The sequence below is a fragment of the Corallibacter vietnamensis genome, assembly GCF_039537875.1.
Taxonomy (GTDB): Bacteria; Bacteroidota; Bacteroidia; order Flavobacteriales; family Flavobacteriaceae; genus Corallibacter; species Corallibacter vietnamensis.
Genome location: NZ_BAABBI010000001.1, coordinates 1,351,613 through 1,466,955, shown reverse-complemented (window position 1 = coordinate 1,466,955; position 115,343 = coordinate 1,351,613). Strand labels below are relative to the sequence as shown.

Genomic DNA, 115,343 nt, shown 5'->3' with positions numbered 1-115,343 from the left:
GCACCAGAATTAAACGATGGTAGAAGAACCGAATTATCCAGCGTAAGAATTGATGCTGATAACATTAAAATTAGTGGGTTTTACATCAGTACTTACATTACTTACAACTCAAGCACATCTACATCTGATAATATCATTATTGAAGATAACTTTGTTAACCAAACTATTTTTGTAGGCTCTACAAATGCTGGTCATGCCACTACCAACAACAACTGGATTATTAGAGGGAATATCATTAATTACGGTATTACACTACATGCAGACCCAACAAAATGTGTAAACACCGTAATTACCAATAACCATATTACACTATTAAATGGTAGCACTTCAGCATCCTATGCCTTACGCTATTTTAATGACACAACCATTTTTAACAATAACGTTGTTAGAATTAACCATACTTGGGGAAACACAAATATTTTCCCAAACATGACTGGTGATGTTACTGCTTTCAATAATATATTTATCTCAAACGGAATAAACACTTTATTTACACCAACTACAGGCAGAACACTAACTCTTAACAACTCTATTAGCTACATGTCAACTGGCGGAACACTTTCACTTGCAATGCCTGGAACAGGTAATTTTGACAACCAAAATCCATTTTTTACCAGTGTAGCATCATCGGCTTTTGATATGGCTCCTGAAGATGATTTCACGCTTTCTCCAAGTTCAGTTGGGCTTAACGCTGGTTCTGACGGAAACGACATAGGTATTTACAATGGCGATTATGATTTTGATATGCGTGGTTACCCAACCGAATTACCATACTTAACAAGCTTTACTATCAGCAACAACTTAATTGAAGCTGGTGAAAACATCAACGTAAACGTAAAGGCAAATGCTAATAAGTCTAATTAATAATCAAAAAATAAACTGATTATGAAACGACTTATTCACATAACTTTTTTGCTTACCGCTTACCTATCGTTTGCTCAAGGTGATATTTCTGAAATAGAATATTACTTTGACACCGATCCAGGTATTGGCAATGGCACAAGTATAAATATTGACCCATATGCTGAAGTACTTAATCAAAACTTCAGTATTCCTACAACAGGATTATCTGCTGGCAACCACAAGCTATTTGTACGCGCTGTAAAAGATGATGGCAGCACTAGCTATTACTATTCGCAAAGCTTTAGTGTTAAAGCAGCTAATGCAACGTTTAATACAGCAAATATTGATGGTTTTGAATATTATGTTGATACAGATCCTGGTATTGGCAACGGCACACAATTATCTGTAGCTGCTATGGAGACTATTGACCAATCGTTCAATATTCCAACAGCTGCTTTAAGTTCTGGTAGTCATAAATTATTCATTAGAGCAAAAAATAATGATGGAACTTATGGCGCATATGATAATGTAGCTTTTAGTATTAATCATAGTCCTGCTGTATTTAACAATTATGATATTACAGCTGCTGAATACTATTTTGGTACTGACCCAGGAACTGGAAATGCAACAGCAATTACAATACCTACAGGCGAAACCCTGGATGAGAATTTAGCATTTCTTACAAACACATTACCGCAAGGTAGCCATAGAGCCTTTGTAAGAGTAAAAAATGCAAACGATGTATGGTCTTTATATGACCATATAGTATTTTCTGTTGTACCACTAGCAGAGATTAATATAGCAGATATTAACAGTATAGAATATTATTTTGACGCTGATCCTGGTATAGGTTTAGGCAATCAAGTAACAATCACTGATACTGAAACCGTAGACCAAAATCTTGCTATTCCTACAACAGGTTTACCTACAGGAAGCCACAGATTATTTATACGTGTTGGTAACACTGCTGGCAACTACAGTGTTTACACACATACGGTATTTTCTGTAAGAACACCTACGTTTTTCAATAACGCATCTATTGTAGCTGCTGAATATTTTATTGACGTAGACCCAGGAGAAAGCAACGGAAACCCAATCACAACATCTGGTGATAGTATTGACGAAAATGTTATTGTGGCTACATCTGGTAGTTTAGCTCAAGGTGATCATTATCTGTATATAAGAGTACAAAATGCAAATGGCACTTGGTCACTTTACGATAAGCAATACTTTGAAGTAAGTGGTACGTTAGGCATTGCTTCAAACATATTGACAGAAACTAAAATTTATCCAATCCCGTCTTCTGATTTTATAAACATTGCAACACCAAATAACGCAGAAATAAAATCTGCTCAATTAGTAGATATTCAAGGAAAAGTCGTGCTTTCTATAAATCAAAATATAAATAGAATAAACATTACATCGTTACAGCAAGGTGTGTATTTATTACAAATTATTACAAACGCTGGCAGTCTTTCAAAGCGTGTTATTAAGAATTAAGTTTTTTAATTTAGATAGTTGGTTTAGCGTCTAATACTCTTGTTAGGCGCTTTTCTATTTTTTAAAATTCTTAATACCTGCTTCTACTTTTGTTGCTATATAATTTGCTCTGGGTACAATAGGACAAGAATACTTTTCATTATATACACAATACGGGTTATAAGCTTCATTAAAGTTTATGGCTAACTTATCATCTTCTGGCATCCTGCATTCTACATAGCGTCCGCCTCCATAAGTACTATCTCCGTTAGTATCATCTAAAAAAGGTAAAAACAAATAGTCTTCATAACCCTTTTCGTGCATCAATTCTAAATCTTGGTAAATATTAAGCTGAAAAGTCTGCCCTTTTAAATCAAAAGTAACAATACCGTATTGCTTAAACAGCGGCATTCTATCTGTCGTTGTTTTCATTTTAAATGGCTCTGTATTTGGTGTACGTTCCAAATCAGCCAACACAACATAGGTTGAATCTACTTCAAAAAAATCCAAGCTCTTAAAAGATTTTCTATCTTTCTCTTTTAACGGTGATTTTGAAGCATCTTTAAAATCACTATTCATTTTTTTTTGCCATTCAGTAGCACCTAAAATAGGATGTTTACCATCTGAACATCCCAAAACTAAAATCAGTATAAAAAAACTTAATATGTGTTTCATGTTACTTTTTTTGCTTTTCAAAAATACAACATTAAAGTTTTTTGTGTAGTTTTGATTTATCAAATAAAAATACCATGCGTCATACAGTCTCAATTTTGAAAAAGCAATATACCTCTTGCAAGACAAAGAGTTGGGCGTATTATGTATTAAACTGATGTTAATATAATTTTTATCAATATACTAAAGCCCGACGATATCGTCGGGCTTTTTATTTTTAGTCTATCAATCAAAAAATCATGAAATCATTACTTAAAAACTACCTGAACACATTCTCCGGACTTTCTCAAGAAGTTTGGTGGCTGGCTTTAATCACATTGATAAATAGAGCTGGAACAATGGTAATTCCTTTTTTATCACTTTATCTAATTACTGATCTTAATTTTAGCATGAGTGATGTTGGCTGGGTTATGTCTGCTTTTGGTGTTGGTTCTGTACTAGGTTCTTGGCTTGGAGGAAAACTTACAGACAAAATAGGGTTTTACAAAGTAATGGTGTTTAGCCTTATAGCTACTGGATTTTTATTTATAGGATTACAATACCTAAAAACATTTCAACTTATCTGTTTAGGGATTTTCATTGTTATGACTGTTGCAGACATGTTTCGTCCTGCAATGTTTGTTGCCTTAAACACTTATAGCAAAGCTGAAAATAAAACGCGTTCTCTTACGCTTATTAGGCTTGCTATTAATCTTGGCTTTTCAGCTGGACCTGCTATTGGCGGACTCATCATAACATCTATGAGTTATGACGGCCTCTTTTGGGTTGATGGTATTACGTGTATTGCTGCTGGAGTTTTACTAACAAACGTACTAAACCCTAAAAAAGTAAAAGTATTAGATAGCTACAAGAATCTTAATCCTAAATCTGCTTATACAGATGTTCCTTTTATAATATTTGCTATAGCCATGGTATTGTTTGGTGTTGTTTTCTTACAATACTTTTCTACCATGCCTATTTATTATAAAGAACGTCATTTTCTTACAGAATTTGAAATAGGCGTTTTATTAGGACTCAACGGATTTGTTATTTTTATACTAGAAATGCCACTTATTAAGTGGTTAGAAAATTCAAAATACACCAAAACAGGATTAATGACTTTTGGTGCTATATTAACAGGCTTAAGTTTTATAATTTTAAATATATTTTCTTGGTCTGGTGTTTTAATTATTGGTATGATGCTTATGACTGTTGGAGAAATGATAACATTTCCTTTTTCAAATGCATTTGCATTAGAAAGAGCAAAACGAGGCTCACAAGGCGAGTACATGGCTTTATATAGTATTGCCTTTTCTCTTTCTCATATTTTCGGACACAATGCTGGGTTACAAATGAGTGGCACTATTGGGTTTGATAATACTTGGATAGTAATTACATTACTTGCCTTGATATGTGTATTTTTATTAATGATTTTAAAACACGCTCTTAAAACTGAAAAAAGAAAACAATTATCTCAAACAAGAAACCCTATAGTTTAAACATGAACAATCAAACAGACATCGTTATAGTTGGAGCCGGTCCTATTGGTATTGCGTGTGCACTAGAATGTAAAAAAAGAAACTGGAATTATATTGTGCTTGAAAAAGGCGCCTTAACCAACTCGCTGTTTAATTACCCATTAAACATGACGTTTTTTTCAACATCAGAGCGACTTGAAATAGATCAAATTCCTTTCATTAGCAACAATCCAAAACCAAACCGCGATGAAGCTTTAGAATATTACCGCCGTGTTGCTGTATCAAACAATTTAAACATTAACTTGTACGAAACGGTAACCAGCATAAATAAAGACAACAATACATTTACAGTAACCTCATCAAAAAAAACTTATCATACAAAAAAAGTTATCATAGCAACTGGGTTTTATGATATCCCAAACCTGATGAAAGTTCCTGGAGAAAACCTACCTAAAGTTAGCCATTATTACAAAGAAGCGCATCCGTTTAGTATGCAGCATGTAATAGTAGTTGGCGCTAGTAATTCATCTGTTGATGCCGCACTAGAAATTTGGAGAAAAGGCGGTCATGTTACTATGGTAATTCGTGGAAACAGCATAGGTGAGCGTGTTAAATATTGGGTTAAACCAGATATTATAAATCGCATTGAAGAAGGAAGTATAACAGCATATTATAATTCTGAAATTACGGATATAAAAACTGACAATGTAACAATAAAAACACCTAACGGATTAAAAACATTAAAAAACGATTATGTTGTTGCTTTAACAGGATACCAACCCAACTTTCAGTTTTTAGAAAACATCGGAATCACAACTTCTAATGATGGTAAACAAATACCAACTCATAATCCGGAGACTATGGAAACAAACATTAAAGGCCTATATCTTGCTGGTGTAATTTGTGGTGGCATGGAAACCCACAAATGGTTTATTGAAAACTCTAGAATTCACGCAAAACAAATTACCAAGCATTTAGAAAGCCAACTTTAAACACAATTATTATGAGCAAACCTTGGGAGCATTTACCTATATACAAAAAGGCTGACGAAATAAGAACACTTGTTGACTCTGTTGTTGAAATAACCATAGAATCTATTATGAACTATAGCACAGAAGAAGAAGGAAAAATGATTGACGATAGTATAAACTATCTCGTTGACAACTCAATTCTTATACCGGCAAAAATTGCCGAAGCATCTCATGATGACGCACTGTATGACCAACAAATGGAAAGCGCTACACTCATCAGAAAAGCTGCTAAAGAACTACTTGCTGATGCTAGAACACTTCAAGATTTCGGGTTTAAAGAAACAGAGTATCTAGATGTATTACGTACCGAGATTGAAACCTTTAGAGTTCTTTTTTTAGAATGGATTGACACCTTTGATCCTTGGAACTATGTGTCCGATAATTGGGGCCTTTTTAATCCACCTAATATTGACTTTGATGATGATGATCTTGACGACGACGACTTACCTTTTGATTTTGACGACAGCGATGATGATTTATTTTAATGGCTTTATCGGATTGTTTTTTACAACACGAGATAATACTATCTGGGTTTTGGTTTCCCCATAAACTATAAGCTGATCTATAAATGCTTCTAAATGCTTTTGATTTTTTAGCACCACTTCCATCACTATATTTTCATTACCTGTAATCCTATAACAATTTACTACTTCATCATACGTTTTTACCTTTTCTAAAAAAGGCTTTAGTTTTCCCATAAACGCTCGCAATGTAATTAAAGCTTTTAATTGGTAACCCGCCTCAAAAGGTGATACCGAAGTGTGATAATCCTGAATAACACCAAGATCTTCCATTTTTTTAATACGCTCTGACACAGCTGGAGAACTAATGCCCACACGCCTTCCTATTTCGGCATTAGACAAACGCGCATGGCTTTGTAAAAGCTTTAAAATTTTCCAATTTAAAGAATCTATACTCATTTAAAGTAAAAACAAAAAATTAATTAATAATTAAACCAAATATACATATTTACCTTAATTATTAAAGCAAAATATCAAAACTTGTCACTATTTTTGATAAAATTGCTATAAAAAATATGTTACCTCATTTGCCACAAAATTTATCAGAACTGCCTATATATCAAAAGGCTATGGATATTTTTATCCTATCCCGAAGTATTTCTACATACCTAAATCAAGATTTGTCTTATTTACACCCTAATGGGCATGAAGATAGCCACATCTATTTCTCTGGAGATATTGTGCAACAGTCTGTTTCTTTAGCTCCTGAAATTTTAAAAGCTGAACAAGCTCGACATTCTGATAAAAAACATAAACATGTCGCCTCTTTAAGAAAACTTACAAACCGCTTGTATTCAAATTGTAGGCGCCTTGAAAAATGTAATAGCAACGGTAAAGATTACATCCCATTATTGCGTCGTGAAATCAGAGCTTTTAAAAAACTGCAACATACTTGGACACTTACACTGTAAGTAATTCATAAACACATACGCTTTCTCCAAAATCGCTGTAAAAATAGCCTTGTCTTTTGTATTTTAGCACTTTACATTAAAAAGTATTAATGTTTTATGGCAAAGCTGTGGCTTATAATTTTCTTTTTTATTGGTAACATCTTGATATTTAGTCAGGACAACAAGCGCTACCCGCCTAGTATTGATGTAAATACTGTAACTTGGAAACCTTACAATCAACCCACAAAAGAGCCCAGCAGCTATCTGAAATATTTTACTGAAGATTGTGTAAACGTCATCCGCATAGGCGATCAAAAAGCATTTGGAGAAACAGGTCAACAAGTTGGTCATAATTATGCCACAAACGCTGTTTGGAATAGCGATGGGTCATTATTAAAACTTAATGTAAAGCCTGCTAAAATCCTTTATGATAGTAATTATACTGTTGCCTACACACGTAACCTTCCTAGCTGGTCTTGTTGGTCGTATACAAATCCGTATATCATGTATGGAACACAAAACGGCAACCAATTTGTTAGTTATAATGTTACCAATGATAAGCGAACAGTTTTGCATACATTTCACAACTACACAAAGTTATCAATTGGGAAAGGTGAAGGTCGTCAAGACAGGTCAGACACTCTTATTTGTTTAGTTGCTGAAGATCAAAATGACGTTGGACATCTGATTGTTTATAACATAAAAACCAATACCGTTATAGCTACAAAAAATATTGGTGATAGCTCTGATTTAGACTGGGCGTCTGTAAGCCCATTAGGAAATTACGTTATCGCCGCTTGGCATAAAAATGGAACAGGCAAAAAAGAAGGATACCGTATTTTTAATAGCAATTTAACTAACGAAAAACACCTTTATACCGAAACACAACATAGCGATATAGGCATTGATGTAAATGGTGATGAAGTCCTTGTGGCTATTGGTAACAAAACAGTCTGGAAAACCAACCACTATATAGCAATGATACGTCTTAAAGACGGCTTATTAAAACCTTTATTTTATGACGAACCTACAAAACCTAGAGGTATTTGGGGCGGTTGGGTAAGCTGTCAAAACACCAAACGTGATGGTTGGGCATACATTAGTGAAGACAGAGCTTCTGATGATGTTATGGCCAATGAAATATTTGCTATAAAACTCGACTACTCAAACAATAACATTGTACAGCGATTTGGCAAACATCACTCTGATAAACACAATAGCAAAAACGCCTATTATCATGGCGCTAGAGCCTGCGTAAATCCTGATGGAACAAAAATATGTTTTGATAGTAATTACGGAGACAGCGTTTTAAAAACCTGGGAACATGCTCCTGCTTGGATTATGGAATACCCGCAGGAATAAACAAATAGCTAAAAACAAAGACTGAAATTATACGCTTATAATCCGTTTCTTTATATAATACACATATTAACCTCGTAACAAAACAACCTAAAATACAACCTTTTAGCTATTTAATTTTACATACTTTAAGAATTTTCTTAACTAGAGTTTTTAAAACACTGTATTAAATGTTAAAAAAATCAATTCTTATTGAAAGGAAAAGTAAAGTAACAAGTAAGCACTCTCAACTAATTATAAAAAATGATTTTAGAGAAGCCACTATCCCTATTGAAGATATTGGATTTATTGTAATTGACAATCCAGCAACCTACGTAAGTATTACAGCTTTTAATTTACTAGTAAATAATAATGCTGCTGTTATAATATGCAATACGCAACATTTACCCAACGGCATGTTTTTAAACTTAAACAGCCACCACATACAGCAAGAAATTTTTAAAAACAACTGCATCAATCTACTATGCAGCATGCCATCCTTATAACCTACAAAAAAGGGATAATAGTGCGCTTAAAAAAACTTATTTACCTGCGAAGCTTCCCCAAATTTACTATTATTCTCATGTACACAAACCATACGCGGACTTTTCTTTATCGCTTCCCGAGTAAAGCCATCTCCAGCTTCTCGCGCTTTAGGTTTTCCTCTTAGAAAATAAAAATTAATACCCCCAAAGTGCTCTCAAAAAATATAATACCTCGTTGTTTTTGCCATAACATCAATAAAAAATAGGCACATAAGTCAATTTTAGGTTGTATTCACACTAACTATATGCCGACTTTATACCGACTTAAATCTAGGTTAACTCCATAAAAAATCCCGAGCAAATACTCGGGATTCTTATAGCTTAAGGTGTAAAAACACACTACATATTACGTCTATACTGTCCGCCTACTTCAAATAAAGCTTCAGTAATTTGCCCTAAAGAACACACTTTACAAACATCCATTAAGGCTTCAAAAATGTTTTCGTTATTAATCGCTTTATGCTGAAGCGCTTTTAGCAATTCCTTGGTATCATTACTCTTATGTAAATTCTCAAGAGTTTGTATTTGGTATTGCTTCTCCTCTTCTGTAGCTCTTATAACTTCAGCAGGCTGTACCGTTGGTGATCCTTTACTACTCAAGAAGGTGTTTACACCAATAATTGGAAAATCACCATTGTGCTTTAAAGTTTCATAATACAAGCTTTCCTCCTGAATTTTACTACGTTGGTACATGGTTTCCATAGCACCAAGTACACCACCACGTTCAGTAATTCTATCAAACTCTAGTAATACCGCTTCTTCAACCAAATCGGTAAGCTCTTCTATAATAAACGACCCTTGTATTGGGTTTTCGTTTTTAGCAAGTCCTAACTCCTTATTAATAATCAACTGAATAGCCATTGCGCGACGCACACTCTCTTCGGTTGGCGTAGTAATTGCTTCGTCATACGCATTTGTATGCAACGAGTTACAGTTATCATAAATAGCATATAATGCTTGAAGTGTCGTACGAATATCGTTAAAGTCAATTTCTTGGGCATGCAAACTACGACCCGAAGTTTGTATATGGTATTTCAACATCTGTGCTCTTGGGTTGGCACCATACTTATGCTTTAAGGCTTTTGCCCAAATTTTACGTGCCACACGACCAATAACAGCATATTCAGGATCGATACCGTTAGAGAAAAAGAACGATAAGTTTGGACCGAATTTATTGATATCCATTCCTCGGCTTAAGTAATATTCTACATAAGTGAAACCGTTAGATAAAGTCAATGCCAATTGCGTAATAGGGTTGGCTCCTGCTTCTGCAATATGATACCCAGAAATAGACACCGAATAGAAGTTACGCACATTATTTTCAATAAAATACTCTTGTACATCTCCCATTAAACGCAGTGCAAATTCCGTAGAGAAAATACAGGTATTTTGCGCTTGATCTTCTTTTAAAATATCAGCTTGTACAGTACCACGAACTTGTGCAATGGTACGTGTTTTTATATCATGGTAAACATCCTGTGGCAATACTTGATCACCAGTAACGCCCAATAAAAACAAGCCTAAACCATCATTTCCTTCTGGTAGCTCACCATTATATTTAGGACGCTCTACGCCTTTTTCCTTGTATATTTTGGCAATCTTTGCTTCAACTTCTTTCTCTAGACCGTTTTCTTTGATGTAAAGCTCACATTGTTGATCTATAGCAGCATTCATAAAGAACCCTAACAACATTGGCGCAGGACCATTAATAGTCATACTTACCGAAGTCATCACATCTGCTAGGTTAAAACCAGAATAAAGTTTTTTAGCATCGTCCAAACAGCATATAGATACACCTGCGTTTCCTATTTTACCATAAATATCCGGACGTAAGTCTGGATCATTACCGTAAAGTGTTACACTATCAAAAGCTGTTGATAGTCGTTTTGCTGGCATACCTTGACTCACATAATGAAAACGTTTGTTGGTACGCTCTGGACCACCTTCTCCTGCAAACATACGCGCAGGATCTTCTCCTGTTCGTTTAAAAGGATACAGTCCTGATGTATACGGAAACTCTCCAGGTACATTCTCTTGAAGTGTCCATCGTAAAATATCGCCCCAAGCTTGATACTTTGGCAAAGCGACTTTTGGAATTTGTGTATGTGATAAAGACTCGGTATGCGTGTCTATTTTAATTTCTTTGTCTCTTACTTTAAATGTGTAAACAGGGTTCTTGTATTTGTTGACCTTCTCATTCCAACCTATTACAACTTCCCAGTTATAAGGATCTAAATTCATTTTCACACGGTCAAACTCTTTGATTAATAAGTCTAAAAACGCTTTATCGTTATCACTCTTAACCAATTCAAGAATCCCATCCTGATTAATGCCTTTGTTATCTAAAAATGCGTATTCCTTTTCGTTTGAAATTCCTGCTACCGAACCAATAGTTTTATAAATACCATATAGTTTTTGAGCTACCTCAACTTGCTCGTTAGCAGTTTTATCATACGCACGATTGTTTTCTGCAATCTCTGATAAATAACGTGTTCTGTTTGGTGGAATTACAAAGATTTTCTCACTCATTTCTTTTGAAATTTCAAAAGTTGAGTTCAGGTCAGCATCCGTTTTTTCAACGACCTTATCCATTATCGCTTTGTAAAGCGTGTTCATTCCTGGATCGTTAAACTGCGAAGCAATCGTTCCAAAAACAGGTAAATCATCTTGATTAGTATCCCACAATTGGTGGTTACGCATGTACTGTTTTTTTACATCGCGAAGCGCATCCAATGCACCACGCTTATCAAATTTGTTAATCGCAACCAAGTCTGCAAAGTCTAACATATCAATTTTTTCCAACTGTGTAGCTGCACCAAATTCTGGTGTCATCACATATAAGGACACATCACTATGCTCTAAAATTTCAGTATCACTTTGCCCAATACCAGAGGTTTCTAAAATGATGATGTCATATTTAGCAGCTTTCAACACTTCAACAGCTTCATTAACATATTTTGACAAGGCTAAATTAGATTGACGCGTTGCCAAACTACGCATGTATACACGTGGTGAATTAATAGCATTCATACGAATTCTATCACCTAAAAGCGCGCCACCTGTTTTACGTTTTGATGGATCAACCGAAACAATACCTATGGTTTTTTCTGGGAAGTCGATTAAAAAACGACGCACCAACTCATCTACCAAACTAGATTTTCCGGCGCCACCAGTTCCTGTAATTCCTAATACAGGCGTTTTAGACGTTTTATTTTTCTCATGAATGTCATCTAAAGCTTCTTTAGCTACTTCTGGAAAATTTTCAGCAGATGAAATCACACGTGCAATAGCTTTTGGATTTTTCTCTTCTAAAGTCGCTACTTCACCATTAAGTTGATCACCAATAGCAAAGTCTGATTGTTGTACTAAATCATTAATCATCCCTTGAAGTCCCATTTCACGACCATCATCAGGCGAGTAGATTCTGGAAATGCCATAATCCATTAATTCCTTAATCTCTGAAGGAAGAATAACGCCGCCGCCGCCGCCAAAGATTTTAATATGTCCAGCACCACGCTCTTTAAGTAAGTCATACATGTATTTAAAATACTCATTATGACCACCTTGATATGATGTTAAACAGATGGCATTGGCATCTTCTTGAATGGCTGTGTTTACAACTTCTTCAACACTTCTGTCATGCCCAAGATGAATAACCTCAACGCCAGTAGATTGAATAATACGACGCATTATATTTATTGAGGCATCATGGCCATCAAACAGCGATGCTGCGGTTACAATTCTTACTTTGTACTTTGGTTTATAAGGTGCTACTTGCTTCATTGATAAAAAATTCAAATTTTAAGAGTTGCAAATTTACGGAATATTCAAAAATATTATTGTATTATTTAAAAATGATTAACGCTTTAGTTTATAAAAGTCCTTTTATTATATAATCAATAATAAAAAACAGAAAACAAAATAGTTTAAACAGACTTGTAACATATTTAAATTAAACAAAGCAAAGGTTTATTTTAGTACGTTGACTTATATTTGCTTATCTAAAAAAACAAATAAAAATTATGTTACGAAAATTACTGATAGGACTTTTAGTATTCAATCTTACAGCTTGTGCCGAATTACAGCAAGTTATTGATCAATTACCAGAGAACACACCTGGCTTAAGCAACACAGATATTGCTGCTGGATTACGCCAAGCATTAGACATGGGAATAGACAAACAGGTAACCAAGCTTACACAAAAAGATGGTTTCTACAGAAATGAGTTAGTTAAAATTTTACTACCGGAAGAATTAAAAAAAGTTGATAAAGGTTTACGTGACATAGGGTTAGGTAATCTGGCTGATGAAGGATTAAAAGTACTTAATCGTGCTGCTGAAGATGCTGTAAGCCAAGCGACACCTATTTTTGTTGACGCTGTAAAAGGTATTACGTTTGCTGATGCTAAAAATATACTGTTAGGTACTGATGACGCTGCGACACAATACTTATCTACAAGAACAAAAACTGCTTTGTATGATAAATTTCATCCTGTAATTAATAATTCATTTGCTAAAGTTGGTGCTGATCAAATTTGGTCTAACCTCATAAATAAATACAATGCCATTCCTTTTACAAGTGATGTAAACCCTGATTTAACAGATTATGTTACTTCTGAAGCCTTAAATGGTGTTTACAAAATGATAGCTGTTGAGGAAAAAGAAATCAGGAATAAAGTAGGCTCAAGAACAACCGACTTATTGAGACGTGTTTTTGCTTTACAAGATTAATATAAACAAACACCTACACACAATAACATCTTGACAATCAAGATATAAATTCTTAAATTATTCATAATCAAAACCTAATGTTTACATAACATTGGGTTTTGATTTCTATCGCATCTTTGCAGTGATAAAAACATTGAATTCAATCACGTTTGAATTAGTTACGAGTTAGTTAGTTGAAAAAATCGGTCTAGATAATTAGATCGATTTTTTTTATAAAAGCATTTCACAAGTTGCTCTTTTGCAATATTTTGAATATATTTATTAGCTAATAGATTACTTTTTACTTTCTTGTAATGAATAATGTATCTAAAATAAAAAAGCGAGAGTTTAAACTACAAAAGCGTTACAAGCGTCTTGTAGAGCAAGCCTATAACTTACGCCAAACTGATTGTGCTGAAAGCGACATATCAGAGTTTAATGCCATAAAGCTACTTAACAAAATAAACAAACTCAAGTATCTTTATAGAGAGAGAAAATCAGAAACAGCTTAAGATTGTAAGTTTAGACTCTCAACTAACAATATAAATCTCAAAAAACAACTATATGGCATAAAATACAACCAGCAAACACTCCCTTTGTAACATATTTTTCTTATCAAGAAGCAATTTAATAGCGCGCAAAACAATGTTTCACACAAAATATGTATGGTATAGTATGGCAACCAACAATAACAACGTAATTAAAACCAATTTTCTTTTTTCGTATAAGTTTACTGGTTTTGTAACTTTATTAGTTGCTTTTTTAAACATTTATTTTTGGCTTAAAAACAATATAGATGTTTTTTTCACAGGCTATATAATAAATCCTAATGCTACTATGAAACCCTTAACTAGCATTAGTTTTATTATACTTGCTTGTATTTATTTTACTAAAAACAAAAAACATGTATATCGGTTACTTATTACCAATATTATTATTCAGTTTTTTCAAAGTATTTATATCTTTTTAAGTTCTGATTCTACAACAGGCTTTTTTGCTGCCAGTTCTAAAATAACTATTGTTATGTTCGTTCTTACTTCTATAGCTTTTTATGCTATAAAGTTTAATAAGAACAAGCAAATCCTTATTGTATCAAACTCCATTGTATACATTATTTCTATTTTTGCCATAACATATTACCTTCTTGATGCTAGCACCCTAAACGCTATTTTAGGTTTTGAAACGTTAAGCTGGAATACATCTATGTTGTTTTTTATAAACAGCATATCATTATTTGAATACCAACTTATAGGTAAAGTAAGTCGGTTTTATTATAGAATTCTTGGAAAAAACAAAACGCACCCAAGTTATTTTTTTCCGGTATTTTTCTTATTCCCAATCATTTTCATTGTGTCGTCTTCAATACTTATGCATTTAGGTTTTATAAATAAAGCTCAAAGTATATTTATAATCATTCTCTTTTTAAACATTACAGTTTTAATAAGTATGTTTTTATACTCGTATAAGTTTATGAATTTCTACACTGAAATCTCAAACAAATCTAAAACACTAGAAGTTATAAACGACAGATTCAAAGCCCTGAATAAAGAGCTTAACGAGGCCAATTATTATCTTGAAGATTTTGCAAGTATTACATCTCATAATTTAAGGGAACCTATTATAGCATTAAACCAACTATGTGTGTATTATGAAGAAACCGTAAAAAAAGACCTTGCTTCAATAGATGAAGTAAAAGATATGTTTCAAACCAATATTCAGAATCTTAATCTTGGGTTGAATGCTTTAATACAATATCATAACTTTATAAAAGACATTAATAACAAACACCCCAAAGAAAGTTTAATAAGCGAAAGCATAGACAATACATTTACTCAATTAGAGTATTTAAAACCAAAAGGAACCACGTTAAAATCTAAAATAGATGACAACTCTAGCTTTCCTAAAAGTCATATTGATAATATTTTTCATAACTTGTTTACTAATTCTTTCAAATTTAAAAAGGAAAACGAAAAGCTAAACATTGAAATAACAGCTTACAAAACAAAAGATTATTACACAATTTATTACAAAGACAATGGCATAGGCTTGGATGTAGAAACAAATAAAGAAGAACTCTTTAAAAAAGGAGCAAGATTTCATAAGGAAAGTGGTTCTTCAAACGGTTATGGGTTATACTACTTAAATCTATATGTTAACAAATTGAATGGTAAGGTTCGTCTTTTTAGCAAAGTTGATAAAGGAACTGCTTTTAAAATTAAAATAGCAACTTAAATGAACAAGCAAATAGCTATAATAGATGACAATTTACTTTTCAGGAAACTCACTAAAATTCTTGTTAAGAACTCTGGTATACAAGAGAGTAACATACATTTATTTAGCAACGGAAAAGAAGCATTTGAATTTATTTACAGCAACATAAACAACGTAAAGTTTCTTCCTGAAATACTTTTTTTAGATTTAAACATGCCAATCATGAACGGTTGGAAGTTTTTAAAGCTCTTATACAACCTATTAGAAAACTCTAATTACAAACCTGTAATTTACATCCTAACATCATCTATAGACACAAAAGATATTGAAACCGCAAACAACATTCCTTTTGTTAAAGATTATCTCGTAAAACCTATTAGCAAAGCTACCATCCATAAAGTGCTACATACAAATGTTGAAGCTTATTAACTAACGGTTGAAACCTGTAAAAACACAATTTTAATCTTTACATAAATTTAACGTTATTAACACGTCTAAAAGCATCATAAACACGTATTTATAGTATAATTTAAAAACACGTTTATGAACACACATTTTTGCAAGGTTGGAAAAGTAAGAAACGTTTCCAACAAGACCAACAACGAGCCAAAAAAGGACACATCAAAATTAGAAAAAGCTTACAGCAATCAAATTGAAGAGGCTTACAATGTAAAACAAACTGATGCCAGCTTGAGTGACACCTTATATCATGAAGCGCAAAAAATAAAGCGTCAGCTATTAAGTATTAAGGCTAATGCAAATAATCTTGATGCAGCGTTTTAAAATAACGAAACGCTTTTATAAGTCTTGAACCATACCAAGAGAACATTTCACCATCTACTAAACATATTTTAGCATTTGGAAAAAAGTTCTTTAAGTCTTTCTTATGCTTTTCTTTAAACGGATAAGGCTCGCTAGACAGCAACACATAATCAACAGTTACATCGTCATTATCCAAGGCTATTTCTGGATAACGACTTAAGTCACCAAAGCTGTTTTTAAAATTATTAATAGAAAGTAAGTAGTTAATAAACGTATTATTCGCAGCAACCATCCACGGTTTTTTCCAGATAAAATACACTACATTTTTAACAGGTTTATTTTGAACCCATTCTTTAAAACCAGTAGCTTCAACTTGTATAGCTTGAGATATAGCAGTAGCTTTTTCTTTTACCGAAAATATATCTCCATACATTTTTACGAGCTCTAACGTATCATTTATGGTAAAAATATCACTAACATGAACAGCAGCTATGGCTTTGCAAGCCTCTACAATCTCTTGGGTATTTTCTTCTTTATTGCATAAAATAATATCAGGCTGCAACGCTGCTATTCTATCTAAATGAACTTGCTTTGTTCCGCCTACAATTGTTTTTTCTTTTATAAGATGATTAGGATGAACACAAAACTTGGTAACACCAACTATAGATTGTTCTAAACCCAAATCACATAACAACTCCGTTTGGCTTGGCACCAAAGAAACAATACGTTTAGGCACGCCTTGTAATTGAATAGATCTCTGCAATTGGTCTTGAAATACCATCACAAACTTATTTCAGAATAACTTTCATCTCTTGCTGTAAAGCTTCAGCTTTCTTTGCTGCTGCCTGTGCAAAATCGTCTTGATTTGATGCATAAATAATGCCTCTTGATGAGTTGATTAGTAAACCAACATGATCATTCATACCGTACTTACAAACATCTTGTAAATTTCCGCCTTGTGCACCAACTCCTGGCACTAGTAAAAAACTATTTGGAATGATTTGTCTTATATCTGCTAAAAATTCAGCTTTTGTTGCACCAACAACATACATAAGGTTTTCAGAGTTTTGCCAAGTTTTTGAAGTTTCTAAAACATGTTTATAAACTTCTTTTTCATCTATCATTTTAGTTTGAAAATCAAACGCTCCTTGATTTGATGTTAACGCCAAAAGAATGGTGTGCTTATTCTCAAATGCTAAAAAAGGCTCAACGGAATCTTTACCCATATATGGCGCTACAGTAACACTATCAAAAGCTAAATCTTCAAAAAAAGCTTTGGCATACATACTGCTTGTATTTCCTATATCACCACGTTTAGCATCAGCTATTGTGAATATTTCAGGGTGATTTTTATTTATGTAGTTTATGGTTTTTTCAAGTGCTTTCCAGCCTTTTAATCCGTATGCTTCATAAAACGCTGTATTAGGTTTGTATGCCACACATAAGTGGTGTGTTGCATCTATAATAGCTTTATTGAATGCAAAAATAGGATCCTCTTCCTGCAGTAAATGTTGTGGTATTTTATTTAAATCAACGTCTAATCCTATGCATAGAAAGGATTTTTTTTTCTGGATTTGTTGTGTGAGTTGTTGTGTTGTCATGGTTAAAAAAAAGCCTCAAAAAAGAGGCTTGTTATTAAATATGTTCGTCGCTTGCTTTTAGCTTTTCAGTATTTTCTGCAAGCATTAATTCATCTATAATTTTTTGAATATCTCCGTTTACAATATTTTGCAAATCATACAGAGTTAATCCTATTCTATGATCTGTTACACGGCCTTGCGGATAGTTATAGGTTCTAATTTTAGCACTTCTATCTCCAGAAGTTACCATGCTACCACGCTTTGCAGCATCTTCTTCTTGTTTTTTAGCTAACTCTAAATCATATAAACGAGAACGTAATACTCTAAACGCTTTCTCTTTGTTTTTATGTTGAGATTTTTGATCCTGACATTGCGCCACTAAACCTGTTGGAATGTGTGTTAAACGCACGGCAGAATAGGTTGTATTTACAGACTGACCTCCAGGACCTGAAGAACAGAAATAATCAATACGAACTTCTTTTGGATCTATTTCTACATCAAACTCTTCGGCTTCTGGAAACACCATACAAGTTGCTGCACTTGTGTGAACACGCCCTTGTGTTTCTGTTTGAGGCACACGTTGCACACGATGAACACCTGCTTCAAACTTTAGAGTTCCGTATACATCTTCACCGCTTACTTCAAACTGGATTTCTTTAAATCCACCATTGGTTCCTTCACTAAAATCTACTGTATCAACTTTCCAGCCTTTACTCTCACAGTATTTCGTATACATTCTAAATAAATCGCCTGCAAAAATACTTGCTTCATCTCCACCAGTTCCAGCACGTAATTCAACAACGGCATTTTTAGAATCTTCAGGATCTTTTGGAATAAGTAAAAACCTAATTTCGTCTTCTAACTTTGGAATACCTTCTTTGGCTTCGTCATATTGCATTTTTGCCATTTCAACCATTTCAGCATCACTGCCATCAGCAATAATTTCTTCAGCTTCTTTAAGGTTGTTGGTAAACTCAATATAAGCTTCGCGCTTATCCATTAATAAACGTAAATCCTTATATTCTTTATTTAGTTCTACATAACGTTTTTGATCTGATATAATATCAGGTTGAATGATTAAATCACTCACTTCATCAAAACGCTGTTTTATTATTTCTAATTTCTCTAACATCTGCCTTTTATAATTTCGAGTTCAAAAATACGATATTTTATTGATTGATAAATTTTAAATCAAATCATTTATTCAAATTATAGTCTCAAAAAATAATTGTTGTTTTTTTTCGTTTTATTGAAGATTATGCAACAGTTTCAAGCCATACTAATATTTTATAAGCCATATTTTTTATGGTCTATTGGTGTTGACTTATTACTTTTAGGTTTAAGTTACGAGTTAATTCCTGCGGTTATTATTAAATTAATTTTAATCTTATTTTTATGGTATGCTATATCTGAAACACAGCATAAACAGAAACTCATTTTTTATAAAAATTTAGGAATCTCTTCTTTTAAATTATTTTCTATTTTCTTTTTAATTGATACCTTTATTACAGTTACCTTCCTTCAATTCTTAAAGGAGTTTGTATGATTTTAGAAATAGATAATGTAGAGTTATGGTTTAAGGATAAACGCATATTACACGGCATCTATTTAAAGGCTAAAAAAGGAGAAGTAACAGGGATTTTAGGCAGTAATGGCTCGGGAAAAAGTTGCTTATTAAAAATTATTTTTGGGCACTTGACACCAAAATACAAGCTTATTAGAATTGACAATAAACCGATAACTAAAGCTTTTTACAAAACAAAACTTGTTGCCTATTTACCACAACAGCATTTCTTTCCTAAAAACCTCAAGATTAAAAAGCTTTTTAAATTTTTAAAAGTTGATTGGCAGGAATTTTCTTCTTTATTTAGTGGTTTTTCAAAATATCACAACAGCAAAATCAATAAACTTTCAGGAGGCGAACAGCGCGTTATTGAAACATATTTAGTTCTAAAAGGGCCTCATAAAATAGTTTTATTAGACGAACCTTTTTCTCATCTATCACCACATTATATTGAATGCTTTATCAACCTTATAAACACGATAAAATCATCTAAAATAATTATACTTACAGATCATATTTATCAGCATATTATTAACATTAGTGATAAACTATATTTATTAGAAAACGGATACTCTAGAGAGATAAACGATTTGGAAGATTTAAAGTTTTATAAGTATGTGAGTGAAAATACAATACTTTAAAAATCTACAACAACACCAACACCAAGCATTTGTTTCCATTGTACTTTAGCGCCTGCCTCAACAAATTCTGTTTCTTCTGCATTAATAGGCTCTAGTGTTTTTACATCATCGTCATACTTTAAGTGAGATCCTAATGTTGCTTTTATAAAATCATTTACTTTGAAATTAAAGTTTACTTGCCAATCTACATCTACGTTTCCAAAGTTATTAAGGTAATCTGTATAGAAACTAACAAAGTTCATTAAATGAATATTCTTGAAAACTTCTTTTTCAAAAGCACTGGTAAACAATATTCCAAACTCCATTCGCAACTGTTCACCTTCGGTTAGCATATTTCCATCATCATCATAAACAGCGCCTTCTACTCCAAAAGCACCTGCATTAGCCAGCTCCTTATCTAACACAAATGTAGATTTAAGTGTTAATGGAGAAAAGTACATAGAAAAAGTTTCTATGTTTTTACCATACTCAATTCCTCCACCGACAAATAAATATCCAGGAGCCATGAATTTTGATATTTCTTTAGATGTGTTTGGGTAATTATATCCGTTAGAAAATTGAGATTTAAAATTAAACCTTGCTGAATAATACCAGTTTGTTAATGTATCTTTTCTAAAGCCAAGCGTAGAACTGATATCCATGAGGTCATCTGTTTTACGAGGTTTTTGTCCTTGTTGACTATTAATACCGTATCTAGCTTGAAAAACATTATTCCATATAAAATTTTTGTAGCGGTATTTTAATTCGGTTACAACACCTACTAATGCAGAAATAGAGTTACTACCACCAGCATTCCAATTAACAAACGCTACTTCACTAATATCTAAACCTGCTTGATTTTTTAATTCCCAAACGGGAATTGCTGGTTTAACTATTTCTGGTTTAAAATACAAAGAGTCGGGTTGTGACCATGAAAACTGAATACTAAAAAATAATACAATTACAATAATAATTTGTCTCATTATATAAGCTAAAAAAAAGGGGTTACTTAATACTCAAATGTTCCAAAATCGCTTTTTATTGTAAGTTTTTTTGTGTCTGATACTTCAACACGGCCTACAATTTTTGCATCTACTTGAAATGATTTTGAGATATTTATAATATCATCTGCTACTTCAGGAGAAACATACAATTCCATACGGTGTCCACAATTGAAGACTTGATACATTTCTTTCCAATTTGTTTTAGATTGCTCCTGAATTAATTTAAATAACGGAGGTACTGGAAACATATTATCTTTTATGATATGAAGATTTTCCACAAAATGGAGAATTTTTGTTTGCGCACCACCACTACAATGTATCATACCGTGAATGGTATCACTTTTATATTTTGATAAAATATTTTTTATAATTGGCGCATAAGTTCGTGTTGGCGACAAAACAAGTTTTCCTGCGTCTATTGGAGAGTTTTCTACAGAATCAGTAAGTTTTACTTGTCCAGAATAAACCAAGTCTTCAGGAACAGCTGCGTCATAACTTTCCGGATATTTTTCTGCTAAATAATTATGAAACACATCATGTCTAGCTGATGTCAACCCATTGCTTCCCATACCTCCATTATAATCTTTCTCATATGAAGCCTGACCAAACGATTCTAAACCAACAATTACATCTCCTGCTTTAATATTTGCATTATCTATAACATTACTACGTTTCATTCTAGCTGTCACCGTAGAATCTACAATTATGGTACGTACTAAATCACCAACATCAGCTGTTTCGCCTCCTGTAGAATGAATTGTTACTCCAAAATCTTTTAACTCTGAAATGAGTGATTCTGTTCCGTTAATAATTGCTGAAATAACATCTCCTGGAATTACATTTTTGTTTCTTCCTATAGTTGATGACAGCATGATATTATCAGTAGCTCCTACACATAAAAGATCATCTACATTCATTATAAGCGCATCTTGAGCAATACCTTTCCACACTGATAAATCTCCAGTTTCTTTCCAGTACATGTAAGCCAACGAACTTTTTGTACCGGCGCCATCGGCATGCATAACTAAACAATATTCATCATCATTTGTAAGGTAATCTGGAACTATTTTACAAAAAGCTTTAGGAAAAAGCCCTTTATCAATATTTTTTATAGCATTGTGAACATCTTCTTTTGAGGCAGATACACCTCGTTGCATGTAGCGCTTACTTATTTCTTGACTCATTGTGTTAGTTTAGAATCACAAAAATAAGAATTGTAATCTATTTATGGGCTATAATTGATTTGTTTTAATAACGCTTGGATAACGTTTTAGTAGTTTTTCTAACTGCTTTTTTCCTCCAAAATAATAATTTACACCACAGGCAATTCGCCAATAAATATCATCTGAAACTCCAAAAATTTTTCCATCTACTTCATCACTAAAAACATGGTTGTAATCTGAAAACAGTTTTACTCCTAAATTCTCAAATACAATATACTCTATTCCCAAACCGCCTTGTAGCTTTGAATCTACTTGCTTAAAATAATTTGAAGCATGAATTCCTGCTCCAGCAAAAGCATAAGGAGAAAAACGATTATTAGGAAAAATAACGGTTTCAACATTTAAATCAAAAGACATATAGCCATTATTAAAAATGTTTCTGTAAGCTAAATTAAACTTATTGTAACCTACATTGATATTGAGATATGGTTTAATAAAACGCTTATACCCTACATGAGAAGAAATTTCGAGTATAGGATGCATGAAATCTCCATTCATAATAGAAGTTCCTAATCCAATGTCTAAAACATTGGTACCTCTATATCTATAAAAATCTATATTGGGAAATTGAGACGTTTGGTTATTTGCAGAAGTATCTGTTTGTGAATAGCTACAAACAGAGATATAAAAAAGACAGAAGATACTTATAAACTTAAATTTATATATCATACAAAGAACTGTAATATGCACACCCAACTAGGCATACAAACATAAAAACACACTTTAAGAACTCAACATAATAATGACATTTATAAGCACTTAAAAAAGGACTATTGATACATTAATTAATGTAATGGAGTAACCTGTTCGTACTTAGCAACGTCTTTACTGGTGTTTTTCTTGTTTTCGTTGTTTCCCTGAGAAAAAATGAATGTAGCAGCCAAAAGCAATAGCATACTGATGATTAGCTTTTTCATAATTTAAAAATTGAATCATTGATTAATAGCAAGACAAATTTAATGATTTTTCTACTCCATCTTCTTGGCTGAAGTGAGATTTTTGCTACTTAAAACCAACTTTTCGATAACCTACATTTTTAATCAGACCAAATACATCTCAAGCCCTTTATCTAGCTAAAAAAAAGAGCTTTACAGTTAGTAAAGCTCTTTTTTTAAGATTATTATGAAACTATTTAGTGAATAACAATTCTCTATATTTTGTTAGCGGCCATAGCTCATCATCAACTAAAAGCTCTAGTTTGTCACAGTGGTATCTAATTTCATCAAATAGAGGTTTTACCTTAAAGCAATATGCGTGCGCTTTCTTTTCTACATCAGATACATTATTGGCACTTCTTCGTTCATCTGTCATTTTTGTAACATTAGAGTTTATTGCTTCAATGTGCCCTGAAATATCTTCTATAAGGTTAAGTTGCTCTTTTGCAAATTTCTTAAAGTCTGAACCATATATTTCTTTTAACCCTTTTACGTTCTCAATTAAGATATTTTGATATCTCACAGCTGTTGGCACCACATGATTTCTAGCTATATCACCTAAAACACGACCTTCTATTTGAATATGTAACACATACTCCTCTACTTCTATTTCATAGCGAGCTTCAGATTCTATTTTATTCATAACGCCAAGCTCTTCAAAAAGTTTAATAGCCTTTTTAGACACTTTTACTTTTAAGGCTTCTGGCGTTGTTTTATTATTACTTAAACCTCTTTTCTCTGCTTCTTTTTCCCATGCTTCACTATAACCGTTTCCTTCAAAAAGAATATTTTTTGATTTTTTGATATACTCTCTCAATACGTTAAAAATAGCTTCATCCTTTTTCAGGTTTTTCTTTTCTATAAGCGCATCAACTTCTGCTTTAAAGTCAATAAGCTGCTTTGCCATGATTGAGTTTAAAACTGTCATAGGGCTTGCACAATTGGCTTTTGACCCTACTGCTCTAAACTCAAATTTGTTTCCTGTAAAGGCAAAAGGAGATGTTCTGTTTCTATCTGTGTTATCTAATAAAATTTCAGGAATTTTACCTACAACATTTAGCTTTAAGTCTGTTTTTTCTTCTGGCGATAATTTTCCTGTAGTAACATTTTCCAGTTCGTTCAACACTTTGGTAAGTTGCTCACCTATGAATACAGAAATAATTGCTGGCGGCGCTTCATTTGCACCTAAACGATGATCATTACTAGCAGATGCAATAGTAGCTCTTAATAGTTCTTCGTTATCGTTTACCGCTTTTATAGTATTTATAAAAAAGGTTAAGAACTGTAAATTACTCATAGGAGTTTTTCCTGGCCCTAATAAATTAACACCTGTATCTGTACTTAAACTCCAGTTATTGTGTTTTCCTGAACCATTTACACCTGCAAACGGTTTCTCATGGAATAAAACTTTAAAGTTATGACGCTCTGCTATTTTATCCATTACATCCATTAATAAGGAGTTATGATCTACCGCAAGGTTAGCTTCATCATAAATTGGCGCTAACTCAAACTGATTTGGAGCAACCTCATTATGTCTTGTTTTTACAGGTATTCCTAACAACATACATTCAGTTTCTAAATCTCTCATATATGCCATAGCTCTATTAGGGATAGTTCCGAAATAGTGATCATCTAATTGCTGTCCTTTTGCAGATGAATGACCTAACAAAGTTCTTCCTGTCATTAAAATATCTGGTCTTGATGTTGCCAAGGCTCTATCAATCAAAAAGTACTCTTGCTCCCAACCTAAAGATGCATTTACTTTTTTCACATTTTTATCAAAATACTTACAAACATCAACTGCTGCGCTATCAACAGCTTGTAAAGCTCTTAATAAAGGTGTTTTATAATCTAAGGCTTCTCCTGTATAAGCTACAAACACTGTAGGAATACAAAGTGTTGTTCCATAAATAAATGCAGGCGACGTTGGGTCCCAAGCTGTATAACCACGAGCCTCAAAAGTGTTTCTTATACCTCCATTAGGAAAACTTGAAGCATCTGGCTCTTGCTGAACGAGCTGTCCGCCACCAAATTTTTCAATCGCTCTGCCACTACCTATTGGTTCAAAAAATGCATCATGTTTTTCTGCTGTTGCGCCTGTTAACGGTTGAAACCAATGCGTATAGTGTGTTGCTCCTTTAGAAATTGCCCACTCTTTCATACCTGTAGAAATATGATCTGCAACAACGCGATCTATTTTAGAACCATTTTGTATAGCATCCATAACACTATTAAAAGCTTCTTTGGTAAGAAACTGGCGCATAGTATCTTCGTTAAAAACATTTTGACCAAATAAAGCCGAACGACGTTCTAACTCCTCTATTTTAATTGGTTTTCTGTTAAGGGATTCTTTAATGGCATGAAATCTCAATGTAGACATAATTATTGGTTTATAAATTTAACGCTCCAAATTTACAAAATAATTAATTTTACACAAACAACCCTTTAAATTTTACGGGTTAAATCTTTATTAAATTAAATTTAAGTTAAACACCCCTATTTTTTAATACCTTTTAAACAAAAAAACAACATTTTATCTTTAACTTAAAATAATCAAATCATGAGTAAATATAGATTTTGAGTACATTTTGCTGAATGACTAACCCCTAACACAAAACACAAGAAGCAAAACTAAAATTGAGAGTCCTTTTAAGAAAACTCCTAAATTTGAGCGTTATAAAGTAGCACAAAAAAACAATCTAAAAGAAACTCATTTGATTATCTTATTAAGTCTACATACCAACCATAGCAGGACTAGAAACGGCGAATATTTAATAATAATCTGAATATTAGCCTAAACAAAACTTCACATATTTCTAATAGCAAAGTGGCTATAAACAATGTTTTCTTACTTAAATTTAAGGAAGAGTATTTTATTATAAGAAAAAAATGCCTATAACCATCTTTTTTACAAAGAGATATAAACAAACACCAAATATGCCCCTAAAAGCAACATACCTTTATATCTTCCTAATTCAAACCTTTTTGGTAAAAAAGCCAAAGGCACAAGTATCCCAGCAAATGCTATCATCCAAAAAATATTAGTCGATAGGATTTCTGGTGTATCTGGATTAACAACAATAGGCTTTACAATAGCTGTTAAACCTAATACAGATGCTATATTAAATATATTTGAACCTATCAAATTCCCTAACGAAATAGCTTTTTCCTTTTTTAAAGCTGCAATTACAGATGCTGCCAACTCTGGTACACTTGTACCTATAGCAATTACTGTCACCGAAATAGCATAATCACTAATACCAACAGCTTTAGCCAACTCTTTAGCGCCTTGCACCAACCATTCTGAACCGAAATACAAACCTGCCGCACCTATTAATAACCAAATAGTTATCTTGAAGTTTGACACAACTGCTAAAGTATCATCAACCTCTTCTATAGCAACTGCAACTGATTTCCTTGATTTTTTTATTAAAATAAAGAGAAAAATAATTAATACTAAAAAGAATAGACCTCCTTCTAAAGCTGTTAAAACATTATCATTTCTCAAACAAAAGTATAAAGCAAAAGAGACCATCATCATCATTGGCCAATTCAATTTATAAAAATCTTTATCTATTGCCAAAGGAGATATCAACGCCGTAATCCCTAAAACCAATCCTATATTTGCTACATTAGAACCTATAACATTTCCTAAAGCAATATCAGAAACACCATCTAAAGCCGCTTGTAAACTCACCAATAATTCTGGCGCTGATGTTGCAAAAGAAACAACCGTCATACCTATTACCAGTTTGGAAATATTAAACTTAAAAGACAAAGCCACAGACGACCTTACCAAAAACTCACCACCAACTACCAATAATATCAACCCTAAAACAACCCACAAAACACTCATAAATCTTTTTTTTGCGAAGATAATATTTAGTTATGATATACAGTTTTAGTCAATCATAAATATACACAACAAACTATACTATTAATAAAAAAGCCCAAGTTCAAAACTTGGGCTTTTTTTTATGATAAACACTTAAAATATTATTCAACAATAATTTTCTTAATAATAGATTTTTTTTCTGATGACAACTTTAATAAATACATCCCGCTAGACACGTTTAAATTTATATAAGTATTAGGCTCTACTAAACTTGTAGACAATTGTCTTCCATCAACTGAAAACAATGTTGCTTCTATTGAAGTATCAAAACCTCTAAAAGAAATTTTTCCTTTTGTTGGGTTGGGATAAACAACAACCTCATTTAACACATTATCAGATACGCTTAAGTTTTGTTGCCAAGTTTCTCCAATCATATTCCCCCAAATATACTCTATCATATCTGGCTGATCAATAAATGGGTTTCTATTAAATTGCCAATTATAAACAACATTGTTTCTATTCATTTCAAAATCATCTGGCGGGTCATTACGATGCCACTCTAAAAGAGTTTGTAAATCTCCAAACTGCCCAACATTTCCTTCTGGAAAGCCATTTACAATACTTAACCCGTTATAACGAACAGCCATATAAAAAACACTTCTTGCTACATCACCTTTAAAGCCTCCCAATGTTCCTGACGGACCATTATACTCACCATAAAACTGGTTTCCACGAGAACTGTTTTCAGGACCATCAACAGCTCTTAAGGCATGAGCATCAGAGTTTCCATGACGTAAAGAATCTGCATTTGTTGTCCAATAAGCATCTATGCCATTTGCAATATCATCATCATCTATACTATAAAAACCTCCTCTAGATCTAGGAAACGTATGTTCTCTATTCCAACTTCCTACATTATTTGAAGTTGTTTGAAAATCTAGCTTTGGCATACCTTGCTCTAAATACACCAACCAAACTTCGTTACTGTTTTCCGGATTTTGATCGGCTTCTTTTAAAATATCTATAACATCTGCATAGGTTTGAGTTCTCACCACGGTTGGATCTGCAACTATATCTTGTAAAGCTTGTTTTAATGCATCATCAGATAACCCGTCTAAAGCATCATAGTAACCACTTGGTTGTGTACTTGCAACAACACCATAAGTAGGGTTTATTGGTGTACCAAAAGGAGCAACCGTAAAATCATTATCAATAGCTCGTAGCTTTACAAAGTTATTGAATGGTATAAATGGCTCTTCAATATTTACAAATCGTATAAGCGGTTCTTCATCTCCTTCATCTATGTCATCATCTACCAGCGTGATTGTTGTTGTTACTGTATTGCTTCCGGCAGGAATTGTTACAGTAGTGTTTCCTGTAAAATCTGATGTATTAAAACCGTAATTGTTTAACGTAAAAGAAAACTGATAATCTACCACTACATTTTCTTGAGCTGTAAAAACAATATCAAATGATTCGCCCTCTGTATATTGTGTTTGTGATGTAGAGATGCTTATTGCGTTAAAATCTATACCTGAACCTCCGTTTTCGTTAAGCGCTCTTGGCGTTGGTGTTGTTGACACATAAGAACCATCATCTAAACGCTGAATAGAATTTGTATTATTTCCTGACCCTTCATTTATTTGCTGAATATCTGTAAAGTTAGGATGCGCACTAAAAATTGCTATCATATCAGCATCATCACTATCTGAAGTATCATACAGTAAGACATCAACTAAATTATCTATTGTTGCTACTGTTCCATCAGGAAAATCAACATCACTTGCTTGATAAATTGCAACAGCATCAGCGCCATTTTGAATTGTATTTGCTGAAATTAATAGCTGTGGAAATGGTGTTACCGACTCACTACCTATTAAAAACAAACCGTTACCGTCTGTAGAATAACCGTCTAAATCAATTAAAAAATAACTTGAATTATTTCCAGATGTTGAGCCATTAAAAAAAACAACAACGTAACCGTCTAAACTAAAATTTGGTATCGTAGACTTTAACTCCAGAAACTCTTTATCATCTACTCCTGGTGTATCACAATCTAGTTCATTTATAAACAAATCTTGAGCAACAAGAATTTGTGTAAAAAGAACACATACTATTAAATAAGTAATTTTTTTCATTAGGGATATTTTTTGCAAATGTAAACATCCTATTTTCTCGAGCTTCATTTCCAAGTAACTAAATGGTTAACTTTAACACAACCTCATACTTAAAAAAAAAGATGAAATCATAAAAAAAGCTTACTTTTTAAGGTTTTATTCCCTTGAAAGAACAAAGCACATCAAAAAAACGCCTTAAACTATTACACTTTAAAACACTAAACAACACAAAACACTACACTTTAAAACAAGAATAAAGACAAATGTATTTTAAAATGAAATACAAATCATTTTTTTACTTATAAAACAAAAGTCAATTTCACAGATTTTACCTGTTTTATTTGGAAGATAGAATTGCTAAAATATATATTGAAAACTCAATCAAAAAAACAAGAATTTATTAACCACTAAAAAACCAAAATTATGATTGCTTTTGCCATTTATTTAATAGAATGGATTTTATCCTTATTCTAAAAAAAACAATCTTGTGAAGCGTAGTCTAGAATACGTTTTACTTTGATTTAAAACCAAAGACTTTATCTTTGTAATAATTAAGATGGCAATGACAATGAAAAAAAAGTTTTTTAAATTTTTAGCAAGAGTTAATAAACATCTTTTACCAAGCTATTCAAAACAGCAATTAGACTTAAGTAAAGCTTCAAAAATTCAACTTGTAATAATTGGCTGGCGTGTTTTTGTGACAAAGAATGCATTAGATTAAAAAGAAACATTCTAAAAATGTGTTAAATAAAAAAACCCGCTTAAAAAAGCAGGTTTTTTTGTGACCTCGGCAGGATTCAAACCTGCAACCTCTTGAGCCGTAATCAAGTGCACTATTCAGTTATGCTACGAGGCCGTTTTTTTGAGAGTGCAAATATAGGGCATTAATTTATATTGCAAAAGTTATTTTAAAAAAATGTTGATATTTATATAATTTCTGCACTTAAACCTGCTTCAAGCAACATTGAGCAACGTGGCTTTAAATCATCATAAGCTCCCGTTTTTACCGTGCATTTACCTTTGTAATGTACAATAATAGCACATTGCTCTGCTTGCTCTGGCATATGATCGCAAGCATATATAAGTGTATCAATAACATGATCAAAAGTATTTACATCATCATTATACAATACAATTTCATTATTTTTTAAAACATCTTCTTTTAATAAAACGTCTTCTAATGTTTTTTCTCTAGTACTCATAGCTATTCAAGTATTTTTATAATTAAGGGGTACGAAAAAACCAAAGATTAGTTAATAAATTTTAAGGCAACCCATTGGTTTTTTTCTAATGTTTCAACGTGATTTAAGCCTAGTTTATTACATGTTTCTTCTATAACAGAAATATCATCCTTGTAAAAACCACTTAAAAATAACAATCCTTTTGGTTTTAAGCAAGTTGCATACTTTTTTAAATCATTAAGTAAGATATTTCGGTTTATATTGGCTATGATTATGTCATAACTTTTGTTGACTAACAAACCTGCATCACCTTCTATAACAGTGATGTGCTCACAGTTATTTCTTTCAACATTTTCTAAGCTATTTAAATAGCACCAATTATCTATATCTATAGCATCTATAGGTTTTGCGCCTTTCATTTCAGCTAAAATTGCCAATACTCCAGTTCCGCAACCCATATCTAATACAGATTTATTTGTAAAATCATTTTTTAAGATATGCTGTATCATCATGTGCGTGGTTTCATGATGACCAGTTCCAAAGCTCATTTTTGGTTCAATTACAATATCATAATCCGTGTTAAACTTTTCATGAAATGGCGCTCTTACAGCACAAACATCATCTACAACTATTGGACTAAAGTTTTTTTCCCATTCTTCATTCCAATTTGTTTGCTCTATTTCTTCAAATGTATGAGAGATTTCAAATTCGCTAGAATTTAAAATTTGTATGTCATCAAGAATATCTGCGCTCCACGCTTCTTTTTGAATATAAGCCGTTACGCCTTCTTCTGTTTCAACAAAGCTTTCAAAGCCAGCGAAACCTAATTCAGCAATTAAAATTTCAACAGCAGGTTGTAGTGGTTTTACCTCAAAGCTATAGGATATATAAATCATAGATTGGAATATTTATTTTGCAAATTTAGCAATCGTTTTCAAGTTAACTGTATTTTTGCAATTATTATAACACAACTTATCATGAAAAAAACACTTGTTTTATTATTTTTTGCTTTGGCATCATTTTCAGTAAATGCTCAAATTACTATAAGCAAAGATAATAACGACATTAAGCTATCTGCACTTCCTTACTACAGCTACGGAAAAGGATTAGGAATTACATCTCCTGACAGTATTTTTAAATTAAATATTCGTTTTAGAATGCAAAACCGTGTCACCTTTATAGACAACGAAGATGAACCCTCTTCGTATGAAGCTATGATACGTCGTTTACGTTTACGTTTTGACGGTTACGTTGGTGACCCTCGTATTATTTATGTGATTCAATTATCATTTTCTCCCAATGATGTTGGTGCGATTGAAGATGGTGACAACCTAAATATAATAAGAGACGCTATTGTTTTTTACAGACCTAACAATCATTGGAACATTGGTTTTGGACAAACAAAATTACCAGGAAACAGACAACGTATTAATTCGTCAGGTGCTTTGCAACTAACTGACCGCTCTATAAACAATGCCCGTTTTAATATAGACAGAGATTTTGGTTTACAAGTTTATTACCTAAATGAATTGAATGACAAGTTTTCTTACAACTTTAAATCAGCAATAAGTACTGGAGAAGGTAGAAACTGGACTGAAAGTCCTGACAACGGTTTGGCATTTACAGGGCGATTAGAACTTTTTCCTTTTGGAGCATTTCAAAACAACGGAACCTTATTTGAAGGTGATATAAAACGCGAAGCGACTCCTAAACTAATGCTTTCTGGTGTGTACCACTTTAATAATAATGCAAGAAGAACGCGCGGAACTTTAGGTGATGATTTGTTTGAAAAACGTGATATGCAATCGCTTTTATTTGACGCTATTTTAAAGTATAATGGTTGGGCTTTTCAAACGGCGTACATGAATAGAACATCAAAAAATCCGCTAACATACAATCCGGATGATGCAACTGACATACGATATGTTTTTGCTGGAGAAGGTTATGATGCCCAATTAAGTTATTTATTTGAAAACAATTATGAATTAATTGGTAGGTATTCTCACCAAAAACCTCATAGTGATATAGAAATGCTTACACCACAAACAAACCAATATAGTTTTGGTGTTACCAAATACATCTGGGAACATGCACTAAAGTTACAAGCTGAAGTCACAAAAAGCGAACTCAATTATTTAAATAATACAACTGATAATAATTGGTATGTCCGTTTTCAAGTTGAGATAGGTATATAAACAAAAAAAGGCTTACTAAACAGTAAGCCTTTTTTTTTATAAGTTATGTGATGTTAAAATGCGTTTACAATAGCATAAAAATCTTCAGCTTTTAAAGAAGCGCCTCCTATTAAACCACCATCTACATCGGGTTTAGAGAATATTTCTTTAGCGTTATTTGGTTTTACGCTACCTCCATATAAAATAGACACATCATTTGCTACAGACTCTCCATAAGTATCTGCTAGGGTTTTTCTAATAAAAGCATGCATTTCTTGAGCTTGTTCTGGACTTGCTGTTTCTCCAGTTCCTATTGCCCAAACAGGCTCATAAGCTAAAACTATACTTTGAAATGCCGCTGCATCTAAATGAAACAATGCGTTCTTTATTTGGCTAGCAACAATAGTTTCTTGATTATTTGATTTTCTATCACTTAATTCTTCTCCAAAACAAAAAATAACACGCATATCATTAGCTAAAGCTGCATCTACTTTTTTAGCAAGTAATTCATCTGTCTCATTGAAATAAGCACGACGCTCACTGTGTCCTAAAATAACCGTTTTTACACCAACACTTTTTAACATAGAAGCACTAACTTCTCCTGTGTAAGCCCCATTTTCAGCAAAGTGCATGTTTTGTGCAACAACTTCAATATAGCTATCTTTTAGGGTTTGGTATGCTTGCCAAACGTTTGTAAATGTTGGCGCAATCATAACCTCTGCATCTGAAGTTCTTGTTTGTGATTTTAAGTCTGTTATTAATGATTCGGTTTGAGCTAAATCATTATTCATTTTCCAATTTCCTGCTACAATATGTTTTCTCATTGTAATGCTTGTTTTATTTGTTTGTCGTTTGCTTTTACAGCTTTAAATACTTTTATAGTTCCTTGTTTATCAACAACTATATACCTTGGAATCCAATCTAAATTTACAAAAGTGCCAAAATCACCTTTCCAACCTGATTGCATAAAGTAATGAGAGCCTTCGACTTCAAACTTTTTTATTCCTTTTTTCCAGTTATCAACACCTTTATCTAAAGACAAAAACACATAAGATACATCTGGGTAATTTGCTTGTAATGCTTTTACTTTTGGCATTCCTTTTATACAATCACCACACCATGATGCCCAAACATCTATTAATACCGTTTTTCCTTTATGAGCATCTAATATACTTTGAAAAGTTACTGATTCTCCTTTGAGTGTAATAAATGTGTCCTGCAACGCTTTCTCTGAAAACTCTGTAGGTTCTTGTGCTTTACAACTTATAAAAAATAAGCTAACGATGAGTGCTTTTAATACGTTTTTCATGTTTTTCATTCTAATTTAACTTTTGGGTCTAACCATGTATAAATTATGTCGACAAAAATATTGATAATTACAAAAAGCAAAGCAATAATTAATACTGATCCCATTATTACTGGTAAATCTAGTGTGTTTAAAGCATTTACTATCTCTTTTCCTAAACCATTCCAGCCAAAAATATACTCCACAAAAACAGCTCCTGCTAACATGGATGCAAACCAACCCGAAACAGCAGTAACTACAGGATTTAAAGCATTTTTTATAGCATGCTTTTTTATGATTTGAAACTCACTTAAACCTTTTGCTCTTGCTGTACGAATATAATCTTGATTAAAAACCTCTAATAATGAGTTTCTCATAAGCTGAATAACGACTGCAAGCGGGCGAATACCTAAAACTATTGCCGGCAGCAATAAGTTTTTCCATTGAATGTGCATAGCCTCACCAAAATCGTCTAACTCATACAAACTTCCTGTCATCTCTAAATTTGTATAATTATGTAATACAAAACCAAATAACCATGCGAATAAAATAGCACTAAAAAAGGAAGGCACACTCATTCCTAAAGTACTCAATATCTGAATTGTTTTATCAATGACCGTATCTTTTTGTAATGCAGATAAAACCCCTAAAAGCATACCTAAAAATAAGGCAATAGTTATTGCACTAACAGCCAAAACGAATGTATTAGGTAGAGTTTCAGCTAAAACATGACTCACTTTTTTTCCTTGTTTTGTAAAAGATTCTCTTAAGTATGGAAATTTTAAAGCCGTTGTAGTATTTCCTATTGTAAATAATGATATTGCCGAATACTTACCTTCTCTTAAATACGTATAATCAGTTTCTGTGTTAGAATGAAACGATATGGGAGACAAATCATTTAGGTAATAAAAATACTGCGCGCTTACAGGCTTATCAAAACCATACTTTGCTTTTACTATAGCCAATTGCTCGCTATTTTCATTTTGACCTAACATCATTTGCGCAGGATCTCCTGGCAAAACATTAAATAGGAAGAAAATAACAGTTACTACTCCAAATAATGTAAGTAAGGCATAAAATGTTTTATTTAAAAAATAGCTTATCAAACAATTACAACTCTAATTCATCAATATCATTCCAATGTAATTTTTGAATGATAGTTCCTTTTTTAAGCTTTAAAATACCTGGACTTGATCTTACAATGGTTTTTAATGCTGTTTCATCACAGAAATAAAAATCAAAGTCTAACCCATAAGTCGTTTTTATTTGTTCTTGTACATCTGGACCACTAGCTGTCATTCCTATAACTCGATATCCTTTTTTTGATGCTTGCATTGTCATTTCTTTTAATGCACTTAAACCATCTGGTTCTGAATTAGACAGATTGTAAGCAACAATCATAATTAGGTTATCTTCTGATAGCATGTCTTCAGCAAAATCTTGCCCATCTTTTTCTATAGTAAAATCATGAATAGGCGCTTCGTAACCTGGGTCTAAAACTTCTGTAGTTACATCAATATATTTTCCATCTACATTAGGGTAGTCTCCTTTTGTCGTTATAATCTCTTGTTTTCCATTTATTTCAAAAACCCAATTATAGTTTATATCTGCTTTAGGCGCATCATCAGGCACTGTCATATTATCTGTAATATTAGCTCCAACGTTGTAAGGTCTAAAATCTATAGAAGGTAAATGCATAAGTACGTGATAAGCAAAAGCAAGACAGGCTATAAAACTAAACAATGCTGCCACTGAAAGGCCTAATTTATTGAACAAGGGTTTTATATGCTTTATTCCATAGAATAGAATAAGAATTAAAATAAGTAAGGCTACATCTTTTGAGAATGTTTCCCAAGGTGTAAGTTTTAATGCATCTCCAAAGCATCCGCAATCTTTTACTTTATCAAAATAAGCTGAATAAAATGTTAGGAATGTAAAGAAGATAATCATTAACAACAAGCTCCAAACTGTAAACTTGGGCTTATAACCTATAAGTAAAAATATTCCTAAAACAACCTCAAAAACGACGACTAATACAGAAATAATCAATGCATAAGGTTCTAAAAAAGGCAGGTTTAAAACTTCTACACTAAAATACTCTTGAAGTTTATATGAAAACCCTAGTGGGTCATTAAGCTTTATAAACCCTGATATGATGAACAAAACACCAACCAACACTCTACTAATATTAACTAAAAATCTCATTTGTTCTTTTTATTTGTTTAAATGAATCATTGCAAAAACGGCATAGTTTATCATATCTTGATAATTAGCATCAATGCCTTCGCTTACTAGTGTTTCACCTTTATTATCTTCTATTTGTTTTACGCGCAATAGCTTTTGAAGAATTAAATCTGTCAATGAACTTACACGCATATCACGCCAGGCTTCTCCGTAATCGTGATTTTTGTCCATCATTAGCTTTTTAGTAATCGCTATTTTTTCGTCATATTGTGCAATTGCATCTTCTACAGATAAATCTGGCTTGTTAGCTACACCTTTTTCTAGCTGAATTAAAGCCATAATTGAATAATTTACAATACCTATAAACTCACTAGATTCATCTTCATCTACTTTTCTTACATCATTTTCTTGAAGACCACGAATACGCTGTGCTTTTATAAATATTTGATCTGTAAGTGACGGCAAACGTAATATTCTCCAAGCGCTTCCATAATCTTTCATTTTATTTATAAACAAACTCCTACAGTTTGTAATCACATCATCGTATAGTTTTGAAGTATCTTGCATAAATTAAAATCAATTTTGCGTAAATTTCGCATAAAATATTTAACCTTCAAAAGTTTCAGGTTTAAAGTTTTCTTAACAAAAATTTAGAATAACAAACAATTATCAAATGACCATAAATTGCAAAGGCAAACTCATAGATTTATCTACCCCAAAAGTGATGGGGATTTTAAACCTTACACCCGATTCTTTTTTTGATGGCGGACAATATAAAAGTAAAAAAAGCATTACAGAACAAGTAGCTCTCATGCTAGAAGAAGGCGCTACTTTTATTGATATTGGAGCTTACAGCTCAAGGCCTAATGCTGATTTTGTTTCTGAAGCTGATGAGCTTAAGCGTTTATTGCCTATAATTACTTTGCTCACTAAAACATTTCCCGATATATGTATATCTATAGATACTTTTAGAAGTGAAGTAGCCAAACAAGCTATTCACGCAGGTGCTGCAATAATTAATGATATTTCAGCAGGACAACTTGATAACAAAATGCTTGAAACCGTTGCAAAACTGCAAGTGCCGTATATTATGATGCATATGCGCGGAACTCCTAAAACTATGCAACAACTAACCTCTTACAACAATCTTACAAAAGATATTTTGCTTTATTTTTCAGAGAAAATTACAGAAGCAAAAGCCCTTGGTATTATAGATATTATTGTAGATCCTGGTTTTGGATTTGCAAAAACACGCGAACAAAACTTTGAACTCTTAAATAATTTAGAGCTTTTTAAACATATTGAAAAACCCATACTTGCTGGTGTTTCAAGAAAATCTATGATATATAAAACTCTAAATATCACACCTAAAGAAGCACTAAATGGAACCACGATTATTAACACTATGGCATTGCAAAAAGGCGCTTCTATCTTAAGAGTACACGATGTAAAAGAAGCTATGGAATGCGTAAAATTATTTTCTGAATTACCTACAGACTCTTTTTAATTTTTTTAAATTTACCAAAAAGCCATCCAATTGGAAATCTTTGACGACCTATTAAAATTTACCATTATAGACATTATAGATGTTGTTCTTGTAGCACTACTACTCTACTATGTATACAAGTTAGTAAAAGGTACTGTTGCTATAAACATCTTTATAGGTATTGTAATTATTTACTTTATCTATGTTATCACAGAAGCTTTACAAATGAAAATGTTAAGCAAAATTCTAGGTGGCTTTATGAGTGTTGGGCTTATTGCGTTAATTGTTGTTTTTCAGCAAGAAATAAGAAAGTTTCTTCTTATGATTGGCTCTACAAATTTTAGTAAACGTGGGAAGTTTTTTAAGCAACTTAAGTTTTTAAAAAATGAAACTAACACAGAAACTGACGTTGAAGCTATTGTAAACGCTTGCAATAAAATGAGCGTAACAAAAACAGGTGCTCTTATTGTTTTAGAGCGCAATAACAACCTAGATTTCCTGACCAACACAGGTGACGAAATGAATATTAAAGTCACACAGCCTATCATTGAAAGCATTTTTTTCAAAAACAGTCCGCTACATGATGGCGCTATCATTATTGCAGATAACATTGTAAAAGCAACGCGTGTAATTTTACCTGTAAACAATGAAAAAAACCTTCCTAACAGATTTGGTTTACGCCATAGAGCTGCTGTTGGAATATGTGAAAAGACTGATGCTTTAGCTATTGCAGTGAGTGAAGAAACCGGACAAATATCTTACTTTAAAGACGGTGAGTTTATTATGTTTAAAGACACTCATGAGCTTGTTGACTTAATAAAACAAGATTTAGGTTAAATAACGAAACCATAAAAATGACTTGTAAAAATTGCAAAAACGCTCTGCACAACAATGATGATTACTGCAATAAGTGTGGTGCAAAAGTTATAAGAAACCGACTGACTCTAAACAACCTATTTATTGACGTTACCCAACAATATTTTAATGTTGACAATAAATTTTTCAAAACATTTACTAGTCTTTTTTCAAAACCAGAAATCGTAATAGACAACTATATAAGCGGCACAAGGAAAAAGTATGTTAACGTTGTAAGTTACTTTGCCATAGCGCTAACAATTGCTGGTTTTCAAATGTTTATTTTAAATAAGTTTTTCCCTGAATTATTAAACATGGATTTTCTTGACCAAGAAGGCATGGAAGGTTTTCAGCAAAAAAACATGGATTTTAGCAAAGACTATCAGGGGCTTATTTTTATGCTTGCTGTTCCTATTTATGCTTTAATTTCTAAAGTTGTTTTCTCTAATCATAAAAAATACAACTATACCGAGCATTTGGTAATTAACATGTATACTTCAGCACATTTTTCTATTATAAGTTCTTTGTTTATTATAATAACATCACTGTTTGATATTCACTTTTCAATAACAAGTAGTATCGCTATTATATTTCAAATTCTATTTACAGCTTACTGCTTTAAACGTTTATATCAAATTAAAACAAGTGAAATTGCACTAAAAACCTTTTTGTTTATCCTTATTTTAATTTTTATAATGTTTGTAGTTACAATCGCTATGGGAGCATTCATGTACTTAAACGGAGATTTACAAAAAATGATTGAAGTGAAAAAATCTGCTAAAGAAGCCTCTCAATTATCAAGCCAGTTCTTCCTTTTTTAAGAATTGCACTTCATATAGGTTTTTGTAATAACCACTCTGTTTAGCAAGTAGCTCTTCGTGTGTGCCTTGTTCTACAATTTCACCTGCATCCATAACAATAATAGTATCTGCTTTTTTTATTGTTGCTAGCCTATGCGCTATTATTATTGATGTTCGGTTTTGAGTGATCTTATCTGTAGCTGTTTGTATTAATTGTTCAGAATGTGAGTCTATAGAGGATGTTGCTTCATCTAAAACAAGTATACTAGGATTTGTAACGTAAGCCCTTAAAAATGAAATTAACTGACGCTGACCAGAAGATAACATAACACCACGCTCTTTTACATTATATTGATATCCATTAGGCAAGCTCATTATAAACTCATGTATACCAATATCTTTTGCTGCCTGTTCAACTTGGCTTTGAGTAATATTAGTATCGTTTAAGGTGATGTTGTTTAGTATGGTATCTGCAAATAGAAACACATCTTGAAGAACAACAGCTATTTGCTTTCTTAAAGATTGCAATGTAAGTGTCTTTATATCTATACCATCAACTTTTATAACACCACTATTTATATCATAAAATCTATTTAATAAATTAATGATGGTTGATTTTCCTGCTCCTGTAGCTCCAACTATTGCAACGGTTTGACCAGCTTTAACATTAAGCGATATACCTTTTAATACTTCTTCGTTATCTACATAACTAAAATGCACTTTTTCAAAAGCTATATCTCCTTTAAAATTAGTAGCTTCTTCTGTTCCTGAATTATCAATTTGAGATGTTGTATCAAGCACTTTAAAAACACGATTGGCCGCAACCATTCCCATCTGAAACGTATTAAACTTATCTGCTATTTGACGTAATGGTCTGAACAACATAGGAATCATCATAATAAATGCTGTTAAATCTCCCAAAGAAGCTGTGTCATTCATTACAGCATTAAGTCCGCCATACCAAGCAATCAATCCTATAGTTATAGAAGAAGACAATTCTGCTATTGGAAAGAAAATTGAGTTATACCAAACTGTTTTTAGCCAACCCTTTTTATGGCGTTCATTTATTTCTTTAAACTTTTTGTACTCGGTATCTTCTCTAGTAAATAACTGTAAGATTTTCATTCCAGTTAAACGCTCTTGAACAAATGAATTTAAGTTTGAAACTTCAGTACGTACTTCTTCAAAAGCGCGTTTCATATATTTTTGAAATAAGCGTGTTGCATACAATACTAAAGGAAGCATTAAAAACACTATCAAGCTTAATTTCCAGTTCATATAAACCATTACAGACGACACTACTAACATGGTAAGTAAGTCTCTAAAAATCATAAATAATCCTTCGCCAAAAATATCTGCAATACGCTCCATATCTGTAACTGCCCTAGTAATTAAAACACCTACAGAAGAGTTATCATAGTACTTCATTTTGAAACCAAGAATATGGTTAAACAACCTCACTCTTACATCTTTTACAACACTTTGACCTAGCCATCCAGCATAATAAATGAATAGCAGTTGACAAACTGTTTGAAAAAGCAAAAGCACCAACATAGCAATAATATAATACAGAAAATCCTGCTCCTTTTGTTGGGCTATGTTCTGATCTATTGCTTGCTGGGTGATATAAGGAATTGCCGCTGTAAAAATTGCTAATAAAATAACAGCAATGAGCACACCAAAAAACACACCTTTATAAGGTTTTATATAAACTGTTAATCGTTTAAATAAATTAACATCAAGTACCTGTTCTTTCTTTTTACTCATAATATTTTCTATACAAATAGAAACGTTTTAAAAAATTACTCTTGAAACATAATCGAATCTGGATATTCAATTTTTGTCAAATACAGCGCATGTCCTGGAACAGAATATCCGGCTTCACTTCTACTTTTAGACTTTATAATCTCATGTAAGTCAGCAACTTTAATTTTACTTAAACCTATATTAATCATTGTTCCTACAATAGCTCTTACCATGTTTCTCAAAAAACGATCAGCTTTTACTGTAAATTGTAACTCTCCATCAACATATTGCCATTGCGCTTTCATAATCTCACAATTATACGTTTTTACATCGGTATTGCTTTTAGAAAAACATTGAAAATCTTTATACTCAAATAAAATATTTGATGCTTCATTCATCTTATCAACATCCAGCATCATTTTCATATAGTATGTTTGATTAAAATTAAAAACATCCTTTTCTAACGAAATTCTATAAACATACTCTCTACTTAAGGCATCAAATCTTGCATGAGCCTCTGGCTGTACCTTAAAAATATCTTGTATTGCAATATCTTTTGGCAAAAATGAATTCATCTTAAACACAAGCTGTTCTTCTGAAAACTCTTGCTCTGTATCAAAATGTGCAAACATTTGAGAAGCATGTACTCCGGCATCTGTACGTCCGGCACCTACTATAGCTATTGGTTGCTGAAGTAACGTAGATAACGCTTTTTCTAAAACCTCTTGTACTGAAATTGCGTTAGGCTGATTTTGCCAACCATGATACGCTTTTCCGTTATACGAAAGCTTAATAAAATATCTCAAATTGAATTGCTACTTTTGTTTCTGAAGCTACAAAGATAGAATTTTATCTCTCTTTAATTTTTAAATAAAACGCTAATAAAAACTTAAGATTTCTGTATTTATTATAATGAAAAAAATTCTCCTACTTTCAGATACCCATAGTTACATTGATGATGTCATTTTAAAACATGTAAAACACGCTGATGAAGTATGGCACGCAGGAGATATTGGCAATCTAAAAGTTACTGATGCCATAAAAGCTTTAAAACCACTACACGCCGTATATGGCAATATAGATGACGATAAGGCCAGACAAGAGTTTCCGGAACATAATCGGTTTACTTGTGAAGGTGTTGATGTTTGGATAACACACATTGGTGGTTATCCTCCCAAATATAATATTCGTGTTAAAGAAGCTATTACAAAAAACCCACCAAAACTTTTTATTTCTGGTCACTCTCATATTTTGAAAGTGATGCCTGATAAAAAACTAAATTTATTACATATGAATCCTGGTGCTGTTGGAAAACACGGATTTCATAAAGTGCGAACCATGCTACGGTTTATTGTAGATAATGGAACTATTAAAGATTTAGAAGTTATTGAATTTAAAAAATAAATCATTCTTATTGTAGAGAGTAATGTGTATCGTCTGTTTTTTTTAAAAAAACACCTGTTTCGATAGTCCTATCATCACTTATTGCTTTTAAAAAGTAAACTTTTTTTCCTGTTTGATTTTCATCTGTTTCTATAATTTTAAATGAATTAAACGCTACTTTTTTTAAAGAAAATTTATCATTAAAATTAGACTCCCATTTTTCTTTAATATAAGCTGTAGTTACTACAATTTCAACATCACTTACAACATCAACTATATTAACATTTGAGATATCTTCAATTTTTAAAGATTCTTGTCCAACCACAAAATCAGCATCATCTTTACTACAAGAAAAAAGAGTTAAAACTAAAACAACTACTATTAGTAATGAATTATTTTTTCTCATAATTAGTATCTTTTTGGTTAATATACTCAATAATAATAAACAAATTTTCAAAACAAAAAAAAGCCCAAGATCTTCACCTTGGGCTCACGCACTAATACTACTAAGATGATAGGTTTATCGTAATCGATCTACAGATTTTACAAGATCTTCATCCTTTTTAATGGCTTTATTGGCCAAGGCCAATAATACGATAGAAACAATAGGAAGAAAAATCCCAATACCTTTCTCTGAAACATTTGTTTCTCCAGATAAATTTAGAGATTGATACACAAATAATCCTAGTAAAATAAAGTTTAATATGATGTTAAGACGCCCCAAAACAAATTGAGACTTCCTGTTTTTAAACATAAATATAGAAATTAAAGATAATATTGCTGATGCTAAAAACATAGCAAAATATACCACATGATCTTTAGCAAAAACCATAACATCATCATTTGTTGTCCATAAATGAAATACAAAAGTTAATCCTGCAGACACTATTACAGATAATAATAAGTATATGGTTTGTACTCTTTGAAGCATTAATTTTCTTTAATTATGGCACAAAAATAATAGTTTCTTTTTAAAAAATACGTGAAATTATTAAAATAAATGTTGTATAATTGCAGTAACAATCACCAACTATCAGAGTTGTAAGTTGTTAATTCTTCAGAATAAAATCATTTTTTTCAGAAAAATTCTAATTTAATATTTAACTCAAATATTCACAATTCAACATCAATGTTTGAAATCACGCAATTAAAAGAAATGAAGCTTCCTGAATTACAGGAAATAGCTAAAAAACTGAACGTTTCTAAATACCGTTCGTTAAAAAAATTAGATCTTGTTTATCAAATATTAGATCATCAAGCTGCAAACCCTAAAGCAGTAAAAGAAGTTGCTAAACAAGATGACAGCAAACAAGAACAGGAAAAGGAAAAGCCTAAAAGAGCTCCAAGACAACGCGTACAAAAACCTGCTGCAAAAAAAGCACCTCAAACAAATAAAGAGAATAAGCCGCAACAAGAAAAAAGCGACGATAAACCTCAAAATGACAACAAGTCTCAAGCTACGAACCACGAAGCTAAAACGCAAAACAAACCAGCAGCTAAAGACAACAACACAGCTTCTACCAAAAAAGAAGACACCCCACAAAACACAAACAATAAGCCTCAAAGAAAAGACAATAACCGCTCTAACAAAAGAGACAACAACAATAACAACAAAGGAAACAACGGTAACAAAGACAATAGAAACCGCTATCGTGAGCCTGATTTTGAATTTGACGCTATTATAGAAAGCGAAGGTGTTTTAGACATCATGCAAGATGGATACGGATTTTTAAGATCTTCAGATTATAACTATCTATCTTCACCTGACGACATATATGTATCACAATCACAAATAAGATTATTTGGTCTTAAAAAAGGAGATACTGTTTTAGGTAACGTACGCCCTCCAAAAGAAGGCGAAAAATACTTCCCGCTTATCAAAGTAAATAAAATAAACGGCCAAGATCCTAATGTAGTGCGTGACCGTGTTTCATTTGAGCACTTAACACCGCTTTTTCCTCAAGAAAAATTTAATATTGCTGAAAGACAAAGTACTATTTCTACTCGAATTATGGACTTGTTTTCTCCTATAGGAAAAGGCCAACGTGGTATGATTGTTTCGCAACCTAAAACAGGTAAAACAATGCTACTTAAAGACGTTGCAAACGCTATTGCTGCAAATCATCCTGAAGTATATCAAATGATTTTGTTAATAGACGAACGTCCTGAAGAAGTAACAGATATGCAGCGTAATGTACGTGGTGAAGTTATTGCTTCTACTTTTGATAAAGAAGCTCACGAACACGTTAAAATAGCTGATATTGTATTAGAAAAAGCGAAACGCCTAGTTGAGTGCGGTCATGATGTTGTAATACTTCTTGACTCTATTACGCGTTTAGCTAGAGCATATAACACTGTACAACCTGCTTCAGGTAAAATTTTAAGTGGTGGTGTTGACGCGAATGCATTACACAGACCTAAACGCTTTTTTGGTGCAGCAAGAAACATTGAAAACGGAGGCTCATTAACCATTATAGCTACAGCACTTACAGAAACTGGTTCAAAAATGGATGAAGTAATTTTTGAAGAATTTAAAGGAACAGGTAACATGGAGCTACAGTTAGATAGAAAAATATCTAACCGTCGTATTTTCCCTGCCATAGACCTTACTTCATCAAGCACTCGTCGCGATGATATTTTACTTGACGACAACACAATTCAGCGTATGTGGGTAATGCGAAAATACCTTGCAGATATGAACCCTGTTGAAGCTATGGAATTCATTAACGAACGTTTTAAACAAACAAGAAACAACGAAGAGTTTCTGATCTCTATGAACGGATAGTAAAAAATCTAAAAAAAGATTAAACTAATGCTTTCAAGAATTCATTTTTTTGAAAGCATTTTTTTATCTCACATATGATCATCTCAAACTCTTATTAAAAACCTTGTTAATTTAAGATGATAATAATGTTGACTCCTTTATAAACAAAGGACATTCTAAAAAAGGATTTGAGGTTACTATTGCTCTTAATGACAAACAAGGCTTTAGCTTTCTTTACTATAAGCAATGTCATTTACTATCATTTTATTTGAATATTATATTACAAACTAAAACTAGCCAAATTAATTCGCATAAAGAGACAAAAAAAAGCCTTGATTTAAACCAAGGCTTTTACTACAAACAAAACTAAATTTATAATAAAAAAAAAGCTTCTCATAATGAGAAGCTTCATTATTATATTATTTTAATATCTTAAAGCGTAGCTATGTGAGAAGCTAAACCAGATTTAAGATTCGCCGCTTTATTAGCGTGAATAATATTCTTTTTTGCTAGCTTATCAATCATAGAAAACACAGAAGGCATTAACGCTTCAGCTTCTTTCTTAGAACTTAAATCACGTAATTTCTTTATAGCATTACGCGTAGTTTTGTGCTGATACTTATTTCTTAAGCGTTTAGCTTCGTTGCTTCTGATTCTTTTTAATGCTGACTTATGATTTGCCATTTTATTACTAATATTTTTTTATTGAAAAAAATTGTAGCCCGTAGGGGAATCGAACCCCTCTTACCAGGATGAAAACCTGGCGTCCTAGCCGATAGACGAACGGGCCATTAAGGTTGTTTCATTATTTAATGAACTGTGCAATTCGTGATTGCGGATGCAAATATACAACTCTTTTTGAATGCTACAACACTTATTTAATTTTTTTTCAAAAAAATTTTATTTAATACGCTTTTGCGAATAAAACTCTTCCTTTTGAAGGCGCTCCAGTATACACACAAACACCTGATTCTTCATTATTTACAAAAGGCACACATCTAATAGTGGCTTTTGTAAGTTCTTTTATTTTATTTTCTGTTTCTGGAGTTCCATCCCAATGCGCCGAGATAAATCCTGTTTTCTTTTCTAAAACATCTTTAAACTCTTCAAAAGAATTTACTTCGGTAATGTGAGAATCTCTAAAGTCTAATGCTTTTTTAAACAATGATTCTTGAATCTCTGTCATTAACCCTTCTACCTTATCAGTTAAGCCGTCTAATGACACCACTTCTTTTGTTAACGTATCACGTCTTGCTAACTCAACAGTTCCGTTTTCTAAATCTCTTGCTCCTATTGCAATTCGTAATGGCACTCCTTGTAGTTCATGCTGTGCAAATTTAGCTCCTGGGCGCAATGTATCTCTACGGTCGTATTTAACTGTTATATGTTTACTGCGTAAATCTTTAACAATTCCGTTTACAACCTCTGTAATGGCTTCTAATTGCTCTTCATTTTTATATATAGGAACAATTACAACTTGGTTTGGCGCTAAATTTGGTGGTAACACCAATCCGTTATCATCACTATGTGTCATAATAAGTGCCCCCATTAATCTCGTAGAAACTCCCCAAGAAGTTGCCCAAACATAATCTTGTTTACCTTCTTTATTAGCATATTTAACATCAAAAGCTTTTGCGAAGTTCTGACCAAGGAAATGCGACGTTCCGGCTTGCAATGCTTTACCATCTTGCATTAACGCTTCAATACAAAATGTCTCAACAGCTCCTGCAAAACGCTCACTTTCTGTTTTTACTCCTTGAATTACTGGAATTGCCATAAAGTTTTCAGCAAAAGTTGCGTAAACTTCATTCATTTGCTTCGCTTCTGCAATTGCCTCTGCTTCTGTCTCATGAGCTGTATGTCCTTCTTGCCATAAAAACTCTGCTGTACGTAAAAATAAACGCGTACGCATTTCCCAACGCACTACATTGGCCCATTGGTTTACTAATATTGGTAAATCTCTGTATGATTGAATCCAATTTTTGTAAGTATTCCAAATAATCGCTTCACTAGTTGGTCTTACTACAAGCTCTTCTTCAAGTTTTGCTTCTGGATCTACACGCAGTTTTCCTGGTTTATCTGGATCATTCTGTAATCTATAATGGGTAACTACTGCGCATTCTTTAGCAAACCCTTCGGCATTTTTCTCTTCAGCTTCAAATAAACTCTTTGGTACAAATAAGGGGAAATAAGCATTTTGATGTCCTGTTTCTTTAAACATTCTATCTAATTCTGCTTGCATTTTTTCCCAAATTGCATAGCCATATGGTTTTATAACCATACAACCTCTTACTGCTGAATTTTCTGCTAAATCTGCTTTAACAACCAATTCATTATACCATTTAGAATAGTCTTCTGATCTACTAGTTAATTTTTTGCTCATATACAGGGTTTTGGCACAAATATTGTGACTATGTTAAATATAGAAAATAGTTCGGCAAAACTAACTATTTTTGTTATGTTCAACAATAAAAAACTATGAGATATGCAATATAATAACTACATATTAAGAAAAATCCCTCTATTAACACTCTTTAGTCTATCTATTGTTTTGACATCTTGTGGCTCCTATCAGTATGCTGGTCAGGACAATGATGGTATTTATAATTCAGATAGCAACACTGTTGAATACGAACGTGAAGTTACTCAAACCTCAAATAACGGTGGTTTTTACGAAAATTATTTTAAAGAGAAATCATTAGAATATGAAATGCCTGAAGAAGAAGGAGACGTTTTTACCGATGCAGACTCTTATGAAGGAAATTATGCTACTGAAAATTCTAACGAACCTGAATACACAACAGGCTATGCTGGTTGGGGAAACAACACAGAAGATGTAACTGTAAATGTATATAATTCTGGGTTCAATAATTTTGGCTGGTATAATCCTTACAGAACTGGTTTTGGTTGGGGATATTCTCCTTACTGGAGTATTGGCTGGGATTATTATGGTTACTCACCTTTTTTCTACGGCGGTTACTATGGCGCCTACTATCCTTACCACTGGTATGGCTATGGATACGGTTACCATAACTATAATTATTATGCTCCTTATGCTTACTCAAGAAGAGGCATTGTTTATCAACCTGGAAGACGTGGTAACTTATATTCACGAGGCTCTATAGCTCGTCAATACGACACTAACACTCGAAACACAAGAACTGTAAGACGTAGTTCTGTATTAAATAACACACGAAGAACATATAATAACTCCACACGTGTAAGATCATCAAACAATACGTCTCGTAGTGTAAGATCATCAAACAATACGTCTCGTAGTATAAGAACAACTCCAAGAACAAGATCTAATACAAACAGTGTAAGAACTCGTACAACAACTCCTAGAGTAAGAACAAGAACTACAACTCCTCAAGTTAGAACTAGATCTTCAGCACCAAGAAGAAGCAGCACAATAAACTCTGCACCTTCTAGAACAAGATCTTCTGGTTCTATGAGCCGTGGTGGAAGAAGAGGAGGAAGATAGACATCAAAATAAAATTAAAAAACCTACGAATCATTATGAAGAAATTATTATTCATTGCAGGCGTACTTTGTGCGCCTATCGTTTTTGCGCAAGACATATCAGACGCTTTAAGATACTCACAAGACAACATTCAAGGCTCTGCTAGATATAGAGCTTTAAGCGGTGCTTTTGGAGCTTTAGGTGGTGATGTAAGTGCTATGAGTATCAATCCAGCTGGTTCAGCTATATTTAACACAAGTCATATTTCATTAACACTTTCTTATGCTAATTTAAAAAACAAAACAAGCTATTTTAACGGACTAGACAACTCGTCTAGCTCTGTTATAGATTTAAACCAAACAGGAGCTGTTTTTGTGTTTGACAACAGAAACCCAAATGCTGTAATGAAAAAATTTACACTTGGCGTTGCTTATGACAAACTTAAAGACTATGATGATGATTGGTTTGCTAATGGTGTTAACACTAATAATTCTATTGACAGTTATTTTTTAGGCTATGCAAACGGATTAAGACTAGATGAAATCTCCGCTCTTCCAGGAGAAAGTTTCTCTGATGCTTATGCTGAAATTGGAAGCATATATGGCTACAGTAACCAACAAGCTTATTTAGGCTATGAATCTTACATATTAGAGCCAGCTTCAGGTAATAATGATAATACTGTTTATGGCTCAAATATAGGTAATGGTGATTATTACCATGAATACTCATATGCTGCTACAGGATATAACGGAAAGTTTACAATAAATACTGCAACGCAAATTGGAGATAAGTTTTATTTAGGAGTTAACCTAAATTCTCACTTTATAAACTATGAGCGCTTTACTAATTTATATGAAACCAATGCCAATTCAGGTACCGTGAGCCAAGTAAATTTTGGCAATAATCTTATCACCACAGGTTCTGGTTTTTCATTTCAAATAGGCGGTATCATGAAAGTAACTAAAGGCTTAAGAGCTGGGTTAACTTACAATTCTCCTACGTGGTATAGTATTGATGAAGAAGGTTCTCAATATATATCAACCATAAGAGATGATTCAGGGTCTAATGTTAGCCAAATCATTAACCCACAAACAATAAACATTTTCCCAAATTACAAACTTACAAACCCGGGTAAATTTACTGGTAGTTTAGCTTATATTTTTGGGAACCATGGCCTTATTAGTTTTGACTATTCTATAAAAGACTACAGTAACACAAAGTTTAGGCCTAAATCTGACGAGTATTTTTCTAGACAAAATGCTATTATTCAAAATAGCTTAACAACAGCTTCAACTTACAAAATTGGTGGCGAATACAGATTTAGACAGTTGAGTTTTAGAGCTGGTTATCGTTTTGAAGAAAGCCCGTATAAAAACGAAACAAACATTGGTGAACTTAAAGGTTACTCTTTTGGGTTAGGTTATAGCTTTGGAAGCTTGGTTAAACTAGACCTAACTTTTGACCAATTCCAAAGAGAAGATGCTAACAGTCTTTATAGTGTTGGACTAACCGATGCTGCTTTTGTAGACAATAAAACATCAAACGTATCATTATCTTTAAGCTTTAATTTATAGTCTAAAATTCTAATTAACGATACAATAGCTATAATTAATAAAAACTCACTTAAAAAGGCTCTAAAAGTAATTTTAGAGCCTTTTTACTTTTACACAAATATCCTTTTACCTCTATTCCCTGAACACAAACACAGTCATTTAGTAATAAACCTTATCAACTCATTTTATACGCAAGTAAACAGCTTAGCTTTAATTAATTGATTGATTAAACATATTCTGAAACACACAATAAGAGACTTTGAGAAAAAACAAAAAGCCCAAACAATTAATGTTTGGGCTTTTACCATTTATTAGTTTTTCAACTACTACTTCTACTTCTCTATCGTTTTAAAGTGAAGTGAGCTTGAAATTGTTTTCTACTATCATCAGATGGCTCTCTGTATTCTATGGTAAACCAATAGTCACTAGATGGTAAAGGTTTTCCATTTAATGTTCCATCCCATCCTGATCCTGTAGGGTTTAACTGTTTTAAAAGTTTACCGTATCTGTCAAAGATATATATTTTGGCATCAGGCTGATTATCAATTCCAGATATTTGCCATGTATCATTATCTCCATCGTTATTTGGTGTAAAAAATAATGGGTAATCTAGAACAAATACTGTATCTGTAGAAATTCCACATCCATTAGCATCTCTTGCCATAATTAGGTGCTCTCCAAATCTAACATCAGTAAAAGTATATGAATTTGAACCATTACCTAACCACGGACCGTTATCTATACTAAACTCATAATCTCCTGTTCCTGTAACTGTAGCCACAACAACATTAGGATCAGAAAATGCCTGTGTTGACACTTCAGCAGATAAAACAGGTGGCGCACTCTCTTCAACTTCAGCTGTGAATATATTAGAACATCCTGTAGCCGAATTTGTAATCTCTACAGTGTAAAGACCTGCTAAATTTGGTGTATAACTTGAATCAATACTAACAATAACACCATTTTCATCCAACCATTCAAAAGTATAATCTAAAGGATTTAATCCTGTATCTATTGTTGGTAAACCTATAACTTCTGTTCCATTGGTATCTACACAGATAATATAAGGATTATCAGGTGTAAACTCAGGTAATGGATTTACTATTAAATCAAACGTTACAATTGTATAGCAACCTGTTCCGTCATCATTAGCATCATTTGGATCTCCAGTATCAGTTACTCTAACATAAATAGTTTGCACTGCACTCGTATTTGTGTAGTTTCCAAGATTAGTAATTTCATTATCTCCCAATTCTGCATCTGATAATGACTCGTGATATGTTACTGTTTCATCAAAATCATTTAACATTAATGCTTCATTTTGATCTAAAACGAATTCTTCCTGCATATCTCCAGGATTATTATCATCACAAGCTACTAAGTCTGGTAACGCATCATTAGGTGTTGGTAACGTATTTACTACAAGTGTTACTGTTGTTAAAGCATAACAGTTACTACCACTTGTTGTTTCTGTTACTGTTGCAAAAATTGTTTGAGGGTTATGAGGTAATCCTCCTAAAGATGTATTAGCGTAAGCTGAATAATTAGGTATTGGATTATTTGGTATATCTGCCATTGTCTCATAATAGTCAACCACATACGATGCATTTCCTCCAGTTAAGCCACTATTTCTAGTTGTTAAATCAAATATTGCATATCCATCATTATCACTACTGTCATCACAAATTTCAAAAATTGCATCTTCTGCATCAACTGGAATTACAGGCAACGGATTAACAACTAAATTAAACTCTCCTACAGTAACACATTGTGTATTATTATTTTCAAGACGCACATATATTGTTGTATTTCCTGATTGATAATTTGTAAGATCAGATCCTGTTATTGGGTTTACTGCTGGCTCTGCTTCAGCGTCTGCCAAAGTTTCATGATATGTTAATGTAAAGTCACTAGGGTTTTGTGAACCTAAAATGTCACCATTCATTGTAGTCAAATTAAATGATCCGATACCATCATCATCATCGTCACAAATTGCATAATCATCAATAGTTGACGGAACAATAGGTGTTGGATTGACAATTAAATTAACAGAAACTACTGTAGGACAGTTAGAATTTGTTCCATAATCCACTCTAACATAAACTGTTTGTCCTGCAACATTTGAAAGTGTGTCTCCTTGAGCATTCACACCGTCAATTGCATTTTGATACGTTAGATGGAAAGACACATTTAATGTCGGGTCTACCGCTAAAATATCATCTCTTACTACTGATAAATCGAAAATACCTAAATTATCATTATCAGGATCACAATAATATAAATCAGCTGGTGCTGCTACTGTTGGTCCGTTTGTAACATTTAATGTTAATGTTGTAAAGTTAATACATCCTGTATTAACATCTTCTACTCTAACGTAAACAACTTCACCATCAGTACCAATGTACGCTGTATCAGAAGGCGCTACTTGTGGCGCACCATTTTGTGCTGCCACAGAACTGTTATAATATGTAACATTGTAATTACTATTATTTCCGGTAATTTCGTCATTCTTTACAGTTAAATCCATTTCAGTTACACCATCAATTGTTGTATCATCACAAACCACTAATGGTGTTGGCACTACAACCGAAGGCAATGAATTTATAGTAACTATAAAGCTATTTTCATTTATACAATTAGGTGAAGTCCCTGATTCTGCATACACATAAATTGTTTGTGTAGAAGTAATAGAATCTCCCGCATTTAACATAGTTCCAGTTCCGCCTGCTCCTGTATAATAAGCACCATTAATTAATGCAGGCAAAGTATAGGTCACACATTCTGTTACGTCAGCAGGTGCATCAGCTAAAGGCGTCGTGTTAATAGTAACTTCAAAACTATTTTCATCAGAACAGTTTGGTGTTGTTCCTGTTTCTGCATATACATAAATAGTTTGCGTTGTGGTTACAGAATCTCCTGCATTTAACATGGTCCCTGTTCCGCCTGAACCTGTATAATAGTTACCTACAGTCAATGCAGGCAAGACATAAGAATCACATGCAATTACATCTGTAGGCGCATCAGCTACCGGTGTGTTATTTATAGTTACCACAAAGCTATTTTCATCAAAACAATTTGGTGTTGTTCCTGTATCAGCATATACATAAATAGTTTGCGTTGTGGTTACAGAATCTCCTGCATTTAACATGGTCCCTGTTCCGCCTGAACCTGTATAATAATCACCATTTCCTAAAGCTGGCAATGTGTAGCTATCACAAATCTCAACATCTACTGGCGCATCAACTACTGGTGTTGTATTTATAGTAACTGTAAAACTATGTTCTGCTGTACAGTTTGGTGTTGTTCCTGTTTCTGCATAAATATATATTGTTTGTGTCGTTAAAATTGTATCTCCTGCATTTAACACAGCTCCTGTTCCGCCTGCAGCATCATAATATGTTCCTGCTGTTAAGGCTGGTAATGTGTAACTATCACATATTGTTACATCTGATGGTGTATCTACTACTGGCGTGTCATTAATGGTTACAACAAAACTATCTTCGTCTGAACAGTTTGGTGTTGTCCCTGTTTCTGCATATACATAAATGGTTTGCGTTGTTGTTACAGAATCTCCTGCACTTAACATGGTGCCTGTTCCGCCTGTTCCTGTATAATAGTTACCTTCTGTTAAAGCTGGTAATGTGTAGCTATCACAGATTTCAACATCTGCTGGCGCTGTAACTGATGGTGTATTGTTTACTGTTACAGTTACTGTATTTGTTGCTGTGTCATTAGGTGCTGTTAAACCACTATCTATCAAAGTGACTTCATACGTTGTTGTTACTGCCGGTGGTGGCGATAAAACTAATGTTGATGCTGTTCCTAAAACAGTTGCATCACCTTGCTCTGTCCAACTATAACTATACGCGCCTATTGGTGTTGCTGGGTTTGGAGTAGCTGTTAACGTGACATCGGCACCTGCATCATTACAAATTGAAGGCATATCAGCAACTGCTGTTACAGAGATATTACATATATCTATGGTCACTTCAAAACTATTTTCGTCAAAACAATTAGGTGTTGTTCCTGATTCTGCATATACATAAATAGTTTGTGTTGTTGTAATAACATCTCCAGCGTTTAGCATGGTACCTGTTCCGCCTGAACCTGTATAATAATTACCGTTTACTAGTGCAGGTAAAACATATTCATTGCATTGTGTAACATCAACAGGTGCATCAACTGCTGGTGTTGTATTTACAGTAACTGTAAAACTGTGTTCTGCTGTACAGTTTGGTGTTGTTCCTGTTTCTGCATAAATATATATTGTTTGTGTCGTTAAAATTGTATCTCCTGCATTTAACACAGCTCCTGTTCCGCCTGCAGCATCATAATATGTTCCTGCTGTTAAGGCTGGTAATGTGTAACTATCACATATTGTTACATCTGATGGTGTATCTACTACTGGCGTATCATTAATGGTTACAACAAAACTGTTCTCGTCAAAACAATTAGGTGTTGTACCAGTTTCTCCATACACATAAATAGTCTGTGTTGTTGTAATATCGTCTCCAGCTGCCAATAATGTTCCTGTTCCGCCGGCTCCTGTGTAATAATCACCACTTGTTAAGGCTGGTAAGGTATAAGTGTCACACATTGTTACATCTCCTGGAGCGTCTACTGTTGGTGTATTGTTTACTGTTACTGTTACCGTATTTGTTGCTGTGTCATTAGGTGCTGTTAAACCACTATCTGTCAAAGTAACTTCATACGTTGTTGTTACTGCCGGTGGTGGCGATAAAACCAATGTTGATGCTGTTCCTAAAACAGTTGCATCACCTTGCTCTGTCCAACTATAACTATACGCACCTACAGCAGTGCCTGGACTTGGAGTAGCTGTTAATGTGACATCGGCACCTGCATCATTACAAATTGAAGGCATATCAGCAACTGCTGTTACTGATAGTGTACATGAATCTATAGTTACAATAAAGCTATGCTCATCAACACAATTAGGTGTTGTTCCTGATTCTGCATATACATAAATAGTTTGTGTTGTTGTAATAACATCTCCAGCGTTTAGCATGGTTCCAGTTCCGCCTGAACCTGTATAATAATCACCTTCCGTTAAAGCAGGTAAAGTATAATCGTTACATGCAGTTACATCAGAAGGCGTATCAACATTTGGTTGTGTAAACACTTGTACTGTTTCAGAAATTGCTAAAGGACCTCCACAAACAGAGTTCAAGTTATCTACTGATTCTAAATTAACTATTTGATCTGATGTAGCACCTGTAATAGTAATAATATGCTCTCCTGTAGCGTCAAGTGTTACTGTTTGAGTAGCACCTCCATTAACGTTATATTCTACCACATCATTTTCAGAACCTGTAATTGTGAATATAGCGTCACCACTACCACAAACATCTGGACTATCTGAAAGTGTTACTACTGGTGTTGGTGGTACTACAACCGTAATTGGTCTGTAAGCGACTCTTTCTACTCCTGTTAATGCATCGGTATAAGTTACTTGTGCAATATAGGTTGTTGTTTCGCTAGGTGTTACTACCAAAGCATTTGGATCAGTCCCTAATACTGTTCCAGCGTCATCCAACCACTCAAAAGACGTAATTGGCGCACCCCCATTTGGATAAAACTGCCACGCTTCAGGGCCTGTTGGTGAGACATCCCAAACACCTGTATTTCTTCCTGGAGGCGATACGCCATCTGTACCAGCATCATTTTGAATACCAATAGCCGCACGACCTCCAGCCCAACCTGGACATATAGGTTTTTGAAAAATGTATGTTTCTATGATGTTGGTTGTTTCATAAAACATAATCATTTGATTTGTTTTCAAACTATTACAAGCCGCACTAAATTGCGCTACATTGAAAAAACTAAACACAAATACTCTAAATGGTGCTTCACCTTTTACACTATAAGTAATATTGTAATCAACTCCTAACGTACCCGAAGCACTAGGGTCTGTATCATGAATTGCCCCAAAAATATTCCCATCCATTAAAGCTGCATCTGTATTGTTTGGTATTAATGCTCCAGCTGCAGGTGTCCAATAATGAGCACCTACTGCATCTGATAAATTAAAACCTACTGCACCATTTGTTGATAAAGCACATTGTGTGTAGTCATTATTATAAAATTCAAAATCAAAGGCAAAATTAATAGGCGCACTCCAAACATCATCAGCGGTTAAAGTTGTACCTGTTGCTGTTTCACCAAATGAGAATGGTGGATTAAACGGTATAGAACGCACATCATAACCTGTAGAGTGTCCTACTTCTGTATAATCTGCTGAAAGCGTTAATGGTGGTATGGTTCCTGTATTTAAATCTACACAAGGTGCTGTTGTAATACATACATTACCACTACACGAAATAGAGCCACTATCTACAGAAATACTCATCTCTGCAGAACCAGAACCTGAACTAGAGGTTGTAGGAAAAACTCGTATTTCAACTTCTGCTGTATCACAATTTGTTGGATTTGCATTTTCACAAATTTCATAAGTAATATAATAAATACCTTGAGGTGTATTTGCTGCAATATTTACAAAACCTAAAGGATTAAGTGTTGTAAATCCGCTAGGATCAGGAATAGTTTCTGTTATTGTAAAGTTACTATAAGTTCCAAAATTTATAGCTGTACCATTAAAATAATCGTTTAAAAAAACACGATCACCACTTGATGTGGCTGCATTTGGGTTATCTGCTCTTCCAATAACCACATCATCAATGGCGATGAGTTGAGCAAAAGAAAAATTAACAAACAAAATAATGCACAGCGTAATTATCTTTTTCATAGGGATGAATTTATGTGTAAATGTTTTTGTTTAACTAAACAATTAGTATTAGCTAAATAAGGGTTAATCATTAAAAATAATGGGGGAAATTAAGAAATTTTTAGCAAAACTTAAGTTAAAATTAACAGGAAATTAATTCTGTGTTAATAAAAGCCCTGTAAACTGGGATTTTCTTATCTTTGCAAACTATTTCTAACATGACATTTTAAAAATAAATGAAGATTGACAATTCTTTAGAAAATATTGAAAATAACGATCCTATTGGAGACAACCACATAGGCACTAGTCAAGATACACCTTTACGTAAAGATGCTTTTGATTTATCTAATCAAGAAAAAATAGAACGCATCAAAAAAGATGTTACTAATATTATGAACACTTTAGGTTTAGATTTAACAGACGATAGTTTAAAAGGCACTCCTAATAGAGTTGCTAAAATGTTTGTAAATGAAATCTTTGGAGGTTTACACCCAGATAAAAAACCTAAAGCATCAACTTTTGATAATAAATACCAATATGGTGAAATGCTTGTAGAAAAAAATATTACAGTATATTCTACTTGCGAACACCATTTACTACCTATTGTAGGACGTGCTCACGTTGCTTATATATCTAATGGTAGTGTTGTAGGTTTATCAAAAATGAATCGTATTGTAGATTATTACGCAAAACGTCCTCAAGTGCAAGAACGCTTAACTATTCAGATTGTAAAGGAACTACAAGATGTTTTAGGAACAGAAGACGTTGCTTGTGTTATAGATGCAAAACATTTATGCGTAAATTCTCGCGGTATTAGAGATATTGAAAGCAGCACAGTAACATCTGAATTTGGCGGCAAATTCAAAGAAAAAGAAACTCGTAGAGAGTTTTTAGACTACATAAAATTAGACACGCAATTTTAGTAAACTTTAAGATTTTATAGCCTAACCATGCAATTATTCAACAATCAAGAGATAAAAATATATAACTCCTTAACTGGAGAAAAAGAACTTTTTACACCTATTAATGACGGCTATGTTGGCATGTATGTATGCGGCCCAACAGTTTACAGCAATGTGCATTTAGGCAATGTAAGAACTTTTATGTCTTTTGATATGGTTTTTAGATACCTTAAACATCTAGGCTATAAAGTGCGTTATGTAAGAAATATTACTGATGCTGGACATCTTGAAAATGATGCTGACGTTGGTGAAGACCGTATTGCTAAAAAAGCACGTCTAGAAGAAATTGAACCTATGGAAGTTGTGCAACGCTACACTGTAGATTTTCACAATATCTTAAACACTTTCAATTTCTTACCACCTAGTATAGAGCCAACAGCGACAGGACATATTATAGAGCAAATTGAACTTATTAAAACCATTATTGACAACGGGTTTGCTTACGAAGTAAATGGTTCTGTTTATTTTGATGTTCATAAATACAATGAAAGCAACGAATATGATATCTTGAGTCGTAGAAAACTTGAAGATTTAATTCATAACACACGTGAGCTTGACGGACAAAGCGACAAAAAAAATCCTCAAGATTTTGCTCTTTGGAAAAAAGCCGAACCTACACATATTATGCGTTGGCCTTCTCCTTGGAGCGATGGGTTTCCTGGTTGGCATTTAGAATGTACTGCAATGAGTACAAAATATTTGGGAGAACAGTTTGATATTCACGGTGGCGGAATGGATTTAAAATTCCCGCATCACGAATGCGAAATTGCTCAAAACCAAGCATCAAAAGGAAAATCGCCTGTTAATTATTGGATGCACGCCAATATGCTTATTATGAATGGTAAGAAAATGGCCAAATCTACTGGAAACTTCATTTTACCAACCGAGATTTTTACAGGAGACAACCCGCATATCACCAAAGCTTTTGCTCCAAGTGTTGCTAGATTTTTTATGCTACAAGCCCATTACAGGAGTGTTTTAGACTTTACAAACGATGGTTTATTAGCTAGTGAAAAAGGATTCTACAGATTAATGGATGCAATAGATTCATTAGACGACATAAAAACTTCAGCGAGTTCTAATATAGACATTGATACATGGAAGCAAAAATGCTATGATGCAATGAATGATGATTTTAATTCACCTATTCTAATTGCAAACTTATTTGAAGCTGTTAAATACATCAATCAGCTAAAAGAAGGAAAAGCAAGCATTTCTGAAAGTGATTTAGAAACACTTAAAGCTACAATACAAACATTTGTATTTGACATTTTAGGCCTTGTTAATGTTTCTAAATCTGAAACAGGTACAGACAAGCTTTCTAGTGCTGTTGAGCTTTTAATTCAGCTACGTCAAGAAGCAAGACTAAACAAAGACTTTGCTACATCAGATAAAATTAGAGATGATTTAGCTGAAGCTGGGATTCAATTAAACGACGGTAAAGACGGCACTACTTTTACGACAAACTAGTCATGAAAAAAATTATAATAGCACCTTTTTTGTTTTTAATAAAAATATATCAAGTTGCTATTTCTCCTCTTACACCGGCTACTTGTAGGTACCAGCCTACTTGTTCTCATTACACTAAAGAAGCTTTAGAAAAACACGGCTTTTTCAAAGGCGGTAAATTAGCTTTAAAACGAATTTTTAGCTGCCATCCTTGGGGCGGTTCTGGCTATGACCCAGTTCCTGAAAAATTAGATAAAAAATAACATTTCCTTACCTAGCATTCCTTTTCTGTCCGTTTTCATTTGTCTATATTTACACTTATAAATACAAAAACATATGTTGTTATTACAATTTGACTGGAATCCTGTTTCTGGTATTGATATTATTGGAAATTTTAAACTTCATTTTTATAGCGTTATGTGGATTATAGCCTTTTTATTAGGTTGGTACATAATGAAATGGATTTTTAAAAGAGAAAAAGTAAATCAAGATTATTTAGATCCATTGTTTTTGTATACGGTTATAGCAACGCTTTTAGGTGCTCGTTTAGGACATGTTATCTTTTATCAATCAGAGTTAATCACTCAAGATTTCTTTAGCATCTTTTTACCTTTTAGGTTTAAACCTGAATTTGAATTTACAGGATTTCAAGGTTTAGCCAGTCATGGTGCTGCCATAGGAATCATTATAGGAATGTATTTATACCGAAGAAAATACAAGTATAAATCACTTATGTGGATTTTAGACCGTGTTGTTATTACAGTAGCTTCAGGCGCTATTTTTATTAGACTAGGAAATTTTATAAACTCTGAAATAATAGGAAAAGTAACTAATTCGCCATTAGGTGTTCGTTTTATTCAAGAAGAATACACAAAGCGAGAAGCTATGCAACTTACAGGATTACAAACTCCTAAAGAAGCTTATAATGCCATAGCAAATAATCCGCAGTTTCAAAACTTATTAGACGCTGTACCATACAGACATCCTGCACAGCTTTACGAATCATTTGCCTATGTATTTGTCTTTTTAATACTATGGTATATTTATACCAAAACAACAAAAAGCGAGCAAACTGGTTTTCTTTTTGGTTTGTTTTTAGTGTTATTATGGACCATACGCTTCTTTGTTGAGTTTGTAAAAGAGGCTCAAGTAGATGAACGCGCAACATGGTTTTTAAATACCGGACAATGGTTAAGCATTCCTTTTATAATACTAGGCTTGTATTTTATGCTTGCTTACAAACCTAAAAACACTGTAAAATAATATGATTTCTAAAAAAGTTGGTGTTTTATTATTATCTGCATCTACTCTAACAGCCACTATGGTGTCTTGTAAGGAAGAAAAAAAAGACATTAAACAAACGATAGCTACTTTTAAGAAAGAGGGAGAATTAACCTTATTAAAAAAGCAAACAGACTCTATTATAAAGCAATTAGATATTGAAATTGCTGACTCTGACTACGAACGACAAACAGGCATGATGAATAGAAACTCTATGCAGGACAACCGTGGAATGCTATTTATTTTCCCTGATATGCGCCCTCGTTCTTTTTATATGAAAAACACAAAAATCCCTTTAGATATTATTTATCTTGATGACAAGTATACTATTGTGAGTTTTCAAGAAAATGCAAAGCCTCTAGATGAAAGTTCTTTACCATCACAAGCTGCTGCTAAATATGTACTAGAAGTTAATGGTGGTTTAGCGCGTCAATGGCAACTTGAAGTTGGCGACTACATGCAATTTACAAGAACAAAAGAATAAACCTTTTTAAAGCTATTATAATGCTTAAACTACATTCCGTTTAAAGTGTTATACACATTAAAAATCACTCAATAAAAAATCCCTTTCAAAATATTTGAAAGGGATTTTTTTATGTATTGTATGTTATAAGAGAATTAAGCTTGAGCTTCTTCCTCTTCTTCTTTAGCTTTATTTTTTAAAGCGTCTTTTGCATCACCTTTTTTAACAGTGTCATACATAATAGGAGTCGCTATAAATAACGATGAATAAGTACCTACTATAACACCTACAATTAAAGCAAACATGAAGCCTCTAATAGAATCCCCACCAAAAATGAAGATAGCTAATAGCACAACTAATGTTGTTAAAGACGTATTTAATGTTCTACTTAATGTACTACTTAAAGATGCATTTATAACCTTATCAAAATCCCAACCTGTGTGCTCATTGAAGAATTCACGAATTCTATCAAATACAACCACGGTATCGTTTAATGAGTAACCAATAACGGTTAATATCGCAGCAATAAACGCTTGATCAATCTCCATTGTAAAAGGCATAAACTTGTACGTTAATGAGAATACTCCTAACACGATTACAACATCATGGAAAACTGCCGCAACAGCTCCAAGAGAGAATTGCCATCTTTTAAAACGCGATAAGATGTAAAGGAATACAACTATAAGTGATCCTAAAATTGCCCAGAAAGATTCTTTTTTGATATCATCAGCAATAGTTGGACTTACCTTATAGTATTTCATTAAACCTACTTGTTTACCTTCATCATTAGCTATAAAATCTTCGTAGCTAATATTTAATTGTGGTTGTAAACTGTTGAATAATGTTTGTCTAATTTCTTCATCTACTTCAGCGCTAGTTTCATCAACTTTAAACTTTGTAGTAATTTTAAGTTCTCGATTTGTATTACCAATTAGTTTAGCATCGGCACTACCAAACACATCAGATAATGTTGCTGTTACTTCAGATGCGCTTACATCTTCAGAGAAACGCACTTGGTATGTTCTACCCCCAACAAAATCTACACCTTGATCTAATCCGTTGGTAAATAATGATCCTAAACTTAAAACAATAAGTACAGCAGAGAATATGTAAGCTGTTTTTCTTTTCTTTAAGAAATTAATATTAATACCTCTGAATAGGTTTTTAGTAATTCCTGTAGAGAATGTTAATTGACCACCTCTATTTACGTACCAATCTACAATTAATCTAGTGATAAAGATTGCTGTAAATAATGATGTAGCAATACCTATTAATAACGTAGTCGCAAAACCTTTAATTGGACCTGTTCCAAAAATGAATAAGATTAATGCTGTTAAACCTGTAGTAATGTTTGCATCAAGAATTGATGATAACGCATTACTGAACCCATCTTGAATAGCTTCTTTTTGAGATTTTCCTTTATCTAGTTCTTCCCTAATTCTTTCAAATATAAGTACGTTTGCATCAACTGACATACCTATAGTAAGAACAATACCTGCAATACCAGGAAGTGTTAATACTGCTCCTAATCCTGATAACACACCAAAGATTAATAATATGTTTAATAACATTGCGATATCAGCAAATAAACCTGCTTTACCGTAATAAAAAACCATCCATAAAAGCACAAGTGCTAATGCTATTAAGAATGACATTTGACCACTTTGAATAGCTTCATGACCTAATGATGGCCCAATGACGTCACTTTGAATAATATCTGCAGATGCAGGTAATTTACCAGCTCTTAATACGTTTGCTAAATCTGTAGCTTCATTAAGTGTAAAGCTTCCAGAAATTTGAGAATTCCCGCCTGAAATTGCGCCAGTAGTTACTCCTGGTGCTGAATAAACAACATTATCAAGTACGATAGCAATTTCACTTCCTTCAGCAAAAGCTCTCCCAGTCATTTCTTCCCAGATTTTAGCTCCTTTTCCGTTCATTTGCATGGTTACCATAGGTTTTCCTGTTGGTCCATACTCTTGTCTAGCATCTGTAATTACAGCACCGCTTAATGGTGGTATATTATCTCTGTTACCTTCTAATGCATAAAGGTCAACTATCTCACTGTTTTTCTCTGGCTTACCAAAAACAAACTTTACGTTACGTTGTTCTGCTGGTAATAATGCACGTACTTGAGGCATGTTTAAGTAGTCAAGCACTGTTTGCTTATCTGCAGAAGCAAATCTAGCTATAATAGGCCCACCTTGATAACCTAATCCTTGTATCAATTTAGCTAAAGGATTATTTTGAGCTACATCCGTAGAATCTGGGTCATCACCTAATAAGTCAGCAATTTTATCTTCTTCAGCATCTTGAGGAGCTTCAGCTACTTCTTCTGTTTTATCTTCTTCTGTAACAACAATCTCTTTTAGCAATTCGTTTGCTTGATTGATAAAGTTATAGAATTGCTCTCCTTTATAAGCATACCAGAATTCTAATTGCGCAGTACTTTGTAATAATTTTGTAGCTCGCTCTGCATCTTTAACTCCTGGTAATTCTACTAAAATACGTCCTGAAGATTCTAAACGTTGAATGTTTGGAGATGTTACACCAAACTCATCAATACGCTTACGTAATACTTCAAATGCAGAAACAATAGATTCGTCTATTTTTCTATCTATGATAGGCTTCACCTCATCATCAGACATATCAAATGTTATCTCATCACTTAAAGCTCTGTTTGCAAAAATCTCTGGAGAAGCTAATTTTGTATCTCCTTTAATTTTATCAAAAGCAATAAAGAAATCCTCTAAATATGTATTCTGACTGTTTTTTTGTAATTCAGACGCGTCGTCTAACGCTTTGTTAAATACTGGATTTTTACTGTAAGCTGCAAGACCTTTTAATATGTCTTTTACAGAAACTTGCAAAATAACATTTACACCACCTTTAAGGTCTAAACCTAAATTCATGGCGTTTTCCTTAACCTCATTGTAAGTATATTTAGCAATACCAATATTGTAAACTGTATCGTTAGAAATTGATTCTAAATACTCATTTTCGGCAGCGCTCCTTTTCTCTATATAATTTTCATCTGTTGTAGAAACCTTACTAATAGCAACTTCTTTTGCCTCATCTTCAATTTGATTTGCCTTAAACGTAAATGATAGTTGATAAATACTTACCAAACCAAACAAAATTGCAAATAGTTTTACTAATCCTTTATTTTGCATTATGTGTTAAATTAATTAGTTTATTTGTTCATATTTTTAAAAACGAGCAAATATATATTTTCTATACTGATTTAGCAAAAGGTTTTGGTAGTTTCTAAAAGATATGCAACAAAAAAACAGCTCAATAGAGCTGTTTTTTGTTTTATAATGGTATTATATTTTAATTACCTCCCATTCCGGCTTGAGCCTCTGTATAACCTTCTGGTGGTGTCATGTCAAATTTATCATCAGCAACTGATTCTTTTTTTATTTCAGTCACTTCATAAGTCATTGTCATATCCATTCCCATTTGAGTCATATCCATTTTCATGTAAAGAGGAAATCCTTTTATTTTATCACCAAAACTAGCAGTTTGTTGAGATACAGCTGTTAACTTATCTGTTACAAAAAATTCAATTTTTGCTTTATTTCCATCTTTTTCTGTTTCAATAAAATACTGCTTACAGTCATACCCTAAAACTTTTTTAGTTTCGGTTCCTTCTGTAATTGTTGTTCCTTCTAAATCTTCTTCTGATGGCTCAATGTTTTGTTTCATGTACATTTTTCCCGCCATAGGATTGTCCATTAACATCAACATCTCTTTTTTATCATTATCAATGATAACGGTTTGTTTTCCTGACATTGGATTATCAGATTCTGAACGCGACATCTGGTTTTTAAAGTATGTTGTAGACATGATATCACCAATCATTGCAAATTGAGCTTTCATTTGCTCATTTTCGCTAGATAGTGTCATTTTTGAAGTCACAACACCTTCTGTTAGTTCTTCTTGAGAAAAAACAGACGAACTGATGGCTAAAACTAATAATAAGAATATTTTTTTCATTGTGATTGTTTTAAGGTTAATAATTAAGTTATTATAGTTCTAATAACCCATTTGTTTTCATAACACCTTCAGCACTTGTGTGTAAGTGTTCTTTTTCTGCATCAGTTAGTTCTATTTCTACAACTTTCTCGATACCTTTTCTACCTAAAATTACTGGAGCACCAATACATAAATCGTTTAAGCCATACTCTCCTTGTAATAATGCTGAACATGGGAACATTTTTTTCTGATCACAAGCAATAGCTTGAACCAATCCGCTTACAGCAGCTCCTGGCGCATACCAAGCTGATGTTCCTAATAATTTTGTTAATGTAGCTCCACCTACTTTAGTATCTTCTTTTACTTGATTTAATCTATCATCTGATAAAAATTTAGATACAGGAACTGAATTACGAGTTGCTAAACGTGTTAGAGGCACCATACCTACGTCACTATGACCACCAATAACCATACCATCTACATCGCTTATAGGCGCTTCTAAAGCTTCTGCCAATCTGTATTTGAAACGTGCAGAATCTAATGCGCCACCCATACCTATTATTCTATGCTTAGGTAACCCTGTTGTTTTGTGAACTAAATACGTCATGGTATCCATTGGGTTACTAACTACAATTATAATTGTGTTAGGAGAGTTTTCAATAAGACTAGCTGATACTGTTTTTACAATACCTGCATTGATACCTATTAATTCCTCACGAGTCATTCCTGGTTTACGAGGAATTCCTGATGTAATTACACAGATATCACTGTTTGCTGTTTTAGTATAATCGTTAGTTACTCCTGTTATTTTAGTGTCAAAACCATTTAATGAAGCTGTTTGCATTAAATCCATTGCTTTACCTTCAGCAAAACCTTCTTTAATGTCTAATAAAACGACTTCTGAAGCAAAATTTTTAATTGCTATATACTCTGCACAACTTGCACCTACTGCTCCTGCTCCAACTACTGTTACTTTCATATTTTTTTATTGTTTATTTGTATTTAATGTGTTGATTTTTAAGATTACGAAATTACAAATTATTTATCATGTAATTAAAAAAGCGAAAGGTTAATCTTTCGCTTTTTAGTTTGTTTTACGCATCAATATTTGCGTATATGGCATTTTTCTCAATAAATTCTCTACGAGGAGGCACTTCATCTCCCATAAGCATTGAGAAAATACGATCTGCTTCACCACCGTTATCAATATTTACTTGACGAAGTGTTCTAAACTCTGGGTTCATTGTAGTATCCCATAATTGTTCAGCATTCATCTCTCCAAGACCCTTATAACGTTGAACACTTACACTGCCTCCAAACTCTTCAGCGATATCATCTCGCTCTTTGTCTGACCATGCATAACGTTTCTTTTGTCCTTTTTTAACTAAATATAAAGGAGGTGTTGCTATGTATATATGACCGTTTTCTATTAGTTCTTTCATGTACCTAAAGAAGAATGTCAAAATAAGTGTAGCAATGTGACTACCATCAATATCGGCATCACACATAATAACGACTTTGTGATAACGTAATTTAGATAAGTTTAATGCCTTACTATCTTCTTCTGTACCAATAGTTACACCAAGTGCTGTGAAAATATTTTTAATTTCTTCGTTTTCAAACACTTTATGTGTCATTGCTTTTTCAACATTCAATATCTTACCACGTAGTGGAAGAATAGCTTGAAATGCTCTATCACGGCCTTGTTTTGCAGTTCCACCTGCCGAATCTCCCTCTACTAGGAATACTTCACATTTTTCTGGATCTTGCTCTGAACAGTCACTTAATTTACCTGGCAAGCCACCAATACTCATCACTGTTTTACGCTGTACCATTTCACGCGCTTTTTGAGCTGCATGACGTGCTTGCGCTGCAAGTATTACTTTTTGAACAATGGTTTTTGCTTCATCAGGATGCTCTTCAAGGTAGTCTGCAAGCATTTCAGAAACTGCCTGACTTACAGAAGCAGATACTTCTCTGTTTCCTAACTTTGTTTTAGTTTGTCCTTCAAATTGAGGCTCGGCAACTTTTACTGATACGATAGCTGTTAATCCTTCACGGAAATCATCTCCTGCAATATCAAATTTCAGCTTATCTAACATTCCTGATTCGTCAGCATACTTTTTTAAGGTATGCGTCAAACCACGACGGAAACCTGAAAGATGGGTTCCACCTTCGTGTGTGTTAATGTTGTTTACATAAGAATGTAAGTTTTCTGCATATGACGTATTGTAAACCATAGCAACCTCAACAGGCACTCCGTTCTTCTCTCCTTCAAAAGAAATAACATCGTTCATTAAAGGCTCTCTGTTACCATCTAAAAACTTCACAAATTCAGAAAGTCCTTCTTCTGAATGGAATGTTTCTCCTTCAAAACTTCCGTCTTCTTTTTTGTGACGTTTATCAACTAAATGTACCGTGATACCCTTATTAAGGTATGCCAACTCACGCATTCTACTTGCTAAAGTATCATAATTATACTCTAAAGTTTGTTGAAATATTTGTGGATCTGGTTTAAAAGTTACAATGGTTCCTGTTTTGTCTGTATCGCCAACAGTTTTTACAGGATATAAGGTTTTACCTCTTTCGTATTCTTGCTCCCATATTTTACCTTCTCTGTATACTGTAGCTTTCAGGTTTTCTGATAGAGCATTAACACAACTTACACCAACACCATGAAGTCCACCTGATACTTTATAAGAATCTTTATCAAACTTACCTCCTGCACCAATTTTAGTCATTACAACCTCTAGCGCTGAAACACCTTCTTTTTTATGTAATCCAACTGGAATACCACGACCGTCATCTTCTGTGGTAATTGAGTTATCCTCATTTATAGTTACTGTGATATTATCACAATGTCCTGCTAAAGCTTCATCAATGGAGTTATCAACTACTTCATAAACCAAATGGTGTAAACCTCTTACACCTACGTCTCCAATATACATCGATGGACGCATACGCACGTGCTCCATTCCCTCAAGGGCTTGGATACTGTCTGCACCATACTGTTTTTTGTTTTCTTCGCTCATTTTTATTTTAATATGATTTAGTTCTTATTTTACAGAAAAAAAGACGCCTGTTGCGTCTCTTATGAGATTCTAACAAAGATAACAAATTATTAAGCCTTTTAAAAGTATTTTAACGAGTTAACGAAGAAATTATCAACATTTGTTAATTTCTAAAAAAGTTTCTTAAAACGCTTAAAAAGCACCTTAAATTAGATTTCGAATATTTTTAAAGCATTATAAAAACCAGAAAACAAAAACAAGCTCTTATATGCGCTATTTTACTTGTAAAAGTATCAACTATCTTATTTGAACAATAGTAAAAAAAGTATCAATTGAATTAGAAAGTAAATTTACAGATAGCAAGTTTGAAAAAATTTGAAACGATATAGTATCATTAGCACTTAACTGTAGTAACGCTTGAGTTTTACGAATAGGCGGTGTTAAGTTAAGCCCAAGCAAACTTATGTTTGCAAAATTTTCTCTTGCAACCAACGCATTGTTTTTTAAAATACAGACACCATAATCTGTTGAGACTGCAATAGCACTGCTTGAATTAATCTGTACAGTGACTTGATAAATACCATCTTGTTTGGCTGTAAAGACTCCTGTAGAAACATTAAACTCATCATTTAAATCAAATTCTTCACTATCAAAAACAAGGTCTTCATACAAAGAGCCCAACGTAATGCTTGAAGCTGCAGGCCCTGAAAAACCACCTTTTACTGCTGACAAAAGAACTGAATTTATAATCTCTTTTGAGGGTATTGATTTTACAATCTCTCCAGAAGTAACTAGCACAGAGTCTTTAGCTATTATAGATTTAGTTAAAGGGTTGGTTTCTTCTTCTATGGTTCTAATTCTCAAATCCCCGTTAACATCTAATGATGCAGTAGGTGATGTTGTATTAATCCCAACTTGAGAAAATACAGGCATTGAAAAAACAAAAATAAGTACAAACTTTAATTTCACAAACATAGTATTGCATCTTTAAAGTTCTATGGGAGTACTTAAATATACTAAAAAAACACACTAATAAACTAAAAAAAAATACATTTAATCGATAAAATACATATTCAATCAATATAAATGTAAGATTAATATTACTTTTTACAAATGAAATATCTTGGGGAAATTACAGTTTTTTAAGATTAGACTTCACTCACTTCTATAAGCATTTGTATATATGTTTACCACATCATACCTAGAAATCCTTCATGTTTTTAAATGCTTTTACCCTACTCAAAAGCAGTTGTCATGATTGATTTTTTTCTACAAGAACCTAAAACAAGTCCTGGTTGACACTCCTTTTATTTCTTTTCTATTTTGGAATACAACTTTGATTTTAACAACAACTTTAAACAAACCAAAGTAGCTAAAGAAGGAAACAAGCCTTTAAACAAATTAAAAAACAACCAATTCCAATCGTTGATGTCTATACTTGATACTTTCTGAAAGAAAATTTCACCATAAGGTTGCGATTCAAAAAAACAGGCGTTCATTAAATTCACACCTAAATGAAACCCTAAACCCATCATTATGGATTTTGTTTTATAAAATGTATAAGCCCAAACATAACCTGTAAAACCTGTTACCAAAATCACATATACGACAGCAATCCATCTATCTCCAATCATGCCATAGGAAAACACATGATACACTCCAAAAAACAAGGCAGAAATTAAAATGGCCCACTTTGCACCTAACTTATGTATTAGTATATATAAAAGAGCACCTCTAAAAACTAAATCTTCGGTTAGAGCTGACTTTAAATGGTAAACAACTGCGCCAAAAAACAGCTTGTAATTAAATGTTGATTGTAATTCCCATTCTACTTTTAAAACAAAAGTTTCAACACCTATATTTACAAGAGTAACTAGCACGATAAATATAAATCCAAGTATAAATTGGGTTAATCGTTTTGGGTATAGAATAACACCTAAAACATCGATATTTTTTTTCTCAACAAAGCGTAAGAGTGCCCATGAGATTACTAGTATTATTAATAATCCTAACATTTGAAATACGTTTTAAATTAAAGTTACACCTCTTTTGGTTTCAAAAATGGGATTGAAAATGGATACTTAAAAGTTCCTGTTTGCAGTGATCTTGAAATATTATATATCGTAGTGATAATAGCAAAAAGAACAATCGCTCCTGAAATAAAAAAATTATAACCTGGAATAATAAAAAATGATAGTAATGACAAAAAGAACAGCAAGGTAATTGTTCCATGAAAGTTTACAACAGCCCTACCATGTGCATCATACACCTTACTATCTTCAGCTTTATGAATCCAAATAAACAGTGGAAATAAAATACTTCCAAATGGAATAATCAATCCTAAAAAAGGAGAACCATGAAGCAACAACATCCATTTGCGTTGTATGACTTCCTCCTTTGGGTCTTCAAGAATCAGTAATTCGTCAATCTCTATTTCAAGACCTGCTGCCAACAGTTTTACCGTTTGAAGATGTGGCTGTACATCACCTTTTTCTATACGCTGAATGGTTCTAACCGTAACAGTAGTTTTATCAGAAAGTTGCTCTTGCGTATACCCTTTTAGCTTTCGCTGATAGGTTAAATTTTCGCTTAAAGAATTTTTATTCATTTTGATTATTATTTCTGATGCAAATCTACTTCAGGTTATTGGATTTTAACACGACATTTAAATGTCACCTATATGTCATTATTAGATTTTATAAGGGTTTTAAGCCTTCATTAAGCAAACTTACTTGAAAACTCAAAATAATACATTGGGTTAGTCTAGTCTTTAAAGGTAATTATTTTTAAAATAAAAAAAGCCGGTTTTTAACCGGCTTTCCTTCTTATAGATTATTAAAATTAATATGCATCAGTATGTACTTTTGAAACTGCTCTTCCACTTGGGTCATTCATGTTTTTGAATGCTTCATCCCACTCTAAAGCAATTTTTGTACTGCATGCTACACTAGGTTCTTGTGGTACGCTTAATGCAGCTGCATCGCTTGGAAAATGCTCTTCAAAAATAGAGCGATAATAAAACTCTTCTTTATTTTGAGGTGTTTGTATCGGGAACCTAAAATGCGCATTTTTCATTTGCTCATCGGTTACTTCTTCATTTACAACTTCTTTCAAAGTGTCAATCCAACTGTAACCAACACCATCACTAAACTGTTCTTTTTGTCTCCAAGCTACGCTTTCTGGCAGCATGTCTTCAAAAGCTTTTCTCACTACCCATTTTTCCATACGCTCTGGTGTTATCATTTTATCTTGCGGGTTGATACTCATTGCCACATCCATGAATTCCTTATCTAAAAATGGCACACGACCTTCGATTCCCCAAGCTGCTAAACTTTTATTTGCTCTTAAACAATCATACATATGCAGTTTACTTAATTTACGAACCGTTTCTTCATGAAACTCTTTGGCATTTGGTGCTTTATGAAAGTAAAGATAACCGCCAAATAATTCGTCAGCACCTTCACCAGACAACACCATTTTTATTCCCATAGACTTAATAACTCTTGCCATTAAATACATAGGTGTACTCGCGCGAATAGTTGTAATATCATAGGTTTCTAGCTGATAAATTACGTCTCTTACCGCATCTAACCCTTCTTGAATGGTAAACTTTATTTCGTGGTGAACAGTTCCAATATGGTCTGCCACTTTTTGTGCTGCAGCCAAATCTGGAGACCCTTCAAGTCCTACTGAAAAGCTATGTAATTGAGGCCACCAAGCATCAGAATTATCATCACTTTCAATACGTTTTTGAGCATATTTTTTTGCAATTGCTGAAGTCACCGAAGAATCTAACCCTCCTGAAAGCAACACACCATAAGGTACATCACTCATTAACTGCCTGTGAACAGCTGCTTCAAGCGCTTCTTTTATTTTTGCAATGCTTGTCTCGTTGTCTTTTACTGTATCATAATCAGTCCACTCACGCTTATGCCATTGCACAAATTCACCATCTTTACTAGACATATAATGACCTGGAGGAAATAGCTCAATTTTTGTACAAACACCTTCAAGTGCTTTCAATTCTGATGCTACATAAAAGGTTCCGTTTTGATCCCATCCAATGTATAATGGAATGATTCCCATGTGGTCTCTAGCTACAAAATATTCGTCTTTTTCAACATCATAAATCGCAAACCCAAAAATACCATTAAGTTCATCGACAAAATCAGTTCCTTTTTCTTGATACAACGCCAAAATAACTTCACAATCACTTTCAGTTTGAAACTTGTAATCAGGAAATTGTTTACGCAACTCTCTGTGGTTATATATTTCACCATTAGCCGCTAAAACAAACCTCTTATCTTCCGAAAACAAAGGTTGTTTTCCTGAAGCAGGATCAACAATTGCTAAACGCTCATGTGCCATAATCGCTTTGTCATTATCAAAAATTCCGCTCCAGTCTGGACCACGATGACGGATTCTTTTTGACATTTCTAATATTTGAGGTCTTAAATCTTCTGTTTTCTGCTTTAAATCAAATGCACATACAATTCCACACATAATTTCTCTTTTTATATCAATTGTCACATATTATGAAGCAAATATTCATTTAACATTACAAAATAAAAAGCATAATCAGCATTTAAATTACAAATTAAAACTAAAAAATAAAAATTAATATCATTAAAGAAGTTATTCAACTGTATTTTGTTATTTATATTTGCAAAATGAAACACTTAAGCCTACTCGTTTACCTTTTGCCTTTTGTACTATTTAGTCAAACATGGCAACCTACTTCAATCACTCCTAACACAAACGGACAACGTTTTGACGATGTTTTCTTTATAAACGACAATATTGGTTGGGCTGCGAATGGTTATTATGCAGCAGTTTTTAAAACTACTGATGGCGGCAACACTTGGACAGAACAAGTTAGCTCTAGTGATTTAGGTGGCAGCTACTACTTTAGAAATATTGAATTCATTAATGAAAATATTGGTTTTTTAGGGACTTTAAATGGTAAATTTTTCTCAACAAATGATGGTGGAACAACTTGGACTGAAGTCTCCAATATCTCTCCAAACCCTCAAGCTATTTGTGGTTTGAATGCTGTAGGTAGTTCAACAATTTATGGTTGTGGAGCCTATTTTACTCCTGCTTACATTATAAAATCCACTGATAGCGGATTATCCTGGGATTACATTGACATGTCTGCTTATGCCGATGCGCTTGTTGAAATAAAATTTATTACTGAAAACATAGGATTTGCTGCTGGCAATAACAACTCTGGCGCTACTATTCTAAAAACTATTGATGGCGGACAAACCTGGACAGAAATATACAACTCTAATATAGCTGGTGAGTATGTATGGAAGTTTCAAGTACTTGATAGCAATACCGATGTTTTATTTGGCGCTATAGAGTCTGTAGCCCCAAACCCTGGCAAACTAATAAAAACAACAAATGGCGGCATTAGTTGGTCAAGTAATAACGCTCCAGAAACATCAATACAAGCTGTTGGATTTATTAATGAAAATACTGGCTGGATGGGCGGTCACACAACTGGACTTCATCAAACCAATGATGGTGGACAAACCTGGACAAACTTAAACACAGGCTCTAACTTAAATAGAATTTTTGTTATAAACTCTAGTTTAGCTTATGCCGCAGGCACATCAATTTACAAATTCACTGATGAAACTTTAAGTATTAAAAGCTCGGTAAACAGTCCTTCAAAATCACTAAATATTCAATTGAAAAACAATCCTGTAAAAGATAATTTAGCATTTAGTATTTACTATCCTACTAGTGACAATATTCTTATTGAACTTTATGATAGTAAAGGACGCTTTGTAAAAAAACTTTGCAGAGAACGCATCCTAAAAAATGATATAACAAAAGCATATTCTTTTCCTGTATACGAGTTAAATTCTGGTGTTTACTTTGTTAATTTTCATAATAATTTTCAACGTAAATCGTTAAAATTTGTAAAGCAATAATCTTGTTTTATTAAATTCTACTATATTTAAAATCAAATAAAAATTTATGAAGAAAATATCTTACCTATTAACACTGACAATAATTTGCATTTTATTTTTTACCACAAATAGTTTTGCTCAAGATTTCAAAAAACTTGATGTTAGCCCTATGGATGCAGCAGCATACCCTAGCAGTCATAACGAATTTTACAAACTTGTAAAAGTAACTTACAGCAGACCTCAACTTCGAGGTAGAACCATAGAATCTCTAACTCCTAATGGAAAAGTTTGGAGAACAGGTGCCAATGAGGCTTCAGAAATCACTTTCTTTTCTCATGTCTTATTTGGCGACAAAAAAGTTAAGGCTGGAACCTATTCTTTATTTACCATTCCTGGAGAAAAAGAGTGGACAATCATTTTAAACTATGATACAGATATGTGGGGCGCTTATTCATACGATGAAGCCAATGATGTTGCTAGAGTAAAAGTTCCTGTTACCGAAGGAAAAGAATCTCTAGAGGCTTTCTCTATCGCTTTTGATGAAAACGCTACAATGTATTTAGCTTGGGACACTTTACGCATTGCCGTTCCTATAAAAAAACAATAGTTAATCAACTGTTCTAAACACAAAAAAAAGCCTTGAGAAATCAAGGCTTTTTTTATGGTATATTTAAATATTTATGTGTTTGTAACGACACTTTCCATTTAGGATTTTTCATTACATAATCAACAATTTCAGGAACAACTTTATCACGTTTGCTCCACTCAGGTTGTAAGTATAAAATACAATCTTTATTTACTTTTGCTGCTTGCTCTTCAGCAAAACGAAAATCGTCTTTATTATAAACAATCACCTTTAACTCATTAGCATTATCATACACTTCTTGAGTTGGCAATTTCAATTTTTTAGGAGACAAACAAATCCAATCCCAAGTACCTGTTAGCTTATAAGCTCCTGAAGTTTCTATATGAACCTTAAGTCCTTTATCTTTTAATTGCTTTGTTAGCAATGTCATATCCCAAGTTAATGGCTCTCCACCTGTAATAACTATAGTGTCACTATATTTAGCGGCATTATCAACAATCTTTGATATTTCTGTTGGCGGATGAATATCTGCATTCCAACTTTCTTTTACATCGCACCAATGACAACCTACATCACAACCGCCAACTCTTATAAAATAAGCAGCAGTTCCTTTATGATAGCCTTCTCCTTGAATGGTGTAAAACTCTTCCATCAAAGGCAGCATCTCACCTTTATCAACTAATGATTGAATATCTTTCTTCATAGCCTGCAAAGATAAACAATAGTTAAGTGATTATTAAACGTTTTGGACTTGTATTTTTTATATGTATTTTCGCACATAACAGCAATAACACATCACTTTTTATTCTCCCTACTATGAAAAAGTTAATAGCCTTATTGATGTTGCTTGTCGTTTATAATAATTATAGTCAAGTTGGAATTGGAACTACCAACCCTGATGATGGTTCGTCTTTACAAATTGATAGCACTACTGGAGCTTTTATTCCCCCAAGAATGACAAACAACCAAATGCTAAACATACCAACTCCACTTGAAGGAGCTATGGTTTACAACACAACAACAAAATCTCATTGTGTTTTTCAGAACAATCGTTGGACTAGCTTAAAAAACAACACTTTAATAATTAACAAAAGCTACAACAACGGAAACACTGCTTTAAGCACACCAGACAACACCTATGTTAATTTTCCCATAGGGATTAACGACGTCATTGTAACAAATACAAACATATTTAATGTCACAGGCAACGGAGCAATAACTATAAATCAAACTGGAAATTATCTTTTTAGTGCATCATTATCAACCAGTAATATGCCTAGTGGAAATAAAAAGTATATTTTAGCTCTTACAATAAACAATCAGCTTGTAGGTTACCTAAGCAGAGGATTTTCTAGCCTGCCTAATCAAGATTATTGGGGTACAAGCGGCAATATTATGTATCCTGTAAATGCTGGTGACAATATAAAGCTAGAATACGTTTTAAATAATGCTAACACACCATTGAGCGCAAAGTTCATTAACATAGGCATTACACAACTCAATTAAAGTTTTTTGTTGAAAAAGGACATTTTTTTCTTCTTTTTATTTGCAGTATTTTTACTAAAATTATCAACCCATGAATAAAGAAGCGTCCTTTTTTAAACATATTACTGAAGGCAACACCAATAAAGGCGAGTACATCACACTAGGTGCTGCTATGCTTGGTGGCAAAACAGTAAAAGAGGCTTTTGTAAACGTCCCTCTAAAAACCATGAATCGTCATGGCTTGATAGCTGGAGCAACAGGAACAGGAAAAACCAAAACACTACAAGTATTAGCTGAAAATTTAAGCGAAAAAGGAGTTCCTGTGTTATTAATGGACATAAAAGGTGATTTAAGCGGTTTAGCACAACCTAGTCCTGGTCATGTAAAAATTGATGAGCGCCACGAACAAATAGGCCTCCCTTTTAATCCAAAGTCTTTTCCTGTTGAAGTTATGTCTTTATCAGAACAAGATGGTGTAAGATTAAGAGCAACAATAAGTGAATTTGGACCTGTTTTAATATCTAGAATATTAGATGTTACAGAAACACAAGCCGGTATTATTGCTGTTATTTTTAAATATTGTGATGATAATAAGCTTCCGCTTTTAGACTTAAAAGATTTCAAGAAAATTCTTCAATATGCTACAGACGAAGGCAAAGCGGAGTTCCAAGAAGCCTATGGACGTATATCAACAGCTTCAACAGGTGCTATATTGCGTAAAATTATAGAACTAGAGCAACAAGGCGGCGACCTATTTTTTGGAGAAAAATCATTTGACACAGAAGATTTACTTCGTGTAGACGAAAATGGAAAAGGGTACATCAACATCATAAGACTAACAGACATTCAGGATAAACCTAAACTATTCTCCACGTTCATGTTGAGCTTACTAGCAGAAATCTATTCTACTTTTCCAGAACAAGGTGACACTGGGCGACCAGAATTAATTATGTTTATTGATGAAGCTCACTTAATTTTTAACGAAGCTTCAAAAGCGCTTTTAAATCAAATAGAGAGCATTGTTAAACTCATCAGAAGTAAAGGTGTTGGCTTGTATTTTGTTACTCAAAATCCTACCGATGTTCCTGAAGCCGTTTTAAGTCAACTAGGCCTGAAAGTTCAACATGCCTTACGAGCTTTTACTGCAAAAGACCGAAAAGCCATAAAACTAACGGCTCAAAACTATCCTGATACTGAATATTATGATACTGCTGATGTTTTAACATCTTTAGGAACTGGAGAAGCATTAGTATCTGCGCTTAATGAAAAAGGAAGACCAACTCCTTTAGCTGCTACTATGATGCGAGCTCCTATGAGTCGTATGGATATTTTAACGGACACCGAATTACGTAATTTATTAGCAAACTCTAAACTTGTAAAAAAATACAATGAAACAATAGACAGAGAAAGTGCTTATGAATTGCTTAATAAAAAAATTGAGTTGGCCAATGCTGAAGAAGCCAGAGAAAAAGCTCGAGAAGAAAAAGAAGCTATAAAAAAAGCTGCTTCAAGAAAATCATCAAGAAAAAGCACCAGACAAAATCCAATTGTTAAAGTATTGACAAGTCCTACTGTTATTAGAAGCGTTTTAGGTATACTTACAAAAATGTTAAAATAACAAAACCATTAATTTTTTAGATTACACACTTATGAATAAAACCCTATTAAGTCTTTTTATAATAGCAATAGCAGCAGTAAGTTGCAAAAAAGAACAAGACCCTTTTCAAATAAGCAAACAACATATAGGCTTACTTACCGATTCAACTCAAGTAAAAGACCTTAAAACCATATACAGTAACGACTCTATTGTACGCCAAACAAATCAAGGCGCTTTTATGAGAGCCAACTACGATATAGAAATATATGACAAAGCAGGTAACGAGCTACTTGTATTGAGTCCTAAAAGAATGCTAGATTCTCTTTCTACTATAGAAACGGTAAAAATATTAGACTCAAGATTTAAAACTGAAAAAGGTATTTCAACAGCTAGTACTTTTGCTGACATTAAAAACAACTATAAAATATCAAGCATACAAAACACTCTAAAAAATGTGGTAGTTTTTGTAAACGAAATCAATGCGTTCTTTACCATTGATAAAGAAGAGCTTCCTGCTGAATTACGATTTGACATCAATGCTAAAATAGAAGCTATTCAAATCCCTGACAAAGCGAAAATAAAATACTTTATGATAGGCTGGTAAACGCATGAACCCTTTTTTTTCTAAAATACTTGTTGATATAGCGCGCAAAAAACTAAAAGCTGCGGCTCCAAATGCTCCTATATCAAAAAAACAACTTGTTCCGCTTGTAAGAAACTTACAAATTGAAGCAACTCATGCTATAAAAGAATACTTCTTAATTTTTATTGGAGTTATTTCTGCTGGTTTTGGACTAAAAGGATTTTTATTACCTAACAGATTTATTGATGGTGGAGCTACTGGTATTTCATTACTATTAGAAAACATTACCTCTATTCAATTAAGCTTTCTTTTAATTTTAGTCAACCTTCCTTTTTTAATATTAGGAGCTAAAACATTTAGTGTGAAATTTGCTCTAAAAAGCATCGTCGCTATAGCCTTTTTAGGCTTTGTTGTACATTATGTAGACTATCCAACCATTACAAATGATAAATTATTAATTGCTGTATTTGGTGGTTTCTTTTTAGGGTTAGGAATAGGCATGTCTATGAGAGGTGGAAGTGTTATTGATGGCACTGAAGTTCTAGCCATTTATTTAAGCCGAAAATTTTCACTTACTGTTGGTGATGTACTTCTCCTTATAAATATTATCATTTTTTCTTTTGGCGCTTATATACTATCAATAGAAACAGCACTTTATGCTATACTAACCTATTTAGCCGCTGCTAAAACTGTAGATTTTGTAGTTGATGGCGTTGAAGAATATGTAGGCGTAACTATTATATCAAAAGAACACGAAGCTTTACGAGTTATGATTACTGAAAAACTACGTAGAGCTTGTACTATATATGCCGGAAAAGGCGGATACGGCGAACACAAATCAGCCTATGACAAAGATATTATTTACACCATTGTTACCCGTTTAGAACTAGCAAAACTCCATACAGAAATTGACAAAATAGACAACAAAGCATTCATTGTCATGGGGCTTGTTAAAGACCTTAAAGGAGGCATGATAAAACGCAAACCATTAGAGAAAAAATGAAAAAATTTAAAATTCAAGATAATCCATTTATCGTTCCTACAACAGACGGAAAAACCATTAAAGAGCATTTTGGGTTAGCCAGCGATGGCAATTCTGAAATAAGTATTGCTCACATGATAGCGCCTCCTGGTTGGAGCGAACCTTTTCAAACTCCAGAATTTGACGAGTATACATTTATAATAAAAGGCAAAAAACAGTTTATTATAGAAAATGAAACCATTGTTCTTGAAGCTGGTCAATCTATAAAAATAAACAAAAACACACGTGTTCAATACTCAAACCCGTTTACAGAGCCTTGTGTTTACCTGGCAATTTGCCTGCCTGCTTTTTCAATAGATTCTGTAAACAGAGAATAATAACCATGATTACACATAAACTTATTGGATTTAGTATTAACACATTAAGTTTGGTTTCCCCAAAACTATCAGCTCGTATTGCTTTATTTTTATTTACAAAACCTATGCGAGGCAAAGTATCTGAAAAACAAGCCGATTTTTTAGACACAGCCTTTAAAGACGAATTAACATATAACAACTCATCTATAATGACATATAGATGGCTAGGAAACAAACCTACCATCTTACTTGTTCATGGCTGGGAAAGCAACTCGGCCCGATGGAAAGACTTAATACTAAATTTAAAAAAAGTCGGACATAATATTGTTGCGCTAGATGCTCCTGCCCATGGGTATTCCGGTGGAGATAGATTTAACGCCTTGCTCTATTCAGAATTTATAAACGTGGTTGCCAAACGTTATAATCCTGAAATCATAATTGGCCATTCGGTAGGCGGTATGGCTTCAGTTTTTTACCAACATAAATATCAAAATAGCAGCATAAAAAAGTTAATCCTATTAGGAGCGCCATCAGAATTTAAAGATGTCTTAAAGCGATACACAAACATGCTAGGCTATAACAAACGAACTATTAACTCAATAAACTCAACAATAGTAAAACGTTTTGGAGCTAGCCCTGAAAAATTCTCTACAGCATCATCTATAAAAAAAATCACACAACAAGGCCTTATTATACATGATGAAGATGATAAAATCATTCCTTACAATGATGCTCTTCTTATAAAAAGATATTTCAAAAACAGCACATTAATCACAACCAAAGGTTTAGGTCACTCTTTAAAAGGCGACGTTGTAGCAAATCATATTTATAGCTTTTTAGCCAGCTAAAGTTATTATCTTTGCAACATGGAAGAGACATTAAAACGTATTAATAAATACTTAAGTGAAGTTGGTTATTGCTCACGTCGTGAAGCAGACAAACTTATAGATGCTGGACGCGTTACTATAAACGGTGAAGTTCCTGAAATGGGAACTAAAATCGCTAAAACCGATATTGTTTGCGTAGATGGGAAAGAAGTAATTAATACAAAAAAATCTTTCACGTATTTAGCATTCAATAAGCCTGTTGGCATTGTATGCACAACAGATACACGCGTTGAAAAAGACAACATTATAGACTATATTGGGTATCACAAGCGCATTTTCCCAATCGGTAGACTTGACAAACCGAGTGAAGGACTCATACTTCTAACTGATGATGGTGATATTGTAAATAAAATTTTGCGTGCCAGCAACAATCACGAAAAAGAATATATAGTAAGTGTAGACAAACCTATATCACAAACATTTATTGAGCGAATGTCAAACGGCATTCCTATTCTAGATACGGTTACAAAAAAATGTCGTGTTACAAAATTAAGCACTTATGAGTTTAAAATTGTTTTAACTCAAGGATTAAACCGCCAAATACGCAGAATGTGTGAGTATTTAAATTACGAAGTACAAACGCTAAAACGTGTTCGTATAATGAACATAAACCTTGATGTTCCTATAGGCAAATACCGAGAGCTAACAAAAACCGAAATGGAAGAATTAAACAACCTTCTTGAGGACTCTACCAAAAACTACGTACCAAAATCTAAACACTCTAAAAAGTAAAAAATACCTTACATTAGGTATTTTATTGAGTTTCGTTATTATTTAAGTTTGGTGTATTAAATAACTAATCTTAAATAGTCATGAAAAACTTATTACTTTTTATTCTACTGGCAAGTTACTCTGTAGTTTCTATGTGTCAAGAAATTGAAAAAACTTTTGTACCATATTATCAAACTGAAGATGGCACACAAGAGTTTGAACGAGTAAGCTCAAAAATTGAAGCTAAAGCCATTGGGTTTGGTTATGGTGGCGTTAACCAATATCTAACTGTTTTTAATAGTAAAAACTCTCCTATAAGATTTAAATCGGGAAGTCTTCCTAAATTCTTAATGAAATTAGACCCAGGAATTGATCCGTTAGATTTAGTAATTATATCTAAAGCTGATGTTGTTAAAAAAAGAAAAACATACCGAAGATTTGTACAACAAGGTCATAATATGGGTGGTGCAAAAGATTTGAGCGAACATTTAACCATTCCAGAATTAAAGCCTATTGAAGGACAAGAAAACCTTTACGAGATGGTTTTTAAAAAGCCACTAGTTCCTGGTGAATACGCTTTTCAACCTATTTACAAAGGACAACAAGCCGCTAATATTTTAGCAACAAACAACAATGTAAGGATATACTGTTTTGGTATAGACTAATAAATAACAAAAAAGCCCTTAATTAAAATTAAGGGCTTTTTTTGTTTACATTAATATTTTATTACATATGACGTTCTCTTGCCAACAATGTGTTTTTAAGCAACATTGCTATAGTCATTGGCCCAACACCTCCAGGAACTGGTGTAATAAAACTTGCTTTTTTACTAACATTTTCAAAATCAACATCACCTGTAATTCTATAGCCCTTTTCGGTACTATCATCTGGAACTCTAGTGATACCTACATCAATAATAACAGCATCATCTTTAACCATTTCAGCTTTTAAGAAATTAGGCACACCAAGTGCCGATATAATAATATCTGCTTGAGAAGTTATTTGAGTTATGTTTTTTGTGTGACTGTGCGTTAATGTTACAGTTGAGTTACCAGGAAAACCTTTACGCCCCATTAAAATACTCATTGGCCTACCAACTATATGACTACGACCTATTACCACAGTATGCTTTCCTTTTGTATCAACTCCATATCTATCTAAAAGCTCTAGAATACCAAATGGGGTTGCTGGAATAAAAGTACTCATATCTAAAGCCATTCTACCAAAATTCATAGGATGAAAACCATCAACATCTTTATCTGGGTTTACTGCTAGTAATACTTTTTGAGTATCTATTTGTTTGGGCAATGGCAACTGAATAATAAACCCATCTATTTCAGGATTTTCATTTAATTCTTCAATTTTATCTAACAATTCAATTTCACTTGTGGTGTTTGACATTCTAACCATTGTAGACTCAAACCCAACACGCTCACAAGCTCTAACTTTACTAGCAACATAGGTTAGACTAGCGCCATCATTACCAACAATAACTGCTGCTAAATGCGGTACTTTTTCACCTTTGTCTTTCATTTTTTTTACTTCTTCAGCAATTTCATCTTTAATGTCATTACTGATTTTTTTTCCGTCTAAAATAGTCATGTTGTTGTTAGTTATGTTGAATCATTATTTGAAATAAAAAAACATGAGTTACCTCATGTTTTTCATAGCTTGCATCATACGTTTTCCGCCGCCGCCTTGCATCATTTTCATCATCTTACTCATTTGATCAAATTGCTTAAGCAGTTGATTCACTTCCTGAACAGAAGTTCCTGAACCTTTTCCTATACGTTTTTTTCTACTGGCGTTTATAATAGCTGGGTTAGCACGCTCTTTTGGAGTCATAGAATGAATAATTGCTTCAATACCTTTGAAAGCATCATCATCTATATCAATACCTTTCATCATTTTTCCTGCTCCAGGAATCATTCCGATAAGGTCTTTCATGTTACCCATTTTCTTGATTTGCTGAATTTGCTTTAAGAAATCATCAAAGCCAAATTGGTTTTTTGCAATTTTCTTTTGAAGTTTTCTAGCTTCCTCTTCGTCATACTGCTCTTGAGCTCTTTCAACTAAAGATACAACGTCTCCCATTCCTAGAATACGATCTGCCATACGAGAAGGATAGAACACATCAATCGCTTCCATTTTCTCACCTGTACCAATAAATTTAATTGGTTTATTTACTACAGACTTAATTGAAATTGCTGCTCCACCACGAGTATCACCATCTAACTTGGTAAGAATGACACCATCAAAATTTAAAACATCATTAAAGGCTTTTGCTGTGTTAACAGCGTCTTGACCTGTCATAGAATCTACAACAAATAATGTTTCTTGTGGCTGAATGGCTTTGTGAATGTTTGATATTTCGGTCATCATCGCTTCATCTACAGCTAAACGACCAGCAGTATCTATAATAACCACATTATGCCCATTAGCTTTTGCGTGAGCAATACCAGCTTGCGCAATAGCCACAGGATCTTGGTTACCTTTATCACTATATACCTCAACGTTTATTTGTTCACCAACTACATGCAACTGATCTACCGCTGCAGGACGATACACGTCACAGGCTACCAATAAAGGTTTTTTGGTTTTTTTGTTTTTTAAATAATTGGCTAGTTTACCAGAGAAAGTTGTTTTACCAGAACCCTGTAAACCTGACATTAATATAACGCTTGGTGTTCCTGAAAGGTTAATACCTTCGGCATCTCCACCCATAAGTTCGGTTAATTCGTCTTTAACGATTTTAACCATTAACTGTCCTGGTTGTAACGTTGTTAATACGTCTTGACCTAATGCTTTTTCCTTTACTCTATTTGTAAATTCTTTAGCAATTTTAAAATTAACATCGGCATCTAAAAGTGCTCTTCGTACTTCTTTAAGGGTTTCAGCAACGTTAACTTCAGTTATACTACCATGACCTTTTAATACGTGTAGCGCTTTATCTAACTTATCACTTAAATTATTAAACATAAGATTCTTTGAATTTTAAGAAATGCAAATTTAATGATTTGTCACCTATTTATAAAGTTTCATGTAATAAAATACATATTAAAAAAGAGCTACCGTAAAAATGGTAGCTCTTTTTATTAATTAAACTAGAAATCGGCTATTATAAGCAGGTATTGCAATCGGCTTCTAATTGGTATAAATCACCAACTTCATTAGAGCTCAATGTACGCTTATAAACTCTTAAGTCATCAAGATGTCCTGTAAAACCTTGACCTAAAATGTAATTATATAACGGCTCTGAATCTACATCAAAATTGTAGTTTTCTTCGGTATTACGTAATTGACCATCTCTATAAAGACGAATTGTATTATTTGAATCTCTTGTAACTACTAGATGATGCCAATCTGTATTCTCCCATTGTACATCAACTTCTTGATTCCAATCATTATCCCATAATCCATAACCATTTGTGGTATCACTCACCAACGGCGTGTTACCATCATAAACAGCTAGTTGAAAACCTTCTGAATTTACTTCGCCTTTTTGAAATAATATTTCTAGATTACCTAAATTATCATTTTGCATTTTGAACCAAAGACTTACAGAAAAGTTATCACCTTGTATTATTTGGTTAGAAACTGACACAGGTATTGATACTGATTGACTCCCATTGAATGCTGTTGCACAAGACGCATTTCCTGCTCTATCTTCTACATAACTACCTGTACCTTGTATTGTTTGAGCAGAATCGTTCATTAGATCTACTGTTTCATTAGAAAAAGGAACGTATACCACTAAATCGTTAGTTAAAAAGCCCGGATTATCACATGACTGACATGTACGCTCCATAACCATGGTTATATTATTCCCACTTATCATTTGAAGCCTTCCTGGTTCACATTCTTGAATTAACCAATAGTCATTTACAGCTTGAATATTTGGTCCTGACACATTATATAATTCCAAAATAGTTCCGTTTGCCACAACAGATGTAGACCAATTTGCATTGATAGTTAAGCCTGCTCCTGTTATGACAAGATCTGTATTTGATGAGAATTCAAAATCATATGATATTAAATGATCATCGTTATTAAATCTTACTACATTCCAAACACATTCTTGTAAATACGTATCAATATCAGACTCCGAACAATTTGGCACACATTCTTGAACCTGTAACTGAACGTCAAAAACTTGAAAGTCTCCACCCAAGCTCTCAACACGTAAATAAACTGTTGTAGAAACAGACTGGTAAGTCTCTGTATTTGCTATTGGATTTGTTTGATTTTCTGCATCAGTAATGCTTACGTAAAATGATGCGGCAAACTCAACATCACAATCAACCAAATCAACAGTTCCTGCATTTAAGTTAAATACGGCATCTTGGACAGGTGTAGTTATATCTAATTCACAAGCTTCTATTTCATAGTTTTCAAAACAGTTAAATGGGCTTGGCTGCATACTACAGTCTTGCTCTAAAACCATTTCAACGACACTTGAATTAGACGCTTGAGATAGTACTAAACGATCATTTTCGCAAGCTTGTACAATCCAATTTCCTTCTAAAGCATTAAAATCACTTAACTCACTTATTTCGACTATGACACGTCCATCTACTTCTGAAACATCCCAATTACCACTTACTGTTAATGCTCCTGTACCATAAATAATTTGCAAATTATTATTTTCATCAAAATAGAAATCAAATCCCAAATAATCACCATTAGCTGTGTACTCTGCAATAGTCCAATGACACTCCTTTAAAGAAACATGTATCTCTTCTTCTTCACATTCAATATAATTACAATCTTCATCTGCTGCATTAATAGCTTCTTGTAGTTCCTGATTACTTAATACCTCTATTGTGTTGCCGTTAGCATAAACCAAACTTATAGGGAAATTTATACTAGCTAAAACCGCTCCTTGATTTCCTGTTTCTAAACCTTCTAAAAACACATACATCTCAAGGTCGCTTTCTATTTGTACCGTATCTATAATTTGAAAGTTTGTATTGTAAATAGAAAATACAATTGGATAAACAAAATCTACACACTCAATTATATTTGGTTCTTCAACACAGGCATCAACAAAAGTCTCTAAAGCTTCAGCGTCTTCAATAACAACTTCTGTATGATTACTTAACGTGATTGTTATTGGAAAAAGAAATTCTAAAACATCTTCATCATTATTAAACGCATCAAAAATTTCTTGAATTAAGTCTAAATCATCTAGGGTTTCTATAGTAATTGTTGTGTCATTTGCAGTAACAGTTACTGGTAAATTAACACCTATACAACTTGCGTTATCTAAAATATTATCTCTTGACCCATCATAAGTCACGGTAGAGCGCATTAAACTTGCTAATGACGAGTTTGAATCTACAACTTCATCTGTTGAAGGATTATTAATACGAACTTCTTCATCTTGACAAGACACCATAAATAGTGCAAAAAATGCCATAATGAATGAGTATTTAAAAAGTGGTTTCATAGTTGGTAATTTTAATTAAACATGATTTATTAATGAAACAGCTAAAAGATAAAAACTCCTACCTTGGTATTCATTTTTTTTTACATTTACATTCCTAAAATGCTAAAATGCCAAAAAATTTAGACAATAATATTTGTAATGAGACTTTGTTTTCTAAAGCCTTTAAAACGCATGCAAAGAACTTACATGACTTTTTGTTTTATAAATATGGTTCGCAATTAAATCCGCAAGACAAAGTACAGGAAGCTTTTATTAAACTATGGCAAAACTGTGCAAAAGTACCACCTCAAAAAGCTAAAAGTTTTTTGTTTACAGTTGCAAACAACTTAATGCTTAATGAAGTTGCTCATCAAAAAATTGTTTGGAAACACCAACAGGAAAAACCCAAAACACACACCAATGAATCTCCTGAATTTTTATTGCAGGAAAAAGAATATTTAAACACGTTAGAAATTGCTATATCTCACTTAACCGAAGCTCAACGTGTTGCTTTTTTATTAAATAGAGTTGAAGGAAAAACATTTAAAGAGATTGCTTCTATTTTAGATATATCAACAAAAGCTGTAGAAAAACGTATTTATGGAGCTCTCAAAAAATTACGGGAAGAGATTGATGAATTATAATTTTTTAAAAAAAATTAAAAACAAGGTAGGAAATATTAAACCTTAACTGTTATATACATGTTAGATATATTATGGAAAGAGACGAATTATTAAAAAAATGGCTCAATCACGAGCTTTCTCCAGAAGAACTTCAGGCTTTTAAACAGCGTGAAGACTACACGAGTCTTGTACGTTTATCTAACTCTTTAAAACAGTTTAAAGCTCCTGAATTTAATACAAATCAAGCTTTAGAAACAGCTCTAAAAAACAGAAATACTCACAAACAAAAAAACCAATGGCTAAAGCCTTTATTACGTATAGCGGCATTACTTGCCATTTGTTTTTGCGCATATTTTTATACAACAACATTAGATAAAACATACAATACATACCTTGCTGAAAAACAAGAAATACTATTACCAGACAATTCTGAAACCACACTAAATGCCTATTCTTCTGTAAAGTACAACAAGCATTCTTGGAGTGACAACAGAGATGTTTTTCTAGAAGGAGAAGCCTTTTTTAAAGTTACTAAAGGTTCACAATTTGACGTTATCACAAGCGCTGGAACCATAACCGTACTTGGAACTCAATTTAATGTTAAAGCACGTGAAAACTATTTTGAAGTTACTTGCTACGAAGGTTCTGTTAGTGTGACTCATAAATTGAAACAAACAAAATTACAAGCGGGTGATCGCTTTTTAATACTTGATGGGAATTACATTGCTACTGAAAAAGAAACTGCTCAAATTCCTGAATGGCTTAATAACGAAAGTGCTTTTAAAAGCATGCCTTTAAAAAACGTTATTCGAGAATTTGAGCGTCAATATCAAGTAAAAATAATAACCAATGAGATAGATGTGAATGCTCTTTTTACAGGTAATTTTACTCATACCGATTTAGAAATTGCCTTAAAATCTATCACGCAACCAATGCATTTATCTTATAGTAAAACCAATGATACAATTACGCTAAAACGTGAGTAAAGCAAAGGCGTTTTTTCTTTTTACGTATCTATTTTTGTTGCATAGTTTTTGCGGATTTTCTCAAAACACTCAACAAGAACAGAAACCGCTTGTTTCTATTTTAAAAACTCTAGAGTCTCGCTACAACATAAGTTTTTCTTATGCTGACAATACTATAAAAAACATATTCTCTCTAGCACCTAATCAAGAACTATCTCTTGAAGAATCATTAGCAGTTTTAGAAAAAAACACCTCATTAAATTTTGACATTTTAAATGATAGATTTATTGTAATTAAAAACACATTACAACAACCAGACAATGAATCGCTACAACAGCTTGACGAAGTTTTTATCACAAATTATTTAACCTCTGGATTATCCATTGCAAAACAAGGCGATGTATTAATAAACCCTGAAAAATTCGGAATACTTCCCGGTTTAATTGAACCTGACGTACTACAAACCATACAAGCGCTTCCTGGAGTTTTAAGTGTAGATGAAACCGTATCTAACATAAACATAAGAGGCGGCACTCACGATCAAAATCTAATACTTTGGGAAGGAATAAAGATGTATCAATCCGGACATTTCTTTGGATTAATCTCTGCCTTCAACCCTTATTTAACTGAAAATATTCAAGTTTCAAAAAATGGTAGTAGCGCTAAATATGGTGACGGAATTTCAAGCGTTATAGATATGCAACTATCTGATAGTGTCAAAAACGAAACCAACTATGGTTTTGGAGTTAATTTAATAAACGCTGACGGTTTTATAAAAACACCTATTTCAAAAAAATCTGAAATTCAAATATCTGCCAGACGTTCTCTTACAGACATTGCTAGCACACCAACTTATAATCAATATTTTAAACGTGTTTTTCAGGACTCCGATTTATCTAATAGCAACAGTATTGCTAGTGACGAAACATTTTACTTTTATGATATTTCAGCCAAATTTTTATACGACATATCTAGTAAAGACAAGATTAGAGTTTATGGGTTAACTACAGAGAATTCTCTAAACTACAAAGAACACGCTATAATAAACGAAACAACATCAGCCTCTAACAGCTTTTTAAAACAGGAAAATATCGCAGGAGGCATTCATTATAGCAGAGCCTGGAACAACAAAATCACAACATCTATTCAAGGCTACATTTCACACTATAACCTAAACGCTAATAATGTTGATTTAATTAACAAACAGCAACTAAAACAAGAGAACGAAGTATTTGAAAACACCATAAAACTGCATACAGATTACCGTATCTCAAAAAGTCTAAAACTGGAATCTGGCTATCAATTTTTTGAAGTAGGTATTAGTAATTTAGAAGACGTGAATAACCCAACATTTAGTAGTTATATAAAAGAAGTTATTAGAACGCATTCAGGATATATTGAAGGACAATTTTCATCAAAAAACGAGCAAACACTTTTAAAAATTGGCGCACGCGCTAACTACATTCCAAAATTTAACACGTTACTTATTGAACCAAGAATACGTTTTAATCAAACATTTTTAAAGAATTTTAAAGTAGAACTTTTAGGGGAATTAAAAAGTCAAACAACCTCTCAAATTATTGATTTACAAAAGGATTTTCTAGGTATAGAAAAGCGCCGTTGGGTTTTGTCTAACAATAGCACCATTCCTATCATAAAAAGTAAGCAAGCTTCACTTGGTATTCATTTTAATCAAAATGAGCTTTTAATAAGTACCGAAGCATTTATAAAACAGGTTGACGGCATTACTACCCGAAGTCAAGGGTTTCAAAATCAGTTTCAATTTATAAACGCCATAGGCAACTACAAAACCTATGGTATTGACTTTTTAATAAACAAGCACTTCAACAATTTAAGCACTTGGTTAAGTTATAGCTATAGCAAAAACGATTATACTTTTGAAACTCTTAATAACAAGAAGAGTTTCCCTAATAATGCTGACATCAGGCATCAATTAACTTTTGCTGGATCTTATAGCATAAGTAATTTAAAACTGGCTTTAGGAGTAAACTGGCATTCCGGAAAACCTTATACATCTCCTAGTGAATCACAAAATACTCAAGAGCCTATAATTCAATACCTATCACCCAATGGCAATAATCTAAATGATTATTTACGTACCGATATTTCTGCAACTTACACTTGCACTATTTTTAAAAACAAGAAAGCAATTTTAGGCGCATCCATTTGGAACTTGTTAGATAAAAAAAATATCATAAACACATATTACACAAATAATACCTCTGGCGGTTTAAATAAAATAGAGAACACTTCTTTAGGTATAACACCAAATGTAAGTTTAAGAATACATTTTTAAAAAAGCATCGTTAAAAGCATATGATAATCAGATTTTTATCGATTTTTTTTGCATCTAACAAATTAAAATTACTATTTTTCACTCAGCTATAATCAGATCTTATGAAAAAAATACTATTTCCAATTGTTTTATTACTATTAACTATATCCTGCTCTAAAGACGATGAAGGCGGTATAATAACAATTCCAACTTGTAATACACCTGAAAATATTCAAGTTAGTGATGTCACCTCTGACAGTGCAATTATTTCATGGGAAGCCACAAACACATCTGCTAATTACACAATAGAATATGGTGTTTCTGGTTTTTCTCAAGGCAATGGTACAAGCATAACAAACTCAAATACCACAATAACACTTGAAAACCTAGCATCTAACACAAGCTACGATGTTTATATTCAATCTGTTTGTAGCTCAACTAACGTTAGTGTTTTTTCTGATGTTACAAGCTTCACAACAATCGCTCCTTTGGTTGCCACAGATTTTTTACCAAATCTATCTGATTTCAATTTATTTGCTGGAGATTTAGAAAACCTAACACCTAGTGTTTATGCTTTTGAATACGAACTAAACACACCGTTATTTACAGATTACGCGCACAAACAGCGTCTTATTGTATTACCTCCAGGTACTTCAATGACCTACGTAAATGATGGTTTACCTGATTTTCCTGATAACACTTTAATATCAAAAACATTTTACTACAACAATGATGAGCGAGACACATCATTAGGAAAAAAGATCATTGAAACTCGCATTTTAATAAAGAAAAATGGCTCTTGGGAGTTTGGTAATTACATTTGGAATGACAGTCAAACCGAAGCTACTTTAGACAGCTCTGGAGATGGAGGCACCAGCACTTTCAGTTACATTGACAATTCTGGCAGCACTCAAAATTTAGATTACAAAATTCCTACTAGCACACAGTGCTTACAATGCCATAATAGTAATGATGTTGCTACTCCAATTGGTCCAAAATTGCGAACTATGAATATGAGTAATCAACTTCAAAATATGATAGATCAAAACCTATTAACTAATCTATCAAACCCTTCAACTGTTTCTGTATTGCCAAACTGGGAAGACACAAGCTATACTTTAGAAGAACGAGCTAGAGCTTATTTTGATATAAACTGCGCACATTGCCATTCACCTGGAGGCGATTGCTACCCAGAGTCTAATTTAGATTTAAGGTACGAAACCAGCATAAGAAATAGTCATATCACAGAACATGGTCCTTCTATAAAAACCAGAACACAATCGTTAATTCAAGATTATTCAATGCCATTGATAGGAACAACTATTTTACATCCTGAAGGCTACACACTAATCGAAGATTATATTGACACCTTATAACTCTTAAAAACTCACATCACAAAGGCTTTAGTTGAACTAAAGCCTTTTTTTATTACTAATCATTTATAACTAAGATGTTGTTAAAAAGTATTTTACAATTAAACCTTTAGTAATACCTGAAGTCCTAATAGCAAATAATCTTAAATAAACAGATATGAAAAAATTAGTAATTATCGCTTTAGCTTTTGTAAGTGTACAAGCTATGGCTCAAGACAGAAAACACAAAAAAGGAGATAGACAAGATAAGATGGCACAATATACTCCTGAACAAATTGCAGAACTACAAACTAAACAAATGACTTTAGAATTAGATTTAAGTGATGCTCAACAAAAAGATGTTCAGAAAATAAATTTAGAAAACGCCCAACTACGCAAACAAGCCATGGATAAAAGACGCGAAATGAAAGAAAATAATGCAGAAAGACCGTCTAAAGAAGCTATGCTAAAGTATAAAAACGATAAGCTTGATCAGCAAATAGCTACAAAACGAAAAATGAAAGATATTCTAAACGAAGAACAATATAGCAAATGGGAAAAAAGTTTAGAAAAGCGAAGCATGTACAAAAGAAAAGGTCAAAGAAAAATGGCCAGAAAAGAATTGAATTAGTTTAGTTTTTGTTAATTAAAAAGGGCTTTTGAAATAATTTCAAAAGCCCTTTTGTTTTTTTTAAAGATTTACAGCAACTTTTTCCACTGCTTTTATTGTTTCATCCAAGTCTTCATAAGTCAAAGCATCAGAAATAAACCATGTTTCAAAGGCACTAGGTGCTATATAAACACCTTGCTCTAACATGCCATGAAAAAACTTTTTAAAAGTATCATTATTGCCTTTTGTAGCCGAATCAAAATCCTGAACACTATTATCAGAAAAATGCACAGAAATCATTGAGCCTATTCTATTTATCGTATGTACAATATGATGCTTTACCAAAACATCCTCTATTCCCTTATGTAAATAAGCCGTTTTCTCTTCTAGCCTTTTATAAATAGCTTCATCAGTACTTAACTCTAAAAGCATAGCCAATCCAGCAGCCATTGCCAGAGGATTTCCACTTAAAGTACCTGCTTGATAAACGGCTCCTAAAGGTGCTAGGTGATTCATTATTTCGTTACGAGAAGCAAAAGCTCCTACCGGCAATCCGCCACCAACAACTTTACCAAAACAAACAATATCTGCTTTAATATTAAACAACTCTTGAGCTCCTCCTTTTGCTAGCCTAAAACCAGTCATTACTTCATCAAAAACTAAAAGTGCGTTATGTTCATCACATAGTGCTCTTAATCCTTCTAAAAAGCCTTCTTTAGGAGGAATACACCCCATATTTCCTGCTACTGGCTCTAAAATCACACAGGCAATCTCATTTTTGTTTGCTTCAAAAAGTGCTTTTACATTTTCCAAATCATTGTATGCTGCTAAAAGTGTATCTTTTGCAGTACCTGATGTTACTCCAGGACTATTTGGACTACCAAATGTAACAGCTCCACTACCCGCTTGAATTAAAAAAGCATCACTATGCCCATGATAACATCCAGAAAATTTAATTATTTTATCTTTTGAAGTATATCCTCTAGCTAATCGCACAGCACTCATACAAGCTTCTGTACCTGAATTAACAAACCTTATCTTATCTATATTAGGAACCATAGAAACAGCTAATTCAGCTATTTTAGTCTCTATTTCTGTAGGCATTCCAAAGGAAGTTCCAAGCTTTGTTTTTTCAATAACCGCATTTACCACAGGCTCAAATGCATGGCCAAGAATCATTGGGCCCCAAGAATTTATATAATCTATATATCTACGGTTATCTTCATCATAAACATAGGCTCCTTTTGCACTTTTAGCAAAGATAGGAGTTCCTCCTACTGCTTTAAAAGCACGAACTGGAGAGTTTACTCCACCTGGAATAACCTTTTCTGCCTTTACAAATAAAGCACTACTTCTTTTATACAGCATGTATTATTTTGTTTTTACAATTAGCACCTGACCGATGCTTAAATTATTATTTTTTAACCCATTAAGTCTTTTTAAAACATCAACAGTTGTATTGTACCTTTTTGAAATGGAGTATAACGTATCTCCTTTTACTACTTGATGTGATATATTGTTTGATATTGTTACTTGCGGAGTATTTCCAGAAGCAATATCATCATATTTGTATAATTGGTAACGTTCTATAAGACTTATTAACTTGTCTGGATATTTCTTATCGGTTGCATAACCTGCTGCTCGTAACTCTCTTGCCCAGCCTTTGTAGTCGTTAATTTTTAAATCAAATAATTTATAATAACGTTTTCTTTCTTTTAAAAACAGCGAATGGTCTCTGAATGAATATTTTGGGTCTTTATACTTTCTAAAACACTCTTGAGCTTTATCATCATCGTGATAAATCCTTGCTCCTGTCCATTCATGACATTTTATTCCAAAATGATTATTAGCCTCTACCGACAATCTCCCTTTTCCTGAACCTGATTCTAAAATCCCTTGAGCCAAAGTAATACTTGCTGGAATTTTATAGAGCCGCATTTCTTCTTGAGCTATAGCTGCATAATTTGCTATATACTGTTCTGTACTATTGGCGTAAGTTTTTACAGGTACTGTTGGTGTTGTTGGTTCAGATGGTGTTTCGGGCACATGTGTTTTAGGAGGCACTGTTCTAGTAACACGCTCTGTTCTTGGCTTGCTTGTTTTTTTTGTGGTAACACGCTTACGGGAACCGCAACTCATTATTGTAAAAACAAACAAACATGTAATCAATAATCTATATATCATTTTTATAATTGTATTAATGGCATTCCTTTACGTTTAAGCCTAGCATTCATACCTTCTATTCCTTGCAATCCACCTGTATGAATTGCCAAAATTTTTGAGTCTTTTGGGAAATATTCTTTTTTAATTAAATCAAAAATGCCAAACATCATTTTACCTGTATAAACAGGATCTAGCTGTATATTATTTTCAACTTTAAATTGATTAATAAAACTTATTAATTCGATATTTATTTTAGCATACCCACCAAAATGATAATCCGAAATTAGCTCCCAATTTGATTTATTTGCAAATTTACTAATATCTTTTCGTAAAAAATCACCTTTTAAAGCAGGAAAACCAATTATTTTTTGATGAGATAAGCTAGAATTAATCAAACCTGAAATGGTTCCTCCTGTTCCTACAGGGCAACAAATAAAATCAAAGCTATCATCATTATCGGTTAGAATCTCCTCACAGCCCTTAACTGCTAAATTGTTTGTTCCTCCTTCCGGGATTAAATAAAAATCTCCAAACTTTTCCTTTAGTTTTCTTACAAATGACTCGGTATTTTTTTCTCTGTAAACACTCCTAGAAACAAATTCAAATTGCATGCCTTGACTTTTTGCGAATAGCAATGTGGCATTTGAAGCATACGAGTCTTTAAGTTCTTCACCCCTAACAACTCCTATCGTTTTTAAACCAAACAAACCACCTATTGCTGAAACTGCAGCAAGATGGTTAGAAAAAGCTCCTCCAAATGTTAAAAGAATCTCTTTTTTTTCTTTTTGCGCTTGTTGTATGTTGTATTTTAATTTTCGGTATTTGTTACCTGAAACATATTCATGAATAACATCCTCTCGTTTCAAAGACAACGAAACATTTTTCAAACTTGACGATATCACATCTTCGTTTAAAACATTATTTAGACTAAATACTGATGCCATTCTTTATAATTATAGAAGCACAAAAATACAATTAAAAAAACTCATTTATAACACTCAGAATAGCAAGCCCTTAATCAAAATCTGTTTTTATCCAACACACTAAAATTCAGTAAAACAAACTTATTCATCTATAAAACAATGTGTTTCATCGAAAAACCTAACACCCTCTTTTTTACACAAAAAAAAATATTAAATTTATATTGACGATTATTCAATAAAAACTAAATTTTAAAGAAATATAACCATAATTAAATCATTTAAATTAAATTATATATTGATTTTTAACACAATTCATTGAATAATAATCAAAACAATAAAGACCACCCAAGTCTACCCTTATTAACCTGCTCACGTTGTATTTAAGGATACTCTGCTTAATAGATTAAAATAGACTTTATGATAAAAAAACTACTCTTTTCTGGATATACTTTTCTTTCTTTTTTTTATGGATTCAGTCAATCTGATGATTGCGGTAATATTGCTAGCGCTGAATTGATTGTAAACACCACATGCAATACACAAAATTGGAACAATACAAGCAACACAGACAACTCATGGAATTACAATGGCGCTAGTTGCGGAGAAAACCCAAGAGACGATGCTTGGGGTTGGTTTGATGCTATCAGTACATCTACAACCATTACGTACAACCCAATACAAAACGGCAACGTAATTTTAACACTCTTCGAAGGAGCTTGCAATACAAATATGTCACCTGTTTCGTGTGCAAACGACAATGGAGCTCCTGACGCAGGCAATGAGGAGACTATAACCTACAACACAACTGTTGGTCAACGCTACAGAGTACGCATTCAGCGAGCTGGCGGAAACAGAAGCATGAACGGAACTATTTGTGTTTTTGATTCTTCAGTTGCGTCATTGCCAAATGACAACCCATGCAACGCAACAAACTTAAATGTTAACACTGGATGCATATACACTAGTTTTACCAATGCAGGCGCAACAAATAGCTCTGGAATTCCGGCTCCTGGCTGCGCAAACTACTCTGGTGGTGATGTCTGGTTTTCAGTTACTGTTCCTACAAGCGGAGCTATTATCATAGATTCCAATTCAGGAAGTCTTACAGATAGTGGAATGGCTGTTTACTCTGGAGGAACATGTTCTAGTTTAACCTTAATTGAATGCGATGATGATGATAGTGATAATGGATTAATGTCTTCAATAACCTTAACCGGTAGAACTCCAGGTGAAACCTTATATATCCGTTTTTGGGAATATGGAAATGATAACCAAGGTACTTTTAGCATTTGTGCTTCTGAACCTCCTGCTCCTCCGATTAATGACGATTGTTCAGGAGCTATTCCTTTATCATCAAATTCTATATGTAATTACTCATTTTACACCAATGAAGCTGCTACAGCTAGCACCGGAGTACCAGCTCCTGGTTGCGCTAGCTATTCTGGCGGCGATGTTTGGTTTTCAGTAGTAATAGATTCTACTGGAGAAGTAACTATAGATACACAATCTGCAGCTTTAACTGATAGTGGAATTGCAGCTTACTCTGGAACATGCGGATCCTTATCTTTAATTGAATGTGATGATGATGATAGCGCTAATGCCTTAATGTCTTCAATAACTTTAACCGGTAGAACTCCAGGTGAAACCATTTATATTCGTTTTTGGGAATATGGAAACAACAATCAAGGCACCTTTGGAATATGTGCTACTTCACCAATACCGCCTGATGTATACGGTGTATACTTACCTTGCCCAGGAGAACCTAGCCAACCTTTAACATCAACCATAGGTTGTCAAGGCTCTTTGAGTATTGGCAACACCATTAATGGAAACCTAAATGCTGTTACTGACAATGTTGCTTTGCAACCTATAATTTTTATATCCAGTTCAGACCCTTGTCAATTTGATACTACTGACACCGCAAATTACACATCTGTTAATTTCACTGTTGACACATCTGGAGTTTACACTTTTGCAGCTGAAACTCCTACTCCATATTTTGACGCTATGGGATATATTTATGAAACAGCGTCTGGTTTTACTCCCGGAACTTGTTCTACAGGATATATTGCTGGCGATGATGATGATGGCCCTAATTTAGACCCTTTAATTACAGCAAACCTAACTACCGGAGTAACATACACATTGGTAACAACTATATTTGATTTTAGTAGCACCACACACACTGGACCTTTCACATGGAACGTTTCAGGCCCACCAAGAGACATAGATTGGTATACTACTGCAACTGGAGGCTCTCCTATTGGCTCTGGATCTTCTTTTGACCCTGTCGGAGTTACTGGCTCTCCTTTATCAAATACCAATACACCAGGAATTTACTCTTTTTGGGGAGCATGCCCTGACTCACCAGGAACCAGATTTCAAGCAGACTACATTATTGGTAAAGTATGGAACGGTTCTGTAGACACTAACTGGTATAATGATAACAACTGGGTACCTACAGGTATTCCAACGGCTTCAGACTGTGTAATTATTCCTGATGTTGCAACTAGTAATAACAGATCTCCTATAGCTGACTATTCTATTTTCACACCACCAACACCTCCATTACCTGCGTTAGGAAGAAACTTAACAATACTTGCTAATGGCTTTTTAGAGATTGAAAACAACAGTGTCATTGAAATCACTGAATGGGTTAATGTAGACAATGACGGTTTCTTTCTTTTACGTGATAGCGCAAGCTTAATTCAAGACCCCACAGAAACTACAAATAATAACATTGGTGAAATTTCTGCACAGCGAAGTGTAAACAACCTTGATGATCCTTATGACTACATTTATTGGTCATCCCCTGTAGAAAGTTTTGATGTTGAAAATATTTCCCCTAACACAAACCCTAACTTAATTTGGAAATGGCTTCCAACTCAAGCTACAGGAGGTGGTATTGGAAACCACGGAGACTGGAGACATCCAGCCCCTAATGAACTTATGAGTCTAGGCACAGGCTACATAGTTAGAAACCTAACAGGAACAACTCCTTATCCAGACACACCGGCTGTTCCTAATGCAACTGCGGAGTTTATAGGTAGACCAAACAATGGTAATGTTAGCGTTAATATAACACGAGGCACCCATACAACAGGAAACTATCAAGGCGATAATGGTGTCGCTAATGGCACTACTCCTCAAGATGATAATTGGAACCTAATAGGTAATCCATACCCTTCAGGAATTTCGTATACAGACTTCATTTCTGCTAATCCTTATATTGATGGCACTATTTATTTATGGACACATGAAAACACTCCTGCCGCAATTGCTAGCCCTTTTTATGAAGATTTTGTATACAATTACAGTGATGATTATATTGACAACAATTATACTGGATCCAATCCTCCAGGCTTCAACGGTAGCATAGCTTCAGGACAAGCTTTCTTTGTTCTAATGCTTGACAATGCTTCAACATCAGAACAAGTTGTTTTCAATAACAGTATGAGAAGTGCTACAATTCCTAATGATCAGTTCTACAGAGGTACCATTTCAGAATCAAGAAACACTATTGAACGTCACAGACTTTGGCTAGACCTTGTGACTCCAAGCAATACAGCTGCATCTATTTTAGTAGGTTATATTGATGGTGCCACAAATGACACTGACAGATTATATGACGGTTTTGAATTTGAAGGAAACCCAACAAGCTTTTACTCTCTTATTGGAGAAGACAAAATGTCTATTCAAGGAAGAACTTTACCTTTTACAGACACAGACCTTGTTCCTTTAGGCTTTAAAACTCCTGAAAGCGGTACTCATTCTATTGGTTTAAACACTTTAGACGGCTTGTTTCTTTCAACAAATCAAAACATATACCTTGAAGACACTCACTTAAACATTATTCATGATTTAAGAGTTTCTCCATATACTTTTAATATTGAAAATGGCACTCATAACAATCGTTTTATATTAAGATATACTAATAACACATTATCTACTCACGAGTTTGATAGTAATACTGGATTTACTATATCAGCACCAAATAGTAAGTACATCAAAGTAAAATCCGCAACAAGCAATATAAACTCTGTTATTGTATATGATTTATTAGGGCGCACATTAATAAACAAAAGTGAGATTAATTCATCAGAAACAACTATTGAGAACTTACCGTACTCCGATGGTGCTTATATTGTTCAAGCTACACTTAAAAATGGAATACAAAAAACTCAAAAAGTAGTTTTAAGACAATAACTAATAATAACTAACAAAAGTATAAAAAGGCCTCGTTTTTAAATAATCGAGGTCTTTTTCATTTACATAAGCCTCACGCTCAAAAGAGATATTTTTATACGCAGCATACATATTCTTATATTGAACTAATCTTACAAAAAACTCAATTAGATACAATAAATAAAACGGAATAATCAACAACTCCAACTGCTGCTTTAAATGAATTTTTTCATGATTTAAAAGCACGGCATCTTTCTTCAAAGCTTTATACTTTAAAAACACAAAGGGATAAATTGTAATTCCCACATAACCTTTTGGCACTATATATTTTGAAACCAATATCATCCTCTTGAAACTTCAAAAATCAATCCAAATTACATTATCTTTGTTAGATTATGAAAAAAATCATTCCTATTGAAGAAGGAGATTATTACTTAACTCCTGAAGGCTATCGCTGTTTCACAGAGCAATACCACCTAAAACGTGGCTATTGCTGCGAAAGCGGATGCAGACACTGCCCATACGGATTCAATAAAAAGCAATTAAAAAGAAACTAATGTCAACAACAACTAACATATCTTTTAAAGAACAAATACTACAAGGAATACCAAACACATTACCTAATCCTAAACCTTATGAAGCTTCTATTAATCATGCACCTAAACGTAAGGAGATTCTTTCTGATGAAGAAAAAAAATTAGCGCTTCAAAATGCGTTGCGCTACTTTGAACCGCAACACCACGCAACACTTCTTCCTGAATTCAAAGAAGAATTAGAGACTTATGGACGCATTTACATGTATCGTTTTAGACCTGATTACAAAATGTATGCGAGACCAATTAATGAATATCCTGCCAAATCAAAGCAAGCTGCAGCTATCATGTTAATGATTCAAAACAATTTGGATTATGCTGTTGCGCAACATCCGCATGAACTAATTACGTATGGTGGCAATGGCGCTGTGTTTTCTAACTGGGCGCAGTATTTATTAACTATGCAATATTTAGCAACCATGACAGATGAACAAACGCTTGTTATGTATTCTGGTCATCCCATGGGTTTATTTCCATCACATAAAAACGCGCCTCGTGTAGTTGTCACCAACGGCATGATGATTCCTAATTATTCCAAACCAGATGATTGGGAAAAATTCAACGCTCTTGGCGTTACACAATACGGACAAATGACAGCCGGAAGCTACATGTATATTGGACCACAAGGTATTGTACATGGCACAACAATTACCGTTCTAAACGGATTTAGAAAAATAAACAAATCTCCTAAAGGACATATTTTTGTCACCTCTGGTTTAGGTGGAATGTCGGGTGCGCAACCAAAAGCAGGCAACATTGCTGGCTGTATTACGGTTTGTGCAGAAGTGAATCCTAAAATCACTCAAATTCGATTAGATCAAGGTTGGATTGATGAAAAAATCACCGATTTAGATGAATTAGTAGCACGAGTACAAAAAGCGCAAACAAACAAAGAAACAATATCAATCGCATACCTAGGAAATGTTGTTGAAGTCTGGGAAAAATTTGATGAATCTAATATTCATATTGATTTAGGAAGTGACCAAACCTCATTGCATAACCCTTGGGCAGGAGGTTATTATCCTGTTGGATTATCTTTTGAGGAAGCTAACAATATGATGGCAAATAATCCTGACCTATTCAAAACCAAAGTTCAGGAAAGTTTACGTCGCCATGCAACTGCAATTAATAAACACACAGAGAAAGGCACTTATTTCTTTGATTACGGAAATGCCTTCTTGCTCGAAGCCTCTCGTGCTGGTGCTGATGTTATGTCTGAAAACCCAACTATAGGTCGCGAATTTAAGTATCCAAGCTACGTACAAGATATTATGGGTCCTATGTGTTTTGATTACGGATTTGGACCATTCCGTTGGGTTTGTACTTCGGGTAAACCAGAAGATCTAGCAAAAACAGATGCTATTGCTTGTGAAGTTTTAGAAGAAATCATGAAAAACTCACCTGAAGAAATCCAACAGCAAATGGCTGATAATATTCAGTGGATTAAAGGTGCTCAAGAAAACAAATTAGTCGTAGGCTCACAAGCCAGAATTCTTTATGCAGATGCCGAAGGTCGAATGAAAATTGCTAAAGCATTCAACGATGCCATTGCAAAAGGCGAAATAGGTTACGTCGTTCTAGGTCGTGATCACCATGATGTATCAGGTACAGATTCACCTTATCGTGAAACCAGCAATATTTACGATGGTTCTCGTTTCACTTCAGATATGGCTATACATAATGTTATAGGTGATAGTTTTAGAGGCGCGACTTGGGTAAGCATCCACAATGGTGGTGGCGTTGGCTGGGGAGAAGTTATCAATGGTGGATTTGGTATGGTTCTTGATGGTACTAATGAAGCAGAAACACGCTTAAAATCAATGCTTTTTTGGGATGTAAACAATGGTATTTCCAGAAGAAGTTGGGCAAGAAATGAAGGTGCTGTTTTTGCTATAAAACGCGCTATGGAACAAGAACCTAATCTAAAAGTTACGGTTCCTAATTTTGTAGATGAGAAACTATTGGAATAACAATAAAAAAAAGAACTATGAAAAAGCTACTAAAATTATCACCTGTTTTAATTCTCGCTATACTATTATCTTCTTGTAGTTCAGTTAGGGTTGCAGCTGACTATGACAAAGAAGTAAATTTCAATCAATACAAATCCTTTGCTTTTTTTAAGCCCGGGATTGATAAAGCCGAAATTAGCGATTTAGATAAAAGAAGAATTTTAAGAGCGATTGAAGCCGAATTACTAGCCAAAGGAATGACAAAATCTGAAACCCCTGATATGTTAGTTAGTATATTTACTAAAGAACGTGAACAAGTAAATGTGTACAATAACGGTTTTGGCCCTTATGGTTATGGCTGGGGATGGAGCCCTTGGTATTGGAGTAGCTACAATTCTGTCTCAACTACTACTGAAGGCATTCTTTATATAGATCTTATTGATGCTAAAAGAAAAGAACTTGTATGGCAAGGACAAGGAGTTGGATACCTTACACATAATATGGAAGAAAAAGATGAACGTATTAAAGAATTTGTTTTTAAAATACTAGAAAAATATCCTCCTGAAGGAAAAAAATAATGACCTATAAAAAAAGCGACTCAAATGAGTCGCTTTTTTAGTGATTGCTTTATTAAACAATTACTTTTTATTTTTTTCTTCTAAAGATGCTAAATAAGTCTTGTATTGATCTGGAGTTAGAATTCCTTTAATCTTATCATTTAAACGACTTAAAATCTCTGCTTTATATTTTTGAATAGCTTCAATATCGCTCTTTTCATTTAATGCTTTTATATTTTCTTCAGCATCTACCAAAGCTCTAAAAACACCACTTTGTTGCTCTCCTGTTAGAACAACTAACTCATGAATTTTATATGTTTTCTGCTTAGCAATCGCTTCAGGTGTTCTTGATGCCTGTGCGCTAGAAAATTGCATCCCTAAAAAAAACAATGCTATAAAGCTAAAAAGTGATATATACTTTTTCATAATAATTTTATATTAATATTTACTTGTTGATTAAAGGCTAAATATACAAAATATATCTATAATTTATTAAATAAAAATAAAAAGCGGTATAAAATACCGCTCTTATAGTAAACTTAATTAAATATTACTGGTCTGCAAAACTGTTTCCTACCAAATATGAAGCATACAATGCTCATTAAAATTGAAATATCAATAATAAATAAGACTGATTAAATTACTTCCTATTTTCACTATGCTCTTATAAACTCAGTGAAAACTTAATAATTCAATAATTCCTTAACCTTCATTTTCACCTTTTCAGTTGAAGGAATCATTGTTTGCTCTAATGTTGAATTCAATGGAATTGCAGGCATATTTTCACTACCAATCGTCATTACTGGTGCATCTAAATATTTGAAGCATTCTTCTTGAATTTTCCCAGATAATGCTCTTGCAAAACTATTATTACTCGGCTCTTCGGTTACTACTAAACACTTACCTGTTTTCTTAACCGATTTCATTATAGTTGCTTCATCTAGAGGATACAATGTTCTTAAATCGATGACTTCTATTTGATCTTTTAAACCCAATTCTTCTGAAGCATTCATTGCCCAATGTACACCCATTCCATACGTAACAATGGTCATGGTTTCAACATCATCTTGCTTCCAGATTTCTTGTAATACCCAAGCTTTCCCAAAAGGCAACACGTAATCTTCAGCAGGTTCTACAGAGGTTGCGCCTTGTGTTCCTGGTACTTTAGACCAATACAAACCTTTATGCTCAAAAATAACTACTGGATTTGGGTCGTGATATGCGGCTTTCATTAAACCTTTTAAATCAGCTCCATTACTTGGATAAGCAATTTTAATACCTCGAATATTAGTAACAACACTTTCCACAGAAGACGAATGATAAGGTCCACCACTACCATAAGCACCAATTGGCACACGCAAAATCATACTTACTGGCCATTTTCCATTACTTAAATAACAGCTACGACTCACTTCGGTAAATAATTGATTGAGTCCTGGCCAAATGTAATCTGCAAACTGAACCTCAACAATGGGCTTTAAGCCTACCGCACTCATACCAACTGTAGAGCCCACAATAAATGCTTCTTGGATTGGTGTATTAAAAACGCGGTCGTCACCAAATTTCTGTGCTAATGTCGCGGCTTCTCTAAATACACCACCAAGTCGTCCACCAACATCTTGTCCATAAAGCAGACATTCTGGATGCTTCCGCATCAATTCTTCCACAGCGAATAAAGCACAATCTACCATCACTACTTTTTCCGCACCTTCAGGCGAACGCTCACCCTTTTCCTCGGTAATTGGTGTTGGTGCAAAATCGTGGGTAAATAAATCTTCTGGTGTTGGATCTTCAGCTTTTAAAGCTTTTTGAAAATCATTTTCAACCAACGCTTTTATTTCCGCTTCAATAGCATCTATATCCTTTTGAGTGAAACCATTATCTAACATTTGCTGTTTTAAAACAGGATAAGGATCACGAGACTTTGCTTCTTCCAAGTCATCTCTATACCATTCCATACGCACACCAGACGTATGATGATTTAACAACGGTACTTTAGCGTGTACCAAAAATGGTCGACGCTCGTCTCGGATGGTTTTTATTACTTTTTCTAGAGCTTGGTAGCTTTCAATAAAGTTAGCACCATCAATAGAAATGGCTTCCAAACCGTGAAAACCTTTTGCATATTCTGCAGCATTTTGAGCTCTGGTTTCAGCTTCATTGGCTGAAATATCCCAACCGTTGTCTTGCACCAAATATAAAATTGGCATTTGCTTTAACGCTGCCATCTGAAAGGCTTCTGCAATTTCGCCTTCGGTTACTGATGCGTCACCTAAACTACAAACCGTGATTGGATTTAATTGCGATTCTTTGCTATCCTTCTGAACAACATTTGAATTTTGAAGTCCTTGCTTTTCCAAATATTGCATTCCCATTGCGACACCAGTTGCAGGAATGGCTTGCATACCTGTTGCTGAAGATTGATGTGGTATTTTAGGTTTATCAGCATCTTTTAAACTTGGATGTGAATAATAGGTTCTTCCACCAGAAAATGGATCGTCTTTTTTAGCTAACACCTGAAGCATTAGATCGTAAGGCGTCATACCAAAAGCTAACAACATGGCATCGTCTCTATAATACGGAAATGCATAATCTTGAGATAACAATTGCATTCCTATAGCAGTCTGAATAGCTTCGTGACCACGTGATGTGGCGTGCACGTATTTTGAAACTACTTTGAAGTTGGCTTCATACAATTCTGCCATTGTTTTGGCAGTTACTAAATTGGTAAATCCTTTTTTTAATATGTCTTTATTCATTGTTTTCTGAACTTATTTTTGCGTTAGGGATTACTCATTCATTCTATTTTAATAAAATGGAATTCGTGAGTGCTTCGCAATTGCAGCGGCATCCTTTTTTGCCTTTAAAAGCAAAAAAGATATAGCGTAAAGCCCGCCCCTTTTGGTAACGCCCAAATTATTTTAAGCTAGCTCTTCTTCAACCTTTATCATCCAGTTGAATTTATCTTCAATTTTTCCGGTTTTTATGGCATTTAGCGTGTCGTTAACCTCTAATCCTACCGGACTTTCGTCAGAGACGTGAATGTCACCATTTTCTGTGCCAATGCTCTGAATGTAAGCAATACCAACGGCTGTTCCTGTTCCGAAAGCTTCCTCTAAAAGGCCTTTTTCTGATGCTTCTCGGATTTCGGTAAGCGTGATTGGACGCTCAATAACTTCAAAACCTTTATCTTTTAAAATATCGATAACGCTCATTCTGGTAATGCCATCGAGAATGGCGCCATCGCGACGTGGTGTGATGAATTTTCCATCAATTTTGAAGAAAATATTCATTGTTCCCACCTCTTGAATGTACTCGTGCTCAACAGCATCTAACCACAATACTTGGTCGTAACCTTTTGCTTTTGCTAGTTCTGTAGGACGAATTGCAGCTGCGTAATTTCCGGCCGCTTTTGCTTCGCCTGTACCACCATCTACGGCACGAACGAATTTCTTTTCGGCCCACAATTTTATGCGCTTGCTGAAAAACGGTCCTGCTGGTGATGCCATAATGATAAACTTGTAACTTGTGGCTGCACGCATACCGATAAAGGCTTCATCGGCATACATAAACGGACGCAAGTACAAGGCACTACCGTCTTGTGGTGGAATCCACGCTTTATCCATAGCTACAAGCTGTTTTAAACCTTCTACAAACAACGCTTCTGGAACATTTGGCATTCCCATTCGGTCTGCACTAAAGTTTAAACGCGCTGCATTTTTATCGGCACGGAATAGCATTGGTGTTCCGTCTTCATCTACATTAGCTTTCATACCTTCAAAAATGGCTTGTCCGTAATGCAACGCCATTGCTGCTGGATGCGTTGGAATTAAAGCTAAAGGTTCAATTCTTGGGTTTTGCCATTCACCATCTTTATAATCGCAGATAAACATATGATCTGTGAAAGAGGTCCCTAATGGTATGTTGTTGAAGTCGATAGTATCGACTTTTGATTTTTCTATTTTTTTGATTGCTATGTTGTAAGACATAATTTTTATAAATGATGAGATCCTGAATCAAGTTCAGGATGACAGTTAACTATATTTTTCTATTCGTATCAAATTGTTCTAAATAATCGGCTACGCGACGTACAAAGCTTCCGCCTAAATACCCATCAACGACACGATGATCGAAAGACAGCGATAGGTACATCATACTTCTAATAGCGATTTCGTCGCCTTTTTCAGTTTCGATGACTTCGGCACGTTTTTTAATGATTCCTAATGCTAAAATGGCAACTTCTGGTTGGTTGATAATTGGTGTTCCCATTACGCTTCCAAACGTTCCAACGTTAGAAATAGTGAACGTGCTTCCTTTTATATCGTCGCCACTCAATTTATTTTCTCTTGCTTTTCCTGCAAGCTCGTTTACGTTTTCGGCTAACGTTTTTAAGTCTTTAGTATCAGCGTTTTTAACCACTGGCACAATTAAGTTTCCACTTGGTAATGCTGTTGCCATACCAATGTTAATATCTTCTTTTACAATGATATTATTACCATCAACAGACGCATTGATGTTAGGAAAATCTTTGACCGCTTTAGCTACGGCTTCTACAAACAATGGTGTAAAGGTTAGTTTTTCGCCATATTTTTCTTGAAAAGCAACTTTATTCTCATTTCGCCAATTTACCATATTGGTTAAGTCGGCTTCAACATAAGCCGTTACGTGCGGTGACGTATGCTTGGAATACACCATATGATCTGCAATCATTTGGCGCATACGATCCATTTCTATTAGCTTTCCTTTGCCTTTATCAAACGTTAATTGCGGAATACGATAAGCCGTTGGATCTTGAACCACTGGCTGCGCGAACTTGTATGGTCTGCCCTCTTCGATATAATTGAATACATCGCTTTTTCTTAATCGTCCTTCGTTTCCGGTTGCTGGAATTCTTGCTAGTTCTTCAAAACTAATGTGATGCTCCTTTGCAATGGAAATGATTAATGGTGAGAAGAACTTTGAATTCGAAGTTGAAGCTGAAGTTGAAACCGAAAGAGCTTCCTTACTAGAACTGGATGCTACTGGACGACTCTTTTTGGTTTTCTTTTTCGAAGTCTCGACTGCGCGCGACGTTACATCATCTTTCGATTTCGGTTTCGATTTCGATTTTTCTATTTCTAGAATAGCGATAACTTCGCCAACTTTTACCACATCTTTTGCTTGGTATTTGGTTTCTAGCAATGTTCCTGCTGCTGGCGCTGGCACTTCGTTATCTACTTTATCTGTGGCTACTTCTAATATGATATCGCCTTCATCAAAAGAATCGCCTTCATTTATTAACCAATTAATGATGGTTCCTTCTGTGATGCTCTCGCCCATTTTGGGCATTTTTAGTTCATAACTTCCTGCGAAAGCAGGAATCTCTTTATCTTCCATTTCTAAACTTATTTAAGTTTAAATTCCAATTTATACTTATATCCATCCAATTTGGATTCATCTCTTCAATTAGGTCTATTTTCCAGTTTCTTTTCCACTTTTTCATCCTTTTTTCTCTAGCTATAGCTTCTTCATCACTAAAGCATTCTTCAAAATATACTAGCTTATCACAATTATATTTTGCTGTAAAAGATTCAGGTCTGACCTTTAACTTATGTTCTTTCACTCGTTCTTCTATATCGTCAGTAATTCCAATATAAATTACTCCATTTGGCTTATTAGCCATCATATAGACATACCAAACTTTCATTCCTTTTTGTTATGAGATTCCTGCCTTCGCAGGAAATGTTCCCTTAAGGTGTCATAAGCTCCTTCTTGGATTTTCATATTTTCAGGAACTTCGCGTAATGGCTCAACGGCTTTTAGACTGTTGTGACAATCTTGCGGTAACTGCTGATATAACTGCGTTCCTTTAGTTTTCCAAGCAATCATCTCATCACTTACTTGCTTGATGACTTTTGCTGGATTACCAACCACCAAACTACGTGGTGGAATTTTAGTTTCGGCCTTAACAAATGCCATGGCTCCAACGATACTTTCATCTCCAATTTCGGCATCATCCATAATTACGGTATTCATACCAATGAGGCAATTACGGCCTAAATTGGCTCCGTGAATGATGGCTCCGTGACCAACGTGTGCACTTCCCTTTAAGGTAATAGATTTACCCGGAAACATATGCACTGTACAGTTTTCTTGCACGTTAACGCCATCCTCTAAAATGATTTGTCCCCAATCTCCTCGAATGGCTGCACCTGGACCGATGTAACAGTTTTTGCCAATGATGACATTGCCAGTGACTGCAGCCAATGGGTGCACGAAACTGCTTTTGTGAACTACTGGAATAAAACCTTTAAACTCGTATATCATTATTTTTCTTTTATGTTCATTTTGTCTTGAAACAAAACGAACCAAAAATTCAAGTTGAAATGAGGAATTTTCAAAACTCGTTTTACAGTTTTGAAACCTCAAAATGAAATCTAATTTTTTTCCAAGGCTTCAAAAATTCTTAACGATTTCATTTTTTTATTCTGCATTTCAACGGTTACTACTTGCTATCTTCAATCTAACCTCTAACAGCGTAGCGGTCTATTTTCTATCTTCTATTTAAATCGTTTTAATGTTTCTTTTGTAAAATCACTTAATACTAGACGACCACTAATGGCTGCTCTTTCGGCTAGAAGCGTGTCCCAATTTTCGGTACCTTGCCAGAAGATTTTCTTCATTTCTTTCATTGCTTCTGGATTGTAATTGCAAAGATTTTCGGCAAAGGTTTTAACTGCTTCGTCTAATTCGTCTGTAGTTTCAAATACTTGCGTAAATAAGCCTTTTTGCTTTGCCCATTCTGCTGGATAAAATGTATTGGCATCAATGGCGATTTGTGACATTCCGCTTAAACCTAACTTTCGTTCTACAGCAGGACCAACCACAAACGGACCGATACCAACGTTTAACTCGCTTAACTTTATAGCTGCAAATTTTGTTGCCATACAATAATCAGTTGCCGATGCTACTCCTACGCCGCCACCAACGGTTTTTCCTTGCACGCGACCAATGATAAATTTTGGACATTTGCGCATTGCATTAATCACGTTAGCAAATCCTGAAAAGAAAACTTTTCCTGTAGCTTCATCATTAATATTGATAAGCTCGTTAAAACTTGCGCCAGCACAAAACGTTCTGTCGCCTCCACTTTTTAAAACGATAACTTTAATGTCCTCATTATTGCCAGCATCGGTAATAGTTTGTGCTAGTTCAGCCAGAATATTTCCTGGTAATGAATTATGCGCAGGATGAAAAAATTCGATGTATCCTACTTGATTTTCTATTTCTAATTTTACGTATGGTTGACTCATTATTATTTTGATTTTTTTTCTTCGATTTTCTTTATGTAATCTTTGGACGATTTCATATCTGGGTTTATCTGCAATGCTTTTTTAAAATTTTGTAATGCATTGTCGTATTCTTCTGATATAAAAAAGGCTTCGCCTAAACTGTCATAAAGGTTTGCATTATCAGGAAACTCTTTTGTTAAAAACTGAAATACTTTAATGGCCTTTTCATTCTGTTTTTCATTTAACAAATCATAACCAAAATTATTTAATTCCCTTATTGAAAAGCTATAATTAATTGTATCATTTTTAAGTTCTCTAAAGTTTTGAAAAGCTATACTTGGGTTGTCACTAAAGTCTTTTCTAAATATGGAAGTAAGGTTTAATTTTGGATACTTAATTAGCAAGGGCTCAATATCTCTATAAGTTAAATTTACCCAAACATTGAAAGCTTCGTCTGATGTATTATTAACGAAAACTATCATACCATAATTTGAATCTGGGCAAATTAATACTACACTTTGTATACCATTTGAGGTTCCTGTTTTAGAGTAGTAATAACCTTCTTCTTTTGCAAAGCCAATGTTTTGCCAAAGGTAACCAACGGTTTCATCTTCTTCTGTATCCTCAAACAACTGTCTAGATGCTTCTTTTACCCAAGGCAATTCTTTGTTGTCTATCAGGTATTTCATATAGATTGATAAGTCTGGAAGTGTAGAAATAGCACCACCTGCTGCTCCATAAATTGGGCAATAATCTACAGGTGCCAATTCTTCGCCATCATAACCTCTTACTAAATTGTTAAGATGCTTTTCAGATTCATTTAAGTAGGTATTGTGCATTCCTATGTCATCAAGAAATATTTTCAATTGTTCTTTAAATGGTTTCGTATTGACTTTCTCCAAAATGTAGGCTAATAGTTCTGGTCCAACCGAAGTGTATGCATAATGAGTTCCTGGTTTTTTATTTAACTCAACGGTTTTGAGCTCTTCTAACAAATCTTGTATAGTGTATGGTTTTATTGAATCTATATTTTCACCAGAATTCATTCTTTTATTAAACGCTTCTAACTTTGGTGGTGTTTTTGTTTTGAAGCCTAAACTATGAGTTAATAGATGTTGAATAGTTATCGGTTGACCTTCAAACTCGAGGTTTGGGTAATCACCTTCTAAATAATTTCTTATATCATCATCTAAATTCAGTTTACCTGCTAAAACCGCTTTCGCCACTAAAGAACCTGTAAATGTTTTTGTTATGGAAGCAATCTCGTAAAGTGAACTGTCGTTTGGCTTATTTGTTTGATTACCATTAATAGTGCCATAATAATTCTGGTACATTTTACCATCTCTGTATACTGCGACTGCAAAAGAATTGGCATTACCTTTTGAAAGATTTTCTTCAGCAAAATGATCTATAAGTGAGGTAAGTTGTGAAAAATTATCGTCCTCAACAGCTACAGCTTTTTGGGTTTCTTCATTGTTTTCGCACCCAAAAATAATGGTTAGACATACTATTATGTAAACTATTTTTTTCATATTTATTTCCCACAAAAATCGGAATCTTCTAATTAAATTCTAATTATAAATCTTCATACAAATCCATCCAATTAGGATTTGATTTTTCTATTAATTCTATTTTCCAAGCTCTATCCCATTTTTTCATTTGCTTCTCTTTCAAAAGAGCTTCTTCCTTATGTTGATACTCTTCAAAATACACTAGCTTATCTAAATTATATCTTCCTGAAAACGTATTTGGATGAACTTTGGTTTTATGTTGATATATTCTTGTTTTTAATCTTTTTGTCATGCCTAAATATAGAACACCTTTTGGTTTATTCGTTATTATATAAACATAGTATTTCAATTCTATTTCTCTTTTAGACACCCGATTTCTCGGGTGTTTCGAGCAGTTCAATTTAAAGCAAATCGAACTGCTCAAAATGATGGTTTAAATGTTTTCTTTCGAGTAAGTATGATTCATAACGATTCAACTCGCCAAATACTAAATTCTTCAATTTAGCATCTGGATTTTCCTTGAAAAACTCGATGTATTTTTTGCGTTGTTCCTTAAACTTCTCAATCGCTATTTCTAAATCTTCATGTTTTAAATCGTCTAGCGTGTCTTTTTCTAACTGCGGAAATTGAGAGTTTTGTGGAAACTTTTTATAGTTATACAAGCTTGCGTGCACCTTGTCTAAAATGGTTGAAGGTGTAGAAATTTCAAAATCTTGAATTTCGCCAGACGCAATTTTATAAGTGTATTCTAAATGCTCAATCATATGTTGAGGCGTCATAATTCCCCATTTTGGTTTAGCGTCTGCTTTTAACTTCGATAAACATTCGTTGATTTTCTCCTCGGTCATTTCAACAAAGGTTTCTTGCTTTTTTTGGACCATTGTTAAGATGGTAGCCACGGCAACCAACGGACTGTCTTTGTCTGTTTTTTGACTTTCTGGACGGTTTTCAAAATTAGCATCAAAAACCTCAACGTGCCATTTTACAATACCACTTGGATGCTCTGTTGATGACACATCTCTGTCCACTTTTTCCTTACAGGTTAAACGCACATAAATGGTATCATTGTGGTATAACGGTCTTAAAAATCGGATAGAATCCAAACCGTAATTTGCTGCTACAGGACCTTTATTAGGATACACAAACAACCCAGCCGCAGCCGAAATTATAAAATAACCGTGCGCTGTTCGTTTTTCGAAAATACTTCCATCTAAAGAGGTAATATCTGTATGTGCATAAAAATGGTCCCAAGTTAAATTGGCAAAATTCTGAATATCAGTATCCGTAAGTGTACGCTTATGCGTTTTTAAAGATATTCCTGGTTGAATATCTTCCCAATGGTACTTAAACGGATGCTCTTCGGCCTCCTTATATTTTGCATTTTGCTGATAAATACCAGTAATTTCAGTAATTGTTGATGGTGTTCCTTGAATCGCTGTTCGTTGCAAATAATGTTTAATACCACGCATTCCACCCATTTCTTCGCCACCACCAGCACGTCCTGGACCTCCGTGAACCAAGTAAGGCAATGGCGAACCGTGACCTGTACTTTGTTTTGCCATTTCGCGATTAATCACCAATATTCTTCCGTGATGACTTGCTGCATTTACTACATAATCAGTTGCAATGTTATCATCGTAAGTTGCAATAGAAGATACTAGCGAGCCTTTACCCATTTGCGCTAATTGCACAGCTTCGTCCATTGACTTGTAAGGCATAATGGTACTTACTGGTCCAAAAGCTTCGCGCTCGTGAACAACATTATTTTGGAAAGGATTATCAGTTCTAAACACCACTGGACTTATGAATGCACCTTTATTAGCATCCACACCAATGGTTTCGATATTATCGAGATTGCCATAGACCATTTCAGCTTCTTTGCTGATATCTGCAATGGAACTTTTAACTGCTTCAACTTGTTGTTTACTTACCAATGCGCCCATTCTTACTTCTTTAAGTCTTGGGTCACCAATGGTAACTTTATCGAGTTCTTCTGCTAATGCAATTTGAACATCCTCAACTAAATTTTCTGGCACAATGATTCGGCGGATGGCTGTACATTTTTGTCCAGCTTTTACGGTCATTTCCTTACGGACTTCCTTAACAAACAAGTTGAATTCTGGTGTTCCAGGAACTGCATCTTCCCCTAAAATAGAGGCGTTAAGCGAATCGGCTTCCATAGTGAAAGGCACAGACTCTTCAATTAATCTTGGGTGTGCTTTTAACAAACGACCTGTTGCTGCCGAACCTGTAAAAGTTACGACATCTTGAGACTCAACAGTATCTAAAACAGTTTTTACGGTTCCGTTTATGATTTGAAGTGCGCCTTCTGGTAAAATACCAGAATTGATAATTTCTCTCGCTACAGCTTCGGCCAAATAAGCTGATGATGGTGCTGGTAAAACTACTGCTGGTACACCTGCCATCCAGTTGACAGCACATTTTTCTAACATTCCCCAAACCGGAAAATTAAATGCGTTGATATGAACCGCAACACCTTTTTTAGGCACCATAATATGATGTGCCATAAAGCGTCCACCACGAGACAAATCGATTGGGTCACCTTCTACGTGGAATGGTTTGTTTGGAAACAATTTTCGTAATGATGCATTGGCAAACAGGTTACCAAAACCACCTTCAATATCAATCCAACTATCTACACGTGTTGCGCCAGTTCTGTAACTTAAATCGTAAAATTGTTCTTTGCGTTTTGTTAGGTAAAGTGCTAATTTTTTGAGCATATTACCGCGCTCTTGAAAGGTCATTTTACGAAGTACTTCGCCTCCTTTTGTGCGTCCGTAATTAAGAACTTCAGGAATATCTAATCCTTCAACAGCCCAATTTGTGAAGTGTTCGCCTGTTATAGCGTCGTAAATTGGTGCTCCTTCTTCTTTTCCTGTGGTCCATTGTCCTTGGACGTAGTGCTGAATTTTATTCTTCATCTTACTTTATACTTTATTCTGGATTCCTACTTTACTCATCGATTCTTAATTCACTTAATTGAATTCGTGAATCTTCGATTTCGCAGGAATGATAAATCATTTATTAATCACTGACCATCTCTGGCTGGTGCGTTAGCGATTGAGGCTTTGTTGAAGCTCCTCGCAGAGAGCGACTGCCGAAAGCGCGACCCTTGTGGTAACGCCCAAATTATTTTAAACATTCACGTTTTCAATCACAGCGGCATAGCCTTGCCCCACGCCAATACACATTGTTACCAATGCGTAACGCTTGTTTTGCTCTTTGAGCTCTAAAGCCGCTGAATAGGCGATTCTGGTGCCTGTAACGCCAAGCGGATGGCCTATTGCGATAGAGCCTCCATTTGGGTTGATTCTTGGGTCATTGTCTGCCAATCCCCAAGCTCTGGTGCACGCCAATGCTTGTGCAGCAAAGGCTTCGTTGAGCTCAATGATGTCGATATCGTCCATTGTTAATCCGGCTTTTGCCAAAGCTTTGTTGGACGCCTCAACTGGACCAATGCCCATAATTCGAGGTTCTACACCTACGACAGCCGAACTCACGATGCGCGCTAAAAGCTTTAAATTGTATTTTTTTACAGCCTCTTCACTAGCGATAATGGTTGCAGCTGCTCCGTCGTTTAAACCTGATGCGTTTCCTGCGGTTACGCTTCCGCCTTCTTTTTTAAAGGCTGGTCGTAATTTGGCTAAAATCTCTTTTGATGTTGTTGGTTTTACAAACTCGTCTTTTGCAAA

General features: G+C 33.7%; 101 protein-coding genes and 2 tRNA genes (2 of these 103 running past the window's edge). 48 read left to right on the top strand and 55 right to left on the bottom strand.

The genetic code is table 11. The annotated features are described in order from the left end of the window. On the top strand, window positions 1–864 hold the 3' portion of the coding sequence (locus ABD690_RS06690; RefSeq protein ID WP_344728587.1) for a right-handed parallel beta-helix repeat-containing protein. Its footprint begins 237 nt before the window's first position; the window shows 864 of its 1,101 coding nt (coding positions 238–1,101); the start codon falls outside the window, past its left edge; the stop codon is at window positions 862–864. Window positions 865–885: 21 nt separating this feature from the next. Beyond that, complete coding sequence (locus tag ABD690_RS06685) at window positions 886–2,343, top strand: T9SS type A sorting domain-containing protein (RefSeq protein WP_344728585.1); 1,458 nt, start codon at window positions 886–888, stop codon at window positions 2,341–2,343. A 54-nt stretch (window positions 2,344–2,397) separates the two neighbouring features. Here the strand turns inward: ABD690_RS06685 and ABD690_RS06680 are convergent, their stop codons facing one another. Next, complete coding sequence (locus ABD690_RS06680) at window positions 2,398–2,997, bottom strand: DUF1684 domain-containing protein (RefSeq protein WP_344728583.1); 600 nt, start codon at window positions 2,995–2,997, stop codon at window positions 2,398–2,400. Between the two features lie 236 nt (window positions 2,998–3,233). Between ABD690_RS06680 and ABD690_RS06675 the strand changes: the two genes are divergently transcribed. The 3 genes from ABD690_RS06675 to ABD690_RS06665 are packed head-to-tail and all read left to right on the top strand — an operon-like array spanning window position 3,234 to window position 5,967. Then, window positions 3,234–4,472 carry an MFS transporter gene (locus ABD690_RS06675; protein ID WP_344728581.1) on the top strand — a complete coding sequence of 413 codons (1,239 nt, stop codon included), beginning with the start codon at window positions 3,234–3,236 and terminating at the stop codon, window positions 4,470–4,472. Window positions 4,473–4,474: 2 nt separating this feature from the next. Then, window positions 4,475–5,443, top strand: coding sequence for a YpdA family putative bacillithiol disulfide reductase (locus ABD690_RS06670; protein ID WP_344728579.1), 969 nt, complete (start codon window positions 4,475–4,477; stop codon window positions 5,441–5,443). Between the two features lie 11 nt (window positions 5,444–5,454). Further along, window positions 5,455–5,967 carry a hypothetical protein gene (locus ABD690_RS06665; protein ID WP_344728577.1) on the top strand — a complete coding sequence of 171 codons (513 nt, stop codon included), beginning with the start codon at window positions 5,455–5,457 and terminating at the stop codon, window positions 5,965–5,967. Here ABD690_RS06665 and ABD690_RS06660 read toward each other — a convergent pair. After that, entirely contained in the window at window positions 5,959–6,402 is a 444-nt protein-coding gene (locus ABD690_RS06660) for an Lrp/AsnC family transcriptional regulator (protein ID WP_344728575.1), read from the bottom strand. The genes ABD690_RS06665 and ABD690_RS06660 overlap by 9 nt on opposite strands. 116 nt (window positions 6,403–6,518) lie before the next feature. Between ABD690_RS06660 and ABD690_RS06655 the strand changes: the two genes are divergently transcribed. The 3 genes from ABD690_RS06655 (at window position 6,519) to ABD690_RS06645 (ending at window position 8,737) form a co-directional block, all read left to right on the top strand. After that, window positions 6,519–6,914 (top strand): hypothetical protein, encoded by a 396-nt coding sequence (locus tag ABD690_RS06655; protein ID WP_344728573.1) that lies wholly within the window; start codon window positions 6,519–6,521, stop codon window positions 6,912–6,914. Window positions 6,915–7,010: 96 nt separating this feature from the next. Next, window positions 7,011–8,255, top strand: coding sequence for a hypothetical protein (locus tag ABD690_RS06650; RefSeq protein WP_344728571.1), 1,245 nt, complete (start codon window positions 7,011–7,013; stop codon window positions 8,253–8,255). Window positions 8,256–8,422: 167 nt separating this feature from the next. Then, window positions 8,423–8,737 carry a CRISPR-associated endonuclease Cas1 gene (locus ABD690_RS06645; RefSeq protein WP_344728569.1) on the top strand — a complete coding sequence of 105 codons (315 nt, stop codon included), beginning with the start codon at window positions 8,423–8,425 and terminating at the stop codon, window positions 8,735–8,737. 378 nt (window positions 8,738–9,115) lie between these two features. Here ABD690_RS06645 and ABD690_RS06640 read toward each other — a convergent pair whose 3' ends face one another. Then, entirely contained in the window at window positions 9,116–12,559 is a 3,444-nt protein-coding gene (locus ABD690_RS06640; protein WP_344728567.1) for a methylmalonyl-CoA mutase family protein, read from the bottom strand. A 239-nt stretch (window positions 12,560–12,798) separates the two neighbouring features. Here ABD690_RS06640 and ABD690_RS06635 point away from each other — a divergent pair, with 239 nt between their 5' ends. From ABD690_RS06635 to ABD690_RS06615, 5 genes are all read left to right on the top strand, one after another. Continuing rightward, window positions 12,799–13,506, top strand: a complete 708-nt coding sequence (locus ABD690_RS06635; RefSeq protein WP_344728565.1) for a DUF4197 domain-containing protein — start codon at window positions 12,799–12,801, stop codon at window positions 13,504–13,506. Between the two features lie 293 nt (window positions 13,507–13,799). Beyond that, window positions 13,800–13,997 carry a Lacal_2735 family protein gene (locus ABD690_RS06630; RefSeq protein ID WP_344728563.1) on the top strand — a complete coding sequence of 66 codons (198 nt, stop codon included), beginning with the start codon at window positions 13,800–13,802 and terminating at the stop codon, window positions 13,995–13,997. A gap of 133 nt (window positions 13,998–14,130) precedes the next feature. Then, window positions 14,131–15,717 (top strand): ATP-binding protein, encoded by a 1,587-nt coding sequence (locus tag ABD690_RS06625; protein ID WP_344728561.1) that lies wholly within the window; start codon window positions 14,131–14,133, stop codon window positions 15,715–15,717. Next, a complete protein-coding gene (locus ABD690_RS06620) occupies window positions 15,718–16,125 on the top strand; it encodes a response regulator (RefSeq protein ID WP_344728559.1) in 408 nt (135 codons plus the stop codon). Between the two features lie 114 nt (window positions 16,126–16,239). Continuing rightward, entirely contained in the window at window positions 16,240–16,479 is a 240-nt protein-coding gene (locus tag ABD690_RS06615) for a Lacal_2735 family protein (RefSeq protein ID WP_344728557.1), read from the top strand. Here ABD690_RS06615 and ABD690_RS06610 read toward each other — a convergent pair. From ABD690_RS06610 to prfA, 3 genes are read right to left on the bottom strand one after another with little or no spacing between them, the layout of a single operon-like run. Beyond that, complete coding sequence (locus ABD690_RS06610) at window positions 16,448–17,239, bottom strand: ABC transporter substrate-binding protein (RefSeq protein ID WP_344728555.1); 792 nt, start codon at window positions 17,237–17,239, stop codon at window positions 16,448–16,450. The genes ABD690_RS06615 and ABD690_RS06610 overlap by 32 nt on opposite strands. Window positions 17,240–17,246: 7 nt before the next feature. Further along, window positions 17,247–18,059, bottom strand: coding sequence for an orotidine-5'-phosphate decarboxylase (gene pyrF, locus ABD690_RS06605; protein ID WP_344728553.1), 813 nt, complete (start codon window positions 18,057–18,059; stop codon window positions 17,247–17,249). Window positions 18,060–18,093: 34 nt separating this feature from the next. Next, complete coding sequence (gene prfA, locus ABD690_RS06600) at window positions 18,094–19,170, bottom strand: peptide chain release factor 1 (protein WP_344728551.1); 1,077 nt, start codon at window positions 19,168–19,170, stop codon at window positions 18,094–18,096. Between the two features lie 126 nt (window positions 19,171–19,296). Here prfA and ABD690_RS06595 point away from each other — a divergent pair, with 126 nt between their 5' ends. Then, window positions 19,297–19,584 carry a hypothetical protein gene (locus ABD690_RS06595; protein ID WP_344728549.1) on the top strand — a complete coding sequence of 96 codons (288 nt, stop codon included), beginning with the start codon at window positions 19,297–19,299 and terminating at the stop codon, window positions 19,582–19,584. Next, window positions 19,581–20,243, top strand: a complete 663-nt coding sequence (locus ABD690_RS06590; RefSeq protein WP_344728547.1) for an ATP-binding cassette domain-containing protein — start codon at window positions 19,581–19,583, stop codon at window positions 20,241–20,243. Before ABD690_RS06595 ends, ABD690_RS06590 begins: the two co-directional genes overlap by 4 nt. Here ABD690_RS06590 and ABD690_RS06585 read toward each other — a convergent pair. From ABD690_RS06585 to ABD690_RS06560, 6 genes are all read right to left on the bottom strand, one after another. Further along, window positions 20,240–21,205: a DUF3078 domain-containing protein gene (locus ABD690_RS06585; RefSeq protein WP_344728545.1), complete on the bottom strand. Its 966-nt coding sequence runs from the start codon at window positions 21,203–21,205 to the stop codon at window positions 20,240–20,242. The two genes, ABD690_RS06590 and ABD690_RS06585, sit on opposite strands and share 4 nt — an antisense overlap. Before the next feature lie 26 nt (window positions 21,206–21,231). Continuing rightward, window positions 21,232–22,410 (bottom strand): AIR synthase related protein, encoded by a 1,179-nt coding sequence (locus ABD690_RS06580; RefSeq protein ID WP_344728543.1) that lies wholly within the window; start codon window positions 22,408–22,410, stop codon window positions 21,232–21,234. Between the two features lie 48 nt (window positions 22,411–22,458). Beyond that, a complete protein-coding gene (locus ABD690_RS06575) occupies window positions 22,459–23,118 on the bottom strand; it encodes a Curli production assembly/transport component CsgG (RefSeq protein WP_344728541.1) in 660 nt (219 codons plus the stop codon). Between the two features lie 459 nt (window positions 23,119–23,577). After that, window positions 23,578–25,764 (bottom strand): glutamine synthetase III family protein, encoded by a 2,187-nt coding sequence (locus ABD690_RS06570; protein WP_344728539.1) that lies wholly within the window; start codon window positions 25,762–25,764, stop codon window positions 23,578–23,580. A gap of 528 nt (window positions 25,765–26,292) precedes the next feature. Then, entirely contained in the window at window positions 26,293–27,240 is a 948-nt protein-coding gene (locus ABD690_RS06565) for a calcium/sodium antiporter (protein WP_344728537.1), read from the bottom strand. Window positions 27,241–27,380: 140 nt separating this feature from the next. Then, window positions 27,381–29,357: an endonuclease gene (locus ABD690_RS06560; protein ID WP_344728535.1), complete on the bottom strand. Its 1,977-nt coding sequence runs from the start codon at window positions 29,355–29,357 to the stop codon at window positions 27,381–27,383. Between the two features lie 547 nt (window positions 29,358–29,904). Here ABD690_RS06560 and ABD690_RS06555 point away from each other — a divergent pair. Then, a complete protein-coding gene (locus ABD690_RS06555; RefSeq protein ID WP_344728533.1) occupies window positions 29,905–30,057 on the top strand; it encodes an SsrA-binding protein in 153 nt (50 codons plus the stop codon). 61 nt (window positions 30,058–30,118) lie between these two features. Here the strand turns inward: ABD690_RS06555 and ABD690_RS06550 are convergent. The 3 genes from ABD690_RS06550 to prmA all read right to left on the bottom strand — a co-directional run bounded on the left by ABD690_RS06550 (window position 30,119) and on the right by prmA (window position 31,413). Then, window positions 30,119–30,192 (bottom strand) — tRNA-Arg (locus tag ABD690_RS06550). A gap of 70 nt (window positions 30,193–30,262) precedes the next feature. Then, window positions 30,263–30,538: an ATP-dependent Clp protease adaptor ClpS gene (locus ABD690_RS06545; RefSeq protein WP_344728531.1), complete on the bottom strand. Its 276-nt coding sequence runs from the start codon at window positions 30,536–30,538 to the stop codon at window positions 30,263–30,265. 47 nt (window positions 30,539–30,585) lie between these two features. Continuing rightward, window positions 30,586–31,413, bottom strand: a complete 828-nt coding sequence (gene prmA / locus ABD690_RS06540) for a 50S ribosomal protein L11 methyltransferase (RefSeq protein WP_344728529.1) — start codon at window positions 31,411–31,413, stop codon at window positions 30,586–30,588. 81 nt (window positions 31,414–31,494) lie between these two features. On the opposite strand from prmA, the gene ABD690_RS06535 reads away from it, so the two are divergent. Then, window positions 31,495–32,712: a porin gene (locus ABD690_RS06535; protein WP_344728527.1), complete on the top strand. Its 1,218-nt coding sequence runs from the start codon at window positions 31,495–31,497 to the stop codon at window positions 32,710–32,712. A gap of 53 nt (window positions 32,713–32,765) precedes the next feature. On the opposite strand, the gene tpiA is transcribed toward ABD690_RS06535, so the two are convergent. From tpiA to ABD690_RS06510, 5 genes are read right to left on the bottom strand one after another with little or no spacing between them, the layout of a single operon-like run. Continuing rightward, window positions 32,766–33,515 carry a triose-phosphate isomerase gene (gene tpiA / locus ABD690_RS06530; protein WP_344728525.1) on the bottom strand — a complete coding sequence of 250 codons (750 nt, stop codon included), beginning with the start codon at window positions 33,513–33,515 and terminating at the stop codon, window positions 32,766–32,768. After that, entirely contained in the window at window positions 33,512–34,000 is a 489-nt protein-coding gene (locus ABD690_RS06525; protein WP_344728523.1) for a TlpA family protein disulfide reductase, read from the bottom strand. The genes tpiA and ABD690_RS06525 overlap by 4 nt, the downstream gene beginning before the upstream one ends. A 5-nt stretch (window positions 34,001–34,005) precedes the next feature. After that, the gene (locus ABD690_RS06520) at window positions 34,006–35,082 is read right to left on the bottom strand and encodes an ABC transporter permease (RefSeq protein ID WP_344728521.1); all 1,077 of its coding nucleotides are present in this window, start codon (window positions 35,080–35,082) and stop codon (window positions 34,006–34,008) included. A gap of 4 nt (window positions 35,083–35,086) precedes the next feature. Next, the gene (locus tag ABD690_RS06515; protein ID WP_344728519.1) at window positions 35,087–36,181 is read right to left on the bottom strand and encodes a BT_3928 family protein; all 1,095 of its coding nucleotides are present in this window, start codon (window positions 36,179–36,181) and stop codon (window positions 35,087–35,089) included. 9 nt (window positions 36,182–36,190) lie between these two features. After that, the gene (locus tag ABD690_RS06510; protein WP_344728517.1) at window positions 36,191–36,727 is read right to left on the bottom strand and encodes a DUF1599 domain-containing protein; all 537 of its coding nucleotides are present in this window, start codon (window positions 36,725–36,727) and stop codon (window positions 36,191–36,193) included. A 106-nt stretch (window positions 36,728–36,833) separates the two neighbouring features. On the opposite strand from ABD690_RS06510, the gene folP reads away from it, so the two are divergent. Genes folP through ABD690_RS06495 form a run of 3 tightly spaced genes read left to right on the top strand, consistent with a single transcriptional unit; the run spans window position 36,834 to window position 39,322 of the window. Further along, window positions 36,834–37,667, top strand: a complete 834-nt coding sequence (gene folP, locus ABD690_RS06505; RefSeq protein WP_344728515.1) for a dihydropteroate synthase — start codon at window positions 36,834–36,836, stop codon at window positions 37,665–37,667. Window positions 37,668–37,697: 30 nt separating this feature from the next. Continuing rightward, the gene (cdaA, locus tag ABD690_RS06500; RefSeq protein ID WP_344728513.1) at window positions 37,698–38,483 is read left to right on the top strand and encodes a diadenylate cyclase CdaA; all 786 of its coding nucleotides are present in this window, start codon (window positions 37,698–37,700) and stop codon (window positions 38,481–38,483) included. A gap of 17 nt (window positions 38,484–38,500) precedes the next feature. Continuing rightward, window positions 38,501–39,322 carry a DUF3667 domain-containing protein gene (locus tag ABD690_RS06495; protein WP_344728511.1) on the top strand — a complete coding sequence of 274 codons (822 nt, stop codon included), beginning with the start codon at window positions 38,501–38,503 and terminating at the stop codon, window positions 39,320–39,322. On the opposite strand, the gene ABD690_RS06490 is transcribed toward ABD690_RS06495, so the two are convergent. Next, entirely contained in the window at window positions 39,299–41,068 is a 1,770-nt protein-coding gene (locus tag ABD690_RS06490) for an ABC transporter ATP-binding protein (protein ID WP_344728509.1), read from the bottom strand. The two genes, ABD690_RS06495 and ABD690_RS06490, sit on opposite strands and share 24 nt — an antisense overlap. A gap of 35 nt (window positions 41,069–41,103) precedes the next feature. After that, the gene (truA, locus tag ABD690_RS06485) at window positions 41,104–41,853 is read right to left on the bottom strand and encodes a tRNA pseudouridine(38-40) synthase TruA (protein WP_344728507.1); all 750 of its coding nucleotides are present in this window, start codon (window positions 41,851–41,853) and stop codon (window positions 41,104–41,106) included. A 106-nt stretch (window positions 41,854–41,959) separates the two neighbouring features. Here truA and ABD690_RS06480 point away from each other — a divergent pair, with 106 nt between their 5' ends. Beyond that, window positions 41,960–42,451, top strand: coding sequence for a metallophosphoesterase family protein (locus ABD690_RS06480; RefSeq protein ID WP_344728505.1), 492 nt, complete (start codon window positions 41,960–41,962; stop codon window positions 42,449–42,451). Between the two features lie 7 nt (window positions 42,452–42,458). Here ABD690_RS06480 and ABD690_RS06475 read toward each other — a convergent pair whose 3' ends face one another. Together ABD690_RS06475 and ABD690_RS06470 are read right to left on the bottom strand one after the other, a co-directional pair. Continuing rightward, window positions 42,459–42,836, bottom strand: coding sequence for a hypothetical protein (locus ABD690_RS06475; RefSeq protein WP_344728503.1), 378 nt, complete (start codon window positions 42,834–42,836; stop codon window positions 42,459–42,461). A 114-nt stretch (window positions 42,837–42,950) separates the two neighbouring features. Next, window positions 42,951–43,361 carry a DUF4293 domain-containing protein gene (locus ABD690_RS06470; RefSeq protein ID WP_344728501.1) on the bottom strand — a complete coding sequence of 137 codons (411 nt, stop codon included), beginning with the start codon at window positions 43,359–43,361 and terminating at the stop codon, window positions 42,951–42,953. Between the two features lie 198 nt (window positions 43,362–43,559). Here ABD690_RS06470 and rho point away from each other — a divergent pair, with 198 nt between their 5' ends. Further along, window positions 43,560–45,215, top strand: coding sequence for a transcription termination factor Rho (gene rho, locus ABD690_RS06465; RefSeq protein ID WP_344728499.1), 1,656 nt, complete (start codon window positions 43,560–43,562; stop codon window positions 45,213–45,215). Between the two features lie 411 nt (window positions 45,216–45,626). Here the strand turns inward: rho and rpsT are convergent, their stop codons facing one another. The 3 genes from rpsT to proS all read right to left on the bottom strand — a co-directional run bounded on the left by rpsT (window position 45,627) and on the right by proS (window position 47,577). Further along, window positions 45,627–45,878: a 30S ribosomal protein S20 gene (rpsT, locus tag ABD690_RS06460; RefSeq protein ID WP_344728497.1), complete on the bottom strand. Its 252-nt coding sequence runs from the start codon at window positions 45,876–45,878 to the stop codon at window positions 45,627–45,629. Window positions 45,879–45,912: 34 nt separating this feature from the next. Beyond that, window positions 45,913–45,984, bottom strand: a tRNA-Glu gene (locus ABD690_RS06455). A 114-nt stretch (window positions 45,985–46,098) separates the two neighbouring features. After that, window positions 46,099–47,577, bottom strand: a complete 1,479-nt coding sequence (gene proS, locus ABD690_RS06450; protein WP_344728495.1) for a proline--tRNA ligase — start codon at window positions 47,575–47,577, stop codon at window positions 46,099–46,101. A gap of 102 nt (window positions 47,578–47,679) precedes the next feature. Here proS and ABD690_RS06445 point away from each other — a divergent pair, with 102 nt between their 5' ends. Both ABD690_RS06445 and ABD690_RS06440 read left to right on the top strand, forming a co-directional pair. Further along, window positions 47,680–48,678 carry a hypothetical protein gene (locus tag ABD690_RS06445; RefSeq protein WP_344728493.1) on the top strand — a complete coding sequence of 333 codons (999 nt, stop codon included), beginning with the start codon at window positions 47,680–47,682 and terminating at the stop codon, window positions 48,676–48,678. 35 nt (window positions 48,679–48,713) lie between these two features. Continuing rightward, window positions 48,714–50,231, top strand: coding sequence for an OmpP1/FadL family transporter (locus ABD690_RS06440; RefSeq protein WP_344728491.1), 1,518 nt, complete (start codon window positions 48,714–48,716; stop codon window positions 50,229–50,231). A 319-nt stretch (window positions 50,232–50,550) separates the two neighbouring features. Here ABD690_RS06440 and ABD690_RS06435 read toward each other — a convergent pair whose 3' ends face one another. Next, a complete protein-coding gene (locus ABD690_RS06435) occupies window positions 50,551–56,973 on the bottom strand; it encodes a T9SS type B sorting domain-containing protein (RefSeq protein WP_344728489.1) in 6,423 nt (2,140 codons plus the stop codon). 215 nt (window positions 56,974–57,188) lie between these two features. Here ABD690_RS06435 and folE point away from each other — a divergent pair, with 215 nt between their 5' ends. From folE to ABD690_RS06410, 5 genes are all read left to right on the top strand, one after another. Further along, window positions 57,189–57,875 (top strand): GTP cyclohydrolase I FolE, encoded by a 687-nt coding sequence (gene folE, locus ABD690_RS06430; RefSeq protein ID WP_344728486.1) that lies wholly within the window; start codon window positions 57,189–57,191, stop codon window positions 57,873–57,875. 27 nt (window positions 57,876–57,902) lie between these two features. Continuing rightward, on the top strand, window positions 57,903–59,384 hold the full coding sequence (cysS, locus tag ABD690_RS06425; RefSeq protein ID WP_344728484.1) for a cysteine--tRNA ligase: 1,482 nt from the start codon (window positions 57,903–57,905) through the stop codon (window positions 59,382–59,384). A 2-nt stretch (window positions 59,385–59,386) separates the two neighbouring features. Further along, window positions 59,387–59,626 (top strand): membrane protein insertion efficiency factor YidD, encoded by a 240-nt coding sequence (gene yidD, locus ABD690_RS06420; RefSeq protein WP_344728482.1) that lies wholly within the window; start codon window positions 59,387–59,389, stop codon window positions 59,624–59,626. Window positions 59,627–59,699: 73 nt separating this feature from the next. Continuing rightward, window positions 59,700–60,626, top strand: a complete 927-nt coding sequence (gene lgt, locus ABD690_RS06415) for a prolipoprotein diacylglyceryl transferase (protein ID WP_344728480.1) — start codon at window positions 59,700–59,702, stop codon at window positions 60,624–60,626. 1 nt (window position 60,627) lies between these two features. Then, window positions 60,628–61,128, top strand: a complete 501-nt coding sequence (locus ABD690_RS06410; protein ID WP_344728478.1) for a DUF192 domain-containing protein — start codon at window positions 60,628–60,630, stop codon at window positions 61,126–61,128. A 134-nt stretch (window positions 61,129–61,262) separates the two neighbouring features. Here the strand turns inward: ABD690_RS06410 and secDF are convergent, their stop codons facing one another. From secDF to asnB, 8 genes are all read right to left on the bottom strand, one after another. After that, complete coding sequence (gene secDF / locus ABD690_RS06405) at window positions 61,263–64,280, bottom strand: protein translocase subunit SecDF (protein ID WP_344728476.1); 3,018 nt, start codon at window positions 64,278–64,280, stop codon at window positions 61,263–61,265. Between the two features lie 160 nt (window positions 64,281–64,440). Continuing rightward, the gene (locus tag ABD690_RS06400; protein ID WP_344728474.1) at window positions 64,441–65,106 is read right to left on the bottom strand and encodes a hypothetical protein; all 666 of its coding nucleotides are present in this window, start codon (window positions 65,104–65,106) and stop codon (window positions 64,441–64,443) included. A 31-nt stretch (window positions 65,107–65,137) separates the two neighbouring features. Next, the gene (gene mdh / locus ABD690_RS06395; RefSeq protein WP_344728472.1) at window positions 65,138–66,064 is read right to left on the bottom strand and encodes a malate dehydrogenase; all 927 of its coding nucleotides are present in this window, start codon (window positions 66,062–66,064) and stop codon (window positions 65,138–65,140) included. Window positions 66,065–66,179: 115 nt separating this feature from the next. Then, window positions 66,180–68,117, bottom strand: coding sequence for a DNA topoisomerase (ATP-hydrolyzing) subunit B (gyrB, locus tag ABD690_RS06390; RefSeq protein ID WP_344728470.1), 1,938 nt, complete (start codon window positions 68,115–68,117; stop codon window positions 66,180–66,182). Window positions 68,118–68,393: 276 nt separating this feature from the next. Next, on the bottom strand, window positions 68,394–69,071 hold the full coding sequence (locus tag ABD690_RS06385) for a C1q-like domain-containing protein (protein ID WP_344728468.1): 678 nt from the start codon (window positions 69,069–69,071) through the stop codon (window positions 68,394–68,396). A 332-nt stretch (window positions 69,072–69,403) separates the two neighbouring features. Next, a complete protein-coding gene (locus tag ABD690_RS06380; RefSeq protein WP_344728466.1) occupies window positions 69,404–70,111 on the bottom strand; it encodes a CPBP family intramembrane glutamic endopeptidase in 708 nt (235 codons plus the stop codon). Window positions 70,112–70,134: 23 nt separating this feature from the next. Continuing rightward, window positions 70,135–70,704, bottom strand: a complete 570-nt coding sequence (locus tag ABD690_RS06375) for a magnetosome magnetite crystal formation protein family (protein ID WP_344728464.1) — start codon at window positions 70,702–70,704, stop codon at window positions 70,135–70,137. Window positions 70,705–70,937: 233 nt separating this feature from the next. Further along, window positions 70,938–72,599 carry an asparagine synthase B gene (gene asnB / locus ABD690_RS06370; protein ID WP_344728462.1) on the bottom strand — a complete coding sequence of 554 codons (1,662 nt, stop codon included), beginning with the start codon at window positions 72,597–72,599 and terminating at the stop codon, window positions 70,938–70,940. A 167-nt stretch (window positions 72,600–72,766) separates the two neighbouring features. Between asnB and ABD690_RS06365 the strand changes: the two genes are divergently transcribed. Next, the gene (locus ABD690_RS06365) at window positions 72,767–74,038 is read left to right on the top strand and encodes a YCF48-related protein (protein WP_344728460.1); all 1,272 of its coding nucleotides are present in this window, start codon (window positions 72,767–72,769) and stop codon (window positions 74,036–74,038) included. 46 nt (window positions 74,039–74,084) lie between these two features. Continuing rightward, complete coding sequence (locus tag ABD690_RS06360) at window positions 74,085–74,624, top strand: DUF2911 domain-containing protein (RefSeq protein ID WP_344728458.1); 540 nt, start codon at window positions 74,085–74,087, stop codon at window positions 74,622–74,624. Between the two features lie 52 nt (window positions 74,625–74,676). Here the strand turns inward: ABD690_RS06360 and ABD690_RS06355 are convergent, their stop codons facing one another. After that, window positions 74,677–75,306 (bottom strand): 7-carboxy-7-deazaguanine synthase QueE, encoded by a 630-nt coding sequence (locus ABD690_RS06355; protein WP_344728456.1) that lies wholly within the window; start codon window positions 75,304–75,306, stop codon window positions 74,677–74,679. Between the two features lie 113 nt (window positions 75,307–75,419). On the opposite strand from ABD690_RS06355, the gene ABD690_RS06350 reads away from it, so the two are divergent. The 8 genes from ABD690_RS06350 to ABD690_RS06315 all read left to right on the top strand — a co-directional run bounded on the left by ABD690_RS06350 (window position 75,420) and on the right by ABD690_RS06315 (window position 81,869). Further along, entirely contained in the window at window positions 75,420–76,109 is a 690-nt protein-coding gene (locus ABD690_RS06350) for a hypothetical protein (protein ID WP_344728454.1), read from the top strand. A gap of 70 nt (window positions 76,110–76,179) precedes the next feature. After that, window positions 76,180–77,706: a helicase HerA-like domain-containing protein gene (locus ABD690_RS06345; RefSeq protein WP_344728452.1), complete on the top strand. Its 1,527-nt coding sequence runs from the start codon at window positions 76,180–76,182 to the stop codon at window positions 77,704–77,706. A gap of 31 nt (window positions 77,707–77,737) precedes the next feature. Further along, window positions 77,738–78,289, top strand: coding sequence for a hypothetical protein (locus ABD690_RS06340; protein ID WP_344728450.1), 552 nt, complete (start codon window positions 77,738–77,740; stop codon window positions 78,287–78,289). Window positions 78,290–78,293: 4 nt separating this feature from the next. Continuing rightward, window positions 78,294–79,271, top strand: a complete 978-nt coding sequence (locus ABD690_RS06335; protein WP_344728448.1) for a YitT family protein — start codon at window positions 78,294–78,296, stop codon at window positions 79,269–79,271. Further along, window positions 79,268–79,627, top strand: a complete 360-nt coding sequence (locus ABD690_RS06330) for a cupin domain-containing protein (RefSeq protein ID WP_344728446.1) — start codon at window positions 79,268–79,270, stop codon at window positions 79,625–79,627. The genes ABD690_RS06335 and ABD690_RS06330 overlap by 4 nt, the downstream gene beginning before the upstream one ends. A gap of 5 nt (window positions 79,628–79,632) precedes the next feature. Continuing rightward, complete coding sequence (locus ABD690_RS06325; protein ID WP_344728444.1) at window positions 79,633–80,454, top strand: alpha/beta fold hydrolase; 822 nt, start codon at window positions 79,633–79,635, stop codon at window positions 80,452–80,454. A gap of 18 nt (window positions 80,455–80,472) precedes the next feature. Next, entirely contained in the window at window positions 80,473–81,225 is a 753-nt protein-coding gene (gene rluF / locus ABD690_RS06320; RefSeq protein ID WP_344728442.1) for a 23S rRNA pseudouridine(2604) synthase RluF, read from the top strand. An 80-nt stretch (window positions 81,226–81,305) separates the two neighbouring features. Continuing rightward, window positions 81,306–81,869 carry a hypothetical protein gene (locus ABD690_RS06315; RefSeq protein WP_344728440.1) on the top strand — a complete coding sequence of 188 codons (564 nt, stop codon included), beginning with the start codon at window positions 81,306–81,308 and terminating at the stop codon, window positions 81,867–81,869. A gap of 61 nt (window positions 81,870–81,930) precedes the next feature. Here ABD690_RS06315 and ABD690_RS06310 read toward each other — a convergent pair whose 3' ends face one another. The 3 genes from ABD690_RS06310 to ABD690_RS06300 all read right to left on the bottom strand — a co-directional run bounded on the left by ABD690_RS06310 (window position 81,931) and on the right by ABD690_RS06300 (window position 86,653). After that, a complete protein-coding gene (locus tag ABD690_RS06310; RefSeq protein ID WP_344728438.1) occupies window positions 81,931–82,806 on the bottom strand; it encodes a bifunctional 5,10-methylenetetrahydrofolate dehydrogenase/5,10-methenyltetrahydrofolate cyclohydrolase in 876 nt (291 codons plus the stop codon). Between the two features lie 48 nt (window positions 82,807–82,854). Next, window positions 82,855–84,183, bottom strand: coding sequence for a signal recognition particle protein (ffh, locus tag ABD690_RS06305; protein WP_344728436.1), 1,329 nt, complete (start codon window positions 84,181–84,183; stop codon window positions 82,855–82,857). 139 nt (window positions 84,184–84,322) lie between these two features. Beyond that, entirely contained in the window at window positions 84,323–86,653 is a 2,331-nt protein-coding gene (locus tag ABD690_RS06300) for a LamG domain-containing protein (RefSeq protein WP_344728434.1), read from the bottom strand. 107 nt (window positions 86,654–86,760) lie between these two features. Between ABD690_RS06300 and ABD690_RS06295 the strand changes: the two genes are divergently transcribed. From ABD690_RS06295 to ABD690_RS06275, 5 genes are all read left to right on the top strand, one after another. Further along, window positions 86,761–87,276: an RNA polymerase sigma factor gene (locus ABD690_RS06295; protein ID WP_344728432.1), complete on the top strand. Its 516-nt coding sequence runs from the start codon at window positions 86,761–86,763 to the stop codon at window positions 87,274–87,276. A 71-nt stretch (window positions 87,277–87,347) separates the two neighbouring features. Then, entirely contained in the window at window positions 87,348–88,241 is an 894-nt protein-coding gene (locus ABD690_RS06290; protein ID WP_344728430.1) for a FecR family protein, read from the top strand. After that, window positions 88,234–90,537 carry a TonB-dependent receptor plug domain-containing protein gene (locus ABD690_RS06285; protein WP_344728428.1) on the top strand — a complete coding sequence of 768 codons (2,304 nt, stop codon included), beginning with the start codon at window positions 88,234–88,236 and terminating at the stop codon, window positions 90,535–90,537. Before ABD690_RS06290 ends, ABD690_RS06285 begins: the two co-directional genes overlap by 8 nt. 101 nt (window positions 90,538–90,638) lie before the next feature. Next, window positions 90,639–91,892: a fibronectin type III domain-containing protein gene (locus tag ABD690_RS06280; protein WP_344728426.1), complete on the top strand. Its 1,254-nt coding sequence runs from the start codon at window positions 90,639–90,641 to the stop codon at window positions 91,890–91,892. A 154-nt stretch (window positions 91,893–92,046) separates the two neighbouring features. After that, window positions 92,047–92,499, top strand: coding sequence for a hypothetical protein (locus tag ABD690_RS06275; protein WP_344728424.1), 453 nt, complete (start codon window positions 92,047–92,049; stop codon window positions 92,497–92,499). A gap of 60 nt (window positions 92,500–92,559) precedes the next feature. Here ABD690_RS06275 and hemL read toward each other — a convergent pair whose 3' ends face one another. The 3 genes from hemL to ABD690_RS06260 are packed head-to-tail and all read right to left on the bottom strand — an operon-like array spanning window position 92,560 to window position 95,585. Beyond that, window positions 92,560–93,846, bottom strand: a complete 1,287-nt coding sequence (hemL, locus tag ABD690_RS06270) for a glutamate-1-semialdehyde 2,1-aminomutase (RefSeq protein WP_344728422.1) — start codon at window positions 93,844–93,846, stop codon at window positions 92,560–92,562. Window positions 93,847–93,849: 3 nt separating this feature from the next. Then, on the bottom strand, window positions 93,850–94,617 hold the full coding sequence (locus ABD690_RS06265) for a glucosaminidase domain-containing protein (protein WP_344728420.1): 768 nt from the start codon (window positions 94,615–94,617) through the stop codon (window positions 93,850–93,852). 47 nt (window positions 94,618–94,664) lie between these two features. Beyond that, window positions 94,665–95,585: a 1-aminocyclopropane-1-carboxylate deaminase/D-cysteine desulfhydrase gene (locus tag ABD690_RS06260; protein WP_344728418.1), complete on the bottom strand. Its 921-nt coding sequence runs from the start codon at window positions 95,583–95,585 to the stop codon at window positions 94,665–94,667. A gap of 396 nt (window positions 95,586–95,981) precedes the next feature. Between ABD690_RS06260 and ABD690_RS06255 the strand changes: the two genes are divergently transcribed. Further along, window positions 95,982–99,770, top strand: coding sequence for a T9SS sorting signal type C domain-containing protein (locus ABD690_RS06255; protein ID WP_344728416.1), 3,789 nt, complete (start codon window positions 95,982–95,984; stop codon window positions 99,768–99,770). Here the strand turns inward: ABD690_RS06255 and ABD690_RS06250 are convergent, their stop codons facing one another. Then, window positions 99,771–100,094, bottom strand: coding sequence for a hypothetical protein (locus ABD690_RS06250; protein WP_344728414.1), 324 nt, complete (start codon window positions 100,092–100,094; stop codon window positions 99,771–99,773). Between the two features lie 50 nt (window positions 100,095–100,144). Here ABD690_RS06250 and ABD690_RS06245 point away from each other — a divergent pair, with 50 nt between their 5' ends. Genes ABD690_RS06245 through ABD690_RS06235 form a run of 3 tightly spaced genes read left to right on the top strand, consistent with a single transcriptional unit; the run spans window position 100,145 to window position 102,869 of the window. Beyond that, window positions 100,145–100,306 carry a C1orf53 family protein gene (locus tag ABD690_RS06245; RefSeq protein WP_161566758.1) on the top strand — a complete coding sequence of 54 codons (162 nt, stop codon included), beginning with the start codon at window positions 100,145–100,147 and terminating at the stop codon, window positions 100,304–100,306. A 17-nt stretch (window positions 100,307–100,323) separates the two neighbouring features. Continuing rightward, window positions 100,324–102,312, top strand: a complete 1,989-nt coding sequence (locus tag ABD690_RS06240; RefSeq protein WP_344729303.1) for a urocanate hydratase — start codon at window positions 100,324–100,326, stop codon at window positions 102,310–102,312. Window positions 102,313–102,329: 17 nt separating this feature from the next. Beyond that, window positions 102,330–102,869, top strand: a complete 540-nt coding sequence (locus tag ABD690_RS06235) for a DUF4136 domain-containing protein (protein ID WP_344728411.1) — start codon at window positions 102,330–102,332, stop codon at window positions 102,867–102,869. A 60-nt stretch (window positions 102,870–102,929) separates the two neighbouring features. On the opposite strand, the gene ABD690_RS06230 is transcribed toward ABD690_RS06235, so the two are convergent. From ABD690_RS06230 to ABD690_RS06180, 11 genes are all read right to left on the bottom strand, one after another. After that, window positions 102,930–103,274 carry a hypothetical protein gene (locus ABD690_RS06230; RefSeq protein ID WP_344728409.1) on the bottom strand — a complete coding sequence of 115 codons (345 nt, stop codon included), beginning with the start codon at window positions 103,272–103,274 and terminating at the stop codon, window positions 102,930–102,932. 257 nt (window positions 103,275–103,531) lie between these two features. After that, on the bottom strand, window positions 103,532–105,607 hold the full coding sequence (locus ABD690_RS06225) for an alpha-ketoacid dehydrogenase subunit alpha/beta (protein WP_344728407.1): 2,076 nt from the start codon (window positions 105,605–105,607) through the stop codon (window positions 103,532–103,534). A gap of 162 nt (window positions 105,608–105,769) precedes the next feature. After that, entirely contained in the window at window positions 105,770–106,837 is a 1,068-nt protein-coding gene (locus ABD690_RS06220; protein ID WP_344728404.1) for a branched-chain amino acid aminotransferase, read from the bottom strand. A 49-nt stretch (window positions 106,838–106,886) separates the two neighbouring features. Beyond that, complete coding sequence (locus ABD690_RS06215) at window positions 106,887–108,224, bottom strand: dihydrolipoamide acetyltransferase family protein (protein WP_344728402.1); 1,338 nt, start codon at window positions 108,222–108,224, stop codon at window positions 106,887–106,889. Beyond that, window positions 108,214–108,534, bottom strand: a complete 321-nt coding sequence (locus tag ABD690_RS06210) for a GIY-YIG nuclease family protein (RefSeq protein ID WP_344728400.1) — start codon at window positions 108,532–108,534, stop codon at window positions 108,214–108,216. The genes ABD690_RS06215 and ABD690_RS06210 overlap by 11 nt, the downstream gene beginning before the upstream one ends. Next, a complete protein-coding gene (locus ABD690_RS06205; protein WP_344729301.1) occupies window positions 108,531–109,154 on the bottom strand; it encodes an acyltransferase in 624 nt (207 codons plus the stop codon). The genes ABD690_RS06210 and ABD690_RS06205 overlap by 4 nt, the downstream gene beginning before the upstream one ends. Window positions 109,155–109,387: 233 nt before the next feature. Beyond that, window positions 109,388–110,140: an enoyl-CoA hydratase/isomerase family protein gene (locus ABD690_RS06200; protein WP_344728398.1), complete on the bottom strand. Its 753-nt coding sequence runs from the start codon at window positions 110,138–110,140 to the stop codon at window positions 109,388–109,390. Window positions 110,141–110,142: 2 nt separating this feature from the next. Further along, on the bottom strand, window positions 110,143–111,651 hold the full coding sequence (locus tag ABD690_RS06195; RefSeq protein WP_344728396.1) for a serine hydrolase domain-containing protein: 1,509 nt from the start codon (window positions 111,649–111,651) through the stop codon (window positions 110,143–110,145). A gap of 43 nt (window positions 111,652–111,694) precedes the next feature. Then, window positions 111,695–112,000 carry a GIY-YIG nuclease family protein gene (locus tag ABD690_RS06190; protein WP_344728394.1) on the bottom strand — a complete coding sequence of 102 codons (306 nt, stop codon included), beginning with the start codon at window positions 111,998–112,000 and terminating at the stop codon, window positions 111,695–111,697. A 31-nt stretch (window positions 112,001–112,031) separates the two neighbouring features. Beyond that, window positions 112,032–114,572, bottom strand: coding sequence for a phenylacetic acid degradation bifunctional protein PaaZ (gene paaZ / locus ABD690_RS06185; protein WP_344728392.1), 2,541 nt, complete (start codon window positions 114,570–114,572; stop codon window positions 112,032–112,034). A gap of 213 nt (window positions 114,573–114,785) precedes the next feature. Next, window positions 114,786–115,343: the final stretch of an acetyl-CoA C-acyltransferase gene (locus ABD690_RS06180; protein WP_344728390.1), read on the bottom strand. The gene runs 654 nt beyond the window's last position; only the last 558 of its 1,212 coding nucleotides appear in the window; its start codon lies off the right edge, out of view; it ends in the stop codon at window positions 114,786–114,788.

Excerpts from the sequence above, each read along its gene's own strand:
- ABD690_RS06315 (WP_344728440.1), top strand. The coding sequence starts at position 81,306 with ATGAAAAACTTATTACTTTTTATTCTACTGGCAAGTTACTCTGTAGTT.
- ABD690_RS06635 (WP_344728565.1), top strand. The coding sequence starts at position 12,799 with ATGTTACGAAAATTACTGATAGGACTTTTAGTATTCAATCTTACAGCT.
- ABD690_RS06575 (WP_344728541.1), bottom strand. The coding sequence starts at position 23,118 with ATGATATATAAATTTAAGTTTATAAGTATCTTCTGTCTTTTTTATATC.
- ABD690_RS06630 (WP_344728563.1), top strand. The coding sequence starts at position 13,800 with ATGAATAATGTATCTAAAATAAAAAAGCGAGAGTTTAAACTACAAAAG.
- ABD690_RS06365 (WP_344728460.1), top strand. The coding sequence starts at position 72,767 with ATGAAACACTTAAGCCTACTCGTTTACCTTTTGCCTTTTGTACTATTT.
- ABD690_RS06195 (WP_344728396.1), bottom strand. The coding sequence starts at position 111,651 with ATGAAAAAAATAGTTTACATAATAGTATGTCTAACCATTATTTTTGGG.
- ABD690_RS06570 (WP_344728539.1), bottom strand. The coding sequence starts at position 25,764 with ATGTCTACATTGAGATTTCATGCCATTAAAGAATCCCTTAACAGAAAA.
- ABD690_RS06615 (WP_344728557.1), top strand. The coding sequence starts at position 16,240 with ATGAACACACATTTTTGCAAGGTTGGAAAAGTAAGAAACGTTTCCAAC.
- tpiA (WP_344728525.1), bottom strand. The coding sequence starts at position 33,515 with ATGAGAAAACATATTGTAGCAGGAAATTGGAAAATGAATAATGATTTA.
- ABD690_RS06475 (WP_344728503.1), bottom strand. The coding sequence starts at position 42,836 with ATGAGAAAAAATAATTCATTACTAATAGTAGTTGTTTTAGTTTTAACT.
- ABD690_RS06445 (WP_344728493.1), top strand. The coding sequence starts at position 47,680 with ATGCAATATAATAACTACATATTAAGAAAAATCCCTCTATTAACACTC.
- rluF (WP_344728442.1), top strand. The coding sequence starts at position 80,473 with ATGGAAGAGACATTAAAACGTATTAATAAATACTTAAGTGAAGTTGGT.
- ABD690_RS06345 (WP_344728452.1), top strand. The coding sequence starts at position 76,180 with ATGAATAAAGAAGCGTCCTTTTTTAAACATATTACTGAAGGCAACACC.
- ABD690_RS06560 (WP_344728535.1), bottom strand. The coding sequence starts at position 29,357 with ATGAAAAAAATTACTTATTTAATAGTATGTGTTCTTTTTACACAAATT.
- ABD690_RS06280 (WP_344728426.1), top strand. The coding sequence starts at position 90,639 with ATGAAAAAAATACTATTTCCAATTGTTTTATTACTATTAACTATATCC.
- ABD690_RS06670 (WP_344728579.1), top strand. The coding sequence starts at position 4,475 with ATGAACAATCAAACAGACATCGTTATAGTTGGAGCCGGTCCTATTGGT.
- ABD690_RS06595 (WP_344728549.1), top strand. The coding sequence starts at position 19,297 with ATGCAACAGTTTCAAGCCATACTAATATTTTATAAGCCATATTTTTTA.
- ABD690_RS06470 (WP_344728501.1), bottom strand. The coding sequence starts at position 43,361 with ATGCTTCAAAGAGTACAAACCATATACTTATTATTATCTGTAATAGTG.
- rpsT (WP_344728497.1), bottom strand. The coding sequence starts at position 45,878 with ATGGCAAATCATAAGTCAGCATTAAAAAGAATCAGAAGCAACGAAGCT.
- ABD690_RS06440 (WP_344728491.1), top strand. The coding sequence starts at position 48,714 with ATGAAGAAATTATTATTCATTGCAGGCGTACTTTGTGCGCCTATCGTT.
- ABD690_RS06610 (WP_344728555.1), bottom strand. The coding sequence starts at position 17,239 with ATGGTATTTCAAGACCAATTGCAGAGATCTATTCAATTACAAGGCGTG.
- proS (WP_344728495.1), bottom strand. The coding sequence starts at position 47,577 with ATGAGCAAAAAATTAACTAGTAGATCAGAAGACTATTCTAAATGGTAT.
- ABD690_RS06200 (WP_344728398.1), bottom strand. The coding sequence starts at position 110,140 with ATGAGTCAACCATACGTAAAATTAGAAATAGAAAATCAAGTAGGATAC.
- prmA (WP_344728529.1), bottom strand. The coding sequence starts at position 31,413 with ATGATTTATATATCCTATAGCTTTGAGGTAAAACCACTACAACCTGCT.
- ABD690_RS06535 (WP_344728527.1), top strand. The coding sequence starts at position 31,495 with ATGAAAAAAACACTTGTTTTATTATTTTTTGCTTTGGCATCATTTTCA.
- ABD690_RS06210 (WP_344728400.1), bottom strand. The coding sequence starts at position 108,534 with ATGAAAGTTTGGTATGTCTATATGATGGCTAATAAGCCAAATGGAGTA.
- ABD690_RS06360 (WP_344728458.1), top strand. The coding sequence starts at position 74,085 with ATGAAGAAAATATCTTACCTATTAACACTGACAATAATTTGCATTTTA.
- ABD690_RS06645 (WP_344728569.1), top strand. The coding sequence starts at position 8,423 with ATGTTAAAAAAATCAATTCTTATTGAAAGGAAAAGTAAAGTAACAAGT.
- ABD690_RS06660 (WP_344728575.1), bottom strand. The coding sequence starts at position 6,402 with ATGAGTATAGATTCTTTAAATTGGAAAATTTTAAAGCTTTTACAAAGC.
- gyrB (WP_344728470.1), bottom strand. The coding sequence starts at position 68,117 with ATGAGCGAAGAAAACAAAAAACAGTATGGTGCAGACAGTATCCAAGCC.
- hemL (WP_344728422.1), bottom strand. The coding sequence starts at position 93,846 with ATGCTGTATAAAAGAAGTAGTGCTTTATTTGTAAAGGCAGAAAAGGTT.
- ABD690_RS06410 (WP_344728478.1), top strand. The coding sequence starts at position 60,628 with ATGATTTCTAAAAAAGTTGGTGTTTTATTATTATCTGCATCTACTCTA.
- ABD690_RS06400 (WP_344728474.1), bottom strand. The coding sequence starts at position 65,106 with ATGAAAAAAATATTCTTATTATTAGTTTTAGCCATCAGTTCGTCTGTT.
- ABD690_RS06290 (WP_344728430.1), top strand. The coding sequence starts at position 87,348 with ATGGAAAGAGACGAATTATTAAAAAAATGGCTCAATCACGAGCTTTCT.
- ABD690_RS06590 (WP_344728547.1), top strand. The coding sequence starts at position 19,581 with ATGATTTTAGAAATAGATAATGTAGAGTTATGGTTTAAGGATAAACGC.
- folP (WP_344728515.1), top strand. The coding sequence starts at position 36,834 with ATGACCATAAATTGCAAAGGCAAACTCATAGATTTATCTACCCCAAAA.
- ABD690_RS06665 (WP_344728577.1), top strand. The coding sequence starts at position 5,455 with ATGAGCAAACCTTGGGAGCATTTACCTATATACAAAAAGGCTGACGAA.
- ABD690_RS06220 (WP_344728404.1), bottom strand. The coding sequence starts at position 106,837 with ATGTCTTACAACATAGCAATCAAAAAAATAGAAAAATCAAAAGTCGAT.
- ABD690_RS06655 (WP_344728573.1), top strand. The coding sequence starts at position 6,519 with ATGTTACCTCATTTGCCACAAAATTTATCAGAACTGCCTATATATCAA.
- ABD690_RS06295 (WP_344728432.1), top strand. The coding sequence starts at position 86,761 with ATGCCAAAAAATTTAGACAATAATATTTGTAATGAGACTTTGTTTTCT.
- ABD690_RS06325 (WP_344728444.1), top strand. The coding sequence starts at position 79,633 with ATGATTACACATAAACTTATTGGATTTAGTATTAACACATTAAGTTTG.
- ABD690_RS06435 (WP_344728489.1), bottom strand. The coding sequence starts at position 56,973 with ATGAAAAAGATAATTACGCTGTGCATTATTTTGTTTGTTAATTTTTCT.
- lgt (WP_344728480.1), top strand. The coding sequence starts at position 59,700 with ATGTTGTTATTACAATTTGACTGGAATCCTGTTTCTGGTATTGATATT.
- ABD690_RS06545 (WP_344728531.1), bottom strand. The coding sequence starts at position 30,538 with ATGAGTACTAGAGAAAAAACATTAGAAGACGTTTTATTAAAAGAAGAT.
- ABD690_RS06355 (WP_344728456.1), bottom strand. The coding sequence starts at position 75,306 with ATGAAGAAAGATATTCAATCATTAGTTGATAAAGGTGAGATGCTGCCT.
- ABD690_RS06310 (WP_344728438.1), bottom strand. The coding sequence starts at position 82,806 with ATGACTATTTTAGACGGAAAAAAAATCAGTAATGACATTAAAGATGAA.
- ABD690_RS06585 (WP_344728545.1), bottom strand. The coding sequence starts at position 21,205 with ATGAGACAAATTATTATTGTAATTGTATTATTTTTTAGTATTCAGTTT.
- ABD690_RS06680 (WP_344728583.1), bottom strand. The coding sequence starts at position 2,997 with ATGAAACACATATTAAGTTTTTTTATACTGATTTTAGTTTTGGGATGT.
- ABD690_RS06265 (WP_344728420.1), bottom strand. The coding sequence starts at position 94,617 with ATGAGTTGCGGTTCCCGTAAGCGTGTTACCACAAAAAAAACAAGCAAG.
- ABD690_RS06685 (WP_344728585.1), top strand. The coding sequence starts at position 886 with ATGAAACGACTTATTCACATAACTTTTTTGCTTACCGCTTACCTATCG.
- ABD690_RS06625 (WP_344728561.1), top strand. The coding sequence starts at position 14,131 with ATGTTTCACACAAAATATGTATGGTATAGTATGGCAACCAACAATAAC.
- rho (WP_344728499.1), top strand. The coding sequence starts at position 43,560 with ATGTTTGAAATCACGCAATTAAAAGAAATGAAGCTTCCTGAATTACAG.
- cysS (WP_344728484.1), top strand. The coding sequence starts at position 57,903 with ATGCAATTATTCAACAATCAAGAGATAAAAATATATAACTCCTTAACT.
- ABD690_RS06375 (WP_344728464.1), bottom strand. The coding sequence starts at position 70,704 with ATGAATAAAAATTCTTTAAGCGAAAATTTAACCTATCAGCGAAAGCTA.
- ABD690_RS06255 (WP_344728416.1), top strand. The coding sequence starts at position 95,982 with ATGATAAAAAAACTACTCTTTTCTGGATATACTTTTCTTTCTTTTTTT.
- ABD690_RS06565 (WP_344728537.1), bottom strand. The coding sequence starts at position 27,240 with ATGAGTGTTTTGTGGGTTGTTTTAGGGTTGATATTATTGGTAGTTGGT.
- ABD690_RS06490 (WP_344728509.1), bottom strand. The coding sequence starts at position 41,068 with ATGAGTAAAAAGAAAGAACAGGTACTTGATGTTAATTTATTTAAACGA.
- ABD690_RS06350 (WP_344728454.1), top strand. The coding sequence starts at position 75,420 with ATGAAAAAGTTAATAGCCTTATTGATGTTGCTTGTCGTTTATAATAAT.
- ABD690_RS06340 (WP_344728450.1), top strand. The coding sequence starts at position 77,738 with ATGAATAAAACCCTATTAAGTCTTTTTATAATAGCAATAGCAGCAGTA.
- ABD690_RS06675 (WP_344728581.1), top strand. The coding sequence starts at position 3,234 with ATGAAATCATTACTTAAAAACTACCTGAACACATTCTCCGGACTTTCT.
- ABD690_RS06245 (WP_161566758.1), top strand. The coding sequence starts at position 100,145 with ATGAAAAAAATCATTCCTATTGAAGAAGGAGATTATTACTTAACTCCT.
- ABD690_RS06480 (WP_344728505.1), top strand. The coding sequence starts at position 41,960 with ATGAAAAAAATTCTCCTACTTTCAGATACCCATAGTTACATTGATGAT.
- ABD690_RS06225 (WP_344728407.1), bottom strand. The coding sequence starts at position 105,607 with ATGAATAAAGACATATTAAAAAAAGGATTTACCAATTTAGTAACTGCC.
- ABD690_RS06620 (WP_344728559.1), top strand. The coding sequence starts at position 15,718 with ATGAACAAGCAAATAGCTATAATAGATGACAATTTACTTTTCAGGAAA.
- ABD690_RS06205 (WP_344729301.1), bottom strand. The coding sequence starts at position 109,154 with ATGATATACGAGTTTAAAGGTTTTATTCCAGTAGTTCACAAAAGCAGT.
- mdh (WP_344728472.1), bottom strand. The coding sequence starts at position 66,064 with ATGAAAGTAACAGTAGTTGGAGCAGGAGCAGTAGGTGCAAGTTGTGCA.
- ABD690_RS06555 (WP_344728533.1), top strand. The coding sequence starts at position 29,905 with ATGAAAAAAAAGTTTTTTAAATTTTTAGCAAGAGTTAATAAACATCTT.
- pyrF (WP_344728553.1), bottom strand. The coding sequence starts at position 18,059 with ATGACAACACAACAACTCACACAACAAATCCAGAAAAAAAAATCCTTT.
- ABD690_RS06335 (WP_344728448.1), top strand. The coding sequence starts at position 78,294 with ATGAACCCTTTTTTTTCTAAAATACTTGTTGATATAGCGCGCAAAAAA.
- paaZ (WP_344728392.1), bottom strand. The coding sequence starts at position 114,572 with ATGAAGAATAAAATTCAGCACTACGTCCAAGGACAATGGACCACAGGA.
- ABD690_RS06230 (WP_344728409.1), bottom strand. The coding sequence starts at position 103,274 with ATGAAAAAGTATATATCACTTTTTAGCTTTATAGCATTGTTTTTTTTA.
- ABD690_RS06235 (WP_344728411.1), top strand. The coding sequence starts at position 102,330 with ATGAAAAAGCTACTAAAATTATCACCTGTTTTAATTCTCGCTATACTA.
- ABD690_RS06495 (WP_344728511.1), top strand. The coding sequence starts at position 38,501 with ATGACTTGTAAAAATTGCAAAAACGCTCTGCACAACAATGATGATTAC.
- ABD690_RS06275 (WP_344728424.1), top strand. The coding sequence starts at position 92,047 with ATGAAAAAATTAGTAATTATCGCTTTAGCTTTTGTAAGTGTACAAGCT.
- ABD690_RS06380 (WP_344728466.1), bottom strand. The coding sequence starts at position 70,111 with ATGTTAGGATTATTAATAATACTAGTAATCTCATGGGCACTCTTACGC.
- ABD690_RS06385 (WP_344728468.1), bottom strand. The coding sequence starts at position 69,071 with ATGTTTGTGAAATTAAAGTTTGTACTTATTTTTGTTTTTTCAATGCCT.
- ABD690_RS06510 (WP_344728517.1), bottom strand. The coding sequence starts at position 36,727 with ATGCAAGATACTTCAAAACTATACGATGATGTGATTACAAACTGTAGG.
- ABD690_RS06580 (WP_344728543.1), bottom strand. The coding sequence starts at position 22,410 with ATGAGTCAAGAAATAAGTAAGCGCTACATGCAACGAGGTGTATCTGCC.
- ffh (WP_344728436.1), bottom strand. The coding sequence starts at position 84,183 with ATGTTTAATAATTTAAGTGATAAGTTAGATAAAGCGCTACACGTATTA.
- ABD690_RS06640 (WP_344728567.1), bottom strand. The coding sequence starts at position 12,559 with ATGAAGCAAGTAGCACCTTATAAACCAAAGTACAAAGTAAGAATTGTA.
- ABD690_RS06300 (WP_344728434.1), bottom strand. The coding sequence starts at position 86,653 with ATGAAACCACTTTTTAAATACTCATTCATTATGGCATTTTTTGCACTA.
- prfA (WP_344728551.1), bottom strand. The coding sequence starts at position 19,170 with ATGTTAGAGAAATTAGAAATAATAAAACAGCGTTTTGATGAAGTGAGT.
- ABD690_RS06650 (WP_344728571.1), top strand. The coding sequence starts at position 7,011 with ATGGCAAAGCTGTGGCTTATAATTTTCTTTTTTATTGGTAACATCTTG.
- ABD690_RS06330 (WP_344728446.1), top strand. The coding sequence starts at position 79,268 with ATGAAAAAATTTAAAATTCAAGATAATCCATTTATCGTTCCTACAACA.
- ABD690_RS06515 (WP_344728519.1), bottom strand. The coding sequence starts at position 36,181 with ATGAGATTTTTAGTTAATATTAGTAGAGTGTTGGTTGGTGTTTTGTTC.
- ABD690_RS06260 (WP_344728418.1), bottom strand. The coding sequence starts at position 95,585 with ATGGCATCAGTATTTAGTCTAAATAATGTTTTAAACGAAGATGTGATA.
- folE (WP_344728486.1), top strand. The coding sequence starts at position 57,189 with ATGAAGATTGACAATTCTTTAGAAAATATTGAAAATAACGATCCTATT.
- ABD690_RS06525 (WP_344728523.1), bottom strand. The coding sequence starts at position 34,000 with ATGAAAAACGTATTAAAAGCACTCATCGTTAGCTTATTTTTTATAAGT.
- ABD690_RS06215 (WP_344728402.1), bottom strand. The coding sequence starts at position 108,224 with ATGGAAGATAAAGAGATTCCTGCTTTCGCAGGAAGTTATGAACTAAAA.
- ABD690_RS06250 (WP_344728414.1), bottom strand. The coding sequence starts at position 100,094 with ATGATATTGGTTTCAAAATATATAGTGCCAAAAGGTTATGTGGGAATT.
- secDF (WP_344728476.1), bottom strand. The coding sequence starts at position 64,280 with ATGCAAAATAAAGGATTAGTAAAACTATTTGCAATTTTGTTTGGTTTG.
- yidD (WP_344728482.1), top strand. The coding sequence starts at position 59,387 with ATGAAAAAAATTATAATAGCACCTTTTTTGTTTTTAATAAAAATATAT.
- asnB (WP_344728462.1), bottom strand. The coding sequence starts at position 72,599 with ATGTGTGGAATTGTATGTGCATTTGATTTAAAGCAGAAAACAGAAGAT.